Source organism: Delftia sp. DLF01 (assembly GCF_014852125.1).
GTDB lineage: Bacteria > Pseudomonadota > Gammaproteobacteria > Burkholderiales > Burkholderiaceae_C > Comamonas > Comamonas acidovorans.
The window spans coordinates 225,270-332,472 of record NZ_JACVAZ010000006.1 but is presented as its reverse complement, the minus strand read 5'-3'; the positions used below and the strand labels follow the sequence as shown (position 1 = coordinate 332,472).

Genomic DNA, 107,203 nt, shown 5'->3' with positions numbered 1-107,203 from the left:
GGAATTGAAGTGAACTTCACTTCTATTCTCATGAGCGTTTTTGGCTTCAAAGAGCCGAGTTCTAAAGAACTTGGCTGTTCGCCTCAAACGCCCACGCTTATCGGCTGTATATTTTTAAGGATCGAAGCAGAGAATTTTTTCTTTGCTTCCGACTCGCTGCGATCAGCGAAGCCTTGAATTCTAGCACAGTTTTTAGCGTCGTTGCGATCAAATTTCTTCGATCTTTTTAACACCAGCGATCTGCATCGCTTCTCTTCAGCAGAGCCTTGCATTGTAGCACGTTTTTTCGTGCTGCCTACAAGACTTTTCTGACTCATCGCTGTCTGCAAGGCAGTGTGGCGACGAGGGATCGAACTATAGCATGGGTTTTTACCGATGGCGTGAAATTCGTGAACTTCCTTGCAGACCCGTGAAGAAGTCAGCGCCCCGCCCTCTGAAACCGGCCCGGAGCCTGCCCTGCGGGCAGGCTCCGGGCGGGGAGGCCTTGCTGCCTGCACCAGGAATCGGGCCCGCATAGATAATGCGCGCACGATGGCATTGATTACTTTGATAGACGCCCAACTGGCGTTCGGGCATGTGGCGCTTCTCGACCACGCCCAGTTTTCCCTGGAGAGCGGCGAACGTGTGGGCCTGATCGGTCGAAACGGCGCAGGGAAGTCCTCTTTGTTGAAGATTCTTGGCGGACTGGCCAAGGCCGATGACGGCCAGGTCCAGACACAGTCCGGTATCCGCATTACTTATGTGGCGCAGGAGCCGGTGCTTGTGCCCGAGCAGACGATCTTCGAGTCGGCGTCCGCCGGCATTGCCGAGGTGATCGCCGTGCGCGAGCGCTATCTGGCGGGTGGCGAGGGCGAGGATCTCGATGCGCTGCAGTCCCAGATCGAGGCCTATGACGCCTGGAATTGGGAGCAGCGCGTGGAAGAGACGCTGCAGCGGCTGCACCTGGATCCCGACGCCCTGGTGGGCACGTTGTCCGGGGGGATGAAGAAGCGCGTTGCGCTTTCCCAGGCGCTGGTGGCCCGTCCTGACGTGCTGCTGCTGGACGAGCCGACCAACCACCTGGACCTGGATGCCATCGAGTGGCTGGAGGAGCTGCTGCTGAACTTCAAGGGCAGCGTGGTGACCATTACCCACGACCGCTCCTTCCTGGACCGCGTCTCCACGCGCATCGTGGAGCTGGATCGTGGAACGCTGCGCTCCTATCCCGGCAATTTCGTTCAATACCAGCAAACCAAGGAAGATCAGCTGGCCCAGGAAGCCGTGATCAACGCCAAGGCCGACAAGCTGCTGGCCCAGGAGGAGGTGTGGATCCGCAAGGGCGTGGAGGCGCGCCGCACGCGCAGCCAGAGCCGCATCGGCCGATTGGAGCAATTGCGGGCCAACCGCGCTGCCCGCCGCGATGTGCTGGGCGGGGTGAAGATGGACATTGCCTCGGGCCGGGGCGATGGCTACCAGGGCAAGATCGTGGCCGAGCTGACCGATGTGGCCAAGTCCTTTGGCGACAAGCAGATCGTCTCGCATTTCAGCGCCACCATCCTGCGCGGTGACAAGGTGGGACTGATCGGGCCCAACGGTGCCGGCAAGACGACGCTGCTCAAGATGATTCTGGGCGAACTGGCGCCTGACAGCGGCAACGTGCGGCTGGGTGCGAATCTGCAGGTGGCTTACTTCGACCAGATGCGGCACCAGATCAACATGGATGCCACGCTGGAGGATTTCATCAGCCCCGGCAGCGAGTGGATAGAGATCGGCAACCAGAAAAAGCACGTGAAGAGCTATCTGTCGGACTTCCTGTTCTCTCCGGCACGCGCTCACTCTCCTGTGCGTTCACTGTCCGGCGGCGAGCGCAACCGCCTGCTGCTGGCACGCCTGTTTGCCCGCCCCGCGAATGTGCTGGTTCTGGACGAGCCGACCAACGACCTCGATATCGAGACGCTGGAGATGCTGGAAGACCTGCTGCAGAACTACGACGGCACGGTGTTCCTGGTCAGCCATGACCGCAGTTTCCTGGACAACGTCGTCACCAGCACCATTGCCTGGGAAGGGCCGGGCAAGTGGCGCGAATACGAAGGCGGCGTGCAGGACTGGCTGGACCAGTCGCGCCGCAGCCAGGATCTGGCCGAGGCTGCACAGCCCAAGCCTGCCAAGGAAGAGGCCAAGCCGACGGCGGTGCGCAGCGACAGCAAGCCCAAGCGCAAGCTCAGCTACAAGGAGCAGCGCGAGCTCGATCAGTTGCCCGAGACCATTGCATCTCTGGAGGCGGAGCAGAAATCCATTCGCGAGTCCCTGGCCGACGGCTCGCTGTATGCCAACGACAACTCCCGCGCCGTTCAGTTGCACCAGCGCGATGGCGAGATCGATGAGCAGCTGATGGAGGCGCTGGAGCGCTGGAGCGCCTTGTCCGAGTAAGCACCGTGTCGAACTGACAAAAAAAAGAGCGCCATGCGCTCTTTTTTTCATGGAGGCCGCCAGAGCGGGCCGTTGCGCTCAGATGCGGTGGTGCACCTGGTCCGAACCTATGCGCAGCTTGCCCAGCAAGGCGGCGGCGATCTGGTTGAGGGGCAGCACTTCGTCGGCAGCGCCGTGGGCGATGGCCTCGCGCGGCATGCCGAAGACGATGCAGCTGGCCTCGTCCTGCACGAGGTTGTAGCTGCCTGCATCGCGCATTTCGCGCATGGCGACCGCACCATCGGCGCCCATGCCGGTGAGCATGATGCCGTAGGCGTTGCGGCCCGCGCAGGCGGCCACCGACTTGAACAGCACTTCGACCGAAGGCTTGTGGCGATTCACCGGCGGGCTGTCATCGACCACGGCGACATAGTTGGCGCCGCTGCGCTGCACGGAGAAATGCTTGCCACCCGGGGCGATATAGGCATGACCGGGCAGCAGGCGCTCGCCGTGCTGCGCTTCCTTCACGGTCATCTGGCACAGGCTGTTGAGCCGGGCCGCGAAGCTGGTGGTGAAGCCCGGCGGCATGTGCTGGGTGATGACGATGGCCGGGCAGTCGGCCGGCAGATGGGTGAGCACTTCGCGGATGGCCTCGGTGCCGCCCGTGGAGGCGCCGATGGCAACCAGCTTCTCCGTGGAAAGCCGCCCCAGCAGCGACGTCGGTGCAGCCTGGCGCGGCACGGCCGAACCTGCAGAGGAAGCGACCGGCGCTGCCGCGCTGCCTGCGGCAGAGGCTGGACTGCGGGGAGCGACCGGCAGACGCCGTACCTGGGCCACGGCAGCAACGCGGATCTTGTCCACGATTTGCGCGGCCAGTTCCTGCAGGCCGTTGGAGACACCCACGCGCGGCTTGGCCACGAAGTCGATGGCGCCCAGCTCCAGTGCACGCATGGTGACCTCGGCGCCGCGTTCGGTCAGCGTGGAGATCATGACCACCGGCATGGGACGCAGGCGCATGAGCCGGCCCAGGAAGTCGATGCCATCCATGCGCGGCATTTCCACATCGAGCGTGATCACGTCGGGATTCATCTCGCGGATCATTTCGCGTGCGATCAACGGGTCATTGGCCGAGCCGATGCATTCCATGTCGTGCTGGCGATTGATGATCTCGGACAGCAGACTGCGTACCAACGCAGAGTCGTCCACCACGATCACCCTGATTTTCCTGTCCATTCCTTTGAACCTTCCTCAAAACAGGTCGACCGAGCCGCCTGCCGTATTGCGTGCCACGACGGCTGCATTGCCGCGCGTGAATTCCTGCTGTACCAGCTCCTCCGGATGGGCATGTGCCAGGCGCTTGACCATGGCCTTGCCGCTGGCGGGGAAGAACACCACCTTGCGAGGGTAGATATCCAGCACATCCTCCGAGACGATGGGGATGCGTTCGGTCTGCAGATACTGCGTGACGAAGGCGGTATTGCGTTCGCCCACGTTCATGGTGGTGAAGTTGTGCATCACCTGCCCGCCGCCGAAGATCTTGGCCTGCAGCGACTCGCGCCGGGCACCGAGCTTGAGCATTTCGTTGATCAGCAACTCCATGGCGTACGAGCCGTAGCGGCCCGATGCATCGGCAGAGTCGCCGTCGGGCAGCATGAAATGGTTCATGCCGCCCACGCGCATGGTGCGGTCCCAGATGCAGGCCGAGATGCAAGAGCCCAGCACGGTGACCAGGATCACATCCTCGTTGGAGACAAAGTATTCGCCGGGCAGCACCTTGACGGCGTTGTGCTGGAAATGCGGGTCGTAATAGAAGAACGAAGCCTCGCCAGGGTAGCGCTGCTGGCGCTTGAGCTGCTCCAGCGAGGAACGCGGCACCGGATCGCCCGGTGCCGGATAGTCTGCAGCGGTATAGCTGTTGATGCGCGGCATGCGGCGACGCTCCGAGGGCGCCGGTGGCGGTGCGAAGGCAGGGCGGTCTCCGATCATGGGAGCACCCCCTGGCGTGCGGCAAGACCTGCGTCAGCGGCGCTCATAGACGGTCTTCCCCTTGAGCGTGAACAGATCGCGCGATTCACTGAAGTTCTCGGCATGCCCGACGAACAACAGGCCACCGGGCTTCATCACGCGGTGGATGCGCTCCAGCACACGGCGCTGCGTGGCCGCGTCGAAGTAGATCATCACGTTGCGGCAGAAGACCACGTCGAAGGGGTCGCGGAACGGCCAGTCGTCACGGATCAGGTTGACGTTGAGAAACTCCACCAGGCGGCGCAGTTCGGGCTTGACGCGCACCAGACCCGCATTGCCGGCCTTGCCCCGCAGGAAGAAGCGGTGCAGGCGCTCGGCGCTCATGCCCTTGATGCTTTCGGCGCGGTAGACGCCGGCCGATGCCGTGTCCAGCACGCGCGAATCGATGTCGCTGGCCTGCAGCTGAAAGCTGGGCGTGGCACCCAGCGCTTCCAGCGCCGTCATGACGATGGAGTAAGGCTCTTCCCCGGTCGAGGCCGCATTGCACCAGACCTTCCAGGCCGTGCCGGCCGGCTTGCTGCGCAGATGCTGGGCAAAGATCTCGAAATGGTGCTGCTCGCGAAAGAACGCCGTGAGATTGGTGGTCAGCGCGTTCACGAACTCCTGCCACTCCACGCCGTCGGACTGCGACTCCAGCCAGTCCAGGTAGGTGGAGAAGCTGTCGTAGCCCGTCTCGCGCAGGCGCCGCGACAGGCGGCTGTAGACCATGGCGTGCTTGCCATCGTGCAGGCTGATGCCGGCCCGCTGGTAGATCAGCGCCTGTACGCGGGCAAAGTCCCGCGACGACCATTCGAATTCGCGCCCCTGGGCCAGGGGCCCGTTGGCATCCCCGTCGTCGGCGACGGGACGTGCGGCCAGTGCCGCATTGGATGAGCCGGATCGCATGAGGGCGCTCAGTGCAAGAACGGGTCTCAGTCGACCGAGGCGACCAGGCCCATGTCCACGTTGTTCATGAGCTTTTCGATGTCCAGCAGGATGAGCATGCGCTCGCCCACGGAACCCAGGCCCAGAATGCAGCCGCTGTCGATGGCGCTTTCGATGTCCGGCGCGGGGCGCACGGCTTCGGGAGCCAGTTCCATCACGTCGCTGACCGAGTCCACCACGATGCCCACCACGCGGTTGCGCAGGTTCAGGATGATGACGACGGTGAAGCTGTTGTATTCCACCTGGGAGCAGTTGAACTTCAGCCGCATGTCCACGATGGGCACGATGGTGCCGCGCAGATTGACCACGCCCTTGATGAATTCCGGCGCATTGGCGATGCGGGTCGGCGGCTCGTAGCCGCGGATTTCCTGCACCTTCAGGATGTCGATGCCGTATTCCTCCTGGTCCAGGCGGAAGGTCAGGTACTCGCGCGCGCCGGTGGCGACGCCTTCTGCGGTCTTAGCGATCACGCTCATTGCTCAGCTCCTCAACTGTCGGGCCCGCGCCGTGGTGGCGAAGGCCATGGTTTCTTGGCGGCGCGCAGGCACTGCCTGCGGCGCCGTCGATTGTCGTCAGGTATCCCTGTCCCGTTCAGTGGCGTGCACGACGCACCAGCGCGCCGGTGTCCAGAATCAGCGCCACCGTGCCATCGCCCAGGATGGTGGCGCCCGAAACGTTGGGCACCTTGCGGTAGTTCGATTCAAGGTTCTTGACCACCACCTGGTGCTGGCCCAGCAGCTCGTCGACCAGCAGGGCCACGCGGCTGCCGTCGGACTCGACCACCACCATGATGTTGCTGGACTGGCTGGTGTCGCTGCGCGGCACGCGGAAGGTCTTTTCCAGCGCGAACACGGGCATGTACTCGTCGCGGACCTTGACCAGCTGCGTGCCGTTGGCCACGGTGTTGACGTCTTCGGCCTTGACTAGGAAGGACTCGACCACCGAGGACAGCGGCAGGATATAGACCTCGTCGCTGACGCCGACCGACATGCCATCCATGATGGCCAGGGTCAGTGGCAGGCGAACGGCCACGCGCATGCCCTTGCCCTGGGTGGACTCGATCTCGACCGAGCCGCCCAGCGCCGCGATATTGCGCTTGACCACGTCCATGCCCACGCCGCGCCCGGACACGTCGGTGACGACGTCGGCCGTGGAGAAGCCCGGCGCGAAGATCAGTTGCCAGACCTCCTGATCGGGCATGTTGTCCGAGACATCCATGCCGCGCTCGCGGGCCTTCTGCAGAATCCGCTCGCGGTTCATGCCGCGCCCGTCGTCGCGCACCTCGATGACGATGGAGCCGCCCTGATGGGAGGCTGCCAGCGTCAGCGTGCCGTGCTCGGACTTGCCGGCCGCCAGGCGGTCCTCGGGCATTTCGATGCCGTGGTCCACGCTGTTGCGCACCAGATGGGTCAGCGGGTCGGTGATCTTTTCGACCAGTCCCTTGTCCAGCTCCGTGGCCTCGCCCAGCGTGATCAGGTCGATCTTCTTGCCCAGCTTGCCGGCCAGGTCGCGCAGCATGCGCGGGAAACGGCTGAACACGGTGGACATGGGAATCATGCGGATGGACATCACCGACTCCTGCAGATCGCGCGTATTGCGATCCAGGTCGGCCAGGCCTGCCAGCAGTTGCTGGTAGGCCGATGCGTCCAGTCCGTGGCTGTTTTGCGCCAGCATGGCCTGGGTGATGACCAGCTCGCCGACCAGGTTGATGAGCTGGTCGACCTTGGACACCGACACGCGGATGCTGGTGGACTCCATCTGCGCCTGCTGCGTCTGGGCCGCCGTCTTGGCGGCGGGCTTGGCCACGGCGCCGGCCGGCTGGATGGCCAGCGCGCCATCGGCCTGGGGCATGCCGGGCGCGCCGTTGAAGAAGCCATAGGCCTCATCGGCAGGCGGGATGGCGGCCGAGGCCAGGGCGGCATCGGGGTCGTGCGCATGCTCTTCAGCGGCCGGGGCTTGCGCCGCCGCCGCTGCGGGTGCTGCTTCGGCAGAGGCTCCGGCCGCCGTGATGCGGACCTGCTCCTTGGCCACGTGGAAGGCGAAGAGATCGAGCAGGTCGTCGTCGGTGGACGAGGTCTGCACGTCAAAGAGGCGGCTTTGCGGCTGATCGCAGGCCAGGTCCTCGATGCGTCCCAGGCCGGGAATGTCGCGGAACAGCTCCTTGATGGCCTCGGCCATCTCCAGGCGCTCCAGCGGACCGATCAGGATATGCAGCGAACGTCCGCCGGTGCTGGGTGCCGTGCCGACGGCGCCGCCCGAGACAGGTGCTGCAGCAACCGGGGCCGGAGCCTGCGCTGGCGCAGCCACAGGGGCTGGAGCCGGGGTCGGTGCGGGAGCCGGCGCTGCCGCTGCAGGTACGGCGCTGCGGCCTTCCGCCAGCGTCTCGATGCGTGCCACCAGATCCGTGGTGGACAGGGCCTCGCCCTCGTTGCCGGCCTGGTGGCGTGCCAGCAGGCTGCGGCTGGCATCCGCCGACTCCAGCAACACATCGACCATCTCCGGAATCGGTGTGATCTCGTGCCGGCGCAGCCGGTCGAGCAGCGACTCCATGCGGTGCGTCAGCTCGGTCACGTCGGCAAAGCCGAAAGTGGCCGCCCCGCCCTTGATCGAGTGCGCGCATCGGAAGATGCCGTTGAGTTCCTCGTCATTGGCCGCTGACAGATCCAGATTCAGCAGCATCTGCTCCATCTGGTCGAGGTTCTCGGCCGCTTCTTCGAAGAAGATTTGATAGAACTGGCTCAGGTCGAAGTCTGCGCCCGCTCCTGCCCCATCCTGGTGTAGATCCGCCATCTTTGGTCCTGCTGTTTCCTGTTGCCCGTACTTATCGGCTCAACGCATTACTTTCTGAATGACTTCGATCAAACGGTTTGGATCGAAGGGCTTGACCAGCCAGCCCGTGGCGCCCGCGGCGCGTCCGGCCTGCTTCATCTGGTCGCTGGATTCGGTGGTGAGAATGAGAATCGGCGTGTTCTGGAACTTGGGGTCTTCGCGCAGCTTGCGGGTCAGGCCGATGCCATCCAGACGCGGCATGTTCTGGTCGGCCAGCACCAGGTCGACTTGTTCGAGCTGTGCCTTTTCGAGCGCATCCACGCCGTCAACCGCCTCCACAACGCGAAATCCCGCCCCTGCGAGGGTGAACGCCACCATCTTTCGCATCGAGGGGGAATCATCAACAGCCAGAATCGATCGCATGTATAGCTCCAACAGACGGGCAATAAAAGGTAGAAGAGTGCATGGTCAGTGGTCAGAACAGCTCGACCGAGCCAGCATCCATCTCGCTTTGCGTGACGGGATTGGGCCGGTCGGGTATCGCCGGCAGGCCCAGGGAATCGTCCTCCCCCTCGTCCACGCCCATGGTGGCTGCGGCCAACTGGAACGCGCAGCCTTGCAAAATCTTCGTAATATGGGCGATCAACTGGGAGGACATGTCGTGAAACTGCAACTCGGTCACCGCCAACCGAAGCGTGGACCGCGCGGCGTCCAGCTCGGGCAAGGCGCCTAGCGCCTCACCGGCCAGCTGGCCGTGGGTCTCGTCGAAACGGTCCAGCAGGTTCTGCGTTGCATGATTGAGAAGGCCTTCCAGGCGCTGCAGATCGCGCATCGCCACCAGCAAGGCATCCTGCAGGTCTGCGGCCACCATGACGGGCATGGGGACGGCAGGCTCGCCCGAAGGCTTGTGCATTGACTGCATTGTTACTCCACCACCAGCGTTTCAGCCCAATGTTCGCCATGCTCTGCAGCATGGCCAGCCCTTGTCAATCGTCCCCAGGAATGCAGCGCATCCCTTGATATACACGACCACTTGCATTTATGTTCCAAAATGTATCTCATGATAGCGCCCCCGGGGATGCCAGACCACCGCACAAGCCCTTGCGCATATTGCACATCGAGGATTCGGCGGCCGACCAGGCGCTGGCGCGGCTGAGCCTGCTGCGCGGCGGACTGGTCTGCGAGATTGTCGCGGTCGACCTGCTCGATGATGCCGCAGCCGCGCTGCAGAGCCAGGCATTCGACCTCATCCTGGCCGACTACCACCTGCCCGGCTTCACGGCGCTGGACGCCTGGGAGCTGGTGCGCCGCCAGCCCGGGCATCCGCCCTTTGTGCTGCTGTCCGGCGCCATCGGCGAGTCGGCCGCCGTGGACGTGATGCGCGAGGGCATCAGCGACTACCTGCTCAAGGACCACATCACGCGCCTGCCCCATGTGGTCTCGCATGCGCTGGAAGTGCACGAGGCCCGCCTGGCGCGCCGCCGCGCGGCGGCCGAGCTGGCGGCGTCCGAGCGGCGCCTGGCCGATCTGACCGAGCATCTGCAGACCTCCACCGAACGGGAACGCGCCAGCATTGCCCGCGAGATCCACGATGACATCGGCGGCTCGCTGACCTCGGTGAAGTTCGATGTGGCCTGGATTGCGCGCAATGCGCCCGAGGGCGGACTGCGCGAGCATGCGCTGGCCGCGCTGGAAATGCTGGAGCATGCGCTGGGTGCAAGCCAGCGCATCATGATGAACCTGCGCCCGCCCGTGCTGGACCAGGGACTGGTGGCCGCCGTGCAGTGGCTGGCCGAGAATTTCGAGCGCCGCACGGGCGTGCCCACCCGGGTGCGCAGCAGCCGCGAGAGCATGGACATCGCGCCCGACATCCAGGTCGTGGCCTACCGCACGGCCCAGGAAGCGCTGACCAACGTCGGCAAATATGCCCAGGCGCGCCATGTGGACATCGATCTCTCGGACCGCGAAGGCTTTCTCACGCTGGAGGTGACGGACGACGGCGTGGGCCTGGCCGAAGGCGCGCGCGACAAGCCCGAATCCTTCGGTTTGCGCGGTCTGGGCGAGCGTGCGCGCACCGTTCAGGGCTGGCTGGATGTCAGCAGTCAAGCCGGGCGAGGAACCTCGGTCATCGTCTCCATTCCGCTGGACGATGGCGGCACTTGCCCTAATATCCCGGGCAATGAATGCTGAACGCCATGGCGGCGTGACCCTTTTTCCAGGAGGCCGACTTTGATCCACGTGGTGCTGTGCGACGACCATGCGGTGCTGCGCCGGGGCATCCGTGACACCCTGGCCGAGGCAGTGGACATCAGCGTCACCGCCGAAGCAGGCAGCTATGCCGAGCTGCGCGAACAGCTGCGCACCGCCACCTGCGACGTGCTGCTGCTGGACATCAACATGCCCGGCCGCAGTGGCCTGGAAGCCCTGGCCAGCGTGCGCGAAACCCATCCGCTGATCAAGGTGCTCATGGTCTCCATGTACCCCGAGGATCAGTACGCGCTGCGCTGCCTGAAGGCGGGCGCGCAGGGCTACGCCAACAAGGCAGGCGACCCGGTGCTGCTGATCGAGGCGGTGCGTACCGTGGCCACGGGGCGCAAGTACCTGACGTCCGAAGTGGCCCAGATGCTGGCCGACAGCCTGGCCCAGCCCGCACCCCAGGTGCCCCATGAAAGCCTGTCCGAGCGCGAGCTGCAGACCCTGATCAAGATCGCGGCCGGGCAGCGGCTGACCGACATCGCCACCGAGCTGATGCTCAGCCCCAAGACCGTCAGCGTCTACCGGGCGCGCGTGCTGGAAAAACTGCAGATGAGCAGCAATGCCGAACTCACGGCCTACGCCATCCACAACCAGCTGATCTGAGGCTTTTGCGGCCGACAGGCCTGTAAATCTGTTGTTTTTCACAACTGCTTACATTGAAGTTCCAAATACCGCGATGCCGCGCTGCAGCAAGGCGACCAGGGGCTGCTCGAGCAGCGGCAGCGTGGCCATCAATCCCGTCAGGCCCACGGTGAGCGTGACCGGAAAACCCACGGCATAGATGTTCATCTGCGGCGCCACGCGCGAAATGATGCCCAGCACCAGGTTCACGAACAGCAGCATGGCGACCATGGGCAGGGCGATCCAGAAGGCACTGGCGAAGACCGCCGCCCCCATCTCGTGCAGCCGCATCTGGTTGATGGCCTGCAGGAAGCTGCCGTCCACAGGAAACGCCTCGTAACTCTTGAGCACGGCCATCAGCACCAGCAGGTGCCCGTTGATGACGATGAACAGCAGCGTGGAAATCTGGACCATGAAGCGCGCCACCGCGCTGAGCTGGGCATTCGTGGTCGGATCGAAGAAGCTGGCGAAGTTCAGGCCCATCTGCAGGCCGACCACCTCGCCTGCGACCTCCACGGCGGCAAACACCAGGCGCACGGCAAAGCCCACGGCCAGCCCCACGCCGACCTGCTGTATCAGCGTGCCCAGCGCCTGCGGCGAGTTGATGCCGATCACGGGCTGGTCGCCCAGCACGGGCTGCGCGCACACCGCGACCAGGAAGGCCAGGCCGATCTTCAGCCGCATGGGAATGACGCGCTGCGAGAACACGGGGGCCACGGAGAACATGGCCAGCACGCGCAGAAACGGCCAGAGAACGGGCGACAGCCACGCCACCAGTTGGGCTTCGCTGAAGGTGATCACAGTGGCGTTTCCAGTGCGCGGCGCAGGGCTCAACCCACCGCCTGCGGAATGGTCTCGATGGTGCGGCGGATGAAGTCCACCAGCGTGCTCAGCATCCACGGACCGGCAATGGCAAACACCAGCACGGCGGAGATGAGCTTGGGCACGAAGGCCAGCGTGGCCTCATGCACCTGGGTCACCGCCTGGAAGACGCTGACGGCCAGGCCCACGGCCAGCACCACGCCCAGCACGGGCATGGAGATCATGAGCAGCAAGGTCAGTGCCTCGCGGCCGAAGGTGAGCACGTATTGGGAGGTCATGGAAGGATTTCCAAAAAGAGCGGGGCTAGACGGCGAAGCTGGCGGCCAGCGAGCCTATGAGCAGGTTCCAGCCATCGGCCAGCACGAAGAGCATGAGCTTGAACGGCAAGGCCACCAGCACGGGCGACAGCATCATCATGCCCAGGGACATCAGGATCGAGGACACGACCATGTCGATGACCAGGAAGGGGATGAAGATCATGAAGCCGATCTGGAACGCGGTCTTCAGCTCGCTGGTCACGAAGGCGGGCACCAGCACGCGCAGCGGTGCGGTCTCGCTGGTGACGCCTGCATCGAGCTTGGCCAGCCGTGCGAACAGCGCAAAGTCCGACTGGCGCGTCTGCTTGAGCATGAAGTCGCGCATGGGCGCCTCGGCCTTCTCAATGGCCTGCTCGAAGGTCACAGCATTCGTGGTGTAGGGCACGTAGGCCTCCTGGTACACGCGGTCCAGGGTGGGGCCCATGACGAACAGCGTCAGGAACAGCGACAGGCCGATGATCACCTGGTTGGGCGGCGCCGACTGCGTGCCCAGCGCCTGGCGCATCAGCGACAGCACGATGACGATGCGGGTGAAGCCCGTCATCATCAGCAGGATGGCCGGCAGGAAGGACAGCGCCGTGAAGAACAGCAGGGTCTGGATGGGCACCGAAAAGCTGGTGCCACCGCTGCCCTGGCCGATGACCAGCGGAAGGCTGGCGGGCGCGCCCTGTGCCCAGGAGGCCAGGGGCGTGGCGCAGCACAGCGCCAGCGCTGCGGCGCCAGCGGCCTGGCTCAGCGTGCGCGCCGGGCGCTTGCAGGAATATTCAGACATTCGCACCGTCCGCAGGCAGGCTGCGCGCTTGCGCCATCGCAGCCGAAAAATCAGCAGGGGCCGGGGCCTGCAGCACATGCAGGCACTGGATGCTTTGCGCCGTGACGCCCAGCACCAGACGCACGGTCTGTGCGCCCTCGCCCACTTCCACCGTCACCACCCGCTGCTGCGGGCCCACGCCCACGGCGCCCAGCACCCGCGACTGCAGGCCGGCGGCACCGCGCAGCGCAGCCGTGCGCTGCTGGAAGCGGCGCAGCAGCCAGGGCAGAGCGGCCATGGCCGTGACCAGGGCCACCACCGTGAGCAGGGTCGGCCACAGCGGGCCCATGCCGGCGCTCTCAGCCACGGCTGACCCGGCGCAGGCGCTCGGACGGCGTGACCACGTCGGTCAGGCGGATACCGAATTTGTCGTTGACCACCACCACCTCGCCCTGGGCGATCAGGTAGCCGTTGACCAGCACGTCCATGGGCTCGCCGGCCAGTGCGTCGAGTTCGACCACCGAGCCCTGGGCCAGTTGCAGGATGTACTTGATCGGCACCTTGGTGCGGCCCAGCTCCACCGACAGCTGCACCGGAATGTCCAGCACCATGTTGATGTCGTTGACCGGCACATCGCCGCCACCGGCGTAGGGACGCACGGGCTCGCCCGTCAGCGGGCCGCCCTGCTCCTCTTCCAGCTTGGCGTCGCGCTCGCGCTGCTCGTCCAATGCCTCTGCCCAGCCCGAGAACGGATCATCGCCAGCGGGCTTTTGCGTATCTTCAGTTGCCATTGTTTTCTCCCATCCAGCCAGCGTCGGCGCCACGCAGGCAGTTCTCGACGCGGATTGCGTACTTGTCGTTGTGAGTGCCGTACTGGCACTCGAAAATCGGAACGCCGCCAATGGAGGCGCGGATCAGCGGCTCGCGGTCGAGTTCGATGAAATCGCCGGGGCGCATGGCCAGCAGCTGCTCCACCGTGGCGTCGGCACGTGCCAGTTCGGCCACCAGGGTCACCTCGGCGGCCTGGATCTCGCGCTTGAGCACCTTGACCCAGCGGCGGTCCACTTCGATGGAGTCGCCCTGTGTCGAGGAATACAGCACATCACGGATGGGCTCCAGCGTTGCATAGGGCATGCAGATGTGGATGGAGCCCGAGATGTCGCCGATCTCCAGCTGAAAGGCCGTGGACACGACGATTTCGCTGGGCGTGGCGATGTTGGCGAACTGCGGCTGCATCTCCGAACGCTGGTAGCCCAGCTCCAGCGGATAGATGCCGTGCCAGGCCTTCTTGTATTCCTCGCAGATCACGTTGACCAGGCGGTTGATCACGCGCTGCTCGGTGTGCGAGAAGTCTCGCCCTTCGATACGCGTCTGCAGCCGGCCCGTGCCGCCGTACAGCGTATCGATGACACCGAACACCAGCGAGGGGTCGCAGACCACCAGGCCGCTGCCGCGCAGCGGACGGATGGCGACGATGTTGAAGTTGGTGGGCACCACCAGCTCGCGCAGGAAGGCGCTGTAGCGCTGCACCGACACCGTGCCCACGGACACTTCGGGGCTGCGGCGGATGAAGTTGAACAGGCCGATGCGGAAGTTGCGGGCAAAGCGCTCATTGACGATTTCCATCGTCGGCATGCGCCCGCGCACGATGCGCTCCTGGCTGGAGATGTCGTACTGGCGGATGATGCCCGCCTCGACCTCCTCGGTCGTGGATTTCTGGCTCTCGCCGGTCACGCCCTCCAAAAGGGCATCGACTTCTTCCTGGGAGAGAAACGAATCGCTCATGGCGCCTGGCCTCCCCGGTTACTGGATGATGAAGCTGGAGAAGAGCACGCGGCGCACCGGGTTCTTGCCAGCGGAGGAGCGGCGGCGCTCGCCGTCTTCGTCCTCGGCATCCTCGTCGCGGCTGCGCTTCTTGGCCTTGGCCTGGTTGCCGTAGCCCAGCGGGGCCGAGACTTCGTTGAGCACGTCGGCGGCCAGGCGCTCCTTGCCTTCGCGCTCCAGCAGCTCCTCGGCCGTGCGCTGGGACACCAGCATCAGGATGCCGTTGCGGATGCTGGGCAGGTATTGCTTGACCGTGGTGGCCGTCTTCTCGTCGGCCAGCTCCAGCGTGATGCCGATCTGCACGAAGCGGTCGCCGCCCGTATCGGACAGATTGACCACCAGGTTGTCCAGCGGCAGGAAGGTGGGCACGGTCACGGCCGCCTTGCTGGCGCTGCCCTCTTCCTCATCGCCGCTGCTGTGGCGCTTGGACAGCAGGATGAAGGCAGCGGCCGCGCCTATGGCCAGGACGGCAATGATGACGATCAGCACGATCAGCTTCTTGCCCTTGGCCGGGGCGGGAGCTGCATTGTTGGCGGCATTGGGTGTGGCAGACACTGGAATTCCTCTGGGTGAGCGGGACCGCCACGCGCACGCGCTTCATGCGCGGCGCCATGACGCAGCAGGCCCATGGCAGGAATTATTCGGCGATTGGACCCCGGACCATGGCCTGAATAAGCGCATGAAACCCCGGTTTCTCGCTGGCTTGATGACCCTCAAACGCCACAGGCCGGGCAGCTTGTCGCCACCCGGCCTGTTCTGAAAACCCTGAAATGGCGCATGCGCCGCCCCGCAAGAAGCGCAGGAAGAATCAGACGAACAGATCCACCCCGCCCGCTGCCGCACGGCCACCGCCGGCCTGTGCGGCGCCATTGCCGCCCGTGACGCCGGCGGCATCGACCATGGCGCTCACGCGGCCCTGGCGCGCCTGGGCGTCCGCACCCTGTCTTGCCGAATCGCCGCTGCCGGACTGGCCGCCCGCATCCACGCTGACGCCGGCCAGTTGCAGGCCCTGGGCCTGCAGCAGCTCGCGCAGCTGGTCGGCACCATTGCCCAGCCAGTCACGAGCCTGGGCTTCGCTGGCGCCAAAGCGCACATGGGCCTCGTTGCCCTGCAGGCTGACCTGCACCTGGATGGCCCGGCCCTCATGCTCCACGGACAGCGAGGCGTTCTGGTTCTTGTTGTGGACCCAGAAGGCCACCTGCTCGGACACCTGCTGCTCGCGCTCGGTGGAGTTGCCCGGCTGGGCCTGGGCGTCGGGCTGGGCAAAGGCCGCGCCATTTTGGCCGGCCGCCTGCTGGCCCAGGGATTGTCCGGCATGGGCCGCGCCCACGGCAGCCGCAGCGCCGTGCAGTCCGTTCGCCGCCGACTCCGTGGAGGCGGTGCCGCCCTCCCGGGCTCGCTCGAACAGGCCGCGCCATTCTTCGGGCCGCACTGCGGCCATGCCGTTGAGCGCAATGCCCGACGCCAGGGCCACGTCCTGCCGCACACCGCCCGCCAGGGCCTGGGGCGTGTGGTCATGCGTGGCCTGGGCGGTGGTTGCCGTGCGTGCGGCGGCGGCCGTCAGTGCCGCATCGGACTGCACGGCGGCCAGCACATCGGCGGCCTGGGCCTGGGCCTGGGCCTGTGCCTGGGTACGGCGCGCAGCGCCATCGGTCAGGGTCCCGGCTGCATTGGGGTCCGCAGCGGCAGCCAGGGCCGCAGCATTGGCGCTGGCCGTGGCCAGCGCCGTGCCTGCGGCATCACCGGCTGCGGACTGCGGTGCCAGGAAGGCCGCGTGCGCCACGGCGCCCTGCTCCTGGCGCAGGGCCATCATGGCGGCGCTGCCCCGGCCGGACAGCCAGTCGCCCGCCACGCCTTGCAGCATGTCGCGGTCGCCCTTGCCGTCCAAGTGGGCGGTCTGCCCGACCAGGCTGAGCCAGGGCGCCTGGCCGTTGGCAGCCAGCGCCATGGCATCGGCCTGCGCCGAGGTGGTCATATCGGTCGGCTCCGCCTGCGGTTGCAGCGGCAGTTGCGGCTGCTGCAGCAGACCCTGCGCCAGGCCGGGATCGGCCAGCAGGTCTGCGGCATCCTTCAGGCCGTCCTTGGCTGCGCCCTTGAGGCTGGACAGCGCGGAAAGAGCGGCACTGCCGTCCTCGCCCAAGGCCTGGCCGAGGGCGCTCGAGGCCAGCGCCGGCAATCCGCCAATGCCGTCCATCGCCGCCAGCAACGAAGAAAAGCCTGCGGCCTGGTCGTTGGAGGGCGGCTGCGTGCCGCGCGCGGAGCGAACGCCTTCCATGGCGCGCTGCATGGCGCTGCGCGCATCGGCGCGCTGTTCGATCTGGTTGGTGGACATGCGTCAAGCCTCCTGGAATGTCAGCCCGAAGCTGCGACGGAAAAACTGGATGGCCGCACGTTCATCGGTCTCCTTTTGCTCGCGGCGCATCTGGCTCAGCGCCAGATCGCGGCGGCGCACCTCGACGACCTTGCGCAGGCTGCTGACCCGCAGCTCGCAGGCCATCAAGGCCTTTTGCGCGGCCTCCAGGCGGATCGCCAGGTCGGCCAGCACCCGCGTCTGCAGGCCGATGGCATGCTGCAGGCGGTCCATGAACTGGTACTGGTGGAACATGACCTCGGGCTGCACGGACTGGTTTTCCTGCGCGCCCCAGCGCGTCTGCATTTCCTGCACATAGTGCTGCAGCTGCTCCATTTGCGTCTGCGCGGCCTGCTGCGAGCGCAGGCGCTCCTGCACCGCCTGGCGCGCCTCGTCACGCTTGCGCGACGCGGCATCGATGGCCACCATCAAGGCATTCAAGGACGACATACCGGGGTTTCCTCCCTGTGTTCGTTATCGCGTTGGTCGCGTTTTGGCAGTGCCGCGTCGCCGCGTCACTGCCCACCGAGTGCGGCAGCCATGCCCGAGATGCTCTCGTCCATGGAAGCCGACTCGAACATGCTTTGCTGCAGAAAGGCCGCCATGGCCGGCTGCAGGCGTATCGCCTCATCCATCTGCGGGTCCGAGCCCGCCATGTAGGCGCCGACCTGGACCAGGTCCCGCCCCTTCTGGTAGCGCGAATAGACAGCGCGAAAGCGCCGTGCCAGCTCGAAGTGCTCGCGCGAGACCACGTTGTGCATCACGCGCGAGGCCGATTGCTCGATATCGATGGCCGGGTAGTGGCCCGACTCGGCCAGCGCCCGCGACAGCACGACGTGGCCGTCCAGAATGGCGCGCGCCGCGTCGGCAATAGGGTCCTGCTGGTCATCGCCTTCTGACAGCACGGTGTAGAAGGCCGTGATCGAGCCCACGCCGTTGAGGCCGTTGCCGCTGCGCTCGACCAGGGCCGGCAGCTTGGCAAAGCACGACGGCGGATAGCCCTTGGTGGCCGGCGGCTCGCCAATGGCCAGGGCGATCTCACGCTGGGCCATGGCATAGCGGGTCAGCGAATCCATGAGCAGCAGCACATGCTGGCCCTTGTCGCGGAAATGTTCGGCAATGGCCGTGGCATAGGCGGCGCCCTGCATGCGCAACAGCGGCGGCGCATCGGCCGGTGCGGCGACGACCACGGCGCGGCTGCGGTCCTGGGCGCCGAGGATGTCCTCGACGAATTCCTTGACCTCGCGGCCGCGTTCGCCGATCAGGCCGACCACGATCACGTCCGCCTGGGTGTAGCGCGCCATCATGCCCAGCAGCACGGACTTGCCCACGCCCGAGCCCGCGAACAGGCCCAGACGCTGGCCCCGGCCCACGGTGAGCAGGGCGTTGAGCGAGCGCACGCCGGTGTCCAGCGTCTCGCGCACCGGGTCGCGGTCCATGGCGTTGATGGGGTTGCGGTCCAGCAGATCGGCGCTCACGTCGGCCAGCGGGCCGCCATGGTCCAGGGGCTGGCCCTGCGAATCCACGACACGGCCCAGCAGGCCGCTGCCAATGGGCAGGCGCAGCACGCCGGCCGCCAGGGACACGGGCGGCTCGACACCGTCGCCAAAGCGCAGCGGTGCGACAAAGGGTTCGGCCGGCGTCACGATGGCGCCGCTGGACAGGCCCTGGATGTCGCCCGCAGGCATGAGAAACGCACGCTCGCCGGCAAAGCCGACAACCTCTGCCAGCACCGGGTCCTGGCCCTGCTGGCGTATCCAGCACTGCGAGCCCACGGGCACCTGCAGGCCCGTGGCCTCCAGCACCAGGCCGGTCAGGCGCGTGAGCGTGCCGTGGGTTTCCAGGGGAATGTCGCCCTGCAGGCGGGCGCGGGCATTGGACAGCAGTTGCTGCCAGGGCCTGGCGGCAGGCTCGGGGGTCAGTTTGGCGGCGTCGGCCAGGGGGGCGTCAACCGGCATCGCGTTCTCCGTCATACCAGGTGGAGACCAGGCCCAGCGCGGCCACGGCGCGGCGCCAGCGCTTGTCCATGCCGGCATCGACCTGGGCGCCGCCCGATTCCACGCGCACATCGCCCTGGGCCACGGAGGCGTCACTGATCCACTGCACCTTGGACTGGGCGCCATGCTCGGCGCGCAGCGCCTCGTCCAGCACGGCGAAGTCGGCGGGGTTCAGGCGCACGGTGGCGGCGCGGCCGTCGGCGGCCAGCATGTCCAGCGCCTCGCGCACCACGGGCAACAGGGCCTGGGGCTGGCTGCGCAGCTCTTGGCGGACCACCTGGCGCGCAATGTCGCAGGCCAGGTTGAGCAGTTCCTGCGCTGCATCCGTCTGCAGCTGCTTGAAGCCGGCATCCAGGCCGGACAGCAGCGCGTCCACGCGCTGCGCCGTCTCGCGGCCTGTGCCGGAGACATAGTCATCCATGTGTTGCTGCCACTGCTGCTGGGCTTCCTGGCGGCCCTGCTCCAGGCCCTCGGCATGGCCTTCGGCGCGTGCCTGTTCCAGCAGGGCATGCAGTTGTTCCTCATCCACTGCGGGGGCGGTGGAGGCCGGGGCGCCCGGCGTGTCGGCTTCGACATCCAGCACCATGGAGTCGGCCTCCAGCCGGGGCGCATCGGAGCGGCCGGGCAGCGACAGGCTGTGAAAGCCCGACGAGGAAGCAGGCGCGCGCGCCATGCCCGCGCCGCCATGCGCAGCCTGGGCACCGGATGCGGCGGGCGCACCCTGGATGTCCGGCAGCCCCGCGAGGCTGGGCAGGCTTTTCAGGCCGCCCATGTGGTCCACGGCGCCGAAGCGCCACTGCACCACCTGGCGCTCGTCGATCTCCTCGGAAGGGATGAAGCGCGAGTTCATGCCATTAGACATAGCTGTCTTCCGCACCGCTGCCGATGGTGATCTGGCCTTCTTCGGCCAGGCGACGCACCACCTTCAGGATTTCCTTTTGCTGCGCTTCCACTTCGGACAGGCGCATCGGGCCGCGGCCTTCCAGGTCCTCGCGCAGCGACTCGGCAGCACGCATGGACATGTTGGCCAGGATCTTGTCGCGCACTTCCATCGAACCGCCCTTGAGCGCGATGATCAGCGTCTCGGACACCACCTCGCGCAGCACCAGCTGCACCGAGCGGTCGTCCAGCTTGACCAGGTCGTCGAACACGAACATCTTGTCCATGATCTTCTGGGCCAGGTCCGGGTCGTAGTTGCGGATGGTGTCCAGCACGGCCACGTCGGCGTTGCCGCCGAGGTTGTTGATCATCTCGGCCGCCGTCTTGACGCCGCCCAGCGAGGTCTTGCGGATCTTGTCGCCGCCGGCCAGCACCTGGAACAGCACCTCGTTGAGGTCCTTGAGCGCGGTCGGCTGAATGCCTTCCAGCGTGGCCACGCGCAGCATGACTTCGCTGCGGAAACGCTCGGGCAGCTGCATCAGCACGGCAGCGGCCTGCTCGTGCTCCAGGTGCACGAGGATGGCGGCCACGATCTGCGGATGCTCGCCGCGCAGCAGTTCGGCCACGGACAGCGGGTCCATCCACTTGAGGCTTTCGATGCCGGAGACATCGCCGCCCTGCAGGATGCGGTCGATCAGCAGCGCCGCCTTGTCGTCGCCCAGGGCGCGCTTGAGCACCGAGCGCACATAGCCGCTGGCGTCGTCCACCAGCAGGCTTTGCGCGGCCGCGTCATCGGCAAAGCGGTTGATGACGAAGTCCACCTTCTCGCGCGAGACACCGCGCATGTGCGCAATGGTCTCGCCGAGCTTTTGCACTTCCTTCGGGGTGAGGTGCTTGAACACCTCGGCCGCTTCCTCCTCGCCCAGGGAGACCAGCAAGATGGCGGCGTCGTTCAGGCCTCGTTCGTCCATATCTCAGCAATCCGTGTTTTGAGAGGCTCAGGTGGCCTCGCCGTTGATCCAGGTCTTGACGATGTTGGCCACCGCGATCGGGTTCTGCTTGGCCAGTTGGCGCGCCTGCTCCAGGCGCACTTGCTCCTGCGTGGGCGAAAGATCGACAGCGGGTGCAGCCAGCGCCGGACGGTCCAGCTGCTCGCCTTCGATGGCATTGAGCTGTCCGCCCACGGCCACCGTCTTGCGGCCCTTGAGCATGGGTCGCACCAGGCCCAGCAGCAAGATGGCGCCGAACAGGGCCAGGCCGATGGGCACGCCCAGGCTGCGGGCCATGGCCAGCACTTCGGGCTGGCGCCACAGCGGCACATCGGCGGGCACTTCGTCCTGCACAAAGGGCGTGCTGACCAGGTTGACCGAGTCGCCGCGTTCGGCGCTGTAGCCCACGGTCTCGCGCACCAGGGTCAGCAGTTGCGCCTGCTGCGCCGCCGTCAGGCCGCGTGCGGCGGCAGCGACGGTGGCTGCATCGGTTGCCGCACCGGCCGCACCGGCAGCGGCCGGCGCAGGGGCAGCCACCAGGGGCGCATTGATGACCACGGCGGCCGTCAGGCGCTTGATGCTGCCCGTGCTGCCGCGTGTGTGGCGCACGGTCTTGTCCACTTCGTAATTGGTGATGGACTCGCGCTTGCTGGCAGCGCGGGCGGCGTTCTGGCCGTCGGCCGCCTGGGGCGCGGGATTGGCGCCGTTGACGGGCGCGGAAGCGTTCTGGGGCGGCTGGTTGCTGGTGGCGCCGGGAATGCCCGTGGGCTGGGGCGGCTTTTGCTCACCCGAGCTTTCCACCACCTGCTGGCTGCGCACCACGCCCGCGTCGGAGGACTGGTTGGGGCGGTGCTGCTCCGAAGTCGATTCGGTCTGGCTGAAATCCATCTCGGCCGAGACCTGCGCCTTCACATTGTTCTTGCCGACCACGGGCTCCAGGATCTCCAGGATGCGGCGCACGTACTGCTGCTCGATCTGCTGGGTGTAGTTCAGCTGCTGCATGTCCACGGCGTTGGCGTTGCCGTCGGGCGACTGCGACAGCAGCTTGCCCGAGTCGTCCAGGATGCTCACGGCCGTGGGCGCCATCTCGGGCACGCTGGAGGCCACCAGGTGCACGATGCCCGCGATCTGCGTGCGGTCCAGCACGCGGCCCGGGTACAGGCTCAGCAGCACCGAGGCCGAGGGCTTTTGCTGCTCGCGGAAAAAGCCGTTCTGATTGGGCAGGGCCAGGTGCACGCGTGCGCTTTGCACGGCGGCCAGGGCCTGGATGGAGCGCGTCAGCTCGCCTTCAAGGCCGCGCTGGAAATTGAGGCGTTCCTGGAACTGGGTGATGCCGAACTTGCTGTTCTCCATCAGCTCGAAACCCGTCACCGAACCCTTGGGCAGGCCCTGGGTGGCCAGCTTCAGGCGTACATCGTGCACGCGGTCGGACGGGATGAGGATGGCACCGCCGCCTTCCGTGTAGCGGTAAGGCACGTTCATCTGCGACAGCTGGGCGACGATGGCGCCGCCATCCTTGTCGCTCAGGTTGGAGAACAGCACCTTGTAGTCCGGCTGGCGGTAGAACATGGCCGCCGCACCCAGGGCGACGACCAGCAGCACGGCGATCGCGCCCCAACGCAGGCGCGCGCCACGGTCCATGGCCGTCCAGCGCTGCTGCAAGGCAGGCTGGGGCACGGGAGTGGCTTGAGGGACAGGGATTTCAGCGACAGCAGACATCTTGGTTCCAGGTGTTCGAGCCCTGCACACACAGGACCCTAGCGTGCTGTCGATTATTCGAAGTCCGCCGCTTCACATTCGCCCGATAAGCGCGCCGTTTGGCCGTCTATTTGCCGCGATGCGAAAACCCTGCCGCCCTACGATCTCGTCATCTTGCTAACTCCGATGGAATGTGTCATGGACCTTCGCATCCCCAGTACCACCTCTCCCCTGTACGGCACCCAGCTCCCCAAAGGCGTGGGCGCAGGCGACGCATCGACCAAAGTGGCGGCTGGCGGCTTCAGCCAGGCCCTCCAAGGCGCGCTGCAGTCCGTCAGTTCAGCCCAGAACAACTCCAGCCAGCTGCAGCGTGAGGTGCAGTTGGAGAACCCGGCCGTCAGCCTCGAAGAAACCATGATCGCCATGCAAAAGGCGCAGATCGGCTTCCAGGCCACGATGCAGGTGCGCAACCGGCTCGTGCAGGCTTATACCGACGTGATGAACATGCAGGTGTGAGGACGTCCGGCCCCGGCCGGACCCTCTTTGCCTCCTCGGATCGCAGACCGCAGACCGCAGACCGAACGGGATTTGCGCGCGCCATTGCCATTGCATTGCCATTGCATGGCAGCGTCATTTCCGCGCATTTCGGATCTTGCCGTCTTCAGGGTCCTTGCTTCGTTTTCCCCGGATCTGGCCTCTGGCCGTCCCTCATTCCTGGCCGCCCTTCCTGCGCACGGCCATCAAGCATTCCCCGCCTCCACCTCTTTGACCAAGCGCAGCCTCATCCCGCGCATGGATGGGTACGCCCGAGCTGCAGCCATGTCTGCGCCCGCTGCGCAGATTCATTCAACCGAATCCCAGCCCGGAAAAGACAAAACCCTCGGGCACGGATGCCGGAGGGTTGAGCAGCGGGAAGAAAGAAGAGAGAGAGAGAGAAGAGAGAAAAAAGGGACGCGGCTTCAGCTGGCCGAGTGGTAGATGCGCGCCTTGCCCGGTCCGGCATGGGGATGTCCATACAGGTCGCGTCCATACGTGGCCTGGTCCGAAGTCTGGGGAATCAGCGCCGCCGCCTGGCTCTGGGCCACCACGGCCATGCGTGCCAGCTGGTCGCGCTGCATGGCCATCTGCTCGCCCAGCGCCTGGGCGCGTTCGCGCAGCTCCTGCGTCCAGTCGGCCGCGCTGAAGCGCCGGGCCAGCTCGGAGAACGCCGCCATGGCATCGCGCAGCCGGGTGCTGGACTGCTCCAGCGCGACCGCATCCTTCGATTGCAGCGAGGCGGACACCATCCGGACCACCGCGTCCAGGGAATCGAGCATCTCGCTGAGAGTCATGGGACAGGCCTTGCTGAAAAAAGAAAGCGCGTGCTCGCGCCGGAAGGAAAAAACCGAGAAAGAACCGAACCCGCGCTCAGACGCGCGAGTGCGAGAGGAATTCTTCGGAGTTGGCCAGTAGCTTGTCGGCCACGGCGTCGGCGTTCACGCGGAAGGTGCCGTTGGCAATGGCTTCGCGGATTTCCTTGACGCGGTTGGCATCGAAGTCGGCCGTGGCGCGACCAGATTGGTCCAGTGCGCGGGCCGAGGTCGAGAACGACACGGGAACACCGGCCGCCTTGGCAGGCTGGGCCTGGGCGGAGGATTCCTCGGTGGCAATGGTGCTGGCTGTCTTGGGCTGCTTGGCGGCGGCCTGGGAGGCAGCGGCGGGCAGTTCCGGTTTTTGACCTATCTTCATCTTGATTCTCCAATCGCCCTGGCGGCGTGAGGCGCTGTGCCTAGCTTTCGACTGCCTGGAACAAAACTTGAGGTTTTTTTACTGGACCAGCACCACGCCCTCGGGATTCACCACCCCGGAGATGAGCCGGCCATTATCCATGCGAACCCGCACGGTCTGGCCTTCGCCGGCCGCCGACATGGCCTTGCCCGACGATGTGACGGAAAAACCACCACCGTTGACCAGAACGCGCACTTCGGCACCCACCGCGAACAGGGCCGGCGTGCGCAGCATGTTCTGGCGCAGCGCCTGGCCTGCGGCCAGCGGGCGGGAAGCCACCAAACCCACCCAGTCCTGCTGGTTGGCGTAGACGGCGGCCGATTCCTCGGCCCAGTCCACTTCGGCCTGGACGGCATCGTCGGCCGACAGCGGGCGGCCCGAAGGCACGCCGTTTTGCAGCACCCAGGCCGGCCCCCAGGCCTTGACCGTGATGGGCAGGAACACATTCCAGGCCACGGCGCCCTGCAGGCAGCGCAGACCCAGGCGGGTACGGCCCCACAGGCGCGAGCCTGCGGGCAAATAGGGTTCGACCTTGGCACAGGCAGCCAGGCGCAGGCGGGGATCGAGCTGGCCCATCTGCACTTCCATGCGCAGGGGCAAGGCGCCCGCGCCGGCCATGCCTTGCTGCAGGGCCTCGTCGGCAAAGCGCTGGCCGATCTGGCTGAGCTGGGCTGCACCGTCAGGAGCGTTCTGCGCGAAGGCAGGGCCTGCCAGCGACGCTCCAGCGGCAAGCGCAACGCATGCGGCGGCGCGAGCGAGGGCTCGGACGGCGGATGGCGAATGGGCGGTGCTGAAGTTCGGCATGGCTGTGGCTCCTGACTTGCTCCGGCCTCCCGTCAGGATGGGTGGGACACCTGGAGCGATGCCAGCAAATATAGGACGAGCGCTCTTTTCCGAAGCGCCGAACTGCGCAGGCAAACGCGCTTTCTTCGCGCTTTAGCGTTCGGGCCCGATTTCCATAATCGACGCATGCCGCAGTCCGTGGGCTGCCGCCATTTCGTCAACCGATCACCGCAAATCCCAGAGGGCGAGGCCGACATGCTCGACAAGATGACTGAACGACTGGACTTCCAGAGCAAGGCGCTGGTGCTGCGCGCCGAGCGCCAGCGTGCAATCGCCAGCAACATCGCCAATGCCGACACCCCGGGCTATGTGGCGCGCGACTTCAATTTCCGCGAGGCGCTGACGGCCGTTACCTCCGGCCCCTCGCCCATGACGCTGGCCAGCGTCAGCCAGGGCGGACACATTCCCCTGCCTGCCGCCGCCTCGGGGCAGAGCGCGCAAAGCCATCTTGGCTACTCGGTGCAGGCCCAGACCAACATGGACAACAACACCGTGGACCTGGACCGCGAACGCGCCAACTTCGTCGACAACGCCGTGCGCTACGAGGCCACGCTGCGCTTTCTGAACGGCCAGGCCAAGACCATGCTGTCGGCCATCCAGGGCCAGTAAGCCGGCGCCACAGACCACAGGAGCTTTCCCATGTCCATGTTCTCCATCTTCAGCATCTCCGGCAGTGCCGTCAGCGCCCAATCGCAGCGCCTGAACGTCGTGGCCTCGAATCTGGCCAACGTCGATGCCGTGGCCGGCCCCGACGGCAAGGCCTACCAGGCGCGCCAGGTGGTCTTCCAGACCGTGGCCATGGGCGAGGAAGGCTCCTCTGGCGTGCGCGTCAGCGCCATCAGCCAGGACAACACGCCCGGCCGCCGCATCCACGACCCCCAGCACCCGCTGGCCGATGCCGAAGGCTATGTGACGCACTCCAACGTCAGCGCCGTGGACGAGATGGTCAACATGATCTCGGCCTCGCGCTCCTACCAGAACAACGTCGAGGTCATGAACACGACCAAGTCGCTGCTGCTCAAAACCCTGCAGATGGGCCAGTGAGCCCCGTCCGCACCACCTTCCAGGAGCCACTCCCATGATCTATGGCGCAGGCAGCGTCGCCAGCACGGCCGACATCAACAACAAGTCCGCCACGAGCAATTCGACCACCGACCCCGCGGCGGCGCAGGACCGCTTCCTGAAGCTGCTGGTCGCGCAGTTGAACAACCAGGATCCCATGAATCCCATGGACAACGCGCAGATGACCTCACAGATGGCGCAGATCAACACCGTCACCGGCATCCAGCAGTTGAACAAGACCATGGAAAGCATGGCCGGCCAGTTCACCGCCATGCAGGTGCTGCAGGGCACGCAGATGATCGGCCGCACCGTGCTGACCGAAGGCAACACCCTGGGCGTGGGCAAGGAAAAGTCCTATACGGCTGCCTTCGACCTCGAAGGCCCGGCCGCCGACGTGAAGGTGCAGATCACCACCGCCAGCGGCGAGCTGGTGGACACCGTCGAGCTGGGCAGCGGCACCGCTGGCCGAAACTACTTCACCTGGGACGGCAGCAAGTACACGGGCGATGCCAGCCAGCTGCGCTACACGGTGCAGGCCACGAATGCCGACACGGTCGTGGCCTCGACCACGCTGTCGCCCCATGCGGTGCTCGCCACAGGCACCACCGACGGCAAGCTGACGCTGGAGCTGGACGACGGCACCAACGTCGCCTACGCCTCCGTCAAGGCCGTGTACTGACCCCCGCACCATCCACCCAAATACATCGCAGGAGCACACCATGGGATTCCAACAAGGCCTCTCGGGTCTGAACGCCGCCAGCAAGAACCTGGACGTGATCGGCCACAACATCGCCAACGCCAACACCACGGGCTTCAAGTCCTCGCGCGCCGAGTTCGCCGAGGCCGTGGCCAGCGCCGTGGGTTCGGCCAGCGGCCAGAACAGCGGCATCGGCGTCAATGTGGCCGCCGTGACCCAGCAGTTCCGCCAGGGCCCGATCACCACCACGGGCAACAACCTGGACGTGGCCATCAACGGCAACGGCTTCTTCGTCGTGCGCCAGCCCGACGGCAGCACGGCCTATACGCGCGCCGGCAACTTCGGCCTGGACAAGCAGGGCAACCTCAAGACCGTGCAGGGCGACAACGTCATGGGCTACCCCGTGGACGCCACCACGGGCAAGGTGCTGGCCGGCGGCCAGCCAGTTCCCATGGTCTTTCCTTCGGGCCAGCCGATCGCTGCCAAGACCACGACCAAGATCGACGTGTCGCTGAACCTCGATGCGCGCGCCACGCCCGCAGCCGGCAACTCCACCGCCACGCCGCCCGTGCCCGCCACGCCGCGCGCCACATATGGCACCTCGATCAACGTCTATGACAGCCAGGGCGTGCCCACGCCGGTGCAGATGTACTTCGAGAAGGACACGGCCGCCAACACCTGGAAGGTCTATGACGGCCTGGACGATCCGACGGCATCGCCCCCGAAGGTCGCCACCCTGCTGACCACCCTGGTGTTCGATGCCTCCGGCAAGATCACCAGCGGCAGCCCTGTGACGGCGCAGATCAAGAGCAGCAACCCCAACGCGCCCACGCCCGGCACCATCAACGGCACGGCGGGCGTGACGCTGGACTTCTCCAACGTCTCGCAGTTCGGCTCCAAGTTCGCGGTCAGCAGCCTCAAGCAGGACGGCTACACCGCAGGCGCGCTCACCGGCATCAATGTCGGCAACGATGGCTCCATCGTGGCCACCTACTCCAACGGCGTGACGCGCACCGAGGGCCAGCTGGCCCTGGCCGCCTTCACCAACACCCAGGGCCTGGGCGCCGTGGGCGACAACAAGTGGGTGGAGACCTCGGATTCGGGTCCGGCCCTGAACGGCACGGCCGAGTCGGGCACCTTCGGCTCGCTGCGCTCGGGCGCGCTGGAAGACTCCAACGTGGACCTGACGGCCGAGCTGGTGAACATGATGACCGCGCAGCGTGCCTACCAGGCCAATGCCCAGACCATCAAGACCCAGGACCAGGTCTTCTCGACCCTGGTGAACCTGCGCTGATAGCCAAGAACTGAGTCAGGAGAGCCGGCATGGACCGCATCATCTACACCTCCATGACGGGCGCCAACGCAGCGGCGCAGCGTCAGTCCGTGCTGGCCCACAACCTGGCCAATGCCGGCACCAACGGCTTCCGGGCCGAAATGTCCACCTTCCGCTCCGTGCCCCTGCAGGGCAGCGGCGCGGGCACGCGCGTGTTCGCGCTGGAGGCGACCTCCGGCTACGTGGACACGCCCGGACCCACCCAGCGCACGGGCCGCGCACTGGACGCCATGGCCATGGGCCGCGCCTGGTTCGCCGTCCAGGGCCTGGATGGCCAGGAGGCCTACACACGCAACGGCGTGTTCGAGGTCTCCCCCGAGGGCCAGTTGGTCAACAGCAACGGCCAGGCCGTGCTGTCGGACGGCGGCGGCCCCATCGACATTCCCCCCGAATCCACGATCACGCTGGGCTCGGACGGCACGCTGACCGCCAAGACCGGCAACCAGCTGCCCGTGGCCGTGGGCCGCGTCAAGCTGGCCACGCCGCCCGAGGACGCCGCGCTGGTGCGCGGCAATGACGGCCTGTTCCGCACGGGCGACGGCGATCCGCTGCCCAACGACGAGAACGCACGCCTGCTGTCCGGCGCCATCGAAGGCTCGAACGTGAACTCGGTGGAGACCATGGTCGGCATGATTGCCGCCGCCCGCCAGTTCGAGACCCAGATGCGCCTGCTGCAGACGGCAGAAACCAATGACAAGACGGCCAGCCAACTCTTGAGCATGAACGGCTGAGACAGATCACCCCCTGAGCGGCTGCGCCGCTTCCCCCTGGAAGGGGGACGACGCCCTCGCTGCAGGGCGGCGCGGCGCGGCCGGCCTAGGCCCTTGCTAGGCGTCCCTGGCCTGGATCGTGCCAGTCCCGCGCGATGTGCCAAGGATTCAAACGCTGAGACGGCGCAAGTCGCCACGGAAAACTGAAGGAAAACGCCATGATCAATTCACTGTTCATCTCCAAGACCGGCATGGAAGCCCAGCAGACCCAGCTGGACGTGATTTCCCATAACCTGGCCAACGTCTCGACCACGGGCTACAAGCGCGCCAGCGCGGTGTTCGAGGATCTGATCTACCAGAACCTGCGCCAGTCCGGCTCGCAGACGACCGAGCAGAACCAGTTGCCCACGGGCCTGCACCTGGGCCTGGGTGTGCGCACGGTGGCCACCTCGCGCAATTTCCTGCAGGGCGCCCTGCAGCAGTCCAACAATGCGTTGGACGTGGCCATCGACGGCAACGGCTTCTTCCAGGTCAACATGCCCGACGGCACCACGGCCTATACCCGTGACGGCTCCTTCCAGGTCGATGCGCAGGGCCAGCTGGTGACTGCCAGCGGCATGCCCATCGCCAACGGCGTGACCATTCCCCAGGGCGCGACCAAGGTGTCGATCAGCCCCGAGGGCGTGGTCAGCGTGACCATGGCCGGCCAGGCCGCGCCCCAGCAGGTGGGCAATATCGCGATGAGCCAGTTCATCAATCCGGCCGGCCTGGAGCCGCGTGGTCAGAACCTGTTCACCGAGACCGCTTCCTCGGGCCAGCCCCAGCAGGGCCAGCCCGGCGTCAACGGCATGGGCATGATCAAGCAGGGCTACCTGGAAGGCTCGAACGTGAACGTGGTGCAGGAGCTGGTGACCATGATCCAGACCCAGCGCGCCTATGAAATGAATTCCAAGGCCATCACGACTTCGGACCAGATGCTGGCCAAGCTGGCGCAGCTGTAATCGATCTCTCCCCCTGAGCGGCTTCGCCGCTTCCCCCTCTCTCGCTGCGCGGGAGGGGGACGACACCCTCGGTGCGGGGCGGCCCTTCCTCGGTGTCCCTGGGCTGGGACATGCCAGTTCTCGAGGGTGGGGTCTGCATGCGCAGCCATGAACCATTGAACCCGGGAACATCGCCATGACCCAACGAATCTTCTCCCTTTCCGCGACGGGCACGTGCCTGGCGCTGGCGGCAGTCCTGTCGGGCTGCACGACGCTCAATGACCCGCCGCCCGTGGACATGCCGTCCACTGCGCCTCCGGTGCTGATGCCGGCCGCGCCCGTGGCGGGCAGCCCTACGGGCAGCCTGTTCAATGCCGCCAGCTACCGTCCCGGTTTCGAGAACCGGCGCGCGCGCCTGGTGGGGGACATGGTGACGGTGCAGATCGTGGAGCGCGTGACGGCCAGCCAGAAGTCGGATTCGGGCCTCAAGCGGTCCAACAAGACCACGGCGGGGATTTCTGCGCTGCCGCTGTTCTCGGGCAATGCGCTGGCCAATCTCAAGGACCGCTCGAACATCGGTTTCAACAACAACAACGACTACACGGGCTCGGGCTCGACGTCGAGCGACAACACGTTCACGGGCGCCATCAGCACGACGGTGGTCGATGTGCTGCCCAACGGCCATCTGGTGATCGCCGGAGAAAAGCAGATCGGCGTGAACCACAACGTGGATGTGCTGCGCTTCACGGGCACGGTGGACCCGCGCACGATGCAGCCCGGCAGCCTGGTCGCATCGACCCAGGTGGCCAATGTGCGCGTGGAATCGCGCAGCCGCGGACAGGCCGGGGAAGCGCAGTCAATTGGCTGGTTGTCCCGGTTCTTTTTGAACGTTATGCCGTTCTGATTCTCCGGAGAATGGACAGCATGAAAGTACTGTCCATGCTCCTGACATTGCGCCAAGTGCAGCGCCCCTTCTGGGTTGCAGCCGCCCTCGGCGCCAGCATGCTGACCCTGCCGGCGCATGCAACACGCATCAAAGAGGTCGCTGCCATCCAGGGCGTGCGCAGCAACCAGTTGACCGGCTACGGTCTGGTGGTCGGCCTCGACGGCACGGGCGACCAGACCACCCAGATGCCCTACACCAAGCAGGCCCTGGCCAATTACCTGGAGCAGATGGGCATCTCGCTGCCCGCCACAGGCAATTCTGGCCAGCTGCAGCTCAAGAACGTGGCGGCCGTGATCGTCACCGCCGAACTGCCGGCCTTTGCCCAGCCGGGCCAGGCCATCGACGTGGTGGTCTCCTCCGTGGGCAACGCCAAGTCGCTCAAGGGCGGCACCCTGGTGGCCACACCGCTGCGCGGCGCCGATGGCGAGATCTATGCGCTGGCCCAGGGCAACCTCGTGGTCGGCGGCGCAGGCGCCTCGGCCGGCGGCTCCAAGGTACAGATCAACCACCTGAGCGCCGGCCGCGTGCCGCAGGGCGCCCAGGTCGAGCGCGCCGTACCCACACCGATCAACGAAGGCGACAGCATCACGCTGGGCCTGAACGCCACCGATTTCCAGACCGCCGACAAGGTGGTGCGCGCCATCAACCAGCGCATGGGCCAGGGCGTGGCACAGGCGCTGGACGGGCGCACCGTGCGCGTGTCCGCGCCCCAGGACCCAGGATCGCGCGTGCGCATGATCGCCGAGATCCAGGAGATGCCGATCGAGACCTCCAAGCCCTCGGCCAAGGTCGTGATCAATGCACGCACGGGCTCCATCGTGCTCAACCAGGCTGTGACCCTGGGCCCCTGCGCCATCGCGCATGGCAACCTGGCCATCACCATCAGCACCACGCCGGTGATCAGCCAGCCCGGCGCCTTCTCGCAGGGCCAGACCGTGGTGGCCCAGAAGTCCGACATCCAGATCAAGCAGGAGCCCGGCAACATCATCAACATGCCCGGCTCCCCGCAACTGACCGACGTGGTGCGCGCACTCAACACGCTGGGCGCCACGCCCCAGGACCTGCTGGCCATCCTGCAGGCCATCAAGGCAGCAGGCGCCCTCAACGCCGAACTGGAGGTGATATGAGCATCGCACTTCCCAACGGATCGCAGACTGCGGCCAGCAATGCGCTGGCGGCCGACGCCCGGTCCCTCAACGCACTCAAATTCGCGGCCGGCGAGAACAGTCCGCAGGCCGCGAAGGAAACCGCCAAGCAGCTGGAATCGCTGTTCATGCGCGAGATGATCAAGAGCATGCGCGAGGCCACCATGAAGTCCGGCCTGCTCGACAGCGCACAGGGCAACCTGAGCACCGACATGCTGGACCAGCAGCTGTCGGTGGCCATGTCGGGCCAGCCCGGCGGCCTGTCGGATGCCATCACGCGCCAGCTGGCCCGCACCATGGGCTCGGAAGCCGCCGAGGATGCCGAGATCTCCGTGCCCTCCACACTGAGCATGAGCCGCATCGCCTGGCGCAGCACGGCCGGCAGCGCCAATGGCACCACAGGCGCCTGGAGCGGCAGCCGCAGCAGCGCGGCCCAGTCCGTCAACGCCTACGCGCCCGCGCCCAAGGGCCGTGACAACTTCGTCGCCCACCATGGCGACGCCGCTGCACGCGTGGCGCAGGAAAGCGGCATTCCGGCCGCCTTCATGCTGGGCCAGGCCGGACACGAGACCGGCTGGGGCAAGAGCGAAATCAAGAATGCCAATGGCAGCAATGCCCACAACCTGTTCGGCATCAAGGCCGGCAAGGGCTGGACGGGCAAGGTCGCCGAGGTCACGACCACCGAATACATCGACGGCGTGGCGCGCAAGGTCACGGCCAAGTTCCGTGCCTACGACTCCTACGAGGAGTCCTTCCGCGACTACGCGCGCCTGATCACCAGCAATCCGCGCTACGAGAAAGCCATGGGAAAGACCGACTCGGCCCTGGCCTATGCGACCGAGCTGCAGAAAGCCGGCTACGCCACCGATCCCGAATACGCCAGCAAGCTCAGCCGCGCCATCCAGAGCGCCGTGCAGAGCGCGGCACGTGCCCAAGCCTAACCAGAGAACACGTCATGAGCCTTTTGAACGTCGGGTCCCGCGCCCTGATGGCGAACCAGATCGCCCTGCAGACCACAGGCCACAACATCGCCAACGTCAACACGGCCGGATATTCGCGCCAGAGCGTGGCCTTCCAGACCTCGCCGGGCCAGAACATGGGCAGCGGCTACATCGGCAATGGCGTGGATGTGAACACCATCCTGCGCAACTTCAATGACCTGCTCAACCGCCAGGCAGCCACGGCCAGCGCCGTGTCGGCTGCCGACTCGGCGCGTGCCACCTCGCTGGCGCAGATGCAGGAAGTGTTCGGCGGCGGCAAGACCGGCCTGGGCGCGGCGATCACCGACATGATGAATTCGTTCGGCGACGTGGCCGGTGCGCCCACCGACCCGTCGGCGCGCCAGGTGGTGCTCACGCGTATGAACGAGCTGGCGGCGCGCTTTCGCTCGGCATCGGCGCAGCTGGACGAGCTGGACTACAGCGCCAAGCAGCAGATGGGCAACGATGTGACCGTGGTCAACAGCCTGGCAGGCCAGGTGGCCACGCTCAATGCGCAGATCAGCCGCTCCATCGCCTCGGGCCAGACGCCCAACGACCTGCTGGACCAGCGCGACCAGCTGGTGCGCAACATCAACAAATACGTGCAGACCAGCCAGATCCCTGCGGACGACGGCAGCATCAGCCTGTTCGTGGGCGGCAGCCAGCCACTGGTGCTGGGACCCAATTCCGCCCAGCTCACGCTCAAGGAAGCCACCGAGTTCCCGGGCAGCGGCAAGATGGCCCTGTACTTCCAGCAGCCCGGCGGCCAGAACGTGGAACTGACGCCCTCCATGCTGGGTGGCGGCGAGATCGCAGGCCTGCTGCAGTTCCAGGGAAGCGACCTGACTGAGGGCCGCAACCTGCTGGGCCGCATGGCCCTGGCCATTGGCGACTCGCTGAACGAGCAAAACAACCTGGGCCTGACGCTGTCGGGACAAAGCGGCAGCAATCTGTTCAAGCTGTCCATGGTCAGCAACGGCTCGACCACGGGCGCGCAGTGGACCGGCGCCACCACGCCGACGACCACGGTGGTCGACTCCAGCCAGCTCAAGGCATCCGACTACCAGATCGTCTTCGGCAGCACGGCCCCAGCTGGCAAGGTCATCCGCCTGTCGGACGGCAAGGTGACGGACTTCACCAGCGTGGCCGATCTCAACTCCAAGGTGATCGACGGCCTGAAATTCGACCTCAAGGCCCCGGGCACCAACGGCAACTCCATCCTGTTCCGCCCCATGGCGGCAGGCGCCCACGACATCCAGGCCGCCGTGCACTCGCCCAACGACCTGGCCGTGGCCAATCCCGTGGCCGCCAGCATCAAGTCGCTGGGCGATGCCACCCTGCAGATGGGCGGGATCCAGGTCAGCGCGGGCTTCGACTTGACCAACTTCGCCGGTGCCGAGGTGTCATTCAGCAAGAACGGCGCCGGGCAGCTGGAGTACACCATCACCCCGGCACCCACAGGCGTACCCGCCACGGGCCTATACACCTCCGGCCAGGCCATACAGCTGGCACCGGGCCTGCAGGTCAAGATTACCGGCACGCCCGCCATCAATGGAACCACCAGCGACAAGGTCACGCTGGGCAAGGCCACCGACCCACAGTACGGCACGGCCTATCAGCGCGATGCGGGCAATGCCAGCTCCTTCCTGGCCCTGCGCGACAGCAAGCTCTTCGATGGCTCGACCACGCTGAGCGACGGCTTTTCCACCGCCATGGCCCAGGTCGGCACGCGCACCCAAAGCGCGCAGTACGCGGCCAAGCTGTCCGAGACCATCGCCAAGAACCTGGAAGCGGACCGCACGGCCGTCTCGGGCGTGAATCTCGACGAAGAGGCCGCCAAGCTGCTGCAGTACCAGCAGTCCTACCAGGCCTCGGCCAAGATGCTGCAGGTCGCGCAAAGCATTTTCGACAGCGTTCTGCAGACCGTAGGCCGCTGATCACAGGACAGGAGCATTCCACCATGAGCATCTCCCGCATTGGCACGGCCAACATGTACGAAAGCACCATCAACAACCTGAACTCGCGCAACACGAGTCTGGTGGACCTGATGGAAAAGACCACCTCCGGCAAGCGCGTGGTGCGCGCCAGCGACGACCCCGTGGCCGCCGCACAGGCCGAACGCGCACTCACGCGCATCTCCCGCTCGGAAAACGACCAGCGCGTGCTGGGCTTGCAGCGCGATGTGATGGCCCAGGGCGAATCCAAGCTGGGCACGGCCCAGGACGCGCTCAAGGACTTCCGCGACCTGATCCTGCAGTCCGGCAATGGCTCCTATGACCAGAAGGCGCGCGATGCGCTGGTGCAGCAGCTCGAGAGCCTGCGCAACCAGGTGCTGAGCTACGCCAATGCCAAGGACTCCAACGGCCTGCCCATCTTCCGCGGGCTGGGCAGCAAGGAAGATCCTCTTGTCAACAACACCCCCGGCGCCAACTCCCAGTTGCAGCCAGGCCAGGCCACGGGCAGCGAGAACGGCCTGCCGCTGGCGCTGGACGGCTTTGCGACCTGGATGAACGTGCCAACGGGCAACGGCGTCTTCGCCGTGTCGCGCCAGTCGCCCACGGGCAGCTCGGCCTATGCCGACCTGGGCACGGTGTCGGACCCCAGCGCCATCACGGGCGCCAGCTACACCCTGAATTTCACCAAGGACGCCACGACGGGCGCCCTGAGCTACACCGTCACCTCCGGTGGCACGACCGGTGCGGCCGTTCCCTACACGGCCGGCGACAGCATCACCGTGGGCGGCATGTCGATGAAGATTTCGGGCAACCTGGCCACGGGCGACAGCTTCACGCTGGGCCCCAGCCAGCGCACCGACCTGTTCAGCGTGCTGGACAACGTGATCGCGGGCGTGAAGAACGGCGCCACCGATGCCGGCGCCATGCAGCAGGCGCTGGGCCGCGGCCTCAATGAACTCGATGCCGGCATGAGCCGCGTCCAGGCCATGCGCAGCTTCGCCGGCGACCAGCTCAACCGCGCCGACCGCCTTGAAGACGACATGAAGAACCAGGCGGACCAGCAGGAAGCAGCGCGTTCGCGGGCCGAAGACATCGATATGATCAAGGCCCTCTCCGATGTGGACATGCAGAAGGTGGGCATGCAGGCTGCCTTGCAGTCCTATGCCTCGATCCAGAAACTGTCACTGTTCAACTTCATCAACTGATAGCCACCCGCGCATGCATCCATGGTCCAGTCCGTCCTGAGCTCTCTGACCCTCGGCTATAGGCCGCTCTGGAACCAGGCCCGCCGTCTGGCGGGCGTGCAGCTTTATCTTCACGAGGAACCCGGCGTCCAGGCCGACGTGGCCCACCTGCTGCGCATACTGCGCGAGACCTGGGGCACGCAGTCGCCGCCGGTACTGCTGTCGCCCCAGTCGCGCCAGGTGCTGTGCGACCTGCTGGAAAACGCCTCCAAGGGCAGCCCCTGGATCGAGGTGCGCGGCGACTGGCTGCAGGACTCCGCCATCTACGACCTGGTGCGCCAGGCGCATGCGCGCGGCCTGATGCTGGTGTGGCGCGGGCCGCTGTCCGATGTGCCCGACGCCCAGGCCGCCCACTGGTTTGCCAGCAGCCTGCTGCACCTGCCGCCCGAAGGCGCTTCGGGCATGCAAAACCAGACAGCGCTTGCGCTGCAACAGGCCGCCCAGGCAGCCCAGGCACCGACCAAGCTCCAGGCCCTGAAGCAGGCCGCCAGGCCCACACCCACCCTGCCGCCCCTGCAACTGCTGGGCGGCCAGATGTACGAGGGGCTGGACAGCCTGGCCCTGACCGATCTGTGCCTGGACAGCTTCCATGCGGGCGCCATCGCCGGCTGGCCCGTGGCCGATACGCTGCATGCCCAGCGCCATCACGCCGCCCTGCCCAGCCGCGACACCGTGCTCGCACTGATGCGCGCCGTCGATGCCGAGCAATCGATCGAGGCCTTCGAGCAGATCCTGGGCGAGGACCCCATCCTGGCCTATCGCTTCATGCTCTACACCAACTCCGCAGCCCTGGGCCTGCGAGGCAATGTGGACTCGCTGCGCCGCGGCCTGGTGATGCTGGGATACGGCACGCTGCAGCGCTGGCTGTCCGACCAGCTGCCCCACGCCTGCACCGAGCCCAGCCTGGTGCCCGTGCGCACCGCCATCCGGCTGCGCGCCAGCCTGACCGAGCGACTGATCGAGGCCGGCATCAGCCACGACCTGCAGCGCGAGGTCTATCTGCTGGGCCTGCTCTCGCAGCTGGACCAGCTGCTGGGCGAGCCCCTGCCCACCGCGCTGCGCCGCATTCCCGTGTCCGAGCGCGTCTTCGACGCCGCAGTGACGCGCACCGGCCCCTACGCGCCGGCCCTGCTCATGGCCATTGCGCTGGAGTCCGACGATCCCGCACCGATTCGCCAGCTGCGCGAAGAACACGCCTTCGAGATCGAGGACGTGAACCGCATCCTGCTGCGCATGCTCAGCGAACTGCAGGTGCAGCCTGCGCCTGCGGCCTGATCAGTCCACAGCGGCCGGGTGGGAAGCCTCAGCCGCCGCTGGCATCCGCAGATTCCGTCCATAAAAAAACCGCCTGAACATCAGGCGGTTTTTTTGTGTCCGGCAGGAAGGCTGCGGATGCAGCTCCTGTCGATCTGCCGTGCTCAATGCATGGCGTGGGGCTGGCCGTCGAACATGTGCTCGAACTGTGCCAGCCAGGGCTCGGCCAGCGTGCGGATCTGGGCATCGTTGCGCAGGATGCGCTGCATGATGCGGGCCTTCTCCTTGCGCTGATCGGGCGCCAGCGGCTCGTCATGCGACTTGAGCCGCAGCTGCTCGATCAGCACGGCACAAGTGCCCTCGTAGCGCGTCACCCCCTCCCAATCCTTGTTCTGTGCGGCCTGCAGCATCTTGGCGCTGCTGTCTTCTATGGCACGGTAAAAGTCAATCAATGTCAGCTCCATTTCTAGGTCCCGGCAACGGCTGGCGTGTTGGCGATGTCGCGCCAACCATGGGCAATCGGAGCCAGCACATCCTGCGCGCTTTGCAGCAGCGCCGTGTCGTTGCGCAGATTGGCCAGCGTCAGCTGGGTGATGCTGTAGTCGTAGACGGAAATCAGGTTCTGGGCCAGCTCGCCACCTTCATCGGGATTGACGGAGGCCTTCAGGCCTTCTTCCAGAATGCGCACGGCCTTGCCGATCTGCACACCCTTCTCACCGATGTCGCCACGCTGCATGGCTCCCTTGGCCGCGTTCAGCGCTTTCTCGAGCGCATCGAACAGCAGCTGGATCAGCTGGTGGGGCGATGCGCCGTCCACGGAGGACTGGACGCCGACCTGGGCGTAGGCACTTGCAGCACGGCGGTTGAGCGATGTGTACATGTTCGTTTCCTTGATGTCTTGTTCTTCGGCTGCAATGCCTGAAAATTTAGAGGCACCGGGCATTGGTTACAGAAAACACGACCGCCGCTCCGCATGGCTCCTATTTATTTATTCCACTGGGAAACCTGCTGGTTCATGTAGGCACTGAGCGCCGAGTAGCCGCTCATCTTCTTGTCCAGGGACGCGTACTGCTCACGCAGGCGCTTTTCCAGCGAATCGGCCTGGTCGTTGATCCGGTCCTGGGACTTGCCGTTGCTCTTCTTGAGCTCCTGCAGGCTCTTGCTCTTGGTGTCGAAGGTGCCATCGAATTCCAGCGCCTTGCGCGTGAAATCCTTCATGCGCGCGGCCAGGCCCTGCGTATCAGGCTGCCCGTCCGTTCCCACTGCGGCAAACATCTTGCTCATGGACTCGGGGTCCTTCAGCGCTGCGTCCAGCTTGGTCTTGTCGCTTGCCGTCGTACCGAAGGCCAGCTTGCCACCCTTCTGGATCTGTATGCCCATGTCGGACAGGCGCTTGAGCGTGTCCGCGCCGCCAGCAACCGTACCCGAGACCACGCTGCGCAGGCTGTTGGTCATGCCCACCGTGGTGGAGTCCCCCTGCAGCACGCCGGCCGCCTTGCTTTCGGCGTCGTACTTGGTCGAACTCGCCAGCGCGTCATTGAGCCCGTTGTAGGCATCCATGAAGGCCTGGATCTTCTTCTTCAAGGCATCGGTGTCCGAGGTCACTGTCACCGTGACAGGGGACGTCGTCACCTGGTTCACCGTGATATTGAGGCCAGGCAGGGTCTGCTTGAATTCATTGGTTGTCGATTGCACCTTGATGCCATTGACATCGATCTCGGCGTTCTGGGCGTACTGAGCCACGGAGCCCGTGGTGGCCGCGCCATTGAACGCCAGGGCCGAAAGGCTGGCATCGCCACTGGCACCGACGGTGAAACCCGCATCCGCGCCCGTGCTGCGCGAGCGCAGCACAAGCCGTTCGCCCTGGGCATCCTTGAGCACTGACGCAACCACGCCGGCGCCCTTGCCGTTGATGGCCTGGACCACGTCCTCCAGCTTGGCACCCGCCGCGATATCGATCTCCATCGGCGTGCCGGGATTGCTGAACTGGGTTCCAGCGCTGTTCCAGTTGCCCATGGTGATGGTGAGCTTGCCAGCCCCGAACTGGGTGGCCGTCGGCATGATACCGGTCGCCACCGACTGGCTGCGCGCCAGCTGCGTCACCGAGATCACCGAAGATCCAGGCAGGGCATTGGCGTCCGTCACCGTGACGCCCACGGCCGTATTGGTCGTGGCAGCATTGGTCAAGCGCCAGGTATCGGCGTCGGCCAGGGAAGTGGCCGCATCCTGAAGCGTGGACATCAGGGACTTGATCTGCCCGAACGTGGATATCTTGGAATCCAGGACAGACGCTTTTTGCTGAAGCGGAACCAGTGACTGCCTTTGCAGGGCCACCAGTTTGGCGATCATTGTCTCGTCCAGGCCGCTGCCGCTGATGCCAGCTGAACTCAAGGTGGCCATGACCATCCCTTTCTAAGTGCAGAACACCTCCGCGCCATAGCGCAGAGCGCGTCCTTGCGAACACGCACACCAAATGCCCGAGGGCATTCCCCGGTATCTTATCGACCGGTTTTTCTGGAACCTGAGGCTTTTTTTGGCCACGCCCCGCGCAGCCAGGCTCAAAAGCCCCCCTGACTCCCTCTTACTGGATCAGCTTGAGCACCGACTGGGGCAGCTGGTTGGCCTGGGCCACCATGGCTGTGCCGGCCTGCTGCAGGATCTGCGTGCGGCTCAGGTTCGCGGTTTCGGCGGCAAAGTCGGCATCCATGATGCGCGAGCGTGCGGATGCGGTGTTCTCTGCAGCCACCTGCAGATTGGAGATCACGGCTTCGAAGCGGTTCTGTGCGGCACCGAAGGTGGCGCGCGTGTTGTTGACCAGGTCCAGCGCCGTATCGATGGCAGCCATGGACAGGCGCGCATCAGGAGCCGAGCTACCTGCACCGAGCAGAGAACCCAGAGCTCCACCCAGCGAAGGAGGCGTACCGGTCGTGATATCCAAACCGCCCGGTGCTGTGCCCGTCAGGTTGACGGCCATGATCGTGATCTGGTTGTCGGCGCCGGTATTTGCCCCCACCTGGAACACGGTGGCATTATTGTTGTCCAGCAGCTGGCGGCCGTTGAAGCTGGTGCTGCCGACGATACGGGCGATTTCCTGTGCCAGTTGCTGGAACTCCTTGTCCAGCGAACCACGGTCCGTCGTGCCGTTGGTGTCGTTGGCGGCCTGCACGGCCAGCTCACGCATGCGCTGCAGGTTGTCGCTGAGCTTGCCCAGCGCGCCTTCGGCCGTCTGCGCCATGGAAATGCCGTCATTGGCATTGCGCATGGCCACATTCATGCCGCGTACCTGAGCGTTCATGCGCTCGGCAATGGCCAGACCCGCCGCGTCGTCCTTTGCACTGTTGACACGCAGACCCGAAGACAGGCGCTGCATGGTCGTGCTCAGCGACGACTGGGATGTGCTGAGATTGCGCTGGGCGTTAAGCGAAACAAGATTGGTGTTGATGATGGATGCCATGGGGCAGCTCCTCGTTAGGCATGAACAATGGCCAACCGTTCGACGACCCCAAGCCGCCAGAACGCCAGAAAGCACGCCAGGACTTCCAGCTCTGCCTATCTGATGCCAACGATTGTGCGGAAAAGCCCCTGCGCCAAAGCGCCGATAAAGCCCATGATCCGGCGCCAATTCACCCTTCGAACACCCTCTTCGCCCACTCTTTCGGCCATAAAAAAACCCCAGGCAGATGCCTGGGGTTTGGAGAATTCCGGCCGCTTCCTGCTTGGGAAGGCAGCCGGACTCGTACTACGATCAGCGCAGCAGGGCCAGAACGCCCTGGGGCAGCTGGTTGGCCTGGGCCACCATCGCCGTGCCGGCTTGCTGCAGGATCTGCGAGCGGCTCAGGTTGGCGGTTTCCGAAGCGAAGTCGGCATCCATGATGCGGCTACGGGCCGAAGCGGTGTTCTCGGAAGCCACTTGCAGGTTCGAGACCACGGCCTCGAAGCGGTTCTGCGTGGCACCCAGCACGGCGCGCTCGGAGTTGACCGTGTCCAGGGCCGTGTCCAGGTTGCTGATCACGGTGGCCAGGGCGGTAGCGTCCAGAGCCGTGGTGGCGTTGGAGCCGATCGAGGCGCTGGTGATGGCCGTGATGTCGGTGTTCGTGCCCAGGTTGCTCGTGGTGACCGTGATCGAGTCGTTGGCCGAGGTGTTGGCGCCGACCTGGAAGTTGATGGCGCCGGAGTCGGTGCTCAGGATCTTCTTGCCGTTGAAATCAGCGCCCTTGATCACGCGGTCGATTTCCTTGCCCAGCTCGACGAATTCCTTGTTCAGCGAAACCTGGTCCTTGGCGCCGTTGGTGCCGTTACGGGCCTGCACAGCCAGTTCACGCATACGCTGCAGAGCGTCGGTCACCTTGGACAGGGCGCCTTCAGCGGTCTGCGCCATCGACACGCCATCGTTGGCGTTGCGCACTGCCACGTTCATGCCGCGGACCTGGGCATTCATGCGTTCTGCGATGGCCAGGCCAGCGGCGTCATCCTTGGCGCTGTTGACGCGCAGGCCGGAGGACAGGCGCTGCATGGTGGTGGACAGCGAGCTTTGCGAAGTAGCCAGGTTGCGCTGGGCGTTCAGCGATTGCACGTTGGTGTTGATAGACATGGCCATGGTGACAACTCCTAGTAAAGTCAGTTACGTCGCCGCCACGGTGCCCTCGCTTATCGCAAGGCGGGCGGCGGCGGCCCAATCCGACCATCGGCCGCTTTCACATCGAATTACGCGGCTTTTGGTGGGCTCAGGACTTTTTGTCCCTCTGCTGAGTTGGTTTTCGGAGCTGCCCCGGCGAACTTTAGGGGGACTTCACAAGATTTTTTGCACCGCGCGGCATGGCCCATCCGCGCGGTGCCTGATTCGCTGTTACAAAACGGGGGCCACAGGAGCAGCCAGACCCAGATCCTCATAGGAGACACGCAGATCCACAGGCTCCTGTCCCTGGCACCAGCGGGCCCAGGCCTGGCGCATCCCCATCGCCACCGAGCGCGCCACGATATCCGCCTGTTGCGGCTCCAGGTCCTGCAGGCGTGCGCGCAGCCCCTGGCGTATCTGCTGCAGCTGCGGCAAATGTGCCTGCCAGTACGCAGCCTGGTCCAGCAGTTGCGCCAGGTCCCGTGCTGCAAAGCCTTGGTCCAAGCCCACACGAGCCATCACTTCGGCCGACTGCCGCCCCGCCAGCAGCTCCCCCATCAGCGTCAGCGTGGGCACGCCCATCCACAGTGCGTGGTTGGTGACCACTCCGCCCGTAAAAGGCAAGGTATCCAGGCAGATGTCTATGTCATGGTGGGCCTGCAGATAGTGCTCGAACCCCATCTGCTCCACAAAATCGACGCGCTGCGCGGCCACGCCCTCTTGGGCCAGCCAGTCGCGCAGGTGCTGCGGAGGACCGGAACGGGGACAGGCCGCGATCTTCAGCCGCGCAGTGGGCAGGGCGCGCAGCACCTCACCCCAGACAGAAACCACCTGGCGGTTGATCTTGGACAGGCGGTTGAAGGAGCCAAACGTCAAATGCCCGTTGCGCAGCGCCGGCAGTGGCGCCACGGCCTCCTGGTGGATGCCTCCGTCGAAGACGTAGGCCAGCGGAACACGCATCAGCCGCTCCGTCAGCTGGGTCTTGAGCAGTTCATCTTCCAGGATCAGGTCGCTGAGCACAATGTAGTCCATGCTCTCCAGGCCCGTGCTGCCGGGGTTGCCTATCCAAGTCATCTGCAGCGGCGCAGGCTTGGCGGCAAACAGATCCAGCCGGTGCCCGCGCGTGTGGCCGCTCAGATCGATCAGGATATCGATGCCGTCGGCCCGCACCAGGTTCGACAGCGACTGCACATTCATATCCCGGATACCGCGCCACAGCTGGAACAGGCCCTGGAACTCCTTGGTGACTTCGTCGTGGATCTCGTTGTTGCAATAGGCAACGCACACCAGGTCGCCATGCCGGGACAGCTCGCGCATCACCGGCAGGAAGAACTTGGCGGCCGCATGGGCGCGAAGATCGCCGGACACAAAGCCCAGGCGCAATGTCTTGCCGGGGTCGCGGGCATTGTCATGCCCGGTCCCTTGCTGCCCCGCGGAGTGGCACCGCATGAGCGCGCCATATTCGCGGTTGGCCCGGCCCACCGAGGCTGCACTGGCCTCAGGAGAATGGATCATGGCGAACAGGCGCGCGCTGTAGGCGGGCTCGTAGTCCGGGTGCAGCCTCACCAGTTCATCCAGCTGTTGCATGTGGCGCGCGGCGTCACCGCAGCGGTCCCAGTAGGCGGCACGCTGGAACATCAGCTCCCGGTCACCGGGCAAGCGCTCCAGCGCGGCCGTCAGCGCCTGGTCGAGCCGGGGCAGATCACGGGTTTCAAGCAGCACGTGGCAACGGATTATCTGCGCGCGAGCGCTATCAGGCTGAATGCGCAGCGCTTCTTCAAGCAGTTCCAACGCTTGATCCCACTTCTTCTGGGCGAACAGCGTGAAGGCCGTTTCGCAGAGAAGCACCGCATTGTCGGGACGCAATTGCAGCGCCTTGCGCAAGCAGGTTTCGGCTTCTCCCAGTCGGCCGCCGGCACACAGCAGCAACGCCAGATGCAGCAGCAGTTCCAGGCTGCCGGGATCGAGCTGCAGCGCCATGCGATAAGCCGTTTCCGCCTGCAGCTCCCAGCCAGCCTCGCCCAGCACATGGGCGCTGGCCAGGCACAAGCGCAGGTCCTCGGGCCGCTGCTGCATGAGCAGCACCAGGAACTGCGCACATTCCTGCAGCCGTCCGGTCTTCTGCAGCGCAGCGGTCAGCCGGGACAGCGTGTCCACATCCTCGGGATCGAGCAGCAGCGCGTTCACATAGCAGGGCAGGCTGTCTTCGGTACGGTCCTGGGCACAAAGTGCATCGCCCAGATGCGAGAAAGCCTGGGTCCAATGCGGCCGCAGCGCCAAAGCCGCGCGCATCGCACGCTCGGCCTCGGCCGCGTGGCCTGCCTGCAGGCAGATACCACCCAGGTTGAACTGCACCTCGGCATCGCGCGGCAGCAGAACGGCTGCCTGGCGCGCTGACTGCAGGGCCGCCTCGATGCGGCCGTTCGCATGATCGGCTGCCGCCTTGAGCTTCCAGACCAAGCCGCTCCTGGGGTACTCGCGAACCAGCGACCCCGCCAGCTGACTGACCTCGGCATGCTCGCGCTGGGCGAACAGCTGCATCAGCAGCCGCAGCTGCGCATCGGGCACCCGGCCCCGGCCATCGCCGGCAGCAGGCGCCATCTCCGGCTCAGCCGGCCCCAGCGGCCAACGCGCGGCCTGCTCCTCCAGAAACGCTGCGGCCTGGGCGCCCTGCACCAGAGCCACATCCTTTTCCAGCTGCTCCAGCGCAATCTCCTGCATGCCGTTGGCCCGTGCCACGTCGATCAGCGAGATGGCCATGTCCAGCAGGCCCTCGCGGATCAGCATGTGGATGTACAGGCGCCAGTAGCCAAAATCCGCAGGCCGCACGCCGATGGCCGCCTCCAGATAGGGCAGCGCCTCTGCGCTGCGCAGCTGGTGCAGACCCAGCAGCTGGGCCATGCCGTGCAGGGCTTCGGCATGGGCAGGCTCCTGCTCCAGCACCTTTTCATAGGCTTGGCGGGCCTGCTCGAACTGCCACTGGTCGTGCAACTGGCGGGCCTGCTGCAAATGCTCGTTCGTATTCATCTTGGTCATCAAGGTTGCGGGCAAGCGCCCCACCACAGGCCCGGCCTCCAAGCCGACACCCGCACAAATGCCGCCATCGTGCAGGCAAGCCGGCAAACACGGCCCCTGGATAAGCGGGAGCAAACCGCATTTCTTCCACTTTTATCAAGTGGCCCGGTCACCGCCTGCTACAAAACAGGAAGCACCCCAGGGAGCCATATGCCATCATCCCCCGGGGTCCGCCAGGACAGCATCGCCCCACGCAGCATCGGAACAGGACTCGCTTTTGCCCACAGTTCCAGCCTTCCGGCGCAGAGGCGCTCTGCGAAAATTCATCGAAGCGTTTGCCCTCATAGGCAGGCGCCCAGCCTATTTTTCAGGAACCCATCCCATGCCCTCCATTGACCAATTCATCGAAAGCTTTCTGACCGCCGTGGACTTCCAGGAGGCCGTGGAAGTGACGCCCGAGACCGAGCTCAAGAGCCTGCCCGAGTGGGACTCGCTGGCGGCGCTGGGCGTGATCGTCATGTTCGATGTCGAGTTCGGCAAGACCATCACCGGCGACGACATCAAGAACTGCGTTACCGTCAACGACCTCTACAAGCTCCTGGGCTGAACACCATGGCGCTGTCCACCCTGCACAACGTCCGCTTTGCGGGCATGGCCAGTTGCGTTCCCAAGCGGATCATCTCCAACCTGGAGGACTGTCCCCCTTCGCAGCGCACCGAGCGCGAGCGGCTGGTTCGCAACATCGGCATCCAGACCCGCCGCATCTGCCCGGAATGGCAATGCTTCTCGGACCTGGCCTTTGTGGCTGCGGAGAAGCTGCTGGAAGAACTGCAGTGGCAGCGCGAAGAGATCGATGCGCTGATCGTCGTCACGCAATCGCCCGACTATCCCATTCCCGCCACGGCCATCATTCTTCAGGATCGCCTGGGCCTGTCGCACGGCACCATCGCCTTTGATGTGAATCTCGGCTGCTCAGGCTACCCCTTCGGTCTGCACCTGCTGGGGAGCATGATCTCGGCAGGCGGCGTGAAGAAAGGCCTGTTGCTGGTGGGCGACCGGTCTGCGACCGTCAAGGACCCCCTTTTCTCGGACGCGGGCACGGCCACGGCGCTGGAATTCGATGCCAGCGCCGCCCCGATGCACTTCGACCTCAACAGCGACGGCAGCGGCTACAAGGCCATCATGCTGCCGGCTGGCGGCCACCGCGAGCCCTATGGCGTGCAGCATCTGATTCCCACCCGCGACGAGCATGGCTATCTGCGCACGCCGGCAGACCTGATCCTCGACGGACCGGCCGTTCTGAGCTTTTCCACCCAGCGCGTGCCACCAGCCGTGGAGCGCCTGCTGGAATACTCCCAGGTGGCCAAGGACGATATCGACTACTTCGTCTTCCATCAGGCCAACCGGATGATCAACGAGACCATCCGCAAGAAGCTGGGCCTGCCTGTCGAGAAGGTGCCCTCCACGCTGCACGACCTGGGCAACACCAGCGGAGCGTCCCTGCCCGTCACCATGACCGCACGGCTCAACGCGCAACTGCAGGGGCAGCGCAACAGGCTGCTGCTCGGTGGCTTCGGCATAGGCCTTTCCTGGGGCACGGCCATCGTGGATATAGACCAGGCCCGCTTCCCCGCACTGATCGAAGCATGACAGGCTTCGTCGACCCCTTCTCTCTGGAAGGAAGGCACATACTCGTGACAGGTGCCAGCTCCGGCATCGGTCGCGAGATCGCCCTGCAATGCGCCCACATGGGCGCCCAGGTGTCCATCACGGCGCGCAATTCCGAGCGCCTGCAGTACACCCTGGCCCAGTTGGGCGAAAAGGGCCAGGATGGACTGGTCGCCGACTTGGCCAGCGAATCCGATCTGGATCGACTGGTGCAGGCCGTGCAACCGCTGCATGGACTGGTCCATGCAGCGGGCATATCCCAATTGGTGCCGTTCCGAATGGCACGGGCCAAACACCTGAACGACACATTCAACAGCAATACGCTGGCCCCCCTGCTGCTGACGCAAAAACTGGTGGCAGGGCGAAAGTTGCTGCCGCAGGCATCCATCGTCTTCATCGCCGCCGTGGCCTCGCATGCGGGGCCTGTTGCGAGTGCCGCCTATGCGGCCAGCAAGTCCGCGCTGCTCGGAGCCTCCCGCTCCATCGCAGAGGATCTCTCCAAACACGGCATCCGCGTCAACTGCATCGCCCCCGGCTATGTGCAGACGCCCATGCTGGAGGCCCTGGGCCAGGGCGGCGCCAATCTGCACGAGCGTACCCAATGGGCGCCCCTTGGCCTGGGCCAGCCTGAGGATATTGCCCACGCAACCACATTCCATCTCAGCGATGCCAGCCGTTCAATCAACCGCGGGTATTTCATGGTGGACGGGGGCATCTCCATTTCCATGGGCCTCTAACTGCATAACATGAACTCTGCCCATGCTCCTGCGCTGCCCCGTAGCGCCTCGCACCCCTTCTCCCTGGACGGCAAGGCCATACTCGTGGTCGGCGCCGATACGCCCACGGGCCGGCAGGCGGCCGACACGCTCGCCCGCAGGGGGGCGCAGGTGATCGAGCAGTCGGCGTTCACCCCTGTGAAGACGGCGCTCGACGGATTTCTGTACTGCACAGCCTCGGCGCAGGCACCGATGGGCCTGGCAGACATCACGGAAAACCTCCTGCAGCAGTTCATCGCCAGCCGCCTTGCGGCGCCCGTTCTTGCGATCCGCCAGCTGATGGAAGACGGACTGCTGCGTGAAGGGGCCTCCATCGTCCTGGAGAAGATCAGCTTCGCCAACGCTGGGGATCACCGCTTCGTGAGCTTGGAAGGTGGCCTGGGCTCCCTGACTGCCAGCCTGGCGCTGGAATGCGCTGCGCGCGGCATCCGCGTCAACGCCATCACCACCAAGGCCTTTGCAGAGGCGCATGACAGGGAGGACTTCGCCCATGCGGCCGTCTATCTGCTGTCCCCTGCGAGCCGCTGGGTCACCGGCAGCGACCTGGTCATCACCGGGCAGGCCACCAGATAAGACGATTGAATGAACGAAGAACGCATGAAGAAAGTTTGGATCATCGGCGCCGGCGGTTGGGGACGCGAGGTCGTCTTCCTTGTCCGGGGCCAGCCGGCCTCCGACCGGCAGTGGGTACTGCAAGGCTTCCTCGACAGCCGGCCCCACATGCTGGACAACTATGACAATCAGGGCCTCGCCATTCATGGCGACCCGCTGGCACACAGGCCGCAGGACGATGAACTATTCGTCTGTGCCCAGGGCTCTGCCGCCATGCGTCAGAAATATGCCGAGACCCTGCTTGCCAAAGGCGCGCAGTTCATCAGCATCATTCCACCGGGCACCTATGTCCCGGACAGCGTGCGCATAGATACAGGGTGCATTTTCTCGCCCAATGTGCAAATCAGCCCCGATGCCCATATCGGCCCCTTCACCAACATCCATTCGCTCACCGTGCTGGGCCATGACGTGCAGACCGGCAGCTATTGCCAGATCGGCGCCATGGCGTTCCTGGGCGGCGGCGTGCAACTGGGCGACCTGGTCACCGTCCATCCCCATGCCACCATCCTGCCGGGCATACGCATAGGCGACGGGGCAAGCGTCGGAGCCGGCGCAGTCGTAGTCAAGGATGTTCCAGCGGGCGCCACCGTCTTCGGCAATCCCGCACGCGTGATCTTCCACGCGCCATCCGGACAGGAGTGAACCGATGCGTTCACGGATGCACCCAAGCTACTACCTGTCTGCCGACATCTTCGAACGCGAACAGCAAAAGCTCTTTCGCAAGCTCTGGTTGTTCGCGGGCCTCAAGACCCTGCTGCCGGAAAACAACTGCTTCATCACGCGCAAGATCGCCGGCATTCCCGTCGTCATCCAGAATTTCCAGGGTGAGTTGCACGCCTTCGAGAACGTGTGCCTGCACCGCAGTGCCCCCTTGCAGTCGGAGCCCGTGGGCCGTCGGCCATTGGTGTGCCAATACCATGCTTGGAAATACGACGCCGCAGGACAGGTCAGCAATATTCCCCATTGCGATGCGCTCTACCAGTTCAGCGAACCGCAGAAAAAATCCCTGAAGCTGCGTGAATTCGCCTTGCGCGCGGTCGGCAACCTGCTGTTCGTCAATCTGAGCGATGACCCGCTGCCACTGGAGGAGCAGTTCTCGGCGCAGTTCCTGGCCTCGCTGGAAAGCAGCTCCAGTGCCTATGACAGCGAAGTCATGGTGACGACTTGGCAATGCCGCTTCAACTGGAAGCTGGTCCAGGAAAATCTACGCGACAACAACCATGTCGCTTTCCTGCACCCACGCACGCTGGCCCCGTTCGTGAGCTTTCTGCCAGTGGTCGATCCGGCCTGCGCCGCAGAAACGCAAGAACCCCTGACCGATATCAGCACGGCGGGCCTGCGCCAGGAGATGCGTTATTTCAGCTATGGGGGCCCGGAAGGAACACCATCCGAATACCAGTCCTTAGGCTGGCACGCCAATGTCGAGCGCTGGCGGCCCAATACGGAATCCGCAGATGCTCAGGTCGTGGATGGAAGAGTGCACAACCAGCCAGTGGTTGGCGAATGCCAACAGGATGCCTATTTCAACTGGCTGGCCTTCCCGAACTTGCACATCGCCAGCGGCAACGGCGGTAACTCCTTCGTCATCGAACACTACATTCCAGTTGCCCCGGACCGCACCGACGTGGATATCTATCGTTTCACGGCACGCAAAAAGCGGCCCAACCCAGCGTCAACCCAAATACTTTTGTCCGAGATGCATCACAGCAGGCTGATTCTCGGCGAGGACTTCGGCATGCTGGAGAAAGTGCAATCCATCTTGCATTCGCAAGCCCCCGTGCCAACACAAGGCATCTACGAAACAACCAATCGGCTCATCGAACGCTGGTACACCACCTTGCTGGAGACGGAACATGGCCTGTAGGTGGATCATCGGCGCCGGCGCTGCCTTGGAAAGGGCGCATGAATCCTGGTGCCGCTCCTTTCCAGATTCAAAAATCGAAAAGATTCCCCTCGTCCAGAATGCACAGTATGAATTCGATCTTGAACCACTGAATGCCATAAGCCCCGGCGAGGGTTCAGCCTTCGTGGCGTTCGACGAGCGTTTCGGCAACTTCAAGCGTGTGGAACTGATGCAGGCTGCCATGGAGCGAGGCTTCAAGCTGGCCTCCTTCGTCAGCCCCCGCGCCATGGTGGCCGGCGGCGTGCGCATCGGCCCCAACGCTTTCGTGGGCGATGGCGCCATCGTCGGCCATGGCTGCCGCATCGACTACAACTGCTTCCTGCTGCCAGGTGTGTGCCTGGGAAGCGACGTGCACTTGCGTGCTTCCTGCTGGCTGGAGTCCGCCGTCGTCGTCGGTGATGGCGCACAGATAGGCGCGCACAGCATCCTGCGCAGCGGTGCCCTGGTGGCCGCTGGCGTGCAGGTAGGCCGCGGCTGTGAACTGGGCTGGCCCCGGCGCTATGACAAGGACATCGCAGCCAAGACGGTGTATGACCCGCGCTATGACGCCCCCATCCATGTCTACGGGTAAAGCCCCCGAATTCCATCGTCTCCCAGCACGCGCCAAATGAGCTTTTCACGCACAGTCTGCATTCCCGACCTTCTAAGCCCCCACCGCGCCGCCGCCGACGGCTTTTTCGATCTTGTGCGAGAGCCCATACGTCAGGGATGTGGCATGGACATAGGCCACGCACCCTGGAGCCGCAAACCGCATCAGTTGCTGGCAGGGTTCGATCTGCACAGGTACGAGACACTGCTGCAACAGATTGCACCGTCTGCGGCAGACTCGCTATGGAGCGCCACCTACCACCATCTGCCTGAAGCCGCAGCCCACTATCTTCTCGATCATGTGCCGCCTGGGGCCCTGGTACTCAGTGCCCAGCTGTCGCCGGGGCTGCGCAAGGCCTGTGAGCACCGGGGAGTGGCCTTTCTCGATTTGCGCATTTCCCCATTGCGTTTTGGACGAGATCTCTACGTCGCGCTGGACACATCGCATGACGTATTGCGTGAGCGCATCCGGTCCCATGCCGTCAGCGACGAAGAACTGCGCCTGGAAGCTTCGCTGCTGGGCGCCAACCTGCGTGCGCACCGGTCGCGGCTCAATGAATCGGCGCGGCATTTCTACTCACTGGATGGAGCGATGGTCTATGCTTGGCAACCGCATTGGGACAAAGCCCTGCTGGCTGCCGACGGCCATGTGCTGCATGCACGCGAGTTCGCCGGGCGCCTGCGTGGCATTCTGGGCGACCGGCGACTGTTGTTCCTGGCGGACTATGGCGATGCCTACGTCGCCCAATTGGCGGAACAGGAGCGCAATGCGCTGTCCCTGCTGCTGGAAAGACCGGTTGCGCCCTGCATGCAGAACAGCTATCAGATCCTCAGTGCACCCGATGACGTGGAATTGACAGGCATCAACGCACCCTTGCTGCAGGAAGCTGCCTGGTTCGACAAGCCCGTCCATGTGCTCGCTGACGCGTCTACGCCGCTTGCACCGGCCCATGTGCCCGGACACGCAGGCTATCTCCAGGTGCATTTCTCCGAAATCCTCGCACCGGAATTCTGGCATCGGCTGCTGGCGCCCCAGGCCCAGCCACCGAAGATTGCGCGGCTTCCCGCAGTGGACCGCCACCAAGGGAGGCAGTTGCTGGACGATTGGGGCGACTATGAAAAAGTGCTGCACTGGGAACGCCATCTGCCCTGGCAAGCTTTCGAGCGCTCCGGCGGCACCGTCCTGCGCCGACGCATCGATTCGCTGGAAAAACAGGCGTTGTCCAACAGCCGCTCCTCACCTGCGGTGGCATCCCGTGCGCGTGCCGATGATGACATGCGCAGCCGCATTCAGGCTCTCAAGGACACCAAGCAGGGACAGACCGCCTATGTTCTCGGCAACGGGCCTTCGCTCAAGGAACTGGATATCGCCAAGCTGATGCAGCACGACACCTTCTGGTGCAATCGGGCGTTTGAACTGGAAAAACAAGGCATTGCATTCAAGCCTACATACTATTTTCTATGGGACCAAATCTATCTCCACAAAGATGCAGACAAGGTCATAGGCATTGACGCAAAGATAAAGTTCTTTGGACCAGAAGCCTATAACTATGCAAACAGGGTCTATCCTGATGCCTGTAAGACACAGGATATCTTGATGCTGACATCGGCAAGTCAAACCCATGGTAACTTCATGTATGACAGTGAAGCCAATTTTTCTGAGGATGTATCTTTATTGGTTTATGACGGAGGATCAGTCCTGTTAAGTGCTATTCAAATGGCTTTTCACATGGGATATTCTCGCGTATTAGTGGGCGGCGTTGACCTAGATTACTCCAAACCTTATTTCTACGGAAGCATGCATGTCCATTCACATACAAATGTAGAGCTTATAGCCGACACAATGCGCAAGTCATTTCCAGTTGCCCGAAGGTATTTCGAAAAACAGGGACGTACTCTCTGCAAAATCACGCGATCACCCCACCTGCCTCTCGATTACTTAGATACCCCGGATTTTTATTCAAACGAAAACACCGAAATGTAACTGCATAAAGCCCACCTTATACCAAGAATAACAAAAGATTTATAGCGCATTCGAAAAAATCTTTGCAACAAATTATCAGCAAGAAGACAATAAATAAAAATCGAGTAACTGACGTAACACAGCAATATTAAACTACTTATGTTTCTCCAAATCACCAAAATGATTCTCTCAGCAGCAACCAGCCGTCGCAGCCTGCTGCCGTCTGGACTCCCTACGAGCATGCGTTCTCATCAAATTTCTACCGACTCTTGAAGCATGCAAAGGCAGCAGGCAGTTGTACAAACACGGTTTTCAGGTCCGTACGTGCCACGTAGTTGTTACACGCCCGAATGACTGAATAGACAAAAACGTTATCCCCTTCTTCATGGCCAAAGCCGTTTTGCAAGATCTGATCAAGTCCCAAACAATCGATCCCGGGAACCAAACCATGCTCATTACCCAGTGCAAGAACTCCTGCACCACCCTAGCCCTGAGCGCGTAGATGTAAAAGAATTGGCGAATCAGGCCAACAACCCTGAAAAGTGCATACCGACCAATGATCCGCCTTGGGAAGCCATCTATCAGCAAAGCCGACGCTGGCTAAACTTGGGGGCCTTGAAACCATGCAGTTGCGTCAGCGCGCTATTATTCCCACCGCCTACGATCTTCAAGCACAGCACAGCGTGGTGGTGAATGGACACACATTGCAGTCCAGCTGCCAAAGAGGCCTGTGTACTGACTATGACGACTACAAACGCAGACGTGTAAGCAAGGTTCATATCGCCGTAGATACCTTGGTTCATCTGCTTGCAGTGCAAGTCATGCTTGCCAGTGAGCAAGTACAGCAAGCCACACGACACAGTGTCGAACCGGTAAGGGCAACCATAAGCTACGGGATTGAACTGCCTGAGGTGAGCAAATGCCTCGTATTGCTGCCCAGGCGCTGGGTAGTGGAGCGCAATTTTGAACGGCTTGCGATTTTTCTTTGTATGGCGCGGGACTATGAGTGACTACCTCAGGTTTTGAGTGGACTGCTCCTTCTGAGTATTTGCTGTGACCAAGCCGCCGGCAGCGGCTCAGAAATTGGCATCGACTAGGAAGTCGTGTGACACGATCTAGACATGCATAATGCAGGTTACTCTTTCTTTTATTTAAAAAGAGAATTAAAATAATATTTAATTTTATAAACTTGGATGTTTTTTGATATCCATGATTTATTTCTGAAACAGGGGATTTTTAAATGTGTTTAATATCCGATCAAATTAACATAAATAATATGGATTTCTTCTTAAGAAATTCTTGTATTCTGAAAGAAAAATATTTTTAAGGAGAAATTAATGAGAGTGATCGCAATAATTCCTGCAAAAGGACATTCGGGTCGAGTACCACAAAAAAATTTCCGTCCCTTCCATGACGATCAGTCATTGCTCGATTTGAAAATTAAGCAATGTAGAAGAAGTGAAGTCTTCGATGCCATTTATGTATCAAGTGATGTCGAAACAGTGCAACTGACAGCACAAAAAAATAATGTGGATTTTCTTTTGAGAGATCCACGATTCTGTCTTGATGAAACCCCATGGAGCGAAACGCTGTGCGGAATTTTGAAGCAGACACCAGAGCCTGATAGTACATTGGTCGCTTGGTGCCCACCTACATCTCCTATTTTCGATCGATTCTACGATGCAGTAAAGACTCTGGCAGAAAACTCCGAGTATGACTCGCTCATGACCGTGACTCGGATGCAACATTATTTTCTCGGACCTGACCTGCTTCCTCTCAATTTCCAGTTTGGCGTCTGGGCAAGCTTCTCTCAGAAACTGCGTCCAATCTATCAGATGAACTGCGCACTATGGCTTGCGCCAAAGGCTCTGATGATGGCCAATCGGTTCCAGACAGGAGATAGTCCTTATTTCATGGAAACAGGAGCAACAGAAGGGATTGACATAGATACGATGGAAGAATTCGAATTAGCGCAGATTATTTATTCAAGAAAAATCAATTGCAATAATCCATGAATGAATTGAATACACCCACACTGCTCCCTTTTGCTATAAAAGTGACGATCACCGAGAAGCATATTAGACGTATAGTTAAAGCAGGTATCGCAACCAGTTGGGATATCGGCGAGGTGGATCAAGGAAGGGGTTGGCTGGCAGAGATTGGACAATATATATTTAGACGAAATATTTCAATTGAAGGACCTTGCGGATTTTATGGAGGAGTTTACGGACCGAACGCATGGACCGCCGAAGGGGGACTTTGCACAATGGGGGCTGCTTCATATTCTCATTCACCTTTACCTGAAAGTGTTGTAGTGGGCCGCTATTGCTCTATTGGCAAAGGCTTGAGTTTTTTGGATTTTTCGCATCCCACGAAATGGTTATCTTCATCAGTCGCATTTTTTAACCCCATGAATGTCCACTCCACTTCGGCATTGAGTACTATGGTGGATCGGCAGGGACGGGAAAATAACGAATATTTCCAGCGCCATGATTTTGATCCAAAACTTGGATTGAACTACCCTATTATCGGCCATGATGTCTGGATCGGAGAGCGTGTGAGCTTAGCAATGGGTATTCGTATAGGTATAGGCGCTGTCATTGCGGCAGGTTCCATTGTGACACGGGACGTTCCTGCATATGCCATCGTGGCGGGAGTCCCTGCAACGGTCAAGCGCCTGCGTTTTAAGGAATGCATAGTGGAACGCTTGCTTGCCAGCCGCTGGTGGGAATACCATTTCGCGGATCTTCAACTGCTGAACGTGAAAAATCCCGAGGATTTACTTGATCAATTGGAGGCTAAGAAGCAAAGTTGCTGCTTGAACCCCTGGAATCCACCCAAGATGGATTTCCCTAATGACTTGATATTTGAGGACTGAGCATGTTTTCATCAGATCTGTGCAGTCGCATACAGGAGTCTCTTGATTCGATATTAAGGGGGCGGGATCATATCCGCTTAAAAGAGGATAATAGCTATGTCAGCGAAGGTGACTTGCTTGTACAGTCTCTAGCACAAGAATGGAAACGTACCAAATTGCCGCATCATCAGCTCATTTCAGAAGAAATCTCTTCTTTCACTGATGAATGGGATCCATACGGGAACTATGTCATTCTTGATCCCATCGATGGGACTGAGAATTTCATTTCCGGTCTAAGGGAATGGGGCATGGGGATTTCTATATACTCTCAAGGCGTGCATCAGGAATCCTGTATTTTTTTGCCAGAGTTAGGCGAAATGCAGATAACTGGAATGCCTTGGCACAGATACAAATCACGCATCATGGGTCTTTCCTCATCGCTAACGAGTGAGGATCTGGCGAATTTGCCAAAACGCTCTGGTGTAGAGTTCCGGATCATTGGTTGTGCAATGTACAACCTGCTTATGGCGGCGCGTGGGTCATACTGCACATTCGAAAATGTCAAGGGTGTGAATTGTTGGGATATTTTGCCTGGCCTAAATCTGGCACTTGAAGCAGGCTGCAAGACATGGGTAGATGACGAGCCTTATCGTGGTCAGATACTTTTCCCTGTCAAGAAATATAAGATAAAAATTGAGCAAGGTGATATATGAATTCCGTTAATGTTGAGAAATTGATTCTATCCATCGGAAACAAAAAGGATGCGGATATTGCCATCATAGGCAAAGGCGCCAGCATCGATGCCATTAATCTAATGATATTGGATGGAATGATCGTAATCAATGCCAATGATTCGGAGTCTATCTACCCAGGAGATATTGGAGTATTTCATCATGGCTGGGTTTTGGATCGATTCGAACATGTGAAGCCTCAGTGCAACCTCTATGTCACTGACCGGCACCTTCCTTTGAATGTTCCTGTCCTTTCTGCTCGCTACATTTCTCCTGAAGACGAAGACGAGCTTTTTATTCATCGTTTTTTTGATGAGTCCAACATTTGGCTCGAACGATCTGCTGTGATCAATTGCCTACGGATCGCTAATGAGATTGCGAAGGCACTAAAAATTCGCAAGAGGGTTTTTTTGCTCGGTTTTGATTTTTCCATTGAAAATGGATTTTCCACCCATATTGAAAATGGATTTCATGGTGCGGAATCAGAATATATACAAAATATTATCAAATCTCAAGAGAAATATCTGGAACATCTGTTAAGCGAGCGCGATCAGTTGTCTGTGGATGTGGCTCATATTGGCTCTCGTCCGTACAGCTTGTTCACCGTGAACGCATTCAATGCTTTACGAGGCAATATTTCGTTCAAGGCAGCTTCAACAATCGATGAAGGAGACGATGCACGCGTCAAGATTGTTGCCGAAATCACAACGAATCACTTCGGTGATAAAGACCGATTGATGGCTATGATTCGTCTTGCTAAAAAATCTGGCGCAGACTATATCAAGCTGCAAAAGCGTGATGTCGAGACTTTTTACGATAAGGAAACACTGGAGAAATCTTTTAAATCTCCTTTCGGGAAAACATTTCGCAGTTATCGTCTTGGCCTGGAACTGAGCAAAGAAGACTTTCGATGGGTGGATGGTTTTTGCAAGGAGATAGGAATCGGCTGGTTTGCCTCCATTCTTGATGAAGCATCTTTTGATTTCATAAAAGAGTTCAATCCCCAGCTGATAAAAATACCTTCGACTATATCTAACAAGACATCTTACCTGAAGGCGGTCGGATCAAAATGGAACGGAGGAATAGTAATATCTACTGGTATGACTGGATCGGAGTACGAGGTATTTATCGCGGAAAATTTTAGTCAGGCCAGCCATATATATCTACTGCAATGCACTTCAGCATATCCCACACCAGAAAATGATACGAACATTGGTGTAGTTAGGCACTATAGGGATATTTCGCGACAGGATTCAAGAATCATTCCTGGATATTCCAGCCATGATGTCGGCTCACTTTGCTCACAGCTCGCGGTGGCCGCCGGTGCAAAAATGATTGAAAAGCATGTGAAGCTTGGAAGTGTACAATGGGCACATTTCGATGATGTGGCTTTGGATCTATCCAGTGGAGAATTCGAGAAATTTGTCTCGGATGTGCGTCGTGCGGAGAAAATTGTGGGCTGCGAGAACAAGAGCATAGTTTTATCTGAACACCATAAGTATTGATGATTTTCAAATATATTTGACCGAACTTTTTTTACCTTATTAAACATAATCGCAATCTTGCCATTAGGATTTACGCAAACCATATGAGATGATAGATCTAATGATTAATTAATGAGATAGCTGAAGGATTCTACCTAAAAATCATCCAATGTGATTTTCAAAATAATTGATTACTGCCAATTTCTTCTTGCATCTTATACCAACTTCACGATGACCCACTTCGCCCATCGCTCCCGAGATTTCAGCCACGATGCCGTGAATTGTTTGCTGCGCCGGGATAAAATTACAGGGCGAATTCTATGGGAGCATGTACAGGGCGATATTTTCCAGTCTCCACGCGGTTGCTTGGTGCTCGATTATTAGGTCTTGAACAAGGAGCATTCGCACAGCGTCGAACTAGTTCGCCTGCAATACAGCGGCAATTTACATGACGTGGTCAAGGGAATCGGCATAGTCAATTGCCTGTACGTTAATCCCGATACGGGGCAGTACTGATCATGGACTATCGCATCTTCGACCCTGACGGCGATGGTAAGACCAAACTCGATCATGTGCAGGAGATGCTGACGGCAGCCATTGCCGACAAGACTTTGTCCTTGACCCACCTGTTGTTCGACAGTTGGTAGGCGACCAAAGATATGGTGCTGTTCGTCGAGTTGATTGGTAAGCTCTACTACTGTCCTCTCAAATCCAACCGCCAGGTAGGCGACAGCGCCGGGGCGCTGAGCTATCGCCGTGTGGATGAACTGCGCTGGGATGCAGCTGAACAAGCGCGCCGCAAAACTATCACAATTCGAGGGTTACCAAGGGACCACGAGGTTAAATTATTCCGGGTTGTGGTTTCAACCAGCCGCACGGATTAGATCGTCGCAAACGATCTTGCTCAAAATCCCATGGAGGCTACGCAAGAGGCGTGTACCCTTCGCTGGAAGATCAAGCAGTTTCACCGCGAACTCAAGCAGGTCACGGACGTGGAGAAGTGCCAATGTCACAAGGCCAGAATACAAAGAAATCATATTGCTTGCGCCGTGCTGGTATGGGTCAGGATCACGGCCATTGCCAGATAAGCAGAAACTAATATCTACGCGGTTAAGCAAGGATTGCTATCGGACCATTTGCGCCGGGAACTGCGTAAACTATCCATTTCTATGGCTTTTGCGTAAGTCCTATAACTCATCGAATCAATGGAGATCACACAATACAGATGAGCCCATCGATTCACGTACCACATTCAAAATACCTCGGCGCTGCTCGCAAGACATGCTAATAAAAAATGGCAGTCCCAAAAGAGTTCTTGCTAAGTTTTCAGCGTGGGGTGTCTCAAGCACAATGCAATGCCTGTGCAGCACATCCATATGCTGCAAAAGCGGCTGATACCACCGTCGCGTAGTAATACGGGCTTGCCGGCAGGCCTGCTCCAATCGATCGCGCGCCATCTCGCTGGGTAGCTGTGCACACAACAAGGTCGGAGCCATCAGGCAGGCCTCGCCGGCCTGGGCCTGCCACACCAGGGATCGGTTGCTGGCCAGGTTCAGGTCATGTTTCAAGCTGTCATGCAGCCTGCGGCGCTCTTCGGCATGGAGTTCCCATCGCCCGAGCATTTCCAGCGCAATGGCGGCGTGGTACTCGCTCATCTTGGCATTCGTGCCGGCATGGGCCAGCGCACCAACGGGCAGGCCCGCCTCCGGGTCGAGATTGATGCCGAAGTTGGACAGTTGACGCACCCTGGCCGCCAGCCCCGGACGTGTAGAGACAACCAGCCCGCCTTCCCCCGCTGGCAGGCTTTTGGTGGTGTGCATGCTGAAGACCAGGGTCCCCTGCGCACCCTGCAGCCACTGGCTGCCGTAGGCCGCCGCTGCGTCGACGATGACTGGCAGACCCGTGTCCTGTTCGAACTGCTGCCACGCCTGCATGTCATGCGGCATGCCGAAGGTAGCCACCGTCAGCACCGCATCAATGCGCATGCCGGCGCAGGCCGCTCGGGCAATATCGGGCGTCATCATCCAGCTGCACGGATCGACATCCGCCAGCACAGGCACCAAACCCGCGCGCAGCACGGCAGTGGCACTGGCAACGAAGGTGAATGTGGGCAGCAGCACGCGAGCGCCTGTCGGCAGCCCCAGGGCTTGCAGCACAAGCTCCAGCCCCTGCGTGGCATTGGCCACCGTGGTGACCTGTTCACCAGGCAATGCGAAGCGTTGCGCGAACTCTGCCTCCAGCTCCCGCACCAGAGGCCCGAAGTTTGAATAGTGCCGTGCCGCATGCATACGCTCCAGCCATGGCATCAGCGCCTGCGGAGAGGGCATGTCCGGGACCAGCAGAGGCACCCAGTCCGGCTCGGGATGGCGGGTCATGCAGCGGTTTCCACTTGGGCCAGCAAATGCTGGAGATCGGCTCCCACGCTCAGGGTCTGATGGTCGCCGCGCAGCCAGTTGACCCACATGAGCCGGTAGGCTTTCTCCAGCTCTGCCGTGCGCTCGGGGTAGTTCATCAGGACACTGGCCTGCAGCCGCGAACGGGCCTGGCTACGCTGCTGTGCCAGCCGTGCCGGATCCTCCATCAGGCGCAGCGCAGCCTGTACGTAACCGTCGACGTCCTTGGCGATCTCGCCACCGAAACCGATGCCCCGCAATGTGCCGGCCGTGGACGCATCCACACCACGGACCGCATCCAGCGTCACGATGGGCAATCCCATCCACAGTGCATGCAAGGTCGTGGTGCCGCCGCAAATGGGTGAGGTATCCAGCGCCACATCGGCGATATGCCCCAGTTCCATGAAGCCATCCAGCGGCTGCTGGTGCAGCACGGACACGCGGTCCAGCGGCATGCCTGCCGCCTCCACGCGTGGCTGCATGTGGGCCTGGGCGGCGTCCGGGTCCTGTTCCTTGACCATGATGATCAGGCGCGCGTCCTGGCGCTCGTGCAGGATACGTGCCCAGACGGACAGCATCTCGTCGGTGAGCTTGGCCGAGTTGTTGAGCGAGATGAGCGTGGGATAGCCATTGCGCAGCAGGGGCGGCTCCTCGCACAGCGGCGAATACTCGGGTGGAGAGTAGCTGGCCATGCAGCGCAGTTGGAAGAGCTTTTCCGAATAGTGGGGAGCATGGCTGGGCGGAGCAATGGCGCCATCCACCAATCGGTAATCCATGGCCTTCATCCCCAGCGTATGCATATAGCCCAGCCAGGTCACCTGCACGGGTGCGGCGCGGCGGGCGAAGACTTCCAGGCGGTGGCCCAGGGTGAAGCCTGACAGGTCCACCAGCACATCGATGCCGTCGGCGTGGATCTGTTCGTAGAGCTGGTCGTCGGTCTGCTCGACCGCATCGTGCCAGTGCGGCACCAGGGCGCGCAGCTTCTCGGTCATCTTGTCGGGGCGGCCGCTGGAGTAGACGTGGATCTCGACGTTGTCCGGGTTGTGGTGCTCCAGCACGGGCCGCATGAAGAAGGCCACCGAGTGCTGGCGGAAGTCGGCCGTGACATAGCCGACCTTGAGCTTTTTGCGCGGGTTGCGATCGCGCGGCGGAAAGGGCTTGGCGTTGCGGGTCAGCGGGTCGGCGAAGCGCCGGCCCCAGTCGCGCGCCACTTCCAGGGATTTGAGCGGGTCGCTGCTGGTGTGCGAGTGGATGTAGGCCCGCGTCATCCAGTGCGTGTTCTCGTTCTTGGCATGGCGGCAGGCGTCGTCGATCAGGTCGCAGGCCTCCTGCCTGCGGCCCGTGCTGAACAGGGCCAGCGCCAGCAGGCGCTGGGCGTTGGGCATGCGGGGCTCTATCTCCAAGGCCATCTGCAACGCTTCCATGGCCTGTGGCCAGATGCTCATGCGCACGTAGACAAAGCCGATGTGCAGCCAGACCTTGGAGTTGCGCGGGTCCCGGGCCACCAGTTGCGCCAGATCCGACAGTGCCTCCAGGAACTGCGCGCGATCGACCATGGAGCGGATGCGGGTCAGCTCGCTGTCGATGCTGGGCGGCTGCGCAGCGGCAGCAAAGGCGTTGGCAAGAGGTGAAGATGGCATGGCGATGCAGCAGAGGAAGGATCAGGCCGGCCCGCGGTCGGCCCGCGGTCCGCACGCTTGTGCGCGCGGTGACACAAAGAATAAAACTGTGCCGACTATCCTCGCATGCGCGCCGCGCGATCCGCTATTAAGCGCCCGCCTTGCAAGACTCAAACAGGCACCGATTTACCGGCCTTTTTGGGCTTTTGGCGCGCAGCGGCGCGTTTACACCTGCATCTCAGGGCTCTCAAGTATTGATGCCTGCGGTCGATAGCTTGACAAGCCATGGGTTCGTCGATGGCCGCCACCCCGCCACGGCCCAGTGTCAAAACAAGCGCGCATTTCCAAGCCAGTTCCGACTTTTCCATCGGGACACCTCTGACAGAATCCACTCCCATGCTTGTCATCATCGGATACATCGTCGCCTTCGGTTGCATCTTCGGCACCTATGTGCTGCACGGGGGCAACGTCCAGGTCATTCTCAAGGCCCTGCCCTTCGAGATGGTGACCATCGGCGGCGGCGCCATTGGCGCCTTCATCGTGTGCAACCAGCCCAAGGTGCTCAAGGCCACGGCCAAGGCCATCCCTGGCGTGATGAAGAGTTCGCGCTACACCAAGGCCCGCTTCATGGAGCTGATGGCCCTGCTGTACGAGATTCTGCAAAAGGCCCGCAAGGAGGGCCTGATGTCCATCGAAAGCGATGTGGAGGCACCCAACGAGTCGCCCATCTTCACCAAGTACCCCGAGCTGCTGGCCGACCACCATGTGGTGGAGTTCCTGACCGACTACCTGCGCATGATGGTGTCGGGCAACCTCAACTCCCACGAGATCGAGTCGCTGATGGACAGCGAGATCGAGGCGCATCACGCCGAAGCGCATGCCCCGGTCAATGCGTTGACCCGCCTGGCAGGCGCCCTGCCCGCCTTCGGGATCATTGCCGCCGTGCTGGGTGTGGTGAACACCATGGGCTCGGTGGGCCAGCCGCCTTCCGTGCTGGGCGGCATGATCGCCTCGGCCCTGGTCGGTACCTTCCTGGGCATTTTGCTGGCCTATGCGCTGGTGGAGCCAATGGCCGGCCTGGTGGAGCAACGCGCCCAGGATGCTGCCAAGGAACTGGAGTGCATCAAGACCACCTTGCTGGCCAGCATGCAGGGCTACAACCCCGCCACGGCCATCGAGTTCGGCCGCAAGGTGCTGTTCTCCACCGAACGTCCCGGGTTCCTTGAACTGGAAACCCACGTCAAGGGCAAGAAGTAATCCTGCGTCCAGCAGCGTCAAGCCATGGCAGAGAAAAAGTTACAGCCGATCATCATCAAGCGCGTCAAGAAGACAGCGCATGCACCCCACGGCGGTGCCTGGAAGATCGCCTATGCCGACTTCGTGACCGCGATGATGGCCTTCTTCCTGCTGATGTGGCTGCTGGGCTCCACGGCCAAGGGTGAGCTGCAGGGCATTGCGGCGTATTTTTCCTCTCCGCTGAAGGTGGCGATGGCCGGCGGCGACGGTGCAGGCAACAGCTCCAGCGTGATTCCCGGCGGCGGCAACGATCTGGCCAAGGTGCACGGCCAGGTGCGGCGCTCGGAGGCAGCGGACAGCTCCAACCGGCGCACCAGCGTCGATGCGGGCCGCGCTGACCAGGCCCAGGTGGATTCCAACCGCATCAAGGCGCTCAAGGCCAAGGTGGACGCAATGATCACCAGCAATGCACGCCTCAACGAATTCCGCTCGCAGATCCGCACCGACGTGACGCCCGACGGCCTGCAGATCCAGATCGTGGACGAGCAAAACCGCCCCATGTTCGACAGCGGCAGCGCCATGGTCAAACCCTACATGCGCGACATCCTGCGCGAAGTGGGCGCGGCCCTGGCGGGCGCGGAAAACCGCATCAGCCTGTCCGGCCATACTGATGCTGCCCCTTACGGCAATGCCGACCGCGGCTACAGCAACTGGGAGCTGTCCTCCGACCGTGCCAACGCCTCGCGCCGCGAGCTGGTGGCGGCCGGCATGCCGCTGAACCAGCTGGCCCGCATCACCGGCCTGGCCAGCAGCGACCTGCTGCTGCCCGATGATCCGCGTGCCCCGCAAAACCGGCGCATCACCATCACCGTGCTCACGCAGGAGGCTGAAAAGCGCCTGCTGGGCCACCGCGGACCTGTGACACGCAACGCCTTGCCGCCCTCATTGGCCGGCGGCAATGGCGGCACGGCGAATGCGGCCACCACCGAATCCGCAACCGGCGAGACCGCTGCGCAGCCCGCCGCCACCTCGCCTGCAGCTGCCCCGTCTGCGCCCGCGTCACCTGATCGTGTAACAAATTAAGGTTTGCGCCCGATGCTGCCGAAAAGCAGGAAAATTCCCACATTGCGCCAAGAAGGTTTCATATTGTTACCATCGCGGCGGATTCTTACCAGTACCGAGCACCTACCGACCGAAAGGGCCTCACGTGGCTAATGCCCTGCGTTTTTTGATCGTTGACGACTTCTCCACCATGCGGCGCATCGTGCGCAATCTGCTCAAGGAGAGCGGCTTTCCCGAAGCCGATGAAGCCGAAGACGGCGTCGTGGCACTGCACAAGCTGCGCAACAGCAAGTTTGATTTCGTGGTGACGGACATCAACATGCCCAACATGAACGGCTTCCAGCTGCTCACCGAAATCAAGCAGGACGACAAACTCAAGCACCTTCCCGTGCTGATGGTGACGGCCGAGGCACGCAAGGAGGACATCGTGGCAGCGGCCCAGGGCGGCGCGGCAGGCTACATCGTCAAGCCCTTCACCAAGGCAACGCTGGAAGAGAAAGTCAACCTGATCCTCAAAAAGCTGGGCCTGTAGGGCACGCGCCATGAGCAACCCGGATGTCCCCGACAGCGTCCACTACAAGGTGGGCGTTCTCACGCGCCAGCTGCATGACTCGCTCAACGAGCTGGGCTATGCGGACCGATTGCGCGGCAGCATGGGAGAGCTGCCGGACGCGCAAAGCCGCCTTTCCTACATTGCGCGGCTGACCGGAGAAGCCGCCGAGAAGGTTCTGAACCGCGTCGAATTGGCCAAGGTCCAGCAGGACCGGCTGGCCGAGCGTGTACGCGCCATGCGGGCACAGATGGTCGAGGACCCCGTGGCGGCCGTGGCCAAGGGCCGGGTGATGAACTTCCTGGAGGAAGTCGAGCAGGGCACGCAGCAGGCCGACGAGCACCTCACCGAGATCATGATGTCCCAGGACTTCCACGATCTCACGGGCCAGGTCATTGCCCGCGTGGTTTCGCTGGCCGCCGATCTGGAGGACCAGCTGGTGCAGCTGCTCATCCAGACCTCGCCCAACCCGCAGCAGACGGCGCTGGAGCCCCTGGAAAAGCCCAAGGAGCACCTCGCCGGCCCCGTGGTCGATCCCGAGAAGACGCCCGACGTGGTGACTTCGCAGTCCCAGGTGGACGATCTCCTGGCCAGCCTGGGATTCTGATCACCCCGGGGGGCGCACGGCGCCTCCCCTCTCATTGCAGGGCAGCCTCTTTCGCTTGGGCGCAAGGGGCTGACTGCCATCTTCGCGGAGCCCTTGCACCATGCGGCTGCCGTTCCTCCCCTTGTGCAGACAGCACATAAGCGCCGCTTGAGCCCCGCTTATCGGGGCTTCGCCTGCCTGGCTTGTTCCGACAATGACGCAAATCCTTCCGTCATTGCGCCATGGACTCCAGCCAAGACAAAAGCCTTCCCGCCACCGAACGCAAACTGCAGAAAACGCGTTCTGACGGCCAGGGTGCGCGCTCTCGGGACCTGTCGCACCTGGCCATCCTGGGCACGGGCGCGCTGATGATGCTGATGGGCGCCGAGCCCCTGATCCAGCACCTGCGCATGGCACTGGCCCAGCAGCTGGCCTTCGACGCGCACACGGCCAAGACGCCGGCCCTGATGATGGAGCGCATGCTGTCCATGGGCAGCCTGGGCCTGAAGATTTCCCTGGTCGTTGCCGCCGTGACCACGGGTGCGGCCCTGGTGTCGGGCATGCTGGCCGGCGGCTGGATCCTGAGCCTCAAGCCCATCCAACCGCAGTTCAACCGCCTCAATCCGCTGTCGGGCCTGACCAACCTGTTTTCAAAGCAGCAGATGGTGACCGTGGTGAAGATGGTGGTGATGACGGCCATCCTCTCCTTCGTGGCCTGGAAGTTCCTGAGCGGCCATCTCGCCGAGATCGCCGCCATCTCCTCCCAGCCCTCGGCCATGGCGCTGTCCATGACGGGGCAATGGCTGGCCAGCGGCGTGGCCCTGCTGCTGCTGGTGGTGTTCCTGATGGCCGTGATCGACGTGCCGCTGCAGGCCTACCTGTTCAAGTCGCGCCTGAAGATGAGCCACGAGGAAGTCAAGCAGGAGCACAAGGAATCCGACGGCAACCCGCAGATCAAGAGCAAGATCCGCCAGAAGCAGCGCGAGATCGCCGACCGCGCCAGCGTCAACGCCGTGCCGCGCGCCGACTTCGTGGTGACCAACCCCACGCACTACGCCGTGGCCCTGCGCTACGACGAAAAGACCATGGCCGCCCCGCAGGTCATCTCCAAGGGCACGGACCTGGTGGCGCTGAAGATCCGCGAAGTCGCGGGCGCCCACAAGATCCCGGTGCTCGAATCCCCCATGCTGGCGCGCGCCCTGTACGCGCACGCCGACCTGGACCAGGCCATTCCCGCCGCGCTGTACACGGCCGTGGCCCAGGTCCTGGCCTATGTCTACCGCCTGAAGGCCGCGCTGCGCGGCGAAGGCCCCATGCCTGGCGATCTCGGCGAACCCGTCGTGCCCGCCGAACTCGATCCGCACCAGGGCCGCCGCGCGCCAGGCGCCGCCGCGACCACTGAAGGTACTGCTCCATGACGACGAATCCGCTCCAATCCCTGCAATCGATGTGGTCGAGCGAGAACGCCAAGTTCGCTCAGGGCCTGATGGCGCCGCTGCTGGTGGTGGCCATCCTGGCGCTGATGGTGCTGCCCATTCCGCCGTGGCTGCTGGACACCTTCTTCACGCTGAACATCGCCGTGGCGCTGATGGTGATGATGGTGGCGGCCTACATGATCCGGCCGCTGGACTTCGCGGCCTTCCCGTCGGTGCTGCTGCTGACCACGCTGATGCGCCTGTCGCTGAACGTGGCCTCCACCCGCGTGGTGCTGCTGGAGGGCCACACCGGCCCCGGCGCGGCCGGCGCGGTGATCGAGGCCTTCGGCCACTTCCTGATCGGCGGCAACTTCGCCGTCGGCCTGATCGTGTTCGCCATCCTGGTGGTGATCAACTTCGTGGTGATCACCAAGGGTGCCGAGCGTATCGCCGAAGTCTCGGCCCGCTTCACCCTGGACGCCATGCCCGGCAAGCAGATGGCCGTGGACGCCGACCTGAACGCCGGTCTCATCGACGAAAAGGAAGCCAAGCGCCGCCGCGCCGAAGTGCAGGAAGAGGCTAATTTCTTCGGCTCCATGGACGGTGCCAGCAAGTTCGTGCGCGGCGACGCGGTCGCCGGCATTCTGATCCTGGTGATCAACATCATCGGCGGCTTCGCCATCGGCATGATCCAGCACGGCCTGTCGGCCGGCCAGGCCGCCGACAGCTACATCCTGCTGGCCGTGGGCGATGCGCTGGTCGCGCAGATCCCCGGTCTGCTGATCTCGGTGGCCGCGGCCATGGTGATCTCGCGCGTGGGCAAGGAAACCGACATGGGCCAGCAGATCGCGCAGCAGCTGTTCATGTCGCCCAAGGTGCTGGGCATCACGGCCGGCGTGCTGGGCCTGCTGGGCGTCATTCCGGGCATGCCCCACGTCGTGTTCCTGTGCACGGGCGCGCTGCTGGGCTGGCTGGCCTGGATGCTCTCGCGCCGCCAGCAGGAACGCGCCTCCCAGCAGACCCAGGCGCCCGCACCCGTGGCCGCGCCCAGCGACGGCGAAGCCACCTGGGACGACCTGCAGCCCGTGGACCTGCTCGGCCTGGAGCTGGGCTACCGCCTGATCACCCTGGTGGACAAGGGCCGCCAGGGCGACCTGCTGACCCGCATCAAGGGCGTGCGCCGCAAGTTCGCCCAGGAAGTGGGCTTTCTGCCCCCGGCCGTGCATGTGCGCGACAACCTGGAGCTCAAGCCCAGCGCCTATCGCATCACCCTGCGCGGCGTGATGGTGGGCGAGGGCGAGGCCTTCCCCGGCATGTTCCTGGCCATCAATCCGGGCGGCATCAGCACCCCGCTGATCGGCACCCAGACCACCGACCCGGCCTTCGGCCTGCCCGCCCACTGGATCGACGAACGCCAGAAGGAAGCGGCACAAATGGCAGGCTTTACCGTGGTTGATTCGGAAACCGTGATGGCCACCCATTTGTCACACTTGATGCAAGTGCATGCCGCCAAGCTGATCAGCCGTACCGAGACGCAGCAGTTGGTGGAGCATGTGGCCAAACTGGCTCCCAAGCTGATCGAAGAAGTCATTCCGAAAATGGTGTCCATCACGACGTTCCAGAAAGTGCTCCAGCTGCTGCTGGAAGACTCGGTGCACGTGCGTGACATCCGCACCATCATCGAGACGCTGGCCGAGCACTCCTCGACCACGCAGGACCCTGTCGAGCTGGCCCGCCGCGTGCGCATTGCGCTGTCGCCGTCCATCGTCCAGCAGATCTACGGCCCGACCCGCGAGCTGAACGTCATCGCCATCGAGCCCGGACTCGAACGCCTGCTGGTGCAGGCCCTGTCCAACCCCGGCTCCCCCTCACTGGATCCCGGCGTGGCCGAGATCCTCACCCAGAAGGCGGCCGACATGGCCAACCAGCAAGAAGAGCTGGGCCTGCCTGCCTGCCTGCTGGTTCCCGATTCCATCCGCAATTCCATTGCCCGCCTGGTGCGTCGCGTGGCGCCGCGTCTGCAGGTTCTCGCCCACAGCGAGATCCCCGAAACGCACACCATCCGCATCGGCTCGATTCTTAAAGGTGCATCCGCATGAACATCAAACGCTTCTACGCCCCCACCTCCCGCGAGGCCCTGGCCAAGGCGCGCATGGCTTTCGGAGCGGGCACCCTGATCCTGTCCAACCGCAACACGCCCGATGGCGTCGAGGTCATGGCCACGGCCGAGGACACGCTGGAGCACAGCAAGGCCGCTGCCAGCAGCACGCCGCTGCAGCAGGCCATCGAGCGCCGCTCTGCAGAGGAAACCACGGGCCTGCGCCCGCAGGTGCAGGCCAAGCTGATCCAGGCGCAGACCCAGCCGCGCACGGCGCAGCCGGCACTGCAAGCCGCTCAGGCGGCTCCATCGCGTGCTTCCCTGGCAACGTCGTCGGCGATTGCGCAGGCCATCTCGCAGGCGGCCTCGCTGTCGGCAGAAGGTGCCGAGCCGGCCGGCCTGCGCCAAAGCGTGCAGGAAGACACCGAACAGTTGGCCATGAGCACCCTGTCCTTCCAGGACTATGTGCGCGAACGCATGCTGCGCCGCCGCCACGAGGCCGGCGTTGACGAGCCGCTGCCCAGCTTTGCCCAGCGCCGCAGCCTGGGCGACGCCCTGCGCGAAGCACCGGCCGCCGCGCCCACGGCTGCACAGCAGCCGTTCAAGGCACAGCCCGCACCTTCCGTGGCCCGCCACAACCCGCTGCGCGCCAGCGCCGAAGCCCCGCTGCGCGAGACCCTGCGCAGCGAGCCCGCACCGACCATGGCCTCCCAGGCACTGCGCGATGAGCTGCAGTCCGTGCGCGACCTGATCGAAGAGCGCTTCAACACCCTGACCTGGCTGGGCCAGACGCGCCAGAACCCCATCCACGCCAACCTCACGCACAAGCTGATCCGTGCGGGCTACTCCCCCGTGCTGGCCCGCGCCCTGGTCGAGCACATGCCCCAGGACCTGTCCGCCGGCGACGCCGTGCGCTGGCTGATGCAGGTGCTGGAACGCAATCTGCGCACCGACGCCGACCAGGCCCCGCTGTACGAGCAAGGCGGCGTCTTCGCCCTGGTGGGCTCCACCGGCGTGGGCAAGACCACGACCACGGCCAAGCTGGCTGCCCTGTGCGCAGCCAAGTACGGCGCCGCCAGCGTCGGCCTGATCACCCTGGACACCTACCGCGTCGGCGCCCACGACCAGTTGCGCTCCTACGGCCGCATGCTGGGCGTGGTGGCCCATCTGGCCCATGACCGCGCCGCACTGCAGGACCTGCTGGGCCTGCTGGCCAACAAGCAGTTGGTGCTGATCGACACCACGGGCGTGGCCCCGCGCGATCCGCGCAAGGACGAGATCCTTGACCTGCTGGACCTGCCCGGCATCCAGAAACTGCTGGCCGTGAACGCGGCCGGCCAGGGCGATGCGCTGGACGATGTGATGCAGGCCTTCAAGGCGCGCGGCTCCAGCCAGGCCATCCTCACCAAGGTGGACGAGGCCGTGAAGCTGGGCCCTTCGGTGGACACGCTGATCCGCCACCAGATGCAGCTGCGCGGCGTGACCAACGGCCAGCGCGTGCCCGAAGACTGGGAACGCGCCGATGCGCAGCAACTGGTCTCCGCCTCCATGCGCGCCGCCACCCGCTCGGCCTTCGATCCCAAGGCGCTGGACCTGGACTTCTTCTTCACCCCGTCCAGCCCCAGCACGGAAGGCGAGATCCACCATGCTTGAAACCTTCCCCCAGTTGCACCAGGGCCTGGGCCTGCACGGCCAGCCCGGCGCCGCCGCTCCCATGGGCCTGCGTGTGCTGGCCATGCTGCGCGACACGGCCAACGACCCGCAGGGCCAGGCCGAACAATCCCTGCTGTGGCCGGTCTGTGCCAGCCTGCAGCGCCTGGGCCTGCCCGTTCTGGTGCTGGACGCCAGCCAGGGCGAGTCCGCGGATGCACCGGGCCTGGCGCAGCTGCTGCAGCAAAGCGCCTGGCAGGCCCGTACCGGCCTGCACCCCGATCCCCGCCACAGCTCGGTGGCCGTGCTGCCCGCCCGCCAGGGCCTGGATCTGCTGCCCCAACAGGCGCGCCAGGCCGGCATGACGCCCATGCAATGGCTGCAGCGCCACGTGCGCGGCTACGCCATCGTCATGCTGTATGCCAATGCCGACACGCTGGCCAGCAACCTGGCCGGCCAGGCCGTGCACCCGCTGATGGTGCTGCCCGAACAAGGCACCCGCGTGCTGGGCTGCTACCGCCAGCTCAAGCAGTTGGCGGTGCATGCCGGCCTGCGCTGCCTGCTGGCGCCGCTGCTGCCCAGCGCTGATGACCTGGGCGTGACCAGCTACGATTGGCGCCGTGGACAGACCGGCGCCCGCAGCCAGGCCGAGGATGCGCAACAGCTGCAATCCCAGATCGACGCGCTGATGCGCTGCGCGCAGCGCCACCTGGGCCATGCGCCGGGACTGCTGCCCGTGCGCCTGCACCATGCACCGGACTTGCAGCGCCTGGCGCTGCAACTGCTCAACCATGCGGGCAGCGTGTTGCCACATGGCGGCCAGGATCTGGCCGCCGGCTTCGCGCCGCTGCCCGCATCCCATGCCTGGAGCCACTGACTGCCATGTACACCGCCAAAGGCCAACTCGACCGCGATGCACTGATCCGTCGGCATGTACCTCTGGTACGCCGGATCGCGCTGCACATGATCGCCAAGCTGCCTCCCAATGTGGAGCTTGATGATCTGATACAGGTCGGAATGATCGGCCTGGCCGAAGCCCTGTCCCGCTTCGAGAGCGAGCAGGGCGTGCAATTCGAGACCTTCGCCAGCCAGCGCATCCGTGGCGCCATGCTCGATGAGCTGCGCGAAGGCGACTGGATGAGCCGCAGCTCGCGCAAGAGCCAAAAGGACATCGAGCACGCGCTGCACCGCCTGGAGCAGCGCCTGGGGCGCACGCCGCTGGAATCCGAGATCGCCGACGAACTGGGCATGGACCTGGACGACTACCAGTCGCTGCTGGGCAAGGTGCGCGGCACGCAGCTGGTGTATCTGGAGGACATGTCGGGCGGCGACGAGGGCGAGGACTTCCTCGAACGCCACGTGGCCGACAGCGGCGCCGATCCCTTTGCGCTGCTGCGCGACCACCGCCTGCGCGTGGCCCTGGTCGAAGCCATCAAGGCCCTGCCCGAGCGCGAGCAGTACATCATGGGCATGTACTACGAGCACGACATGAACCTCAAGGAAATCGCCGCCGTGCTCGGCGTGACCGAATCGCGCGTGTGCCAGCTGCACAGCCAGGCGATTGCGCGCTTGCGTACGAAGATGCGGGCGCACTGAAAGCTCCCCCTGAGCCGCTGCGCGGCTTCCCCCTCTCTACCCGCTTCGCGGGGGAGGGGGACGACACCCTCGCGGCGGGGCGGCCCTTGCTCGGTGTCCCTCGCTTTGGGCCTCGCCGGTTTTTGGCGCCGTGCGCCTGGTCTGATCTGGATTTGCGGGGCGATGCCGATCTTCTCCGCCGTCTCCCTTCCCTGCCCCATTCCCTTTTCTATGCGCTGCCGCGCATGGCTTGGACTTCGCGTTCGAAGATGCGCCAGAAGGCGGGTTCCTGCGTGGTGGCGAAGTTGATGCGCATGCAGGTGCTGGGCTGGCGGCCGGCGTGGAACATGGCGCCGGGGGCGATGAAGTAGCCGGCGTCCAGCAGGCGCTGGGCCAGGGTTTCGGTGTCCACGCCGGTGTCCACCCAGCCGAACATGCCGGCCGGCTCGGCCGCGAAGCGGGCGCCGGCCTGCTGGGCCAGTGCCACGCTGCGCATGCGGGCCTGGGCCAGGTGCTGGCGCAGGCGCTCGGCATGGCGGCGCAGCTGGCCCTGGTCCATGCAGTGGGCCAGGGCGCGTTCCATCAGCGAGGGGGTGGTGAGCGTGGACAGCAGCTTGGTGTCCACCAGGCGCTCCACCAGGGCGGGCGGGGGCGCCAGGTAGCCCACGCGCCAGTTGGGCGCCAGCAGTTTGGCGAAGCCGCTCACATAGATGCTGTGGCTGAGGCGGTCCAGCACGGTCATGCGCGCTGCGTGGTCGGGCGCGATCTCGCCATAGGTATCGTCCTCCACCACGTAGAAGCCGAATCGCCGCGCCAGCTGCAGCACCTCGTGGGCGCTGGCCGGTGACAGGCTGTAGCCGGTGGGGTTGTGCAGCACGCTCACGCTGACGTAGAGCTTGGGTGCGCAGCTTTCGCAGTAGCGCTGCATCACGGCCAGGTCCGGCCCGTCGGGGCCGCGTGGCACGGGCAGCACACGCATGCCCAGCGATGCCAGGCGCGCGAATTCCACGGCCCAGCCGGGCTCCTCCACCATCACCGGGTCGCCCGGCTGCAGCAGGGCGCGGCTGACCACGTCCAGCCCATGCGTTGCGCCCATGGTGGTGATGATGTGCTGCGGCGCCGCCGCAATGCCCAGGCGCGCCAGGCGCCGCGACAGCGCCTCGCGCAGGCCGATGTCGCCCAGCGGGTCGCCGTAGCCCACGCAGGAGTCGTGCAGGGACTTGCCCGAGCAGGCCTTTCGCATGGCTGCCGCCAGGAAGCCGGCCTCCAGCCACTCGGCCGGCAGCACGCCCGCCCCGGGCTGCGGCCTGCCGCCCACGCTCTGGTGGAACATGCCGCGCACCAGCATGGAGGCATTGATGCGCGTGCCCTTGGGCACGCCAGGGGCCTCCTCGGCGGGGACCGCACGGGCCTGTTCGGGCTGCAGCAGCGGCGCATCCTGCACGAAGTCGCGCACGAAGAAGCCGCTTTGCGGCCGCGCCTCGACCAGGCCCTGGGCCTGCAGCAGGTCATAGGCGGCCACCACCGTGTGCGTGCTCACGCCCTGCTGGCGCGCGCATTCGCGCACCGAAGGCAGGCGTGCGCCGGCAGGCAGCAGCCGCATGCGGATGCGCTCGCCCAGGCGTTCGGCCAGCTGGGTGCTCAGGGTCTGCGGCGCCAGCCGCGAGAGGGGAACGGTCATATGGAAACGGGTGTGAACGGCTGCGAACGGCTGCAAACGGCTGCGAATGGGTCACCAGAAAGTCACTGTATCGGGATAGGCACCAATACAGAACATGCAATTGAGGGTCCAACTGTATTGGCACTGTACAGGTCTTGCACCTATATTTCATGCATTCGTGCTGCGGAGAAGGCCTGCCGTGCCCTCCTCCCCAACAGCCCCTGCCGCCTGTATGGAGACCTTCGGGGCCACCGCCTCATGCCACCGTCCGAACTCACCGCCTTGCTGCTGCTCGCCGCTTCCATGAGCTTCAGCCCCGGTCCCAACACCACGCTGTCCACGGCCCTGGCCGCCAACCACGGCCTGCGCCCGGCGCTGCGCTTCGTCCTGGCCGTGCCCGTGGGCTGGTGCGTGCTGCTGGTGCTGAGCACGGCCGGCGTGGGCGCGGCCATTGTCGCGGCGCCGCTGCTGCTGTGGCTGGTCAAGGCCGCCGGCATCGGCTACCTGCTGTGGATGGCCTGGCGCCTGAGCCGCAGCGCGCAGATGGCTTCGCTGCAATCGCCGCAGCAGCTGCAGGTGGGCTTCTGGCAGGGCGTGGGACTGCAATTCGTGAACATCAAGGCCTGGCTGCTGGCCCTGGCCATCGTGGCCGGCTGGCTGGCCGGGCGCGACGACCTGACCGAGCGCCTGACCGTGGTGCTGCCCGTCATGGCCGCCTATGCCTTTTTCAGCAATCTGCTGTATGCCTGCGTGGGCGCACTGCTGCGCCACTGGCTGGCCCAGGGACGCAGGCTGCTGTGGTTCAACCGTGCCATGGCGACCATGCTGGCGCTGACGGCGATGTGGATGGTGGCCGCATGAGGGTCCTCCACCCACGCCCAGGCAAAGGCCGTACTGGCCTGCCCAGCTATTGAAGGGAGGATGCGCAGACCCTTCACGCCCGCGACAAAATACCCTCATTGCCGGCGCAAGAGCGAGCGCACTATCCGCACTCCGCTCTTCACATGCGGCCGGCCCGTGCCCCACGACGGCATGGCAATCCATACCAGCCCGCCCGCATGGCGGGCACCGCAAGACCTGGAACTGTTTTTTTTATGACGACCTGGACGCTGGCAGACCGTGCTGCCAAGATGAACCCCTCCGCCATCCGCGAAATCCTCAAGCTCACCGACCGTCCCGGCATCATCAGCATGGCGGGCGGCCTGCCCTCGCCGCTGGCCTTCCCGCTGGACGAGTTCACCCAGGCCTGCCAGACCGTGATGCAGCGCGATGGCGCCTCGGCCCTGCAGTACGCCACCAGCGAGGGCTTCGCCCCCCTGCGCCAGGCCGTGGCCGACTTCCTGCCCTGGGAAGTGGACCCCGACCAGGTGCTGATCACCACGGGCTCGCAGCAGGCGCTGGACCTGATCGGCAAGGTCTTCCTGGACCGTGGCAGCCGCATGCTGGTCGAAAAGCCCACCTACCTGGGCGCGCTGCAGGCCTTTGCACCGCAGGAACCGATTCCCGTGGGCGTGGACAGCGATGACGACGGCATCCTCGTCGAGGACTTCGCCGCCAAGGCCGGCACCGGCGCCGACAAGGCCCGCCTGGCCTACGTGCTGCCCAACTTCCAGAACCCCACCGGCCGCACCATGGCCGAGGCACGCCGCCAGGCCCTGGTGGACAAGGCGCGCGAACTCAACATCCCGCTGATCGAGGACAACCCCTACGGCGACCTGTGGTTCGAGCAGGCCCCCGCCCTGCCGCTGGCCGCGCGCAACCCCGAAGGCGTGATCTACCTGGGCTCGTTTTCCAAGGTGCTGGCCCCGGGCCTGCGCATCGGCTTCCTGGTGGCGCCCAAGTCCGTCTACAACAAGCTGCTGCAGGCCAAGCAGGCGGCCGACCTGCACACGCCGGGCTTCAACCAGCGCGTGGTCTCCGAGGTCATCAAGGACGGCTTCCTGGACCGCCATGTGCCCACCATCCGCGCCATGTACAAGCGCCAGCGCGATGCCATGCTGGCCGCGCTGGAACGCGAAATGGCCGGCCTGGACGTTCAGTGGACCCGCCCCGTGGGCGGCATGTTCCTGTGGGTTCGCCTGCCCAAGGGCATGGATGCGCAAAAGCTGCTGCCCGCCGCCGTGGAACGAGGCACGGCCTTCGTGCCCGGCGCGCCGTTCTATGCGGACGAGCCCCAGGCCAACACGCTGCGCCTGTCCTACGTGACGGTGTCGGCCGAGCAGATCGACAAGGGCATCGCCGCCCTGGCCGACGCCATCCGCTCGCAGCTGTCGGCCTGATACGCACAGCCCCGGCTGTTCCCTGAAAGCCGGCTTTGCGCCGGCTTTCTTCATCCTGCATTGCTCATCGCACCCCTGCCCCTTGCCATGACCTCCACCGCCGCTCCCCGCCAGCGCCCCTTCATGACCGTGGATGTGTTCACGGCACGGCCCTACCTGGGCAATCCGCTGGCCGTCGTGCTCGACGCCACCGGATTGACCGATGCGCAGATGCAGTCCTTCGCGGCCTGGACCAATCTGTCCGAGACCACCTTCGTGCTGCCTCCCACCGAGGCCGGCCGCGCCGCAGGCGCCGACTACCGCGTGCGCATCTTCACGCCGGGCGGCGAGCTGCCCTTTGCCGGCCATCCCACGCTGGGCAGCTGCCATGCCTGGCTGGCGCAGGGCGGCGTGCCGCAGCAGGCCCAGCGCATCGTGCAGGAGTGCGCCAAGGGGCTGATCGGCATCGAGCGCCAGGACGGGCGCCTGGCCTTTCAGGCACCGTCCACCGACATCAGCGACGTGGAGCCCGGCCTGCTGGAGGACGTGGCGGCCGCGCTGGGCGCAGAACGCGGCCAGATCCTGCGTGCGGCCTGGCTGGACAACGGCCCGCGCTGGATGGGCGTGCTCTTCGAACACCCCGACCAGGTGCTGTCGCTGGAGCCCGACCATGCAAGGCTCAAGGCGCTGAACACCAAGGTGGGCGCCTGCGCGTTGTACGACAGCGCGCAAGATGCACCGGCACTGATCGGCCGCAGCAGCCGCGAGGCCCGCGCCTTTGCCACGGGACAGCGGCCAGCCGCAGCCGAGACGGATGCCGCCCCCAGCCTGGAAGTGCGCGGCTTCGCCAGCCCCGTCGGCGTCACTGAAGACCCCGTCACCGGCAGCCTCAACGCCAGCCTGGCCCTGTGGCTGCGCGGCGAAGGCCTGCTGCATGCGCCCTACATCGCCAGCCAGGGCTGCTGCGTGCGGCGCGACGGGCGCATCCACGTCAGCGAGGACGCGCAGGGCGCGCTGTGGATAGGCGGCCATGTCGTGGAATGCGTGAGCGGCCAGGTACTGCTGTAGGGCCCGGCACGGCAGGCCTGTCGCCAAGGCGGCAGCCAGTCGCCCGCAGGACAAACACCAGCGCCAGCGCTGGCCACAATCCGCGCCATGGGAACCCTCTATCTTGTGCGCCATGGCCAGGCCTCGTTTGGTGCCGAAGACTACGACCAGCTCAGCGAGCGCGGCACGGCGCAGTCGCAAAGGCTGGGTGCCTACTGGCGCGAACGCGGCCTGCGCTTCGACGCGGTCTACACGGGCACGCTGCGCCGCCATGCGCAGACGCTGGCCGGCATCGCCGACGGCCTGGGCAGCCTGCCTGCCGAGCAGCACCGCACCCAGGCGCTTGCAGGCCTCGATGAATACGACAGCGGCGCGCTGCTGCAGGCCATCCATCCAGCGCTCCTGCCCAAGCCCGACACACCCGAGCTGTACCGCCACCACTTCCGCCTGCTGTGCGATGCCCTGGCCCAGTGGATGGCCGGCACCATCAGCCCCAAAGGCATGCCCAGCTGGGATGATTTCTCGGGCGGCGTCCGCCAGGTGCTGGAGCGCGTGCGCCACGAGCATGCCGACGAAAACGTGCTGCTGGTCAGCAGCGGCGGCCCCATCTCCACGGCCGTGGGCCATGTGCTGGGCACCTCGCCCGAGGTCACCATTGCGCTGAACATGCGCATCCGCAACAGCGCCGTGACCGAGTTCACCACCAGCCCCAAGCGCCTGATGCTGCAGACCTTCAACACGCTCAACCACCTGGACACGGACGAGCACCGCAGCTGGATCACGCACGCCTGATACGGCACCGGCAAGGCTGTCACACAGCTATCGCGCCAAGGCATAGCAGCCAGAACACGGGCGCTCTGGGCCGGCCTGCGCTTTTGCGCCAAACTCGCCGGCCAGGAGACAAAAGACCCATGAACAAACGCCGTTTCACGCGCAGCGCCCTGGCCTGCGCGGCCCTGCTGCTGGCCGCCATCACCAGCCAGGCCCAGCCCCTGTCGAACAAGCCCATCCGCATCGTCGTGCCCTTTGGCGCAGGCGGCGTGGCCGACGTCACCTCGCGCGTCGTCGCGCAAAAACTGGCCTCGCAGCTGGGCCAGCCCGTCATCATCGACAACAAGCCCAGCGCAGGCGGCATCGTCGCGGCCGACACCGTGGCCAAGTCCGCGCCCGACGGGCACACGCTGTTCCTCATGTCCAACGGCAGTGCCGTCACCGTGGGGCTGTTCAACCAGTTGCCCTTCGACATGGTCAAGGACTTCACGCCGATATCCACCCTGGGCTACTTCGACATCGGCGTGCTCACCGCCAGCGACTCGCGCTTCAAGAACCTGGGCGAGCTGGTGGCCTGGGCCAAGGCCAACCCCGGCAAGCTCAACATCGGCAGCATCGCCATCGGCAGCACCCAGCACCTGGCAGCCGAACTGTTCAAGACCACCGCCGGCATCGACGCCCAGATCGTGCCCTTCAACGGCACCCCTGCCGTGGTCACGGCCCTGCGCGGCAAGCAGATCGACGCGGCCGTGGAAATCCTCACGCCCATCATGGGCCAGATCAACTCCAAGGCCGTCAACCTGCTGGCCATCACCGGCGACAAGCGCTCGGCCCTGCTGCCCGGCGTGCCCACGGCCCAGGAGTCAGGCGTCAAGGGCTTCGTCGCCTCCTCCTGGAACGCCCTGGCCGCCCCCGCCAAGACCCCTCCGGAAATCATCGCCCGCCTGAACAAGGAAATCGCCGCCGCCGTGAACTCTCCCGAAGTCACGCAGAAACTGCGCGAGATGAACGTGCAGGCCCAATCCAGCACGCCCGAGCAGACCGCGCAATTGCTGCAGTCGGAAATCAAGCGCTGGGGCGACGTGATCGTCCAGGCCAAGATCCCGAAACAGTAAAAAAGGCCGAGCGCAGCGAAGGCCCGCAACCACTCCCCGTATGTCAGCGCCTGCGTCGTGGCGGTTGCGGGGTTGCAGTCCTGCCGAAGGACAGGACTGCTTCGTGAACTGACTCGCCGTGATGTTTGAACGTAGCGCGCAGCGCGAAGTGAGTTTCACGGCGAACCCCGCAGCCGCCACGACGCAGGTTGCCCCGCAGCGCAGCGAAGGGGTCGCGGACATTCGGGCGCATTTCTTTGCCTACTTTCTTGCTGCGCGGCAAGAAAGCAGGTCGGCCGCCGGGCCGAATCCCGGCCTCGAAAAACCACCACCCGGCAGGGTCCAAAAAAGACCAAAAACTAAAGAGGCTCCGGCGCCCTTCCGACAGTATCCGCAGGCAGCGCAACCATCTCAGACAACAACCGCACCAGCCCCCGAGCCGAAGCCTCCACCATCAAAGCCCCCCGCTCGGCCGTAGCCCCCGCAGCATTCCCCACCGCCCCGCAAACGTTGTAGTCCTCGATGGCCCAGCCCATCTTGGCGCTTCGCCCATTGCCCAGCAAGGCATGCCGCTGCGCCCGATCCTCCGAAGTGGAATGAAAGTCCCGCGCATGCTCCATGCGCACGGTCTCCGGCGCCAGGTGCAGCATCATCGACGTCTCGACCTCGCCGCCATGGATGCCGAAGCGGTGTTCATGCGCGCTGAACTGCGCATTGGCCGCATCGTCCACCAGGCCGAACCAGCTGCTGCTGTAGACCAGCAGGCCATGGCGCATGCGCAGCTCGCGCGCCACGATGTCCATCACGCTGACCTGTCCGCCATGACCGTTGAGCAGCAGCAGCCGGCGCACGCCGGCCCGCGCCACGCAGGCGCCCAGCTCGGCCCACAGCGCGATCACCGTGGCGGGCGACAGCGTCAGCGTGCCGGCAAAGGATTGGTGCTCCACGCTGAAGCCGATGTTCTGCGGGGGAAGGAACAGCGCGGGCAGCTCGGGCGGCAGCAGCGGCAGGGCCGCATCGATCACGCCCTGCAGCAGGCGGGCGTCGACGGACAGCGGCAGGTGCGGACCGTGCTGCTCCACGGCGGCCACGGGCAGCACGGCGATGGTTTCGGCAGCCAGGCCGGCCTGGGCCAGCGCGAAATCGCGCGCCGACACCTCGGCCCACCAGCGGGAGGGCCAGGCGTGGAGAGAGGGCGGTGCGGACGGGAGATGTTGCATGGCCCAGATATTAGGGCCATCCACAGTGCCAGCAGCAGGCGCCTCACTCGGCCTTGAAGTTGGATTCCTTGACGATGCGTTTCCAGCGCTCGTTGTCCGACTCGATCAGCCGCGCGAACTCCTCGGGCGTTCCCCGGCGCGGCACATAGCTGTAGCTGCGCAGCTTGGCCAGCACGTCGGGCATCTGCATGACCTTGTCCATCTGCTGCGCGAGCTGGGCCACGATGTCGCGGGGCGTGCCCTTGGGCGCCAGCAGGCCCGACCAGGAGCTGAAGCCCATGCCGTCCACGCCGGCCTCCTTGATGGTGGGCACCTGGGGAAAGACTTCGGCGCGCTGGGGCAGCAGCACGGCCAGGGCCTTGACCTTGCCCGTGCGGATCATCTCCACCGAGGTGAAGGAGTCGAACGAGAAATCCACCTCGCCCGCCACCACGGCCTGCATCTGCGGCGCCGTGCCCTTGTACTGGGCGTTGACGATGCCCGGCGCGCCAATCACCTTCTTGAACTGCTCGGTGATCAGCGAAATCATGCTGCTGCCCGAGGACACGCTCAACGGCTTGCCCTGTTTGGCCATGGCGACCAGCTCCTGCAGGCTGTTCACGGGCAGGTCCTTGCGTGCGATGAGGACGAAGCCCACGTCGCACAGATGGCTGATGGGCTCGAAGCTGGACAGCGCCTCGTAGCTGGTCTTGTAGAGCACAGGGCTCAGCGTCTGCGCGCCGGCCGTGTTCATCAGCAGGGTGTAGCCGTCAGGCGTGGCGCGCGCGGCCAATTCCGTGCCGATGACGCCGTTGGCACCGCCCTTGTTGTCCACCACGAAGGACTGGCCGGTCAGCTCCCCGAGCTTTTGCATGGCCAGCCGCGCCACCACGTCGGTGGTGCCACCGGCGGGAAAGGGCACGATCACGCGCACGGACTTGTCGGGATAGGCAGCGGCCGCGCTTGCGTGCTGCGGCAGTCCCCAGGCTGCGGCCGCTGCCGCGCCAGCGGCCAGGAAGTGGCGGCGAGATGTCTCCTGCATGGCTTGTCTCCTTGTGTTGCTCTATCCCGAATGGGTGGCCGGTCCATGATGGGCAACGGACATATCGCCTGTCCAATACCAAGCGCCTATGCAACGATATCTTTTGCCAATCGTCCTGCGGCCGGCCACAGGCGATCTCTCTGGACGGCCCGCTACCATCGCAGCCTGCAGCCGGGGGAACCAAAGACCATGCCCCTGGCTCCCACAGTCCGCCATGCCGCACCAACCACCTCTTCGCCACACTGCCCCCCAGCACCTCGCCTTCTGGCTCCTCGCCTTTTTCCTTGCCGCCGCCAGCCTGCTTGCCACCCCTGCCGGCGCGCAGCTGCGCCTGAAGACCGGCAGCGGGGCGGCCGCGGCCGTGGACACGCCGCGCGTGCGGGCCGAGCTCGTGGCCCAGGCACCCGAAGGCGTTCAGCCCGGCCAGACGCTGTGGCTGGGCCTGCTGATCACCCACCAGCCCGAATGGCATACCTATTGGAAGAACGCCGGTGACTCCGGCCTGGCCACCGAGCTGAACTGGCAGCTGCCTGCAGGCCTGACGGCGGGCGAGATCCAGTGGCCCGTGCCCGAGGCGCTGCGCGTGGGCCCGCTGCTCAACTACGGCTATGAGGGCCAGGTGCTGCTGCCCGTGCCCGTGCAGGTGGCCGCCGACTTCAAGCCGCCCGCGTCCGGCATGCTGGACCTGCGCCTGCATGCGAATTGGCTGGTCTGCCGCGTGGAGTGCATTCCCGAGGAAGGCGATTTTCAGCTGCAGCTGCCCGTGCAGGGCAGCACGGCAGGCCAGGGTCAGGCCTTCACCCAGGCCTGGGCGCTCAAGCCCCAGGCACTGTCTGCGCCAGCCCAGGCCAAGGTGGTGCCAGCCAGCCAGCCAGCCGCACAAGGCAGGACGCCCGACGAGCGCGTGCAGCTGCGCATCGAGGGCCTGCCGGAATCCCTGCAGGGCCGCACGCTGGACTTCTATCCCGAATCTTCCGACACCTTCCACCACGCGGCAGAACTGGGCAAGGACTGGCAGCAGCATTGGGACGGCGCGGCCTGGGTGGCCGAGCTGCCCCTGTCCGACATGCGCGGCGAGACCCCGGCAAAGCTGCCCGTGGTCCTGGCCCTGCCACCCGCCGAGCGCGCCGCAGCGCTGGAGCAGGGCCAGCCCGTGGCCTGGCGCGCCGAGGCCCCGGTCGAGGGCCGCTGGACGGCTGCCGCCATGGCCAGCGTTTCCCCCGCACTGGCCGCTGCCCTGGCGGCCAACCAGGCCGCTGCGCCTGCTGCCAGCGCCGCCAGCGCCACCAGCCTGTGGATGGCCCTGCTCGGTGGCCTGGTGGGTGGACTGATCCTGAACCTCATGCCATGCGTCTTCCCGGTGCTGGCCATCAAGATCCTGGGCTTTGCACGCCATGGACAGGACCGCCGCGCCCAGCGCCTGGGCGGGCTGGCCTATACGGCGGGCGTGGTGCTTTCCTTCCTGGCCCTGGGCGGCCTGTTGCTGGCGCTGCGCGCGGCAGGCGAGCAGCTGGGCTGGGGCTTTCAGCTGCAGTCGCCGGCCATCGTGGCCCTGCTGGCCGCCCTGTTCACGCTGCTGGGGCTGAACCTGGCAGGCCTGTTCGAGTTCGGCTCCATGCTGCCCGGCCGCTGGGCTGCGGCCCATGCGCGCCATCCGGTGGCCGATGCCTTTCTGTCCGGCGTGCTGGCCGTGGCCATTGCCTCGCCCTGCACGGCGCCGTTCATGGGCGCCTCGCTGGGCTTTGCCATCGACATGCCGGCCCTGCAGGCGCTGACGGTGTTCGCCGCCCTGGGCCTGGGCATGGCCCTGCCCTATCTGCTGGCCAGCTTCGTCCCCGCCGTGGTGCGCTGGCTGCCGCGCCCGGGCGCCTGGATGGATACCTTCCGCCGCGCCATGGCCTTCCCCATGTTCGCCACCGTGGTCTGGCTGGTCTGGGTGCTGGGGCACCAAAGCGGCATCGACGCCGCCACCGCGCTGCTGGCTCTGCTGCTGGCCTTCAGCGCCCTGGTCTGGACGCTGACGCTCAAGGGCCGCACGCGGGCCGTGCTGGCCACGCTGGCCGTGGTGCTGGCAGGCGCGCTGCTGGCCACCACCGCGCCCCTGATCACCACGCCTGCCCAGGCGGAGGGCACGGGCACGGTGTCCGCTGCAGGCGAGCGCTGGCAGCCCTGGTCGGCCGCCCGCGTAGCCGAGCTGCAGGCGGCGGGCAAGCCCGTGTTCGTGGACTACACGGCCGCCTGGTGCGTGACCTGCCAGGTCAACAAACGCACCACGCTCAACCATGAGGAGGTGCTGGCCGCCTTCGACAAGCACGGCGTGACCCTGCTGCGCGCCGACTGGACGCGGCGCGATCCGGCCATCACCGCTGCGCTGCAGCAACTGGGCCGCAGCGGCGTGCCCGTCTATGTACTGCATGCGCCGGGCAAGCCCCCGGTGGTGCTCAGCGAGCTGCTATCGAAGAGCGAGGTGCTGGGGGCGTTGGCCGCGCTTTGACGGCACGCCCTCCTGGGACAAACCCCGATTTTGGGTAGGTCCCAGGCCTACATTTGTTGCAGCGCACGCCGTCCTAGACTGGATGCATCCGGGGAATACCGCAATCCGAACGCTAGGCGCCGCGGCTGCCGCCCGACTCCGGAGACCCGCCCGCGCGGCAACTGCCCGCCCTGCACGACACAGGAGGTGGGCCATGCATGCACTGATCACCCATTCGCACCCTTCGGGGGTGCACCATCGTTCACGCGGCAAGGGTTTGCTGCTGGCGCTGGGGCTTGCCAGCCTGGCCGTGGCGGGGATCGTCCTGCCCTTTGTCTGGGACCTGCTGGGCTTCGTCAACGGATTGCCCAAGATGGGATGGCTGCAGTCCATCCTGGCGGTCTCGCCGGTGTTCAGCTGGCTGATGATGTTCGCCTGGGGCCTGGCCGTTCCCGTGGCGCTGATCTATGCGCTCTACCACCCGCAGACCCATCCCTGGGGCAATGCCGCCATGGTGGCGGGCGCCATGTTCATCGCCGTCACCTGGTATGTGCACATGCCCGCCGCATCGCAGTGCACGGCGATGTACCCGCAGACCGGTATGGCCTGCTCGGTGCTGCAATGGGGCTTCAGCATGAGCCTGGGCGTGGCAACGGCGGCCTATGTGTTCCTGGTCTTCATGATTGCGCTGTCCTCGCTGGGCCTGCTGGCCGAATGCGTTGCGCGCAATGAGCCGCCCAGGCCCTGAATCCGCAGGGTCTTGCGCAAGCGTCCCGGCCGCCGATTTTTTGCCGCCGGGCCGCCCCAAGGCAAAAAGCGGCCCCCTCGGGGGGGCAGCGGACCTTGCGCAGCAAAGGGAGTGGGGGCTTCTTTTATAATGGCCGCTGGGTGTCCAGACCGCATGGGGCGGCAGGACAGGTGTTGATAGCGCAGGTCGGGCCGCCTGCGCACTGGGGCCGCAAGGCCCCTTTGCTGCTTTGCACATGAACACCTACACGACCCCGCGGCCGTCCGGCCCGCGCACGCCCCTTTTCCTGTCTTTCGCCGATCGCGTCGGCGCCTTCCTTTCCCGCTGGTCCCATGCCGAGGCCGCGGGCGGCATCGTGCTGCTGCTGGCAGCGGCCGCCGCCCTGCTCTGGGCGAACTCCGGCTGGGCCGGCTCCTATGAGGCGCTGTGGCACACGCCGCTGAGCCTGGGCCTGGGCCCGTGGCAGCTGTCGCAATCCCTGCATTTCTGGGTCAACGATGCGCTGATGAGCGTGTTCTTTCTCGTGGTCGGCATGGAGATACGCCGTGAGATGCATTCCGGCGCACTGGCCCAGCCGCGCCAGGCGCTGCTGCCCGTGATGGCCGCGCTGGGCGGCGTGGTGGCGCCGGCCCTGATCTTCCTGGCCTTCAATGCCGCGCCGCCGCTGCGCAACGGCTGGGCCGTGCCCACGGCCACCGACATCGCCTTTGCCATGGGCGTGCTGGCCCTGCTGGGCCGGGGTCTGCCGCCCGCGCTGCGCGTGTTCCTGCTGGCGCTGGCCATCATCGACGACCTGGTGGCCGTGCTCATCATTGCGCTGTTCTATTCGGGCGGGCTGCAGTGGAGCCAGCTGCTGGTGGCCGCCGCCGGCCTGGCCGGCGTGTTCCTGCTGCAGTCGCTGGGTGTTCGCCGCGCCTGGGCCTATGTGCTGCCGGGCGCCGTGCTCTGGTGGGGCATCTGGCAGACCGGCGCCCATCCCACGCTGGCCGGCGTGGTGCTGGGCCTGGTGACACCCGTGCATGCGCTGGCAGGCCGCGAAAGCGCAGCGCCCGTGGAGCGTGTGCAGGCGGACCTGCATCCCTGGGTGGCCTTTGGCGTGATGCCGCTGTTTGCGCTGGCCAATGCCGGCGTGCCGCTGCAGGGCGCGGGCACCACTGGCATTGATGTGGCGGGCACGTCGGCCGTGATGTGGGGCGTGGCCCTGGCCCTGGTGCTGGGCAAGCCGCTGGGCGTGCTGCTCAGCTGCTGGCTGGCCGTGCGCCTGCGGATGTGCGCACTGCCGCCAGGCATGGGCTGGAGCGACACGCTGCTGGCCGGCCTGCTGGCAGGCATTGGCTTCACCATGGCCATCTTCATCGCCACGCTGGCCTTTGACAGCGAGGCCCTGCTCAATGCCGCCAAGCTGGGGGTGCTGATGGCGTCGGCCACGGCCGCCGTGCTGGGCCTGGCCTGGGGCCTGGTGCTGCGCCGCCGCCATGCTGCGGCCGCGACAGCGCAGCCGGCCTGATCCGCATGCGCTGCGTACACTGCGGCGCATGAGTGATACAGCCACAGACTCCCGCCTGCGTGACATCCTCGTGCAGTGCCGCACCCTGGCCGTGGTCGGCCTGTCGCCGCAGCCCGACCGGCCCAGCCACCAGGCGTCGCAGTACATGCAGCGCCACGGCTACCGCATCGTTCCCGTGAACCCCGTGGTCGCACGCGAAGGCGGACGCATCCTGGGCGAGCCCGTCCATGCCAGCCTGGCCGACGCTGCGGCCGCGCTGGCCGCACAGGGCCTGCGCATCGACATGGTCGATTGCTTCCGAAAGAGCGAGGACATCCCGCCGCTGGCCGCCGAGGCGATTGCCATCGGCGCGCGCTGCCTGTGGCTGCAACTGGGCGTGGTCAACGATGCCGCCCTGGAGCCGGCCCGCGCTGCAGGCCTGTGGACCGTGCAGGACCGCTGCGTGAAGATCGAGCACCAGCGCCTTCTGGCCGATGCCCCAGCCGCTGCCCGGTAGCACAGGAATTGCCCATGAAAAAGGCCGCAGCCCCTGAAAGGCTGCGGCCTGCAATTGGCGTGGACCAAGGCCCGGTCAGTCCGGTGCAGGTTACCTGCCTCCGTCCGGGTGTCTGCTTCAGCCCACATCCAGCATCATGCACGGTCTTTGTGACAGCCCTGTGATGCACATCACGGTCCGGCTCACTGCACAAGAAGCCGGATCCGCCCTCTCTTTCCGAAAATCCCCCGATTCCCCCCAAGCGCCGGGACGGCCTCAGCCGCGCCGCGTGAACAGGCGCATGTAGCGCGAAGGCAGGTCCTGCATGCGCATCATGATGGGCAGGTCTGCCGTGTTGAAGTCGCTGTCCCAGGCCGGCGCGCCCAGAACCTTGGCGCCCGTGCGCAGATAGCCCTGGATCAGCGCGGGCGGCTCCACGCTCATGCCGCTGGTGCTGACCGATGCCAACTCCTCGGGCAGGGCCACGCGAGGACGCACCTGCAGCTCGGGCTCGGCCAGATGGGTCTGGCGCAGTTGCTGCCAGACGCGCGCCGGGCCCTCGCCGTGGGCCAGGCCCGGGTACTGCATGGGAATGCTGGCGCAGCCGACCATGGCGTCCAGCTGGTTGCGCTGCATGAATTCGGCCAGGGCGCCCCACAGCGCCAGGATCACGCCGCCCTGGCGGTGCGACGCATGCACGCAGCTGCGGCCCAGCTCCACCATGCGCGGGCGCCAGGCGTGCAGCGGGGCGAGGTCGAATTCCTGGTCGGAGTACAGGCCGCCGGCGCGCAGCGCCTGGGTGGGGGTGAGCAGGCGGTAGGTGCCGATGACCACGCCCCGGTCGGCGTCGCAGACCATGAGGTGTTCGCAGAAATCGTCGAAGGCGTCGATGTCGTGTCCGGCCAGCGGCGTCTGCAGAACGGCGCCCATCTCGGCGGCGAACACCGCGTGGCGCAGGCGCTGCACCTGTCGCACTTCGTCAAGGTGCCGGGCCCAGCGCACGTCCAGCCGCAGCGGCTTGTCTGCGGCCTGGGGTGGCTGGAGAAGCGCGGAAAGCGGGGGCTTGGCGACGTCGATCGCCGCGTTGCGAAGGGTGTCAAGAACGTCCATATGCCCGCCTTCCTCGTCATGTTGGACGCAGTCGGTGACCTGCCTGTGCCACTCGGTTTGCCTGCGTGCCGCCATTGTGGAAAGCCGCCATGAAAGTCCCGCGACGGTTGCGTTACAGCAACATGTCACACCGCACTGCAATGGTGCACTGCAGCAAACGCCTCTATGAAAGGTGTTGCGCGCAAGTTGGTGCACGCCATCCCAGGGTTGGCATGTCGTCAAGAATGAAACAAATTGTGCGTTAATGACAGGGCCGCATGCCCGGCCATCGCGGCTTGCGGAGTCCTCAGTCTTCCCTTGCCGCGCCATGCTCCAGACCCTTCGCTCCAAGATCCTTGCCATCAGCACAGCCACCGTGGTCGGCGCCCTTGCCATCACGGGGGCCGCCACGTACCACATCGTCCGCGGCAGCACGTTCCAGACCATCGAACAGGATCTGGATGCCATCACCGCAGGCAACACCATGGCCATCGACCAGTGGGTGGCCTCCAAGGCACGCGCCGTCAGCGCCGCCGCCGCCGTGATCGAGCATGGCGACCCGCAGGGCTTTGCCGCCCACATGGGCCAGGCCAGTGGCTTCCCCATCACCACGGTGGGCTGGCAGGACAAGACCTTCAAGTCCACCACCAGCACCCCGCCCGACTACGACCCCACGGCCCGCCCCTGGTACAAGAGCGCCGTGCAGGCCGGCAAGCTGACGCTGACCAAGCCCTATGGCGACTCCACCACGGGCGTGCCCTATGTGGCCTTCGTGGCGCCCATGCTGCGCGGCGGCGCGCTGCAGGGCGTGATCAGCGGCGCCGTGCCGCTGGAGGGCGTGCGCGAGGTGGTCTCGGCCATCCGCCCCACGCCCGGCAGCCTGGGCTTTGTGGTCAGCCGTGACGGCCAGGTGCTGGCGCATGCCGATGCCAAGCTGCTGCTCAAGCCCACCTCCGACCTCTCCGAGCTGCTGACGCCTGCCGCGCTGACCGCGCTGGCCAGCGCCACGGCGCCGCTGGAAGTGAACCTGGGCGGCAGCGCCAAGCTGCTCAAGGCCCGCCCGGTGCAGGGCACGGACTGGCTGCTGGTGGTGGCATTGGACAAGGCCGAGGCCACGACCGGACTGCAAAGCGTGCTCAAGACGCTGGCCATTGCCATCGTGCTGCTGGCCTGCCTGGCAACGGCCGTGGCGGCGGCGCTGACGGCCCAGTCCTTCCGGCGCCTGTCGCAGGTGCGCGACGCCATGGACAAGATCGGCTCGGGCGGCGGCGACCTGACGCAGCGCCTGCCGGTGTCGGGCCGCGACGAGGTGGCGCAGATCGCCTCCTCCTTCAACGGCTTCGTCGAGCAAATCGGCACCGTGCTCAAGGATGTGCGCAACGGCGTGGAGTCCATGAAGACCGCCACCGACGAGATCAAGCTGGGTAACCTGGACCTGTCCAACCGCACCGAGTCCTCGGCCAGCAGCCTGCAGGAGACCTCGGCCTCGCTGTCGCAGCTGACGGCCAATGTGCGCCAGTCGGCCGAGGCGGCCGCCATGGCCACGCGCCTGGCCCAGTCGGCCAGCAGCTCGGCCACCAAGGGTGGCGACGTGGTGGGCAGCGCCGTGAGCACCATGGACGACATCTCCAAGGCCTCGTCCAAGATCGGCGAGATCATCGGCGTCATCGACGCCATCGCCTTCCAGACCAACATCCTGGCGCTCAATGCCGCCGTCGAGGCAGCCCGCGCCGGTGAGCAGGGCCGGGGCTTTGCCGTGGTGGCGGCAGAAGTGCGCAGCCTGGCCCACCGCAGCGCGGCGGCCGCCAAGGAGATCAAGACCCTGATCGACGCCTCCGGCGCCAGCGTGGCCATGGGCACGGACCGCGTGCGCGCGGCCGGCCAGACCATGGGCGAGATCGTGGACGGCATCCAGCGCGTCTCCCAGATCATTGTCGAGATCAACGGCGCCATGACCGAGCAGAGCGTGGGCATCGGCCAGATCAACCAGGCCGTGGCCGACATGGACCGCGCCACGCAGCAGAACGCCGCGCTGGTGGAGGAGTCCACCGCCGCATCGTCCGTGCTCAACGAGCAGGCCCACCACCTGTCGCGCACGGTGGCCGGCTTCACGCTGGAAGGGCGTGCGCCTGCCCGGGATCAGCTGCTGCTCACCAACTGAGCCGCAGCACGCGACGGGCTCAGGCCTGGGCCGGCGCTCCCAGGCGCTGGGACAGGCTGCGCGCCTGGGCCTGCAGCAGCAGGGCCGGCCGGCCTTGCAGGTCCAGGTCCAGCGTGGCCGAAGGGCCGATGGCGGCAATGGCCAGCACCAGCTGGCCAAAGCCGTCGAACACCGGCACGGCCAGCGCGCTCACGCCTGACAGCAGCTGGTTCTCGACCCGGCTCAGGCGGCTGGCGCGGATGGCGGCCAGCTCCTTTGCAAAGGCGGGCTCTTCCAGGCTGTGACCTTCCGCATCCAGCAGGGGCGCAATGCGCCCGGGCTCGCCAAAGGCCGCAAAGATCTTGCCTGTGGCCGTGTGGCGCAGCGATGCGGGCGTGCCGTGGCGCATGGCCACATAGACATGGGTGGGCCCCTCTTCCACGCGGATGATGGTCGGCCCCTGGCCGCTCCACATGGCAATCGACACCGTGCTGCCCACCTCCTGCGCCAGCGCGGGCAGCTCGGCGATCGCCAGGCGCACGGGATCGGCCTGCTGCAGGCTGATCAGCCCCATCTGTATGGCCAGCGGCCCCAGGCCGTAGTGGCCGCTGGCGCGGTCCTGCTCCATCAGGCCCAGCTTGCAGAAGCTCACCAGGTAGGGGTGGGCCTTGGCCGCCGTCATGCCGGCCTCGCGCGCCAGATCCTTCAGCGCCATGCGCCGGCCGGTGCGCGCCAGCGCCTTGAGCAGCTGGCCGCCGACCTCCACGCTCTGGATGCCGCGCGGGCCGCGCGCAGGCTCGTCATCGGCGCTGTCGGAGGGGAAGACTGGGTCGTTCGGGGAGGAGGCGGCATCGGACATGGCAGGCATTGTGAAGGCTGGAACCCGAAGTTTGCGGCTCCGAGGGTTTTTCACTATGTCAAATGAATTGTTCAATGTTGAATTTTTCCCTAGCATTCAGGCATTCGATAAAAACAAACGCATTTGTCCATCTCAAAAGCAGGATGCCCATGACCACCAAGACCTTTGCCTCCGCCGCCGACCTCGAAATCAAGCAGGTCAGCTTCGACAAGCTCTCCGAGCACGCCTACGCCTACACGGCCGAAGGCGACCCCAACACCGGCATCATCATTGGCGACGACGCCGTGATGGTGATCGACACCCAGGCCACGCCCGTCATGGCCCAGGACGTGATCCGCCGCATCCGCGAGGTCACGGACAAGCCCATCAAGTACGTCACGCTGTCGCACTACCACGCGGTGCGCGTGCTGGGCGCCTCGGCCTTCTTCGCGGAAGGCGCCGAACACATCATTGCCAGCCAGGACACCTACGACCTCATCGTGGAGCGCGGCGAGCAGGACAAGGCCAGCGAGATCGGCCGCTTTCCCCGCCTGTTCCAGAACGTGGAAAGCGTGCCCGACGGCATGACCTGGCCCACCCTGACCTTCACCGGCAAGATGACGCTGTGGCTGGGCAAGCTCGAGGTGCAGATCCTGCAGCTGGGCCGCGGCCACACCAAGGGCGACACCGTGGTCTGGCTGCCCCAGGACAAGGTGCTGTTCAGCGGCGACCTGGTGGAGTTCGGCGCCACGCCCTATGCGGGCGATGCCTACTTCCAGGACTGGCCGCACACGCTGGACGCCATCGCCGCCCTGCAGCCCGAAAGGCTCGTGCCCGGCCGGGGCGCCGCGCTGCAGACGCCGGCCGAGGTGCAGGCCGGCCTGGCCGGCACGCGCGACTTCATCAGCGACCTGTGGACCGAGGTCAAGGCCGGCGCCGACGCCCAGCAGGACCTGCGCAAGGTCTACGAGGCCGCCTTCGCCAAGCTGCAGCCCAAGTACGGCCAGTGGGTGATCTTCAACCACTGCATGCCCTTCGATGTGACCCGCGCCTATGACGAGGCATCGGGCCACGCCGACCCGCGCATCTGGACCGCCGAGCGCGACCGCCAGATGTGGCTGGCGCTCGAAGGCTGATGCACGGCGGCGTCCGGGCCTGAACACCGGCACGCCCGCCCCTCGCACCCGTCCGTGAACCGGCGCCCTGGCGCGCCGGCGGGGATGGCTGCGCCCTTTTTTCCACACTGCCCACGCCAGAGGACGAACACCATGTCCCACCCCGCCATCTCCCTGCAAGCGCTGCGCGGCAGCGGCGCAGACATACAGTCCATCCACATCCCCTACGAGCGCCATGCCGACCAGGACGCCGGTGCGGACACGCCCGCCCGGCATCCCGTGGTCATCGTCGGCGCCGGCCCCGTAGGCCTGTCGCTGGCCATCGACCTGGCCCAGCGCGGCCAGCGCGTGGTGCTGCTGGACAACGACTGCCGGCTGTCCACGGGCTCGCGCGCCATCTGCTTTTCCAAGCGCACGCTGGAGATCTGGGACCGCCTGGGCGTGGGCCAGCCCATGGTGGACAAGGGCGTGTCCTGGAACCTGGGCAAGGTCTTCTTCAAGGACCAGCCGCTGTACCGCTTCGACCTGCTGCCCGAGGACGGCCACGAGCGCCCGGCCTTCATCAACCTGCAGCAGTACTACGCCGAGGCCTACCTGGTCGAGCGCGCACTGCAGCTGCCGCTGATCGACCTGCGCTGGCACAGCAAGGTCACGGCGCTCGAGCCGCAGGCCGAGGGCGCGCTGCTGACCGTGGAGACGCCCGACGGCAGCTACCGCATCGATGCGCAATGGGTCCTGGCCTGCGACGGCTCGCGCTCGCCGCTGCGCGGCCTGCTGGGCCAGGAAAGCCATGGCCGCATCTTCCGCGACCGCTTCCTGATCGCCGACGTGAAGATGCACGCCGAATTCCCCACCGAGCGCTGGTTCTGGTTCGACCCGCCCTTCCACCCGGGCCAAAGCGTGCTGCTGCACCGCCAGCCCGACGATGTCTGGCGCATCGACTTCCAGCTGGGCTGGGACGCGGACCCCGAGGAAGAGAAAAAGCCCGAGAACATCGTGCCGCGCATCCGCGCCCTGCTGGGCAAGGACGCGCCCTTCGAGCTGGAATGGGCCAGCGTCTACACCTTCGCCTGCCTGCGCATGGACCGCTTCGTCCATGGTCGCGTGGTCTTTGCGGGCGACAGCGCCCACGGCGTCTCGCCGTTTGGCGCACGCGGCGCCAACAGCGGCGTGCAGGATGCCGAGAACCTGGCCTGGAAGCTGGACCGCGTGCTGCGCGGCCAGGCCAATGCCTCGCTGATCGCCACCTACGGCGCCGAGCGGGAATACGCGGCCGACGAGAACATCCGCAACTCCACGCGCGCCACCGACTTCATCACGCCCAAGAGCGAGATCAGCCGCCTGTTCCGCGACGCCGTGCTGGACCTGGCGCGCGACCATGAATTCGCGCGCCGCATCGTCAACAGCGGGCGGCTGTCCGTGCCGGCCACGCTGCATGGCTCCGCGCTCAACACGCCTGACACCGACACCTTCGACGGAACGCAGCTGCCCGGCGCCGTGCTGGCCGATGCGCCCATGCGCCGGCCCGGCGCAGACGGCACGGCCTGGCTGCTGCGCGCACTGGGACCGGACTTCACGCTGTTGCACTTCGGCCCCACGCCGGCCTGGGCACGGGCGCTGCCCGGCGTGCTCAACCTGTCCATCGCGGCCGAGGGAGAGGCCCATGCGCCAGACGCCGACCTCATCGATGCGCGCGGCCTGGCGGCCAAACGCCTCGATGCGCGCCCCGGCACCAGCTACCTGCTGCGGCCTGACCAGCATGTCTGCGCGCGCTGGCGCCGCCCCGACGAAGCCGGCGTGCGCGCCGCGCTGCAAAAAGCCTGCGGCGCCGCCGCCACGGCCTGAACCTCTTACGCCCCATCCACAGGAGACCGCCATGCTGCTGTCCACCCACCCCAACCTGCAGGCCTGCGACGATTTCTACGAAGCCCTGATCGCCACCCACCAGGGGCTCGATACCGCGCAAAGCCATGCCCTCAATGCCCGCCTCGTGCTGCTGCTGGCCAATCACATCGGCCACCAGGGCACCTTGCTGCATGCGCTCGAACTGGCCCGCGCCAGCGCAGGACTTGCCCCTGCCGGCGCGGACCCGGCCGAGCGCGGCGCCGTGACGCCGGTCGCCCCGGTGCACGCGGCCGCCTGAAGCCGCGCGCCGCCGCCCGTGCGGCGGCCTGCCATCCCCACAAAGGCGCCCGCCTCACAACTCGGACATCTCACAAGGGCGCCGCATACAACATGGAGACAAGGATGCAACGCAAGCAGTTTCTGGCCGCACTGGCCTGCTCGGGCCTGGCCCTGGCCGCAGGGCCTGCCGCCCTGGCACAGGACAAGCCCCTGGAATGGGTCGTCGGCTATGCGGCCGGCGGCGGCTCGGACGTGGTCGCCCGCGTCATCGCCGAGGCCATGGGCCGCAATCTGGAGCGGGTCATCGTCATCAACAACAAGCCCGGCGCAGGCACCAACATCGCGGCCGAGTACAGCGCCCGCTCGCGCGACTACGGCAACCTCATGTTCACGGCCGACTTCGCCACGCTGGCGGCCAACCCCTTCCTGTTCAGCAAGCTCAACTACAACGCCGAGCGCGACTTCAAGCCCGTGGGCATGCTGGTGCGCTTTCCCATGCTGCTGGTGGTCAACAACGAGGTGCCCGCCACCAACCTCGCCGAATTCCTGGCCTGGGCCAAACAGCAAAAGACCGGCGTGAGCTGGGGCTCGGCCGGACTGGGCAGCCCCCACCACCTGGTGGGCGAGCTGTTCCGCGAACAGGCGGGCATCAGCAACATGACCCATGTGCCCTACCGCGGGGCGGCCCCTGCCGTGCAGGACGTGGTGGGCGGCCAGATTCCCGCCATGTGGGCCGACAGCGCCACCATCATTCCCTTCCTGAGCGAGAAAAAGCTCAAGGCCATCGGCGTGGCCAGCCCCACGCGCGTGGACGTCCTGCCCCAGGTCGCCACGCTGCAGGAGCAGGGTCTGAAAGGTTTCGAGGGCTATGCCTGGCAGGGCATCGTCGTGCCCACGGGCAGCTCGGCCGAGGTGGTCAAGAAGTTCAGCCAGTCGCTGCAGCAGGCCCTGGCCGACACCCGCACCAAGGCACGCCTGGCCGCCATGGGCGTGGAGCCCATGCCCGGCAGCGCCGACCAGATGGGCCAGTTCGTGCGCGCCGAGCGCAGCAAGTGGGGACGGGTGATCTCGGCCAACAATATCAAGCTGGATTGAGCGAGCCCTCGCCGCCCCGAGCGGCGATGACTCCATGAAAGTGCCCGACCTCAGCAGGCCCTTGCGCCGGTGGTCGGCACTTCCAGCAAATCCAGGGGACAGATGCCGCCTTGCTGGGAATTCCCGTGCGCTCCAGGCAAGACATCCACAGTGGCAAAGCCCCGTTCAGCAAATCCACCACACCTCCCAGACGGCTCTACCTGGCAAGCCTTTGCCTTTCCAAGCTTGCGGGCGCAGGACCGCCCGGCCCGCCCCTGACTCCCAAGCCTTCGGATCACCAGCGCGTGGTGTTCATGGTCATAGGCAGCGGTCCTCTACCTGGATCTCAGGTCGAATGGCGTCACCGGTGCGCCTTTGGGAACCGCAACCTGTTTCGGTCTTGCCATGGATTGACAGATGTGCCTAGGGTTTAGCCGATGGACCATTTCCAAATTAGACGGCCGAGCGCATACACCAGCGCGCGGCATTGACGACTTGCACAATTCGTCCTCTCGCCAAGGCTCCGGAAATCCGTCCGCATCAGATAACGGGCGACAATCCTCCTTTTCACACACCACCCTGTCAGCCAGGGCGTGCATTTGCCTACCTGTGGCGGTGCTCTTGCCAAGGCAGCGTTCATAAGCCACTCACGGATTTATCCGAGCAAATCCTGTGAAATATCAGAAGATTCTTATAGGCTGCGTCCTCATTTTCAGATTCAGCCGTATTCCATACATCCCCCAAAAAACTTCCAATACACCTTGCCCAGAAAATAACAGAGAAAAATTAAAACACCCTTCTCACTTCAAATTCTGCGTTTTCTTAGAATTTCTCAAGACCAATCCAGGATTGCAAAGTATAAATCTCAAGGAAAATCAACTCAAAAGCCCAATCTCTGGAAGAACTTCCCGGCAGGCAAGAAGATTTCAGGCAGCGTATTGCGATGACAAATGAGCTATCAAATCGCGTGGAACAGAATCATTGCTCCGGCCAATGTGCATGCAAGCCTTCAACAAAGAAATTGGTAGATATGTCTTCAAACAATAATATGATCATATTAGTGGCAGTCTTGATCACCACTGCCTCGGCAATAGGCTTATATGTCTATCTAGATACCAACTCATCGGAGCCCATCAATCCGCAGACGGGTATGCTGGCAAGCGAACACAGGGCGCCATCTTCAACGGCGCAAGGCACTGCATCGGTCAGCATGGAGGAGCTTCTCGAAAAAAAGAAGCAAGCAGTTTTCAGCTACTCCAGGGAGGGAAACTTCCCTGACACTCGTGTTCGGCTGAAAAAGTCCTTCGACGAAAAAATCCTGACCGCAAACGAGTATTACGGTGAATTGGCCCATATGCTTTCAATCTCGGTGGACGCCCCTGCAAGTATCACCAAGGAAGTTCTGGAATCAGGAAATAAATATGGCCGTGATGTACTGCTGGGCAATCTAGGCAGCAATCTTGACCTGCCCAACAGCATCTCCGCATCCGAGAGGAATGCCATTTTCGACATGGTAAATGGCGCCAAGCCGGAATTGGGCGGTGGCATCCATGAACTGGGGTTTTCAGATGTCTTCAGATATGAGGATTGGCTGAAATCCCTCAAGACGTATGCTCCTGACGAAGCGATTTTTCATAAAACGCTTGAAAATCTTATTCAAACAAGGATGGCTGATCCCAGGGAAATGCTGGCGCTGCAGTCCGCGTTTCGGGACGAAAAATTCTTGAACCACATAGACCCAATCGCCCGCGAAAGATACTTGTTTTATATTTCGGGATACATCAAAAACTATCCAGGCAACAGCGTCGCCCAAAGCATCAACAAGGCAAAGCAGGATTATCTTGATGACATGAAGCGCTGATGCTGGCGGTGGATTGACTTGGATGACTTGGCGGCATGCCTGTATGTCACGACCACAACCACAGTCACCAGAACCAGACAACAGCGCTCACTCCACTCACTTATGCGGCCGCCGCCTCCGCACTGCGCCCCATCCCCAGATAGGTATCGATGATGCGCCGGTCATGCAGCAGCTCCCTGGCCGCGCCGCTGAGGGCCACGGCGCCCATCTCCAGCACGTAGGCACGGTCGGCCACCTTGAGGGCGGCGCGCGCGTTCTGCTCGACCAACAGCACCGAGACGCCGTGGTCGCGCAGGCCGGCCACGACCTGCAGCACCTCGCGCACGATCAGCGGCGCCAGGCCCAGCGAGGGCTCGTCCAGCAGCAGCAGGCGCGGGCGTGCCATCAGCGCGCGGCCGATGGCCAGCATCTGGCGCTCGCCGCCCGACAGGGTGGAGGCCATCTGCGGGCGCCGCTCCCTCAGGCGCGGGAAGATGGCAAAGACCTCGTCCATGCGCTGCGCCTGGTCGCGCAGGCCCCGGCGCCAGCGCGAGAAGCCGCCCAGCAGCAGGTTGTCCTCCACCGACATCTCGCCGAACAGCTCGCGCTTTTCGGGCACCAGGGCCACGCCGTTGGCCACCATGACCTCGACGCCGGGGCGTGCGATGCGCTTGCCGTCCAGATGGATCTCTCCGCGCGAGGGCAGCAGGCCCATGGCGGCCGACAGCAGCGTGGTCTTGCCCGCGCCGTTGGGGCCGATGACGGTGACGATCTCGCCGCTGCGCACATCCAGATCCACCTGGTGCACGGCCTCCACGGGACCGTAGGACACGCTCAGGCCCTTGAGCTGCAAAAGGGTGTCGCTCATGCCGTCTCTCCGGTTGCCTCGTCGTCGTCGCCGCCGCCCAGGTAGGCATCCAGCACGCGCTGGTTGACCTGGATCTGGGCCGGCGTGCCTTCGGCGATCACGGTGCCGAACTCCAGCACCGTGATGCGGTCCGCAAGATTCATGACGAACTCCATGTCGTGCTCGACGACGAGAATGCCCAGCCCCTCGGCGCGCAGCTGGCGCAGCAGGTCGGCCAGGGCCTGTTTTTCCAGATGGCGCAGGCCGGCGGCCGGCTCGTCCAGCAGCAGGGCCGCAGGCTGGCCGGCCAGGGCGCGTGCGATCTCCACGATGCGCTGCTGGCCCAGGGCCAGCGAGGCGGCCGGCACGTCGGCGAAGGCGCCCAGGCCGCAGCGCTCGATCTGGCGGCGCGCCTCGGCCAGCACCGATGCCTCCTCGGCCCGGTCCAGGCGCAGCATGGAGGCCAGCCAGCCCCGGTGCGCACGCCGGTGCGCGCCCACGGCCACGTTCTCCAGCACGCTGCGCTGGCCCAGCAGGCGCACATGCTGGAAGGTGCGGCCCAGGCCCAGGGCGGCAAAGCGGCGCGAGGGCGCATCGTTCATGGCCTGGTCCATGAAGCGCACCTGGCCCTCGGTGGGCGAGTCCACGCCCGAGATCATGTTGAAGAAAGTGCTCTTGCCCGCGCCGTTGGGGCCGATCAGCGCATGCACCTCGCCGGCCTTGAGCGTCATGGCCACATCGTTGTTGGCCACCAGGCCGCCAAAGCGCTTGGTCACATGCTCGGCCGCCAGCAGCACCTGGCCCGTAGCGGGCAGCGCGCGCTGCGCCAGCGGAGCCGCGTCCGCCAGCTTCAGATCGGACACGGGCCGGCGCACCCAGCGCGCCGTGAGCGCCTGCAGCGTGGGCCACAGGCCTTCTGCAAAGCGCTGCAGCACCAGCACCATCAGCAGGCCGAAGACGATGACCTCGAAGTTGCCGCTGGTGCCCAGCAGGGCCGGCAATATGTCCTGCAGCTTTTGCTTGACCAGGGTGATCAGCGTGGCACCCAGCACGGCGCCCCACAGGTGGCCGGCGCCGCCGACCACGGCCATGAACAGGTACTCGATGCCCACGTTCAGGTTGAAGGGAGCCGGGCTCACGAAGCGCTGCATGTGGGCGTAGAGCCAGCCCGACAGAGTGGCCAGCAAGGCCGCCAGCACGAAGAGCTTGACGCGGTAGTGCGCTGTGTCGATGCCCATGGATTCGGCCATAACGCGGCCGCCGCGCAGCGCGCGGATGGCCCGGCCCTCGCGCGAGTCCAGCAGGTTGTGCAGCAGCCACAGCGCCACCAGCAGCACGGCCCAGATCACCACGCCCATGGCGCGCGGCGAGGCCAGCGAGACGCCGCCGATCACCAGCGGCGCAATGCCCGTGATGCCGGTCTGCCCGCCCAGGAACTCCATGTTGCCGAACAGGTAGTACAGGCTCAGCCCCCAGGCGATGGTGCACAGCGGCAGGTAGTGGCCCTGCAGCTTGACCGTGACCGCGCCCAGCAGCCAGGCCACGACGAAGGTGATGAGCAGGCCCAGCGCCAGGCCCACCCAGGGCAGGCCCGCCGCGCCCACCAGCCCGCCCAGCGCGGCCACCGAGGCAGGCGCCGTGCACACCCAGGCCGTGGCATAGGCGCCGATGCCCACGAAGGCCGCCTGGCCGAACGAGGTCATGCCGCCCACGCCGGTCAGCATCACCAGGCCTGCGGCCACCATGGCGAACAGGCCGATGTAGCTGAGGATGACGACGGTGAAATCGGGCAGAAAGCCCCAGGACGCGGCCAGCAGCGCAATGGCGGCCACCGTGAGCACGCGCGTGCTGATGCCGCCCGAGGCGGCCTTGGCAGGCGCCGTGGCCTGCGAGGAAACGGGGGCGCTCATTCTTCTTCCTCCACATGGTGGCTATTGCGCGATCGCCACCACAGCACCGGGATGATCAGCGTGAACACCAGCACCTCCTTGTAGGCACTGGCCCAGAACGACGAGAAGGCCTCCAGCAGCCCGACCAGCAGCGCGCCGGCCAGGGCCAGCGGGTAGCTGGCCAGCCCGCCCACGATGGCGGCCACGAAGCCCTTGAGGCCGATCAGAAAGCCGGTGTCGTAGTACACCGTGGTCAGCGGCGCGATCAGCAGGCCGGAGATGGCGCCGATCAGCGCGGCCAGCGCAAAGCTCACGTCGCCGGCCATGGCCGTGGGAATGCCCATGAGGCGTGCGCCCACGCGGTTGATGGCCGTGGCGCGCAGCGCCTTGCCGATCATCGAGCGCTCGAAGAACACGAACAGCAGGGCCACCAGCACCAGGGTCACGCCCACCACCACCAGGGACTGGCCCGAGATCGTGATGTCGCCCAGGCGCAGCTGCGCCTGGGAAAACGCGGGGGTGCGCGAGCCTTCGGCACCGAAGAACAGCAGCCCCAGGCCGACCAGCACGCCGTGCATGGCCACCGAGACGATGAGCAGCATCAGCACCGAGGCATGGGCCAGCGGCCGGTAGGCCAGGCGGTACAGCAGCGGCCCCATGGGCGTGATCAGCACCAGGGTGGCCAGCGCCTGCAGCATCAGCGAGGACGGGCGCAGCCCCCAGGCCAGGGCCACGGCAATGGCCGGCAGCGCCAGGCACCACAGGAAGGTGGCGGGCCAGCTCACCTGGCTGCCCGCGCGCCAGCGCAGCAGGTCCACCACCAGCACGGCGGCGGCCAGGGCCAGCAGCAGCCACAGCGTGGTGGGCACGCGGCCGGCCTGCATCATGGCCAGGGTGAGCGCGCCGAAGGCGACGAACTCGCCCTGCGGAATGAAGATGATGCGGGTGACCGAGAACACCAGCACCAGGGCCAGCGCCATCAGGCCGTAGACGGCGCCGTTGACGATGCCGTCCTGCCCCAGCAGCAGGGCGATTTGCAGATCCATGATCGACTTTCGAGCAGGCGCGGCCGAGCGCCACAGCGGCCGCCGCCAGGTGCGGCAGCCGCTGCGGCCTCAGACCCGCAGGTTCAGGGCTGGTACTTCCAGGTGCCGTTCTCGATCTTGACCATGACGGCCGCGCGCTGGTCCAGGCCCAGGTGGTCGGTGGGCGTCATGTTGAAGATGCCGTGGGCGCCGGCCACGTCCTTGGTCTGCTCCAGCGCATCGCGCAGGGCGGCGCGGAACTCGGCCGTGCCGGGCTGGGCCTTCTTGAGCGCGGCGGGAATCGCCGCTTCGAGCACCCGGCCCGCATCCCAGGAATGCGCGCCAAAGGTCGATGCCGTGCCCTTGCCGTTGGCGGCCTCGTAGGCCTCCACATAGGAGACGGCAGACTTCTTGACCGGGTTGCTGTCGGGCAGCTGGTGGGCCACCAGCACGGGGCCGGCGGGCAGCAGCGTGCCTTCCACATCCTTGCCGCCCACACGCAGGAAGTCGGCATTGGCCACGCCGTGGGTCTGGTAGATCTTGCCCTGGTAGCCGCGCTCCTTGAGCGATTTCTGCGGCAGCGCGGCCGGCGTGCCCGAGCCTGCGATCAGCACCGCATCGGGCTTGGCGGACATGAGCTTGAGCGTCTGGCCCGTGACCGAGGTGTCGCTGCGCGAATAGGCCTCGGTGGCGGTGAGCTTGAGGCCCTTGGCCTCGGCCACCTTGCGGAACTCCTGCAGCCAGCTTTCACCGTAGGCGTCGTTGAAGCCGATGTAGCCCACGGTCTTGATGCCGGCCTTGGCCATGTGCTCGCCGATGGCGGCGGCCATCATGGCGTCGTGCTGGGGCGTCTTGAAGACCCAGAACTTCTTGGCATCCACGGGCTCGACGATCTTGGCCGAGGCGGCCAGCGTGATCATGGGCGTCTTGGCCTCGGAGACCACGTCCACCATGGCCAGCGAGTTGGGCGTGATGCTGGAGCCCAGGATGACATCGACCTTGCTCTCGCTGATCAGCTTGCGCGTGTTGGCCACGGCCGCCGTGGTGTCGGAGGCGTCGTCCAGGATGATGTAGTTGACCTTCTGGCCCGCCACCGTGCGCGGCATCAGTGCCACGGTGTTCTTCTCGGGAATGCCCAGGGAGGCCGCCGGTCCGGTGGCCGAGACCACCACGCCCACATTGATGTCGGCCAGGGCCGATCCCCAGACCGTGGCCAGGGTCGCGGCCAGCAGGCCCAGTTTCGTCAAACGCTTCATGTCTGTCTCCTTGTGTTGGATGGGGCGTGGCACCTTCAGGCGCCACAATTTACCGTGGTAACTATTTTTTTGCCAGCGGTTTGATGCCCGGGTTTGCCTGGGGTCTGCACGGCCGGCAGGCCTCCGAGGAACAGGTCGGCCACCACGGGGGCCATGGCCTCGTGGTCCAGCGAGCCGTCGGGCCGCAGCCAGGTGAACATCCAGTTCATCATCCCGAACAGCAGCATGGCCAGCGCCTTGGACAGGCCCGCGCCATCGGCGTCCGGCCGCAGCTGGGCCACCGCCTGGGCAAAGGTTTCGACCACGGCGCGCTCCTTGCCCAGCACGCGCTGGCGGTCGTCGTCCTGCAGGAAGCGCACGTCCTCGGTCAGCACGCGGTGGGCATGGCGGGCATGGGCGTATTCCTGCACGAAGCGCTCGATCAGCATGCGCAGCCGCGGCTCGGGCGGCAGGCCCATGGACTGCACTTCGTCCACCAGGGCCTGCAGCCGCGTCATGTGGCCGTCGGTGATGTCCACCAGCAGAGCGTACTTGTCGCGGAAGTAGTGGTAGATGGTGGGCTTGGACAGGCCGCAGGCCTGGGCCACCTCGTTCATCGAAGTGCCGGGGTAGCCGCTGCGCGCGAACAGCGCGGCGGCATGGCCCAGGATCAGTTCGCGCTGGTCGTCGTATCCGGAAGATCGGCCTCGGGCCATGGGACTCCTGTGCGCGCTCAGCGGCTGCGGTGATCGATCACGCGGCGGGCCTTGCCCACCAGGGTGCGCTCTATGGAATCGGGTCGCAGCACCTCGACCTCGGCGCTCACGCCGACCAGGGTCTTGATGCGCTGCTGCACCCACAGTGCCAGCGCCTCAATGTCGCCCTGCGTGCCCGGCTGCATCTCGCAGCGCACGGCCAGCCGGTCCAGGTTGCCGTCGCGCGTGACCACCAGTTGGTACTGGCCCGACAGCTGGGCGTTCTGCAGCACGATCTCCTCGATCTGCGTGGGAAACAGGTTCACGCCGCGAATGATGAGCATGTCGTCGCTGCGCCCCACGATCTTGCCCATGCGCCGGAAGCTGCGCGAGGTCGGCGCCAGCAGCCGGGTCAAATCCCGCGTGCGGTAGCGCACGATGGGCATGGCTTCCTTGCTCAACGACGTGAAGACCAGCTCGCCCTCGCTTCCATCGGGCAGCACCTCGCCCGTGTCCGGGTCGATGATCTCGGGATAGAAATGGTCTTCCCAGATCACCGGCCCGTCCTTGCTCTCCACGCATTCGCTGGCCACGCCCGGGCCCATGACTTCGGACAGGCCGTAGATGTCCACGGCATCCAGCCCCGCCTTGCCCTCGATCTCGCGGCGCATGGCCTCGGTCCAGGGCTCGGCGCCGAAGATGCCGATCTTCACGGAGCTTGCGCGCGGGTCCATCCCCTGGCGCTGCATCTCCTCCACGATCACCTGCATGTAGCTGGGCGTGACCATGATGATGTCGGGACGGAAATCCTGGATCAGCTGCACCTGCTTTTCGGTCTGCCCGCCCGACATGGGCACCACGGTGCAGCCCGCGCGCTCGGCACCGTAGTGCGCACCCAGGCCGCCCGTGAACAGGCCGTAGCCGTAGGCCACATGCACCATGTCGCCGGGCCGCCCGCCCGCTGCGCGGATGGAGCGCGCCACCAGGTTGGCCCAGTTGTCGATGTCATTCAACGTGTAGCCCACGACCGTGGGCTTGCCCGTGGTGCCCGAGGAGGCATGCACGCGCGCCACCTTCTGGCGCGGCACGGCGAACATGCCGAACGGGTAGTTCTCGCGCAGGTCCTTCTTGGTGGTGAAGGGAAAGCGGGCCAGGTCGGACAGCGTGCGCAGGTCGGACGGATGCACGCCCTTTTCGTCGAAGGCGCGGCGGTAGTGCGGCACGTTGTCATAGGCGTGCTGCAGCGACCAGCGCAGGCGCAGCAGCTGCAGCGAGGCGATCTCGTCGCGGCTGGCGGTTTCGATGGGGTCGAGGTCGCCGGGGGCGGGGCGCTGCAGGGACATGGCGGACCTCTTCAGACGGGCTCTGTCAGGCCGGGCACGGTGGGCCGGCCCTTGAAGCTGTGCGAGCGCCCACGGAACAGCGCGATCACTTCCTGGCGCTGGTTGGTGACCTGCACGTCATAGACGCCGGTGCGGCCTGCGCGCGAGACTTCGCGGGCCTGCGCGGTGAGCACGTCGCCGGGCCGGCCGGGCGCGACGAAGTCCACGCTCAGGCCCGAGGCCACCGTCATCTCGTTGCGCGCATTGCAGGCATAGGCAAAGGCCGTGTCGGCCAGCGCCGTGATGAAGCCGCCGTGGCAGATGTCGAAGCCGTTGAGCATGTCGTCGCGCACGGCCATCTCCATGCGCGCCGCGCCGGGGGCAATGTCCGTGATGCGCAGGCCCAGGCCTTGCGCGGCGCGGTCGCGCGCCAGCATGCCGTCGCGCACCTGCTCGGCCAGGCGCTGTGCGGCTTCGTCCGGGGTGTGGGTGTCTTGCATGGCGCCGCTCCTCAACGGTCCGAGAACACGGCAGCCCGCTTGCCCAAAAAGGCGGCCACGCCCTCCTGGTAGTCGTGGGCCGCGCCCAGCTGGCCCTGCTGGCGCGCCTCGCGCGTGAGCGCATGCTCGTAGTCCAGCAGTTGGGCCGAGTCCATGGCCTCCCGCGTGCGCGCCAGGGCCCGCACGGGCATGGCGGCCAGGCGCTGGGCCAGGGCCTGGGCCTCGCTGCGCAAATCGGCATCTTCCACGCAGCGCCAGATCAGGCCGATGCGTTCGGCCTCGGCCGCAGGCAGCTTGTCGCCCAGCAGCGCAAGGCCCAGGGCGCGCGCACGGCCCACCAGGCGCGGCAGCAGCCAGGTGCCGCCGCAATCGGGCACCAGGCCGATCTTGGCAAAGGCCTGGATGAAGCTGGCCGAGCGCGCGGCCAGCACCAGGTCGCAGGCCAGTGCGATATTGGCGCCCGCACCTGCGGCCACGCCATTGACGGCGGCCACCACGGGCACAGGCATGGACTTGAGCCGCAGGCACAGCGGCTGGTAGCGGCGCTCGATCAGGTCGCCCAGGTTCTGGTCGGGCGCGGCCTCGGGGTCGGACAGATCCTGGCCCGCGCAAAAGCCGCGCCCCGCGCCCGTGAGCACCACGCAGCGCACCGTGGCATCGCCGGCGGCCTGCTCCAGGGCCGAAAGCAGCTGCTCGTGCAGTTGCGCATTGAAGCTGTTGAGCGCGTCGGGGCGGTTCAGCACCAGGGTGCGGACGGCGTCTTGCTGCTCAACCAGAACCAGCGATGGGGGCATGAAAGTCTCCGTGGCCTGTCTGCCGTCTTTATGCGGCAGATCAAACATAATTTACCGAATGGTCGGTAAATGTTAGTCGCCAGACCCTTTCCACCACAAGCGCCCAGGCACCGAGGAAACCCCTAGGCCCCATGAAAAATGACCCCCACGCTGCCCCCCGAGGGGGCGTTTTTCATCTTGGGGCGGCCCGGCGATGAAAAAAGGCCCGCACGGGCCATTTTTCTTGAAGGTTCAGGGCTTGAAACCCGAGCGCTGCACCACCGGCGTCCACTGCGCGCGGTAGGCCTTGAGCATCTCGGCCGTCTGCGCGCTGCTGCTGGAGACCGGGGTGAGCCGGCTGGCCTCGAATTTCTGGCGCGTGTCGGGCTCCTTCATGATCTCCTGCACCATGCGCGACAGGCGCTCGGCAATGTCGGGCGCCATGCTCTGCGGCGCGAACAAGGTGTTCCAGCCCATGCCCGACAGGTTCAGGCCCGATTCCTTGAGCGTGGGAATGTCCGGCGCCATGGTGCTGCGGCGCTCGCCCGACACGGCCAGCACGCGGATCTTGCCGGCCTCGTGCTGGGGCAGCAGCACGTCGAAGGTGTCGATGGCCAGCGGCACCTGGCCACCCACCAGGTCGGTCAGCAGCGGGGCCGAGCCCTTGTAGCCCACGGTTTCGGTCCGGACCTTGGCGGCCTCGCCCAGCATCAGCGAGAAGAAGTGCGGCAGGCTGCCCGTGGCCGGCACGCCCACGTTGGCCTGCTGCGGATTGGCACGCAGCCAGGCCAGCAGGTGCGACAGCTGCCTGACGGGCACGGCACTGGCCACGGCCACGCCGAATTCGTAGCGATTGACCTCGCTGACCGGGCGGAAGTCCTTGTCGGGGTCGTAGCCCGAGTCGGGGAACACCAGGGGCGCCACCAGCATCACGGCCGGGTTGGCCAGCAGCAGCGCGGGCTGGGAGGCCGGCGCGTTCTTTACATACTGGGCCGACAGGCGGCCGCCCGCGCCGGGCTTGTTCTCCACCACCACGGGCGAGCCCACGCGCGCCTGCAGCTTGTCGGCCACGATGCGCGCCACGCGGTCGGTGGCGCCACCGGGCGGGTAGCCGACGACGATGCGCAGCGGCGCCTTGCCCGGAAACAGCGGCTCGGCCGCCGTGGCACTTCCAGCCAGCCAGCTGGCGGCCGAAACAGCCGGGGCCAGGGCCAGGATCTGGGTCAGGGTTCTTCGCTGCATCGCAAACTCTCTCCTTGCATGGACGGATTCCCGTGCGGAACGCACGCCGCACAATGTAGCGGCCTCAAAAAGCCCGTTGCCGCCGATATTGACCAGGGTTAACCCGAGGCAAGACGCCCTGCGCTGCTCGGGCATCGCGACAGCCTGGCGAAGCCGACTCGGCGACAATCGCCCACCATGAGTTTCGCCCCCCTGACCAACGACACCTTCCTGCGCGCCTGCCGGCGCCAGGCCACCGACTACACGCCGCTGTGGCTGATGCGCCAGGCGGGCCGCTATCTCCCCGAATACAAGGCCACGCGCGCCCGGGCCGGCAGCTTCATGGGTCTGGCCACCAACGTGGACTACGCCACCGAGGTCACGCTGCAGCCACTGGAGCGCTTCCCGCTGGACGCGGCCATCCTGTTCTCCGACATCCTGACCGTGCCCGACGCCATGGGCCTGGGCCTGTCCTTTGCCGAAGGCGAAGGCCCGCGCTTTGCCAAGGTGGTGCGCGACGAGGCCGCCGTGGCCGAGCTGGCCGTGCCCGACATGGACAAGCTGCGCTATGTGTTCGACGCCGTGACCAGCATCCGCCGCGCGCTCGATGGCCGCGTGCCGCTGATCGGTTTCTCGGGCAGCCCCTGGACCCTGGCCTGCTACATGGTCGAGGGCAAGGGCAGCGACGACTACCGCCTGGTCAAGAGCCTGATGTATGCGCGCCCCGACCTGATGCACCGCATCCTGTCCGTCAACGCCGACAGCGTGGCCGCCTACCTCAACGCCCAGATCGATGCGGGCGCCCAGGCCGTGATGGTGTTCGACAGCTGGGGCGGTGTGCTGGCCGACGGCGCCTTCCAGGAATTCAGCCTGGCCTATACCAAGCGCGTGCTGGCCGGACTCAAGCGCACGGGCGTCGATGGGCAGGACGTGCCGCGCATCGTCTTCACCAAGGGCGGCGGCATCTGGCTGCCCGACATGAAGGACCTGGACTGCGAGGTGCTGGGCCTGGACTGGACGGCCAACCTGGCCCGCGCCCGCGCCATCGTCGGCGGCGAGGTGGGCGGACCCGGCAAGGCGCTGCAGGGCAACATCGACCCCAATGTGCTGTTCGCACCGCCCGAGTGCGTGGCCGAGCAGGCACGCGCCGTGCTCGACAGCTTCGGCGCTCCGCACACCGACAGGACCACCACGGGCCCCACGCACATCTTCAACCTGGGCCACGGCATCAGCCAGTTCACGCCGCCCGAGCATGTGGCGGCCCTGGTGGAGACCGTGCA

101 protein-coding genes (1 of these 101 running past the window's edge) are annotated in these 107,203 nt (G+C 64.9%); 56 read left to right on the top strand and 45 right to left on the bottom strand.

Going from position 1 to position 107,203, the window contains the following annotated elements; translation table 11 throughout:
* The first annotated feature begins 531 nt into the window (after positions 1-531).
* Positions 532-2,409 (top strand): ATP-binding cassette domain-containing protein, encoded by a 1,878-nt coding sequence (locus IB269_RS27300; protein ID WP_043822552.1) that lies wholly within the window; start codon positions 532-534, stop codon positions 2,407-2,409.
* 78 nt (positions 2,410-2,487) lie between these two features.
* Here the strand turns inward: IB269_RS27300 and IB269_RS27295 are convergent, their stop codons facing one another.
* The 7 genes from IB269_RS27295 to IB269_RS27265 all read right to left on the bottom strand — a co-directional run bounded on the left by IB269_RS27295 (position 2,488) and on the right by IB269_RS27265 (position 9,028).
* Positions 2,488-3,621, bottom strand: coding sequence for a protein-glutamate methylesterase/protein-glutamine glutaminase (locus tag IB269_RS27295; protein WP_096914209.1), 1,134 nt, complete (start codon positions 3,619-3,621; stop codon positions 2,488-2,490).
* Positions 3,622-3,636: 15 nt separating this feature from the next.
* A complete protein-coding gene (gene cheD / locus IB269_RS27290; protein ID WP_012202590.1) occupies positions 3,637-4,374 on the bottom strand; it encodes a chemoreceptor glutamine deamidase CheD in 738 nt (245 codons plus the stop codon).
* A gap of 33 nt (positions 4,375-4,407) precedes the next feature.
* A complete protein-coding gene (locus tag IB269_RS27285; protein WP_013800375.1) occupies positions 4,408-5,298 on the bottom strand; it encodes a CheR family methyltransferase in 891 nt (296 codons plus the stop codon).
* A gap of 26 nt (positions 5,299-5,324) precedes the next feature.
* A complete protein-coding gene (locus tag IB269_RS27280; RefSeq protein WP_012202588.1) occupies positions 5,325-5,813 on the bottom strand; it encodes a chemotaxis protein CheW in 489 nt (162 codons plus the stop codon).
* Between the two features lie 115 nt (positions 5,814-5,928).
* The gene (locus IB269_RS27275) at positions 5,929-8,127 is read right to left on the bottom strand and encodes a chemotaxis protein CheW (RefSeq protein WP_192368779.1); all 2,199 of its coding nucleotides are present in this window, start codon (positions 8,125-8,127) and stop codon (positions 5,929-5,931) included.
* A gap of 39 nt (positions 8,128-8,166) precedes the next feature.
* Entirely contained in the window at positions 8,167-8,529 is a 363-nt protein-coding gene (locus IB269_RS27270; RefSeq protein WP_012202586.1) for a response regulator, read from the bottom strand.
* Between the two features lie 52 nt (positions 8,530-8,581).
* Entirely contained in the window at positions 8,582-9,028 is a 447-nt protein-coding gene (locus tag IB269_RS27265) for a hypothetical protein (RefSeq protein WP_012202585.1), read from the bottom strand.
* Between the two features lie 119 nt (positions 9,029-9,147).
* On the opposite strand from IB269_RS27265, the gene IB269_RS27260 reads away from it, so the two are divergent.
* Together IB269_RS27260 and IB269_RS27255 are read left to right on the top strand one after the other, a co-directional pair.
* Entirely contained in the window at positions 9,148-10,296 is a 1,149-nt protein-coding gene (locus tag IB269_RS27260; RefSeq protein ID WP_065346514.1) for a response regulator, read from the top strand.
* A gap of 39 nt (positions 10,297-10,335) precedes the next feature.
* Positions 10,336-10,965, top strand: a complete 630-nt coding sequence (locus IB269_RS27255; RefSeq protein ID WP_012202583.1) for a response regulator transcription factor — start codon at positions 10,336-10,338, stop codon at positions 10,963-10,965.
* Between the two features lie 48 nt (positions 10,966-11,013).
* Here IB269_RS27255 and fliR read toward each other — a convergent pair whose 3' ends face one another.
* From fliR to fliF, 13 genes are all read right to left on the bottom strand, one after another.
* A complete protein-coding gene (gene fliR, locus IB269_RS27250; RefSeq protein WP_012202582.1) occupies positions 11,014-11,784 on the bottom strand; it encodes a flagellar biosynthetic protein FliR in 771 nt (256 codons plus the stop codon).
* 29 nt (positions 11,785-11,813) lie between these two features.
* The gene (gene fliQ, locus IB269_RS27245; RefSeq protein ID WP_012202581.1) at positions 11,814-12,083 is read right to left on the bottom strand and encodes a flagellar biosynthesis protein FliQ; all 270 of its coding nucleotides are present in this window, start codon (positions 12,081-12,083) and stop codon (positions 11,814-11,816) included.
* A gap of 25 nt (positions 12,084-12,108) precedes the next feature.
* Positions 12,109-12,894 carry a flagellar type III secretion system pore protein FliP gene (gene fliP, locus IB269_RS27240; RefSeq protein ID WP_012202580.1) on the bottom strand — a complete coding sequence of 262 codons (786 nt, stop codon included), beginning with the start codon at positions 12,892-12,894 and terminating at the stop codon, positions 12,109-12,111.
* The gene (locus tag IB269_RS27235) at positions 12,887-13,222 is read right to left on the bottom strand and encodes a FliO/MopB family protein (protein ID WP_012202579.1); all 336 of its coding nucleotides are present in this window, start codon (positions 13,220-13,222) and stop codon (positions 12,887-12,889) included. Before IB269_RS27235 ends, fliP begins: the two co-directional genes overlap by 8 nt.
* Before the next feature lie 10 nt (positions 13,223-13,232).
* Positions 13,233-13,664, bottom strand: coding sequence for a flagellar motor switch protein FliN (gene fliN / locus IB269_RS27230; RefSeq protein WP_013800372.1), 432 nt, complete (start codon positions 13,662-13,664; stop codon positions 13,233-13,235).
* On the bottom strand, positions 13,654-14,658 hold the full coding sequence (fliM, locus tag IB269_RS27225) for a flagellar motor switch protein FliM (RefSeq protein WP_012202577.1): 1,005 nt from the start codon (positions 14,656-14,658) through the stop codon (positions 13,654-13,656). Before fliM ends, fliN begins: the two co-directional genes overlap by 11 nt.
* An 18-nt stretch (positions 14,659-14,676) precedes the next feature.
* On the bottom strand, positions 14,677-15,252 hold the full coding sequence (gene fliL, locus IB269_RS27220) for a flagellar basal body-associated protein FliL (protein ID WP_012202576.1): 576 nt from the start codon (positions 15,250-15,252) through the stop codon (positions 14,677-14,679).
* 253 nt (positions 15,253-15,505) lie between these two features.
* Positions 15,506-17,029 (bottom strand): flagellar hook-length control protein FliK, encoded by a 1,524-nt coding sequence (locus tag IB269_RS27215; RefSeq protein WP_192368778.1) that lies wholly within the window; start codon positions 17,027-17,029, stop codon positions 15,506-15,508.
* A gap of 3 nt (positions 17,030-17,032) precedes the next feature.
* On the bottom strand, positions 17,033-17,497 hold the full coding sequence (gene fliJ / locus IB269_RS27210; protein WP_012202574.1) for a flagellar export protein FliJ: 465 nt from the start codon (positions 17,495-17,497) through the stop codon (positions 17,033-17,035).
* A 65-nt stretch (positions 17,498-17,562) separates the two neighbouring features.
* Positions 17,563-19,005: a flagellar protein export ATPase FliI gene (gene fliI / locus IB269_RS27205; protein WP_012202573.1), complete on the bottom strand. Its 1,443-nt coding sequence runs from the start codon at positions 19,003-19,005 to the stop codon at positions 17,563-17,565.
* Positions 18,995-19,906 (bottom strand): FliH/SctL family protein, encoded by a 912-nt coding sequence (locus tag IB269_RS27200; protein ID WP_065346517.1) that lies wholly within the window; start codon positions 19,904-19,906, stop codon positions 18,995-18,997. The genes fliI and IB269_RS27200 overlap by 11 nt, the downstream gene beginning before the upstream one ends.
* Positions 19,899-20,894, bottom strand: a complete 996-nt coding sequence (gene fliG, locus IB269_RS27195) for a flagellar motor switch protein FliG (RefSeq protein WP_012202571.1) — start codon at positions 20,892-20,894, stop codon at positions 19,899-19,901. Before fliG ends, IB269_RS27200 begins: the two co-directional genes overlap by 8 nt.
* Before the next feature lie 27 nt (positions 20,895-20,921).
* Positions 20,922-22,631, bottom strand: a complete 1,710-nt coding sequence (gene fliF, locus IB269_RS27190) for a flagellar basal-body MS-ring/collar protein FliF (RefSeq protein ID WP_063327630.1) — start codon at positions 22,629-22,631, stop codon at positions 20,922-20,924.
* A gap of 177 nt (positions 22,632-22,808) precedes the next feature.
* Between fliF and fliE the strand changes: the two genes are divergently transcribed.
* Complete coding sequence (fliE, locus tag IB269_RS27185; protein WP_013800367.1) at positions 22,809-23,126, top strand: flagellar hook-basal body complex protein FliE; 318 nt, start codon at positions 22,809-22,811, stop codon at positions 23,124-23,126.
* Positions 23,127-23,569: 443 nt separating this feature from the next.
* On the opposite strand, the gene IB269_RS27180 is transcribed toward fliE, so the two are convergent.
* The 3 genes from IB269_RS27180 to flgA form a co-directional block, all read right to left on the bottom strand.
* Positions 23,570-23,941 carry a hypothetical protein gene (locus IB269_RS27180; RefSeq protein ID WP_012202568.1) on the bottom strand — a complete coding sequence of 124 codons (372 nt, stop codon included), beginning with the start codon at positions 23,939-23,941 and terminating at the stop codon, positions 23,570-23,572.
* Positions 23,942-24,017: 76 nt separating this feature from the next.
* On the bottom strand, positions 24,018-24,338 hold the full coding sequence (flgM, locus tag IB269_RS27175; RefSeq protein WP_012202567.1) for a flagellar biosynthesis anti-sigma factor FlgM: 321 nt from the start codon (positions 24,336-24,338) through the stop codon (positions 24,018-24,020).
* Between the two features lie 78 nt (positions 24,339-24,416).
* A complete protein-coding gene (gene flgA, locus IB269_RS27170; RefSeq protein ID WP_192368777.1) occupies positions 24,417-25,181 on the bottom strand; it encodes a flagellar basal body P-ring formation chaperone FlgA in 765 nt (254 codons plus the stop codon).
* 234 nt (positions 25,182-25,415) lie between these two features.
* On the opposite strand from flgA, the gene flgB reads away from it, so the two are divergent.
* From flgB to IB269_RS27110, 12 genes are all read left to right on the top strand, one after another.
* On the top strand, positions 25,416-25,829 hold the full coding sequence (flgB, locus tag IB269_RS27165) for a flagellar basal body rod protein FlgB (RefSeq protein WP_013800365.1): 414 nt from the start codon (positions 25,416-25,418) through the stop codon (positions 25,827-25,829).
* Between the two features lie 30 nt (positions 25,830-25,859).
* A complete protein-coding gene (gene flgC / locus IB269_RS27160; RefSeq protein WP_012202564.1) occupies positions 25,860-26,264 on the top strand; it encodes a flagellar basal body rod protein FlgC in 405 nt (134 codons plus the stop codon).
* Positions 26,265-26,298: 34 nt separating this feature from the next.
* Positions 26,299-26,961 (top strand): flagellar hook assembly protein FlgD, encoded by a 663-nt coding sequence (locus tag IB269_RS27155; RefSeq protein WP_012202563.1) that lies wholly within the window; start codon positions 26,299-26,301, stop codon positions 26,959-26,961.
* Positions 26,962-27,001: 40 nt separating this feature from the next.
* The gene (gene flgE / locus IB269_RS27150; RefSeq protein ID WP_013800364.1) at positions 27,002-28,273 is read left to right on the top strand and encodes a flagellar hook protein FlgE; all 1,272 of its coding nucleotides are present in this window, start codon (positions 27,002-27,004) and stop codon (positions 28,271-28,273) included.
* 29 nt (positions 28,274-28,302) lie between these two features.
* Complete coding sequence (locus IB269_RS27145) at positions 28,303-29,043, top strand: flagellar basal body rod protein FlgF (protein WP_013800363.1); 741 nt, start codon at positions 28,303-28,305, stop codon at positions 29,041-29,043.
* 197 nt (positions 29,044-29,240) lie between these two features.
* Positions 29,241-30,023 carry a flagellar basal-body rod protein FlgG gene (gene flgG / locus IB269_RS27140; protein ID WP_013800362.1) on the top strand — a complete coding sequence of 261 codons (783 nt, stop codon included), beginning with the start codon at positions 29,241-29,243 and terminating at the stop codon, positions 30,021-30,023.
* Between the two features lie 175 nt (positions 30,024-30,198).
* The gene (locus IB269_RS27135; protein ID WP_063327631.1) at positions 30,199-30,906 is read left to right on the top strand and encodes a flagellar basal body L-ring protein FlgH; all 708 of its coding nucleotides are present in this window, start codon (positions 30,199-30,201) and stop codon (positions 30,904-30,906) included.
* 20 nt (positions 30,907-30,926) lie between these two features.
* Positions 30,927-32,075: a flagellar basal body P-ring protein FlgI gene (locus IB269_RS27130; protein WP_192368776.1), complete on the top strand. Its 1,149-nt coding sequence runs from the start codon at positions 30,927-30,929 to the stop codon at positions 32,073-32,075.
* On the top strand, positions 32,072-33,034 hold the full coding sequence (flgJ, locus tag IB269_RS27125; protein WP_012202557.1) for a flagellar assembly peptidoglycan hydrolase FlgJ: 963 nt from the start codon (positions 32,072-32,074) through the stop codon (positions 33,032-33,034). Before IB269_RS27130 ends, flgJ begins: the two co-directional genes overlap by 4 nt.
* Positions 33,035-33,048: 14 nt before the next feature.
* Positions 33,049-35,010, top strand: coding sequence for a flagellar hook-associated protein FlgK (gene flgK / locus IB269_RS27120; protein ID WP_192368775.1), 1,962 nt, complete (start codon positions 33,049-33,051; stop codon positions 35,008-35,010).
* Between the two features lie 23 nt (positions 35,011-35,033).
* On the top strand, positions 35,034-36,233 hold the full coding sequence (gene flgL, locus IB269_RS27115; protein WP_071953705.1) for a flagellar hook-associated protein FlgL: 1,200 nt from the start codon (positions 35,034-35,036) through the stop codon (positions 36,231-36,233).
* A 21-nt stretch (positions 36,234-36,254) separates the two neighbouring features.
* Positions 36,255-37,547 (top strand): HDOD domain-containing protein, encoded by a 1,293-nt coding sequence (locus IB269_RS27110; protein ID WP_192368774.1) that lies wholly within the window; start codon positions 36,255-36,257, stop codon positions 37,545-37,547.
* Between the two features lie 143 nt (positions 37,548-37,690).
* On the opposite strand, the gene IB269_RS27105 is transcribed toward IB269_RS27110, so the two are convergent.
* The 6 genes from IB269_RS27105 to IB269_RS27080 all read right to left on the bottom strand — a co-directional run bounded on the left by IB269_RS27105 (position 37,691) and on the right by IB269_RS27080 (position 45,177).
* Positions 37,691-37,990, bottom strand: a complete 300-nt coding sequence (locus IB269_RS27105; RefSeq protein ID WP_012202553.1) for a flagellar protein FliT — start codon at positions 37,988-37,990, stop codon at positions 37,691-37,693.
* A gap of 2 nt (positions 37,991-37,992) precedes the next feature.
* Positions 37,993-38,406: a flagellar export chaperone FliS gene (fliS, locus tag IB269_RS27100; protein WP_071953706.1), complete on the bottom strand. Its 414-nt coding sequence runs from the start codon at positions 38,404-38,406 to the stop codon at positions 37,993-37,995.
* A gap of 104 nt (positions 38,407-38,510) precedes the next feature.
* Positions 38,511-39,926 (bottom strand): flagellar filament capping protein FliD, encoded by a 1,416-nt coding sequence (fliD, locus tag IB269_RS27095; RefSeq protein WP_192368773.1) that lies wholly within the window; start codon positions 39,924-39,926, stop codon positions 38,511-38,513.
* A 181-nt stretch (positions 39,927-40,107) separates the two neighbouring features.
* Entirely contained in the window at positions 40,108-40,980 is an 873-nt protein-coding gene (locus IB269_RS27090; RefSeq protein ID WP_065346520.1) for a flagellin domain-containing protein, read from the bottom strand.
* A gap of 291 nt (positions 40,981-41,271) precedes the next feature.
* On the bottom strand, positions 41,272-42,123 hold the full coding sequence (locus IB269_RS27085; RefSeq protein WP_065346521.1) for a flagellin domain-containing protein: 852 nt from the start codon (positions 42,121-42,123) through the stop codon (positions 41,272-41,274).
* A 249-nt stretch (positions 42,124-42,372) separates the two neighbouring features.
* Positions 42,373-45,177 (bottom strand): tetratricopeptide repeat protein, encoded by a 2,805-nt coding sequence (locus tag IB269_RS27080; protein ID WP_192368772.1) that lies wholly within the window; start codon positions 45,175-45,177, stop codon positions 42,373-42,375.
* 361 nt (positions 45,178-45,538) lie between these two features.
* Here IB269_RS27080 and IB269_RS27075 point away from each other — a divergent pair, with 361 nt between their 5' ends.
* The 15 genes from IB269_RS27075 (at position 45,539) to IB269_RS29160 (ending at position 58,622) form a co-directional block, all read left to right on the top strand.
* Positions 45,539-45,763, top strand: coding sequence for an acyl carrier protein (locus IB269_RS27075; protein WP_097204381.1), 225 nt, complete (start codon positions 45,539-45,541; stop codon positions 45,761-45,763).
* 5 nt (positions 45,764-45,768) lie between these two features.
* Positions 45,769-46,806 (top strand): ketoacyl-ACP synthase III, encoded by a 1,038-nt coding sequence (locus IB269_RS27070; RefSeq protein ID WP_192368771.1) that lies wholly within the window; start codon positions 45,769-45,771, stop codon positions 46,804-46,806.
* A 44-nt stretch (positions 46,807-46,850) separates the two neighbouring features.
* Entirely contained in the window at positions 46,851-47,561 is a 711-nt protein-coding gene (locus IB269_RS27065; protein WP_230357288.1) for an SDR family NAD(P)-dependent oxidoreductase, read from the top strand.
* A 9-nt stretch (positions 47,562-47,570) separates the two neighbouring features.
* Positions 47,571-48,173: an SDR family oxidoreductase gene (locus IB269_RS27060; protein WP_097204388.1), complete on the top strand. Its 603-nt coding sequence runs from the start codon at positions 47,571-47,573 to the stop codon at positions 48,171-48,173.
* A 24-nt stretch (positions 48,174-48,197) separates the two neighbouring features.
* Positions 48,198-48,854: an acetyltransferase gene (locus IB269_RS27055; RefSeq protein ID WP_192368769.1), complete on the top strand. Its 657-nt coding sequence runs from the start codon at positions 48,198-48,200 to the stop codon at positions 48,852-48,854.
* 4 nt (positions 48,855-48,858) lie between these two features.
* Positions 48,859-50,076: a Rieske 2Fe-2S domain-containing protein gene (locus IB269_RS27050; RefSeq protein ID WP_097204394.1), complete on the top strand. Its 1,218-nt coding sequence runs from the start codon at positions 48,859-48,861 to the stop codon at positions 50,074-50,076.
* 163 nt (positions 50,077-50,239) lie between these two features.
* The gene (locus tag IB269_RS29165; protein WP_318652185.1) at positions 50,240-50,686 is read left to right on the top strand and encodes a UDP-3-O-(3-hydroxymyristoyl)glucosamine N-acyltransferase; all 447 of its coding nucleotides are present in this window, start codon (positions 50,240-50,242) and stop codon (positions 50,684-50,686) included.
* A 36-nt stretch (positions 50,687-50,722) separates the two neighbouring features.
* A complete protein-coding gene (locus tag IB269_RS27040; protein WP_192368767.1) occupies positions 50,723-52,687 on the top strand; it encodes a 6-hydroxymethylpterin diphosphokinase MptE-like protein in 1,965 nt (654 codons plus the stop codon).
* Between the two features lie 545 nt (positions 52,688-53,232).
* Positions 53,233-53,676 carry a hypothetical protein gene (locus tag IB269_RS27035; RefSeq protein WP_192368766.1) on the top strand — a complete coding sequence of 148 codons (444 nt, stop codon included), beginning with the start codon at positions 53,233-53,235 and terminating at the stop codon, positions 53,674-53,676.
* A gap of 327 nt (positions 53,677-54,003) precedes the next feature.
* Positions 54,004-54,681 carry a cytidylyltransferase domain-containing protein gene (locus IB269_RS27030; RefSeq protein WP_192368765.1) on the top strand — a complete coding sequence of 226 codons (678 nt, stop codon included), beginning with the start codon at positions 54,004-54,006 and terminating at the stop codon, positions 54,679-54,681.
* Positions 54,678-55,544 (top strand): CatB-related O-acetyltransferase, encoded by an 867-nt coding sequence (locus IB269_RS27025; protein ID WP_192368764.1) that lies wholly within the window; start codon positions 54,678-54,680, stop codon positions 55,542-55,544. Before IB269_RS27030 ends, IB269_RS27025 begins: the two co-directional genes overlap by 4 nt.
* Before the next feature lie 2 nt (positions 55,545-55,546).
* A complete protein-coding gene (locus IB269_RS27020) occupies positions 55,547-56,236 on the top strand; it encodes an inositol monophosphatase family protein (protein WP_192368763.1) in 690 nt (229 codons plus the stop codon).
* Entirely contained in the window at positions 56,233-57,759 is a 1,527-nt protein-coding gene (locus tag IB269_RS27015; protein WP_192368762.1) for an N-acetylneuraminate synthase family protein, read from the top strand. Before IB269_RS27020 ends, IB269_RS27015 begins: the two co-directional genes overlap by 4 nt.
* 497 nt (positions 57,760-58,256) lie before the next feature.
* The gene (locus tag IB269_RS29215) at positions 58,257-58,385 is read left to right on the top strand and encodes a hypothetical protein (protein ID WP_263864463.1); all 129 of its coding nucleotides are present in this window, start codon (positions 58,257-58,259) and stop codon (positions 58,383-58,385) included.
* A 12-nt stretch (positions 58,386-58,397) separates the two neighbouring features.
* A complete protein-coding gene (locus IB269_RS29160) occupies positions 58,398-58,622 on the top strand; it encodes a hypothetical protein (protein WP_225614312.1) in 225 nt (74 codons plus the stop codon).
* Positions 58,623-58,940: 318 nt separating this feature from the next.
* On the opposite strand, the gene IB269_RS27005 is transcribed toward IB269_RS29160, so the two are convergent.
* Together IB269_RS27005 and IB269_RS27000 are read right to left on the bottom strand one after the other, a co-directional pair.
* Positions 58,941-60,113, bottom strand: coding sequence for a DegT/DnrJ/EryC1/StrS family aminotransferase (locus IB269_RS27005; RefSeq protein WP_192368761.1), 1,173 nt, complete (start codon positions 60,111-60,113; stop codon positions 58,941-58,943).
* Positions 60,110-61,771, bottom strand: coding sequence for a glycosyltransferase (locus tag IB269_RS27000; protein WP_192368760.1), 1,662 nt, complete (start codon positions 61,769-61,771; stop codon positions 60,110-60,112). Before IB269_RS27000 ends, IB269_RS27005 begins: the two co-directional genes overlap by 4 nt.
* A gap of 375 nt (positions 61,772-62,146) precedes the next feature.
* Between IB269_RS27000 and motA the strand changes: the two genes are divergently transcribed.
* From motA to IB269_RS26955, 9 genes are all read left to right on the top strand, one after another.
* The gene (gene motA, locus IB269_RS26995; protein WP_012202536.1) at positions 62,147-63,007 is read left to right on the top strand and encodes a flagellar motor stator protein MotA; all 861 of its coding nucleotides are present in this window, start codon (positions 62,147-62,149) and stop codon (positions 63,005-63,007) included.
* 24 nt (positions 63,008-63,031) lie between these two features.
* On the top strand, positions 63,032-64,069 hold the full coding sequence (gene motB, locus IB269_RS26990; protein ID WP_063327644.1) for a flagellar motor protein MotB: 1,038 nt from the start codon (positions 63,032-63,034) through the stop codon (positions 64,067-64,069).
* Positions 64,070-64,193: 124 nt separating this feature from the next.
* Complete coding sequence (gene cheY / locus IB269_RS26985) at positions 64,194-64,580, top strand: chemotaxis response regulator CheY (protein WP_012202534.1); 387 nt, start codon at positions 64,194-64,196, stop codon at positions 64,578-64,580.
* A 10-nt stretch (positions 64,581-64,590) separates the two neighbouring features.
* On the top strand, positions 64,591-65,205 hold the full coding sequence (locus IB269_RS26980) for a protein phosphatase CheZ (protein ID WP_012202533.1): 615 nt from the start codon (positions 64,591-64,593) through the stop codon (positions 65,203-65,205).
* Between the two features lie 221 nt (positions 65,206-65,426).
* The gene (locus IB269_RS26975; RefSeq protein ID WP_013800346.1) at positions 65,427-66,602 is read left to right on the top strand and encodes a flagellar biosynthesis protein FlhB; all 1,176 of its coding nucleotides are present in this window, start codon (positions 65,427-65,429) and stop codon (positions 66,600-66,602) included.
* Positions 66,599-68,698: a flagellar biosynthesis protein FlhA gene (gene flhA, locus IB269_RS26970; protein WP_012202531.1), complete on the top strand. Its 2,100-nt coding sequence runs from the start codon at positions 66,599-66,601 to the stop codon at positions 68,696-68,698. Before IB269_RS26975 ends, flhA begins: the two co-directional genes overlap by 4 nt.
* Positions 68,695-70,350: a flagellar biosynthesis protein FlhF gene (gene flhF / locus IB269_RS26965; RefSeq protein ID WP_192368759.1), complete on the top strand. Its 1,656-nt coding sequence runs from the start codon at positions 68,695-68,697 to the stop codon at positions 70,348-70,350. Before flhA ends, flhF begins: the two co-directional genes overlap by 4 nt.
* Positions 70,343-71,224: a hypothetical protein gene (locus tag IB269_RS26960; protein ID WP_192368758.1), complete on the top strand. Its 882-nt coding sequence runs from the start codon at positions 70,343-70,345 to the stop codon at positions 71,222-71,224. The genes flhF and IB269_RS26960 overlap by 8 nt, the downstream gene beginning before the upstream one ends.
* Before the next feature lie 5 nt (positions 71,225-71,229).
* A complete protein-coding gene (locus IB269_RS26955) occupies positions 71,230-71,943 on the top strand; it encodes an RNA polymerase sigma factor FliA (RefSeq protein WP_012202528.1) in 714 nt (237 codons plus the stop codon).
* A gap of 208 nt (positions 71,944-72,151) precedes the next feature.
* Here the strand turns inward: IB269_RS26955 and IB269_RS26950 are convergent, their stop codons facing one another.
* On the bottom strand, positions 72,152-73,603 hold the full coding sequence (locus tag IB269_RS26950) for a PLP-dependent aminotransferase family protein (protein WP_034398015.1): 1,452 nt from the start codon (positions 73,601-73,603) through the stop codon (positions 72,152-72,154).
* Between the two features lie 237 nt (positions 73,604-73,840).
* Between IB269_RS26950 and IB269_RS26945 the strand changes: the two genes are divergently transcribed.
* The 5 genes from IB269_RS26945 (at position 73,841) to IB269_RS26925 (ending at position 78,773) form a co-directional block, all read left to right on the top strand.
* Positions 73,841-74,443, top strand: coding sequence for a LysE family translocator (locus IB269_RS26945; RefSeq protein ID WP_034398013.1), 603 nt, complete (start codon positions 73,841-73,843; stop codon positions 74,441-74,443).
* A gap of 233 nt (positions 74,444-74,676) precedes the next feature.
* A complete protein-coding gene (locus IB269_RS26940) occupies positions 74,677-75,861 on the top strand; it encodes a PLP-dependent aminotransferase family protein (protein WP_013800341.1) in 1,185 nt (394 codons plus the stop codon).
* Positions 75,862-75,948: 87 nt separating this feature from the next.
* The gene (locus IB269_RS26935) at positions 75,949-76,908 is read left to right on the top strand and encodes a PhzF family phenazine biosynthesis protein (protein WP_192368757.1); all 960 of its coding nucleotides are present in this window, start codon (positions 75,949-75,951) and stop codon (positions 76,906-76,908) included.
* A gap of 87 nt (positions 76,909-76,995) precedes the next feature.
* Positions 76,996-77,679: a histidine phosphatase family protein gene (locus tag IB269_RS26930; RefSeq protein ID WP_192368756.1), complete on the top strand. Its 684-nt coding sequence runs from the start codon at positions 76,996-76,998 to the stop codon at positions 77,677-77,679.
* 119 nt (positions 77,680-77,798) lie between these two features.
* Positions 77,799-78,773, top strand: coding sequence for a Bug family tripartite tricarboxylate transporter substrate binding protein (locus IB269_RS26925; protein WP_013800338.1), 975 nt, complete (start codon positions 77,799-77,801; stop codon positions 78,771-78,773).
* Between the two features lie 338 nt (positions 78,774-79,111).
* Here IB269_RS26925 and IB269_RS26920 read toward each other — a convergent pair whose 3' ends face one another.
* Positions 79,112-79,972: a creatininase family protein gene (locus IB269_RS26920; RefSeq protein ID WP_192368755.1), complete on the bottom strand. Its 861-nt coding sequence runs from the start codon at positions 79,970-79,972 to the stop codon at positions 79,112-79,114.
* Between the two features lie 43 nt (positions 79,973-80,015).
* On the bottom strand, positions 80,016-80,993 hold the full coding sequence (locus IB269_RS26915; protein WP_192368754.1) for a Bug family tripartite tricarboxylate transporter substrate binding protein: 978 nt from the start codon (positions 80,991-80,993) through the stop codon (positions 80,016-80,018).
* Between the two features lie 214 nt (positions 80,994-81,207).
* Here IB269_RS26915 and IB269_RS26910 point away from each other — a divergent pair, with 214 nt between their 5' ends.
* From IB269_RS26910 to IB269_RS26895, 4 genes are all read left to right on the top strand, one after another.
* A complete protein-coding gene (locus IB269_RS26910) occupies positions 81,208-83,487 on the top strand; it encodes a protein-disulfide reductase DsbD family protein (RefSeq protein ID WP_192368753.1) in 2,280 nt (759 codons plus the stop codon).
* Between the two features lie 193 nt (positions 83,488-83,680).
* On the top strand, positions 83,681-84,214 hold the full coding sequence (locus tag IB269_RS26905) for a hypothetical protein (RefSeq protein ID WP_013800334.1): 534 nt from the start codon (positions 83,681-83,683) through the stop codon (positions 84,212-84,214).
* 235 nt (positions 84,215-84,449) lie between these two features.
* On the top strand, positions 84,450-85,721 hold the full coding sequence (gene nhaA, locus IB269_RS26900; protein ID WP_192368752.1) for a Na+/H+ antiporter NhaA: 1,272 nt from the start codon (positions 84,450-84,452) through the stop codon (positions 85,719-85,721).
* A gap of 28 nt (positions 85,722-85,749) precedes the next feature.
* The gene (locus IB269_RS26895; protein ID WP_192368751.1) at positions 85,750-86,217 is read left to right on the top strand and encodes a CoA-binding protein; all 468 of its coding nucleotides are present in this window, start codon (positions 85,750-85,752) and stop codon (positions 86,215-86,217) included.
* 255 nt (positions 86,218-86,472) lie between these two features.
* Here the strand turns inward: IB269_RS26895 and IB269_RS26890 are convergent, their stop codons facing one another.
* Positions 86,473-87,306, bottom strand: a complete 834-nt coding sequence (locus IB269_RS26890; protein ID WP_065346541.1) for a GNAT family N-acetyltransferase — start codon at positions 87,304-87,306, stop codon at positions 86,473-86,475.
* A gap of 307 nt (positions 87,307-87,613) precedes the next feature.
* On the opposite strand from IB269_RS26890, the gene IB269_RS26885 reads away from it, so the two are divergent.
* Positions 87,614-89,446 carry a methyl-accepting chemotaxis protein gene (locus IB269_RS26885; RefSeq protein WP_192368750.1) on the top strand — a complete coding sequence of 611 codons (1,833 nt, stop codon included), beginning with the start codon at positions 87,614-87,616 and terminating at the stop codon, positions 89,444-89,446.
* A 19-nt stretch (positions 89,447-89,465) separates the two neighbouring features.
* On the opposite strand, the gene IB269_RS26880 is transcribed toward IB269_RS26885, so the two are convergent.
* On the bottom strand, positions 89,466-90,284 hold the full coding sequence (locus IB269_RS26880) for an IclR family transcriptional regulator (RefSeq protein WP_174549409.1): 819 nt from the start codon (positions 90,282-90,284) through the stop codon (positions 89,466-89,468).
* 149 nt (positions 90,285-90,433) lie between these two features.
* Between IB269_RS26880 and IB269_RS26875 the strand changes: the two genes are divergently transcribed.
* The 5 genes from IB269_RS26875 (at position 90,434) to IB269_RS26855 (ending at position 96,437) form a co-directional block, all read left to right on the top strand.
* Entirely contained in the window at positions 90,434-91,399 is a 966-nt protein-coding gene (locus IB269_RS26875; RefSeq protein ID WP_192368749.1) for an MBL fold metallo-hydrolase, read from the top strand.
* A 132-nt stretch (positions 91,400-91,531) separates the two neighbouring features.
* The gene (locus tag IB269_RS26870) at positions 91,532-93,223 is read left to right on the top strand and encodes an FAD-dependent oxidoreductase (protein WP_192368748.1); all 1,692 of its coding nucleotides are present in this window, start codon (positions 91,532-91,534) and stop codon (positions 93,221-93,223) included.
* A gap of 31 nt (positions 93,224-93,254) precedes the next feature.
* Positions 93,255-93,521: a DUF2783 domain-containing protein gene (locus tag IB269_RS26865; RefSeq protein ID WP_013800326.1), complete on the top strand. Its 267-nt coding sequence runs from the start codon at positions 93,255-93,257 to the stop codon at positions 93,519-93,521.
* Positions 93,522-93,625: 104 nt separating this feature from the next.
* Entirely contained in the window at positions 93,626-94,597 is a 972-nt protein-coding gene (locus tag IB269_RS26860; RefSeq protein WP_192368747.1) for a Bug family tripartite tricarboxylate transporter substrate binding protein, read from the top strand.
* A 1,009-nt stretch (positions 94,598-95,606) separates the two neighbouring features.
* A complete protein-coding gene (locus IB269_RS26855) occupies positions 95,607-96,437 on the top strand; it encodes a hypothetical protein (RefSeq protein ID WP_225614311.1) in 831 nt (276 codons plus the stop codon).
* A gap of 100 nt (positions 96,438-96,537) precedes the next feature.
* On the opposite strand, the gene IB269_RS26850 is transcribed toward IB269_RS26855, so the two are convergent.
* The 9 genes from IB269_RS26850 to IB269_RS26810 form a co-directional block, all read right to left on the bottom strand.
* Entirely contained in the window at positions 96,538-97,284 is a 747-nt protein-coding gene (locus tag IB269_RS26850) for an ABC transporter ATP-binding protein (protein ID WP_026062564.1), read from the bottom strand.
* Entirely contained in the window at positions 97,281-99,173 is a 1,893-nt protein-coding gene (locus IB269_RS26845; RefSeq protein ID WP_043824331.1) for an ABC transporter permease subunit, read from the bottom strand. Before IB269_RS26845 ends, IB269_RS26850 begins: the two co-directional genes overlap by 4 nt.
* Positions 99,170-100,198 (bottom strand): branched-chain amino acid ABC transporter permease, encoded by a 1,029-nt coding sequence (locus IB269_RS26840; RefSeq protein WP_192368746.1) that lies wholly within the window; start codon positions 100,196-100,198, stop codon positions 99,170-99,172. The genes IB269_RS26845 and IB269_RS26840 overlap by 4 nt, the downstream gene beginning before the upstream one ends.
* Before the next feature lie 83 nt (positions 100,199-100,281).
* Complete coding sequence (locus IB269_RS26835) at positions 100,282-101,433, bottom strand: ABC transporter substrate-binding protein (RefSeq protein WP_012202504.1); 1,152 nt, start codon at positions 101,431-101,433, stop codon at positions 100,282-100,284.
* A gap of 35 nt (positions 101,434-101,468) precedes the next feature.
* Positions 101,469-102,128, bottom strand: coding sequence for a TetR/AcrR family transcriptional regulator (locus tag IB269_RS26830; RefSeq protein ID WP_063327653.1), 660 nt, complete (start codon positions 102,126-102,128; stop codon positions 101,469-101,471).
* Between the two features lie 17 nt (positions 102,129-102,145).
* Positions 102,146-103,450, bottom strand: a complete 1,305-nt coding sequence (gene paaK / locus IB269_RS26825; protein ID WP_192368745.1) for a phenylacetate--CoA ligase PaaK — start codon at positions 103,448-103,450, stop codon at positions 102,146-102,148.
* 11 nt (positions 103,451-103,461) lie between these two features.
* Entirely contained in the window at positions 103,462-103,929 is a 468-nt protein-coding gene (paaI, locus tag IB269_RS26820; protein ID WP_192368744.1) for a hydroxyphenylacetyl-CoA thioesterase PaaI, read from the bottom strand.
* Between the two features lie 11 nt (positions 103,930-103,940).
* Positions 103,941-104,723 carry an enoyl-CoA hydratase-related protein gene (locus tag IB269_RS26815; protein ID WP_012202500.1) on the bottom strand — a complete coding sequence of 261 codons (783 nt, stop codon included), beginning with the start codon at positions 104,721-104,723 and terminating at the stop codon, positions 103,941-103,943.
* 231 nt (positions 104,724-104,954) lie between these two features.
* Positions 104,955-105,944: a tripartite tricarboxylate transporter substrate-binding protein gene (locus tag IB269_RS26810; protein ID WP_013800318.1), complete on the bottom strand. Its 990-nt coding sequence runs from the start codon at positions 105,942-105,944 to the stop codon at positions 104,955-104,957.
* A gap of 177 nt (positions 105,945-106,121) precedes the next feature.
* Between IB269_RS26810 and hemE the strand changes: the two genes are divergently transcribed.
* Positions 106,122-107,203, top strand: the 5' portion of a protein-coding gene (gene hemE, locus IB269_RS26805; RefSeq protein WP_192368743.1) for a uroporphyrinogen decarboxylase. It continues 31 nt past the right edge of the window; the window shows 1,082 of its 1,113 coding nt (coding positions 1-1,082); the start codon lies at positions 106,122-106,124; the stop codon falls past the right edge of the window.

What these genes read in the sequence shown, in the direction of transcription:
- IB269_RS27300 (WP_043822552.1), top strand. Translation starts at nt 532, where the DNA reads ATGGCATTGATTACTTTGATAGACGCCCAACTGGCGTTCGGGCATGTG.
- IB269_RS27295 (WP_096914209.1), bottom strand. Translation starts at nt 3,621, where the DNA reads ATGGACAGGAAAATCAGGGTGATCGTGGTGGACGACTCTGCGTTGGTA.
- cheD (WP_012202590.1), bottom strand. Translation starts at nt 4,374, where the DNA reads ATGATCGGAGACCGCCCTGCCTTCGCACCGCCACCGGCGCCCTCGGAG.
- IB269_RS27285 (WP_013800375.1), bottom strand. Translation starts at nt 5,298, where the DNA reads ATGCGATCCGGCTCATCCAATGCGGCACTGGCCGCACGTCCCGTCGCC.
- IB269_RS27280 (WP_012202588.1), bottom strand. Translation starts at nt 5,813, where the DNA reads ATGAGCGTGATCGCTAAGACCGCAGAAGGCGTCGCCACCGGCGCGCGC.
- IB269_RS27275 (WP_192368779.1), bottom strand. Translation starts at nt 8,127, where the DNA reads ATGGCGGATCTACACCAGGATGGGGCAGGAGCGGGCGCAGACTTCGAC.
- IB269_RS27270 (WP_012202586.1), bottom strand. Translation starts at nt 8,529, where the DNA reads ATGCGATCGATTCTGGCTGTTGATGATTCCCCCTCGATGCGAAAGATG.
- IB269_RS27265 (WP_012202585.1), bottom strand. Translation starts at nt 9,028, where the DNA reads ATGCAGTCAATGCACAAGCCTTCGGGCGAGCCTGCCGTCCCCATGCCC.
- IB269_RS27260 (WP_065346514.1), top strand. Translation starts at nt 9,148, where the DNA reads ATGTTCCAAAATGTATCTCATGATAGCGCCCCCGGGGATGCCAGACCA.
- fliQ (WP_012202581.1), bottom strand. Translation starts at nt 12,083, where the DNA reads ATGACCTCCCAATACGTGCTCACCTTCGGCCGCGAGGCACTGACCTTG.
- fliP (WP_012202580.1), bottom strand. Translation starts at nt 12,894, where the DNA reads ATGTCTGAATATTCCTGCAAGCGCCCGGCGCGCACGCTGAGCCAGGCC.
- IB269_RS27235 (WP_012202579.1), bottom strand. Translation starts at nt 13,222, where the DNA reads ATGGGCCCGCTGTGGCCGACCCTGCTCACGGTGGTGGCCCTGGTCACG.
- fliN (WP_013800372.1), bottom strand. Translation starts at nt 13,664, where the DNA reads ATGGCAACTGAAGATACGCAAAAGCCCGCTGGCGATGATCCGTTCTCG.
- fliM (WP_012202577.1), bottom strand. Translation starts at nt 14,658, where the DNA reads ATGAGCGATTCGTTTCTCTCCCAGGAAGAAGTCGATGCCCTTTTGGAG.
- IB269_RS27215 (WP_192368778.1), bottom strand. Translation starts at nt 17,029, where the DNA reads ATGTCCACCAACCAGATCGAACAGCGCGCCGATGCGCGCAGCGCCATG.
- fliJ (WP_012202574.1), bottom strand. Translation starts at nt 17,497, where the DNA reads ATGTCGTCCTTGAATGCCTTGATGGTGGCCATCGATGCCGCGTCGCGC.
- fliI (WP_012202573.1), bottom strand. Translation starts at nt 19,005, where the DNA reads ATGCCGGTTGACGCCCCCCTGGCCGACGCCGCCAAACTGACCCCCGAG.
- IB269_RS27200 (WP_065346517.1), bottom strand. Translation starts at nt 19,906, where the DNA reads ATGTCTAATGGCATGAACTCGCGCTTCATCCCTTCCGAGGAGATCGAC.
- fliG (WP_012202571.1), bottom strand. Translation starts at nt 20,894, where the DNA reads ATGGACGAACGAGGCCTGAACGACGCCGCCATCTTGCTGGTCTCCCTG.
- fliF (WP_063327630.1), bottom strand. Translation starts at nt 22,631, where the DNA reads ATGTCTGCTGTCGCTGAAATCCCTGTCCCTCAAGCCACTCCCGTGCCC.
- fliE (WP_013800367.1), top strand. Translation starts at nt 22,809, where the DNA reads ATGGACCTTCGCATCCCCAGTACCACCTCTCCCCTGTACGGCACCCAG.
- IB269_RS27180 (WP_012202568.1), bottom strand. Translation starts at nt 23,941, where the DNA reads ATGACTCTCAGCGAGATGCTCGATTCCCTGGACGCGGTGGTCCGGATG.
- flgM (WP_012202567.1), bottom strand. Translation starts at nt 24,338, where the DNA reads ATGAAGATAGGTCAAAAACCGGAACTGCCCGCCGCTGCCTCCCAGGCC.
- flgA (WP_192368777.1), bottom strand. Translation starts at nt 25,181, where the DNA reads ATGCCGAACTTCAGCACCGCCCATTCGCCATCCGCCGTCCGAGCCCTC.
- flgB (WP_013800365.1), top strand. Translation starts at nt 25,416, where the DNA reads ATGCTCGACAAGATGACTGAACGACTGGACTTCCAGAGCAAGGCGCTG.
- flgC (WP_012202564.1), top strand. Translation starts at nt 25,860, where the DNA reads ATGTCCATGTTCTCCATCTTCAGCATCTCCGGCAGTGCCGTCAGCGCC.
- IB269_RS27155 (WP_012202563.1), top strand. Translation starts at nt 26,299, where the DNA reads ATGATCTATGGCGCAGGCAGCGTCGCCAGCACGGCCGACATCAACAAC.
- flgE (WP_013800364.1), top strand. Translation starts at nt 27,002, where the DNA reads ATGGGATTCCAACAAGGCCTCTCGGGTCTGAACGCCGCCAGCAAGAAC.
- IB269_RS27145 (WP_013800363.1), top strand. Translation starts at nt 28,303, where the DNA reads ATGGACCGCATCATCTACACCTCCATGACGGGCGCCAACGCAGCGGCG.
- flgG (WP_013800362.1), top strand. Translation starts at nt 29,241, where the DNA reads ATGATCAATTCACTGTTCATCTCCAAGACCGGCATGGAAGCCCAGCAG.
- IB269_RS27135 (WP_063327631.1), top strand. Translation starts at nt 30,199, where the DNA reads ATGACCCAACGAATCTTCTCCCTTTCCGCGACGGGCACGTGCCTGGCG.
- IB269_RS27130 (WP_192368776.1), top strand. Translation starts at nt 30,927, where the DNA reads ATGAAAGTACTGTCCATGCTCCTGACATTGCGCCAAGTGCAGCGCCCC.
- flgJ (WP_012202557.1), top strand. Translation starts at nt 32,072, where the DNA reads ATGAGCATCGCACTTCCCAACGGATCGCAGACTGCGGCCAGCAATGCG.
- flgK (WP_192368775.1), top strand. Translation starts at nt 33,049, where the DNA reads ATGAGCCTTTTGAACGTCGGGTCCCGCGCCCTGATGGCGAACCAGATC.
- flgL (WP_071953705.1), top strand. Translation starts at nt 35,034, where the DNA reads ATGAGCATCTCCCGCATTGGCACGGCCAACATGTACGAAAGCACCATC.
- IB269_RS27110 (WP_192368774.1), top strand. Translation starts at nt 36,255, where the DNA reads ATGGTCCAGTCCGTCCTGAGCTCTCTGACCCTCGGCTATAGGCCGCTC.
- IB269_RS27105 (WP_012202553.1), bottom strand. Translation starts at nt 37,990, where the DNA reads ATGGAGCTGACATTGATTGACTTTTACCGTGCCATAGAAGACAGCAGC.
- fliS (WP_071953706.1), bottom strand. Translation starts at nt 38,406, where the DNA reads ATGTACACATCGCTCAACCGCCGTGCTGCAAGTGCCTACGCCCAGGTC.
- fliD (WP_192368773.1), bottom strand. Translation starts at nt 39,926, where the DNA reads ATGGCCACCTTGAGTTCAGCTGGCATCAGCGGCAGCGGCCTGGACGAG.
- IB269_RS27090 (WP_065346520.1), bottom strand. Translation starts at nt 40,980, where the DNA reads ATGGCATCCATCATCAACACCAATCTTGTTTCGCTTAACGCCCAGCGC.
- IB269_RS27085 (WP_065346521.1), bottom strand. Translation starts at nt 42,123, where the DNA reads ATGGCCATGTCTATCAACACCAACGTGCAATCGCTGAACGCCCAGCGC.
- IB269_RS27080 (WP_192368772.1), bottom strand. Translation starts at nt 45,177, where the DNA reads ATGACCAAGATGAATACGAACGAGCATTTGCAGCAGGCCCGCCAGTTG.
- IB269_RS27075 (WP_097204381.1), top strand. Translation starts at nt 45,539, where the DNA reads ATGCCCTCCATTGACCAATTCATCGAAAGCTTTCTGACCGCCGTGGAC.
- IB269_RS27070 (WP_192368771.1), top strand. Translation starts at nt 45,769, where the DNA reads ATGGCGCTGTCCACCCTGCACAACGTCCGCTTTGCGGGCATGGCCAGT.
- IB269_RS27060 (WP_097204388.1), top strand. Translation starts at nt 47,571, where the DNA reads ATGAACTCTGCCCATGCTCCTGCGCTGCCCCGTAGCGCCTCGCACCCC.
- IB269_RS27055 (WP_192368769.1), top strand. Translation starts at nt 48,198, where the DNA reads ATGAAGAAAGTTTGGATCATCGGCGCCGGCGGTTGGGGACGCGAGGTC.
- IB269_RS27050 (WP_097204394.1), top strand. Translation starts at nt 48,859, where the DNA reads ATGCGTTCACGGATGCACCCAAGCTACTACCTGTCTGCCGACATCTTC.
- IB269_RS27040 (WP_192368767.1), top strand. Translation starts at nt 50,723, where the DNA reads ATGAGCTTTTCACGCACAGTCTGCATTCCCGACCTTCTAAGCCCCCAC.
- IB269_RS27030 (WP_192368765.1), top strand. Translation starts at nt 54,004, where the DNA reads ATGAGAGTGATCGCAATAATTCCTGCAAAAGGACATTCGGGTCGAGTA.
- IB269_RS27025 (WP_192368764.1), top strand. Translation starts at nt 54,678, where the DNA reads ATGAATGAATTGAATACACCCACACTGCTCCCTTTTGCTATAAAAGTG.
- IB269_RS27020 (WP_192368763.1), top strand. Translation starts at nt 55,547, where the DNA reads ATGTTTTCATCAGATCTGTGCAGTCGCATACAGGAGTCTCTTGATTCG.
- IB269_RS27015 (WP_192368762.1), top strand. Translation starts at nt 56,233, where the DNA reads ATGAATTCCGTTAATGTTGAGAAATTGATTCTATCCATCGGAAACAAA.
- IB269_RS29215 (WP_263864463.1), top strand. Translation starts at nt 58,257, where the DNA reads ATGGACTATCGCATCTTCGACCCTGACGGCGATGGTAAGACCAAACTC.
- IB269_RS29160 (WP_225614312.1), top strand. Translation starts at nt 58,398, where the DNA reads ATGGTGCTGTTCGTCGAGTTGATTGGTAAGCTCTACTACTGTCCTCTC.
- IB269_RS27005 (WP_192368761.1), bottom strand. Translation starts at nt 60,113, where the DNA reads ATGACCCGCCATCCCGAGCCGGACTGGGTGCCTCTGCTGGTCCCGGAC.
- IB269_RS27000 (WP_192368760.1), bottom strand. Translation starts at nt 61,771, where the DNA reads ATGCCATCTTCACCTCTTGCCAACGCCTTTGCTGCCGCTGCGCAGCCG.
- motA (WP_012202536.1), top strand. Translation starts at nt 62,147, where the DNA reads ATGCTTGTCATCATCGGATACATCGTCGCCTTCGGTTGCATCTTCGGC.
- motB (WP_063327644.1), top strand. Translation starts at nt 63,032, where the DNA reads ATGGCAGAGAAAAAGTTACAGCCGATCATCATCAAGCGCGTCAAGAAG.
- IB269_RS26980 (WP_012202533.1), top strand. Translation starts at nt 64,591, where the DNA reads ATGAGCAACCCGGATGTCCCCGACAGCGTCCACTACAAGGTGGGCGTT.
- IB269_RS26975 (WP_013800346.1), top strand. Translation starts at nt 65,427, where the DNA reads ATGGACTCCAGCCAAGACAAAAGCCTTCCCGCCACCGAACGCAAACTG.
- flhA (WP_012202531.1), top strand. Translation starts at nt 66,599, where the DNA reads ATGACGACGAATCCGCTCCAATCCCTGCAATCGATGTGGTCGAGCGAG.
- flhF (WP_192368759.1), top strand. Translation starts at nt 68,695, where the DNA reads ATGAACATCAAACGCTTCTACGCCCCCACCTCCCGCGAGGCCCTGGCC.
- IB269_RS26960 (WP_192368758.1), top strand. Translation starts at nt 70,343, where the DNA reads ATGCTTGAAACCTTCCCCCAGTTGCACCAGGGCCTGGGCCTGCACGGC.
- IB269_RS26955 (WP_012202528.1), top strand. Translation starts at nt 71,230, where the DNA reads ATGTACACCGCCAAAGGCCAACTCGACCGCGATGCACTGATCCGTCGG.
- IB269_RS26950 (WP_034398015.1), bottom strand. Translation starts at nt 73,603, where the DNA reads ATGACCGTTCCCCTCTCGCGGCTGGCGCCGCAGACCCTGAGCACCCAG.
- IB269_RS26945 (WP_034398013.1), top strand. Translation starts at nt 73,841, where the DNA reads ATGCCACCGTCCGAACTCACCGCCTTGCTGCTGCTCGCCGCTTCCATG.
- IB269_RS26940 (WP_013800341.1), top strand. Translation starts at nt 74,677, where the DNA reads ATGACGACCTGGACGCTGGCAGACCGTGCTGCCAAGATGAACCCCTCC.
- IB269_RS26935 (WP_192368757.1), top strand. Translation starts at nt 75,949, where the DNA reads ATGACCTCCACCGCCGCTCCCCGCCAGCGCCCCTTCATGACCGTGGAT.
- IB269_RS26930 (WP_192368756.1), top strand. Translation starts at nt 76,996, where the DNA reads ATGGGAACCCTCTATCTTGTGCGCCATGGCCAGGCCTCGTTTGGTGCC.
- IB269_RS26925 (WP_013800338.1), top strand. Translation starts at nt 77,799, where the DNA reads ATGAACAAACGCCGTTTCACGCGCAGCGCCCTGGCCTGCGCGGCCCTG.
- IB269_RS26920 (WP_192368755.1), bottom strand. Translation starts at nt 79,972, where the DNA reads ATGCAACATCTCCCGTCCGCACCGCCCTCTCTCCACGCCTGGCCCTCC.
- IB269_RS26915 (WP_192368754.1), bottom strand. Translation starts at nt 80,993, where the DNA reads ATGCAGGAGACATCTCGCCGCCACTTCCTGGCCGCTGGCGCGGCAGCG.
- IB269_RS26910 (WP_192368753.1), top strand. Translation starts at nt 81,208, where the DNA reads ATGCCGCACCAACCACCTCTTCGCCACACTGCCCCCCAGCACCTCGCC.
- IB269_RS26905 (WP_013800334.1), top strand. Translation starts at nt 83,681, where the DNA reads ATGCATGCACTGATCACCCATTCGCACCCTTCGGGGGTGCACCATCGT.
- nhaA (WP_192368752.1), top strand. Translation starts at nt 84,450, where the DNA reads ATGAACACCTACACGACCCCGCGGCCGTCCGGCCCGCGCACGCCCCTT.
- IB269_RS26895 (WP_192368751.1), top strand. Translation starts at nt 85,750, where the DNA reads ATGAGTGATACAGCCACAGACTCCCGCCTGCGTGACATCCTCGTGCAG.
- IB269_RS26890 (WP_065346541.1), bottom strand. Translation starts at nt 87,306, where the DNA reads ATGGACGTTCTTGACACCCTTCGCAACGCGGCGATCGACGTCGCCAAG.
- IB269_RS26885 (WP_192368750.1), top strand. Translation starts at nt 87,614, where the DNA reads ATGCTCCAGACCCTTCGCTCCAAGATCCTTGCCATCAGCACAGCCACC.
- IB269_RS26880 (WP_174549409.1), bottom strand. Translation starts at nt 90,284, where the DNA reads ATGTCCGATGCCGCCTCCTCCCCGAACGACCCAGTCTTCCCCTCCGAC.
- IB269_RS26875 (WP_192368749.1), top strand. Translation starts at nt 90,434, where the DNA reads ATGACCACCAAGACCTTTGCCTCCGCCGCCGACCTCGAAATCAAGCAG.
- IB269_RS26870 (WP_192368748.1), top strand. Translation starts at nt 91,532, where the DNA reads ATGTCCCACCCCGCCATCTCCCTGCAAGCGCTGCGCGGCAGCGGCGCA.
- IB269_RS26865 (WP_013800326.1), top strand. Translation starts at nt 93,255, where the DNA reads ATGCTGCTGTCCACCCACCCCAACCTGCAGGCCTGCGACGATTTCTAC.
- IB269_RS26860 (WP_192368747.1), top strand. Translation starts at nt 93,626, where the DNA reads ATGCAACGCAAGCAGTTTCTGGCCGCACTGGCCTGCTCGGGCCTGGCC.
- IB269_RS26855 (WP_225614311.1), top strand. Translation starts at nt 95,607, where the DNA reads ATGTCTTCAAACAATAATATGATCATATTAGTGGCAGTCTTGATCACC.
- IB269_RS26850 (WP_026062564.1), bottom strand. Translation starts at nt 97,284, where the DNA reads ATGAGCGACACCCTTTTGCAGCTCAAGGGCCTGAGCGTGTCCTACGGT.
- IB269_RS26845 (WP_043824331.1), bottom strand. Translation starts at nt 99,173, where the DNA reads ATGAGCGCCCCCGTTTCCTCGCAGGCCACGGCGCCTGCCAAGGCCGCC.
- IB269_RS26840 (WP_192368746.1), bottom strand. Translation starts at nt 100,198, where the DNA reads ATGGATCTGCAAATCGCCCTGCTGCTGGGGCAGGACGGCATCGTCAAC.
- IB269_RS26835 (WP_012202504.1), bottom strand. Translation starts at nt 101,433, where the DNA reads ATGAAGCGTTTGACGAAACTGGGCCTGCTGGCCGCGACCCTGGCCACG.
- IB269_RS26830 (WP_063327653.1), bottom strand. Translation starts at nt 102,128, where the DNA reads ATGGCCCGAGGCCGATCTTCCGGATACGACGACCAGCGCGAACTGATC.
- paaK (WP_192368745.1), bottom strand. Translation starts at nt 103,450, where the DNA reads ATGTCCCTGCAGCGCCCCGCCCCCGGCGACCTCGACCCCATCGAAACC.
- paaI (WP_192368744.1), bottom strand. Translation starts at nt 103,929, where the DNA reads ATGCAAGACACCCACACCCCGGACGAAGCCGCACAGCGCCTGGCCGAG.
- IB269_RS26815 (WP_012202500.1), bottom strand. Translation starts at nt 104,723, where the DNA reads ATGCCCCCATCGCTGGTTCTGGTTGAGCAGCAAGACGCCGTCCGCACC.
- IB269_RS26810 (WP_013800318.1), bottom strand. Translation starts at nt 105,944, where the DNA reads ATGCAGCGAAGAACCCTGACCCAGATCCTGGCCCTGGCCCCGGCTGTT.